The 112071-nt window shown below is 58.5% G+C and carries 102 protein-coding genes and 5 pseudogenes (2 of these 107 cut by a window edge); 47 read left to right on the top strand and 60 right to left on the bottom strand.

The genetic code is table 11. The features are described from left to right. Window positions 1–1618: the 3' portion of a DUF5666 domain-containing protein gene (locus AC1RDQ_RS21790; protein WP_492588091.1), read on the top strand. It extends 20 nt beyond the left edge of the window; 1618 of the gene's 1638 nt are visible here — the last part of the coding sequence; its start codon lies off the left edge, out of view; the stop codon is at window positions 1616–1618. A 102-nt stretch (window positions 1619–1720) separates the two neighbouring features. After that, a complete protein-coding gene (locus tag AC1RDQ_RS21795; protein ID WP_492588092.1) occupies window positions 1721–2470 on the top strand; it encodes a hypothetical protein in 750 nt (249 codons plus the stop codon). 92 nt (window positions 2471–2562) lie between these two features. Here AC1RDQ_RS21795 and AC1RDQ_RS21800 read toward each other — a convergent pair whose 3' ends face one another. From AC1RDQ_RS21800 to AC1RDQ_RS21810, 3 genes are all read right to left on the bottom strand, one after another. Further along, window positions 2563–3366, bottom strand: coding sequence for a 2OG-Fe(II) oxygenase (locus tag AC1RDQ_RS21800; RefSeq protein ID WP_057715371.1), 804 nt, complete (start codon window positions 3364–3366; stop codon window positions 2563–2565). Between the two features lie 83 nt (window positions 3367–3449). Further along, window positions 3450–4259 carry a glycosyltransferase gene (locus AC1RDQ_RS21805; protein WP_218498387.1) on the bottom strand — a complete coding sequence of 270 codons (810 nt, stop codon included), beginning with the start codon at window positions 4257–4259 and terminating at the stop codon, window positions 3450–3452. A gap of 332 nt (window positions 4260–4591) precedes the next feature. Beyond that, window positions 4592–5077 (bottom strand): adenosine-specific kinase, encoded by a 486-nt coding sequence (locus tag AC1RDQ_RS21810; protein ID WP_057715369.1) that lies wholly within the window; start codon window positions 5075–5077, stop codon window positions 4592–4594. Window positions 5078–5437: 360 nt separating this feature from the next. Between AC1RDQ_RS21810 and AC1RDQ_RS21815 the strand changes: the two genes are divergently transcribed. Then, complete coding sequence (locus AC1RDQ_RS21815; protein ID WP_492588166.1) at window positions 5438–6457, top strand: hypothetical protein; 1020 nt, start codon at window positions 5438–5440, stop codon at window positions 6455–6457. A 297-nt stretch (window positions 6458–6754) separates the two neighbouring features. Here the strand turns inward: AC1RDQ_RS21815 and AC1RDQ_RS21820 are convergent, their stop codons facing one another. From AC1RDQ_RS21820 to AC1RDQ_RS21870, 11 genes are all read right to left on the bottom strand, one after another. Beyond that, entirely contained in the window at window positions 6755–7105 is a 351-nt protein-coding gene (locus AC1RDQ_RS21820; RefSeq protein WP_090454838.1) for a copper-binding protein, read from the bottom strand. Further along, window positions 7102–10260: an efflux RND transporter permease subunit gene (locus tag AC1RDQ_RS21825; protein WP_492588093.1), complete on the bottom strand. Its 3159-nt coding sequence runs from the start codon at window positions 10258–10260 to the stop codon at window positions 7102–7104. The genes AC1RDQ_RS21820 and AC1RDQ_RS21825 overlap by 4 nt, the downstream gene beginning before the upstream one ends. Further along, complete coding sequence (locus AC1RDQ_RS21830; RefSeq protein WP_492588094.1) at window positions 10257–11741, bottom strand: efflux RND transporter periplasmic adaptor subunit; 1485 nt, start codon at window positions 11739–11741, stop codon at window positions 10257–10259. The genes AC1RDQ_RS21825 and AC1RDQ_RS21830 overlap by 4 nt, the downstream gene beginning before the upstream one ends. Next, entirely contained in the window at window positions 11738–12994 is a 1257-nt protein-coding gene (locus AC1RDQ_RS21835; protein ID WP_492588095.1) for a TolC family protein, read from the bottom strand. Before AC1RDQ_RS21835 ends, AC1RDQ_RS21830 begins: the two co-directional genes overlap by 4 nt. Window positions 12995–13094: 100 nt before the next feature. Further along, a complete protein-coding gene (locus tag AC1RDQ_RS21840) occupies window positions 13095–13436 on the bottom strand; it encodes a hypothetical protein (RefSeq protein WP_057715362.1) in 342 nt (113 codons plus the stop codon). A gap of 92 nt (window positions 13437–13528) precedes the next feature. Then, complete coding sequence (locus tag AC1RDQ_RS21845) at window positions 13529–14437, bottom strand: MurR/RpiR family transcriptional regulator (RefSeq protein WP_492588096.1); 909 nt, start codon at window positions 14435–14437, stop codon at window positions 13529–13531. A 127-nt stretch (window positions 14438–14564) separates the two neighbouring features. Continuing rightward, window positions 14565–15329, bottom strand: coding sequence for an ABC transporter ATP-binding protein (locus AC1RDQ_RS21850; RefSeq protein WP_057715360.1), 765 nt, complete (start codon window positions 15327–15329; stop codon window positions 14565–14567). Window positions 15330–15347: 18 nt separating this feature from the next. Then, entirely contained in the window at window positions 15348–16460 is a 1113-nt protein-coding gene (locus AC1RDQ_RS21855) for a succinylglutamate desuccinylase/aspartoacylase family protein (protein WP_492588097.1), read from the bottom strand. Window positions 16461–16469: 9 nt separating this feature from the next. After that, window positions 16470–17168 carry an ABC transporter permease gene (locus AC1RDQ_RS21860; RefSeq protein ID WP_057715358.1) on the bottom strand — a complete coding sequence of 233 codons (699 nt, stop codon included), beginning with the start codon at window positions 17166–17168 and terminating at the stop codon, window positions 16470–16472. A 12-nt stretch (window positions 17169–17180) separates the two neighbouring features. Continuing rightward, window positions 17181–17870 (bottom strand): ABC transporter permease, encoded by a 690-nt coding sequence (locus AC1RDQ_RS21865; RefSeq protein WP_057715357.1) that lies wholly within the window; start codon window positions 17868–17870, stop codon window positions 17181–17183. Between the two features lie 90 nt (window positions 17871–17960). Further along, complete coding sequence (locus AC1RDQ_RS21870; RefSeq protein ID WP_090454844.1) at window positions 17961–18737, bottom strand: ABC transporter substrate-binding protein; 777 nt, start codon at window positions 18735–18737, stop codon at window positions 17961–17963. Between the two features lie 440 nt (window positions 18738–19177). Here AC1RDQ_RS21870 and AC1RDQ_RS21875 point away from each other — a divergent pair, with 440 nt between their 5' ends. Beyond that, a complete protein-coding gene (locus tag AC1RDQ_RS21875) occupies window positions 19178–19948 on the top strand; it encodes a hypothetical protein (RefSeq protein ID WP_492588098.1) in 771 nt (256 codons plus the stop codon). Window positions 19949–20098: 150 nt separating this feature from the next. Here the strand turns inward: AC1RDQ_RS21875 and arsH are convergent, their stop codons facing one another. The 4 genes from arsH to AC1RDQ_RS21895 are packed head-to-tail and all read right to left on the bottom strand — an operon-like array spanning window position 20099 to window position 22959. Then, window positions 20099–20794 (bottom strand): arsenical resistance protein ArsH, encoded by a 696-nt coding sequence (gene arsH, locus AC1RDQ_RS21880; protein ID WP_489340404.1) that lies wholly within the window; start codon window positions 20792–20794, stop codon window positions 20099–20101. A gap of 11 nt (window positions 20795–20805) precedes the next feature. Continuing rightward, complete coding sequence (locus tag AC1RDQ_RS21885; RefSeq protein WP_090454846.1) at window positions 20806–21276, bottom strand: arsenate reductase ArsC; 471 nt, start codon at window positions 21274–21276, stop codon at window positions 20806–20808. A 28-nt stretch (window positions 21277–21304) separates the two neighbouring features. Beyond that, window positions 21305–22588, bottom strand: coding sequence for an arsenic transporter (locus AC1RDQ_RS21890; RefSeq protein ID WP_090454847.1), 1284 nt, complete (start codon window positions 22586–22588; stop codon window positions 21305–21307). 23 nt (window positions 22589–22611) lie between these two features. Then, window positions 22612–22959 carry a metalloregulator ArsR/SmtB family transcription factor gene (locus AC1RDQ_RS21895; protein ID WP_090454848.1) on the bottom strand — a complete coding sequence of 116 codons (348 nt, stop codon included), beginning with the start codon at window positions 22957–22959 and terminating at the stop codon, window positions 22612–22614. A gap of 158 nt (window positions 22960–23117) precedes the next feature. On the opposite strand from AC1RDQ_RS21895, the gene AC1RDQ_RS21900 reads away from it, so the two are divergent. Then, a complete protein-coding gene (locus AC1RDQ_RS21900; RefSeq protein WP_090454849.1) occupies window positions 23118–23621 on the top strand; it encodes a GNAT family N-acetyltransferase in 504 nt (167 codons plus the stop codon). A 42-nt stretch (window positions 23622–23663) separates the two neighbouring features. Here AC1RDQ_RS21900 and AC1RDQ_RS21905 read toward each other — a convergent pair whose 3' ends face one another. From AC1RDQ_RS21905 to AC1RDQ_RS21935, 7 genes are all read right to left on the bottom strand, one after another. After that, window positions 23664–24497, bottom strand: coding sequence for a DUF2950 domain-containing protein (locus AC1RDQ_RS21905; protein ID WP_057715348.1), 834 nt, complete (start codon window positions 24495–24497; stop codon window positions 23664–23666). Window positions 24498–24577: 80 nt separating this feature from the next. Beyond that, window positions 24578–26146: a DUF3300 domain-containing protein gene (locus AC1RDQ_RS21910; protein WP_492588099.1), complete on the bottom strand. Its 1569-nt coding sequence runs from the start codon at window positions 26144–26146 to the stop codon at window positions 24578–24580. Window positions 26147–26311: 165 nt separating this feature from the next. Further along, entirely contained in the window at window positions 26312–27589 is a 1278-nt protein-coding gene (locus AC1RDQ_RS21915; protein WP_492588100.1) for a tyrosine/phenylalanine carboxypeptidase domain-containing protein, read from the bottom strand. Window positions 27590–27676: 87 nt separating this feature from the next. Then, window positions 27677–29803: a TonB-dependent receptor family protein gene (locus tag AC1RDQ_RS21920; RefSeq protein WP_492588101.1), complete on the bottom strand. Its 2127-nt coding sequence runs from the start codon at window positions 29801–29803 to the stop codon at window positions 27677–27679. 106 nt (window positions 29804–29909) lie between these two features. Beyond that, a complete protein-coding gene (locus tag AC1RDQ_RS21925) occupies window positions 29910–30650 on the bottom strand; it encodes a Mut7-C RNAse domain-containing protein (protein WP_057715344.1) in 741 nt (246 codons plus the stop codon). 56 nt (window positions 30651–30706) lie between these two features. Next, the gene (locus AC1RDQ_RS21930) at window positions 30707–31840 is read right to left on the bottom strand and encodes an ATP-binding response regulator (protein WP_090454854.1); all 1134 of its coding nucleotides are present in this window, start codon (window positions 31838–31840) and stop codon (window positions 30707–30709) included. A 117-nt stretch (window positions 31841–31957) separates the two neighbouring features. After that, a complete protein-coding gene (locus AC1RDQ_RS21935; protein ID WP_492588102.1) occupies window positions 31958–36784 on the bottom strand; it encodes a HAMP domain-containing protein in 4827 nt (1608 codons plus the stop codon). Window positions 36785–37103: 319 nt separating this feature from the next. Between AC1RDQ_RS21935 and AC1RDQ_RS21940 the strand changes: the two genes are divergently transcribed. After that, entirely contained in the window at window positions 37104–37745 is a 642-nt protein-coding gene (locus tag AC1RDQ_RS21940) for a response regulator (protein ID WP_057715341.1), read from the top strand. A 319-nt stretch (window positions 37746–38064) separates the two neighbouring features. Continuing rightward, complete coding sequence (locus AC1RDQ_RS21945; protein WP_150813722.1) at window positions 38065–38364, top strand: hypothetical protein; 300 nt, start codon at window positions 38065–38067, stop codon at window positions 38362–38364. A gap of 152 nt (window positions 38365–38516) precedes the next feature. Here AC1RDQ_RS21945 and AC1RDQ_RS21950 read toward each other — a convergent pair whose 3' ends face one another. Next, window positions 38517–39170 carry a hypothetical protein gene (locus AC1RDQ_RS21950; protein ID WP_492588103.1) on the bottom strand — a complete coding sequence of 218 codons (654 nt, stop codon included), beginning with the start codon at window positions 39168–39170 and terminating at the stop codon, window positions 38517–38519. A gap of 276 nt (window positions 39171–39446) precedes the next feature. Beyond that, window positions 39447–39725: a DUF2790 domain-containing protein gene (locus AC1RDQ_RS21955; RefSeq protein ID WP_057715339.1), complete on the bottom strand. Its 279-nt coding sequence runs from the start codon at window positions 39723–39725 to the stop codon at window positions 39447–39449. A 491-nt stretch (window positions 39726–40216) separates the two neighbouring features. Between AC1RDQ_RS21955 and AC1RDQ_RS21960 the strand changes: the two genes are divergently transcribed. Both AC1RDQ_RS21960 and AC1RDQ_RS21965 read left to right on the top strand, forming a co-directional pair. Further along, a complete protein-coding gene (locus tag AC1RDQ_RS21960; protein ID WP_492588104.1) occupies window positions 40217–41191 on the top strand; it encodes a quinone oxidoreductase family protein in 975 nt (324 codons plus the stop codon). Then, a complete protein-coding gene (locus tag AC1RDQ_RS21965; protein WP_090454858.1) occupies window positions 41188–42114 on the top strand; it encodes a LysR family transcriptional regulator in 927 nt (308 codons plus the stop codon). Before AC1RDQ_RS21960 ends, AC1RDQ_RS21965 begins: the two co-directional genes overlap by 4 nt. Window positions 42115–43055: 941 nt before the next feature. Here AC1RDQ_RS21965 and AC1RDQ_RS21970 read toward each other — a convergent pair. Further along, a complete protein-coding gene (locus AC1RDQ_RS21970; RefSeq protein ID WP_057716632.1) occupies window positions 43056–43394 on the bottom strand; it encodes a hypothetical protein in 339 nt (112 codons plus the stop codon). Between the two features lie 314 nt (window positions 43395–43708). Here AC1RDQ_RS21970 and AC1RDQ_RS21975 point away from each other — a divergent pair, with 314 nt between their 5' ends. The 5 genes from AC1RDQ_RS21975 to AC1RDQ_RS21995 are packed head-to-tail and all read left to right on the top strand — an operon-like array spanning window position 43709 to window position 48743. Beyond that, window positions 43709–45181: a cytochrome c oxidase subunit II gene (locus AC1RDQ_RS21975; RefSeq protein ID WP_057715336.1), complete on the top strand. Its 1473-nt coding sequence runs from the start codon at window positions 43709–43711 to the stop codon at window positions 45179–45181. A gap of 49 nt (window positions 45182–45230) precedes the next feature. Next, window positions 45231–47003, top strand: coding sequence for a cytochrome c oxidase subunit I (gene ctaD / locus AC1RDQ_RS21980; RefSeq protein WP_492588162.1), 1773 nt, complete (start codon window positions 45231–45233; stop codon window positions 47001–47003). Next, window positions 47000–47692, top strand: a complete 693-nt coding sequence (locus tag AC1RDQ_RS21985) for a cytochrome c oxidase subunit 3 (protein WP_223503598.1) — start codon at window positions 47000–47002, stop codon at window positions 47690–47692. The genes ctaD and AC1RDQ_RS21985 overlap by 4 nt, the downstream gene beginning before the upstream one ends. Window positions 47693–47698: 6 nt before the next feature. After that, window positions 47699–48412 carry a heme-copper oxidase subunit III family protein gene (locus AC1RDQ_RS21990; RefSeq protein ID WP_218498406.1) on the top strand — a complete coding sequence of 238 codons (714 nt, stop codon included), beginning with the start codon at window positions 47699–47701 and terminating at the stop codon, window positions 48410–48412. A gap of 13 nt (window positions 48413–48425) precedes the next feature. Next, window positions 48426–48743 (top strand): cytochrome C oxidase subunit IV family protein, encoded by a 318-nt coding sequence (locus tag AC1RDQ_RS21995; RefSeq protein WP_057715332.1) that lies wholly within the window; start codon window positions 48426–48428, stop codon window positions 48741–48743. A gap of 36 nt (window positions 48744–48779) precedes the next feature. On the opposite strand, the gene AC1RDQ_RS22000 is transcribed toward AC1RDQ_RS21995, so the two are convergent. Both AC1RDQ_RS22000 and AC1RDQ_RS22005 read right to left on the bottom strand, forming a co-directional pair. Next, a complete protein-coding gene (locus AC1RDQ_RS22000) occupies window positions 48780–49340 on the bottom strand; it encodes a hypothetical protein (protein WP_057715331.1) in 561 nt (186 codons plus the stop codon). A gap of 130 nt (window positions 49341–49470) precedes the next feature. Next, on the bottom strand, window positions 49471–49764 hold the full coding sequence (locus AC1RDQ_RS22005) for a hypothetical protein (protein ID WP_057715330.1): 294 nt from the start codon (window positions 49762–49764) through the stop codon (window positions 49471–49473). A gap of 291 nt (window positions 49765–50055) precedes the next feature. On the opposite strand from AC1RDQ_RS22005, the gene AC1RDQ_RS22010 reads away from it, so the two are divergent. Continuing rightward, entirely contained in the window at window positions 50056–51024 is a 969-nt protein-coding gene (locus tag AC1RDQ_RS22010) for a LysR family transcriptional regulator (protein ID WP_492588105.1), read from the top strand. A gap of 20 nt (window positions 51025–51044) precedes the next feature. Here the strand turns inward: AC1RDQ_RS22010 and AC1RDQ_RS22015 are convergent, their stop codons facing one another. Then, entirely contained in the window at window positions 51045–51506 is a 462-nt protein-coding gene (locus AC1RDQ_RS22015) for a RidA family protein (RefSeq protein WP_057715328.1), read from the bottom strand. A 259-nt stretch (window positions 51507–51765) separates the two neighbouring features. Here AC1RDQ_RS22015 and AC1RDQ_RS22020 point away from each other — a divergent pair, with 259 nt between their 5' ends. The 5 genes and pseudogenes from AC1RDQ_RS22020 (at window position 51766) to AC1RDQ_RS22040 (ending at window position 55506) form a co-directional block, all read left to right on the top strand. After that, window positions 51766–52452 (top strand): hydrolase, encoded by a 687-nt coding sequence (locus AC1RDQ_RS22020; protein WP_008020170.1) that lies wholly within the window; start codon window positions 51766–51768, stop codon window positions 52450–52452. Between the two features lie 164 nt (window positions 52453–52616). After that, complete coding sequence (locus AC1RDQ_RS22025; protein ID WP_492588106.1) at window positions 52617–53018, top strand: helix-turn-helix domain-containing protein; 402 nt, start codon at window positions 52617–52619, stop codon at window positions 53016–53018. Between the two features lie 205 nt (window positions 53019–53223). Continuing rightward, window positions 53224–53643 (top strand): organic hydroperoxide resistance protein, encoded by a 420-nt coding sequence (locus AC1RDQ_RS22030; protein WP_057715327.1) that lies wholly within the window; start codon window positions 53224–53226, stop codon window positions 53641–53643. A gap of 32 nt (window positions 53644–53675) precedes the next feature. Continuing rightward, window positions 53676–54689 carry an alpha/beta hydrolase gene (locus AC1RDQ_RS22035; protein ID WP_340315743.1) on the top strand — a complete coding sequence of 338 codons (1014 nt, stop codon included), beginning with the start codon at window positions 53676–53678 and terminating at the stop codon, window positions 54687–54689. Window positions 54690–54885: 196 nt separating this feature from the next. Next, a pseudogene (locus AC1RDQ_RS22040) lies at window positions 54886–55506 on the top strand (tyrosine-type recombinase/integrase). Window positions 55507–55590: 84 nt separating this feature from the next. Here the strand turns inward: AC1RDQ_RS22040 and AC1RDQ_RS22045 are convergent. Next, window positions 55591–55908: a winged helix-turn-helix transcriptional regulator gene (locus AC1RDQ_RS22045; protein ID WP_057715325.1), complete on the bottom strand. Its 318-nt coding sequence runs from the start codon at window positions 55906–55908 to the stop codon at window positions 55591–55593. 73 nt (window positions 55909–55981) lie between these two features. Here AC1RDQ_RS22045 and AC1RDQ_RS22050 point away from each other — a divergent pair, with 73 nt between their 5' ends. Further along, entirely contained in the window at window positions 55982–56551 is a 570-nt protein-coding gene (locus AC1RDQ_RS22050; RefSeq protein ID WP_492588107.1) for a carboxymuconolactone decarboxylase family protein, read from the top strand. On the opposite strand, the gene AC1RDQ_RS22055 is transcribed toward AC1RDQ_RS22050, so the two are convergent. After that, window positions 56514–56741 carry a hypothetical protein gene (locus AC1RDQ_RS22055; RefSeq protein WP_492588108.1) on the bottom strand — a complete coding sequence of 76 codons (228 nt, stop codon included), beginning with the start codon at window positions 56739–56741 and terminating at the stop codon, window positions 56514–56516. The genes AC1RDQ_RS22050 and AC1RDQ_RS22055 overlap by 38 nt on opposite strands. Before the next feature lie 415 nt (window positions 56742–57156). Between AC1RDQ_RS22055 and AC1RDQ_RS22060 the strand changes: the two genes are divergently transcribed. Beyond that, window positions 57157–57726, top strand: coding sequence for a lipid-binding SYLF domain-containing protein (locus tag AC1RDQ_RS22060; RefSeq protein ID WP_057715323.1), 570 nt, complete (start codon window positions 57157–57159; stop codon window positions 57724–57726). A 181-nt stretch (window positions 57727–57907) separates the two neighbouring features. On the opposite strand, the gene AC1RDQ_RS22065 is transcribed toward AC1RDQ_RS22060, so the two are convergent. The 4 genes from AC1RDQ_RS22065 to AC1RDQ_RS22080 all read right to left on the bottom strand — a co-directional run bounded on the left by AC1RDQ_RS22065 (window position 57908) and on the right by AC1RDQ_RS22080 (window position 60804). Continuing rightward, the gene (locus AC1RDQ_RS22065) at window positions 57908–58825 is read right to left on the bottom strand and encodes a bifunctional helix-turn-helix transcriptional regulator/GNAT family N-acetyltransferase (protein WP_057715322.1); all 918 of its coding nucleotides are present in this window, start codon (window positions 58823–58825) and stop codon (window positions 57908–57910) included. Window positions 58826–59004: 179 nt separating this feature from the next. Then, on the bottom strand, window positions 59005–59430 hold the full coding sequence (locus tag AC1RDQ_RS22070) for a GNAT family N-acetyltransferase (protein ID WP_057715321.1): 426 nt from the start codon (window positions 59428–59430) through the stop codon (window positions 59005–59007). A gap of 78 nt (window positions 59431–59508) precedes the next feature. Then, window positions 59509–59835, bottom strand: a complete 327-nt coding sequence (locus tag AC1RDQ_RS22075; protein WP_090454865.1) for an isochorismate lyase — start codon at window positions 59833–59835, stop codon at window positions 59509–59511. Between the two features lie 216 nt (window positions 59836–60051). Beyond that, entirely contained in the window at window positions 60052–60804 is a 753-nt protein-coding gene (locus tag AC1RDQ_RS22080; protein WP_492588109.1) for a TetR/AcrR family transcriptional regulator, read from the bottom strand. Window positions 60805–60834: 30 nt separating this feature from the next. Between AC1RDQ_RS22080 and AC1RDQ_RS22085 the strand changes: the two genes are divergently transcribed. After that, on the top strand, window positions 60835–62574 hold the full coding sequence (locus AC1RDQ_RS22085) for an FAD-binding protein (protein WP_492588110.1): 1740 nt from the start codon (window positions 60835–60837) through the stop codon (window positions 62572–62574). After that, window positions 62571–63590, top strand: coding sequence for a zinc-dependent alcohol dehydrogenase (locus AC1RDQ_RS22090; protein WP_057715317.1), 1020 nt, complete (start codon window positions 62571–62573; stop codon window positions 63588–63590). The genes AC1RDQ_RS22085 and AC1RDQ_RS22090 overlap by 4 nt, the downstream gene beginning before the upstream one ends. Window positions 63591–63627: 37 nt before the next feature. On the opposite strand, the gene AC1RDQ_RS22095 is transcribed toward AC1RDQ_RS22090, so the two are convergent. Beyond that, window positions 63628–64434, bottom strand: coding sequence for an SDR family oxidoreductase (locus tag AC1RDQ_RS22095; RefSeq protein WP_492588112.1), 807 nt, complete (start codon window positions 64432–64434; stop codon window positions 63628–63630). 8 nt (window positions 64435–64442) lie between these two features. Continuing rightward, window positions 64443–64970, bottom strand: coding sequence for a VOC family protein (locus tag AC1RDQ_RS22100; protein ID WP_492588113.1), 528 nt, complete (start codon window positions 64968–64970; stop codon window positions 64443–64445). A gap of 758 nt (window positions 64971–65728) precedes the next feature. Between AC1RDQ_RS22100 and AC1RDQ_RS22105 the strand changes: the two genes are divergently transcribed. The 4 genes and pseudogenes from AC1RDQ_RS22105 to AC1RDQ_RS22120 all read left to right on the top strand — a co-directional run bounded on the left by AC1RDQ_RS22105 (window position 65729) and on the right by AC1RDQ_RS22120 (window position 68975). Further along, window positions 65729–66034 (top strand): SDR family NAD(P)-dependent oxidoreductase, encoded by a 306-nt coding sequence (locus AC1RDQ_RS22105; RefSeq protein WP_492588114.1) that lies wholly within the window; start codon window positions 65729–65731, stop codon window positions 66032–66034. A gap of 26 nt (window positions 66035–66060) precedes the next feature. Next, window positions 66061–66543, top strand: a pseudogene (locus tag AC1RDQ_RS22110) (HvfX family Cu-binding RiPP maturation protein); the annotation flags it as partial. Window positions 66544–66798: 255 nt separating this feature from the next. Continuing rightward, the gene (locus AC1RDQ_RS22115) at window positions 66799–67245 is read left to right on the top strand and encodes an HvfA family oxazolone/thioamide-modified RiPP metallophore (RefSeq protein ID WP_057715312.1); all 447 of its coding nucleotides are present in this window, start codon (window positions 66799–66801) and stop codon (window positions 67243–67245) included. A gap of 281 nt (window positions 67246–67526) precedes the next feature. Next, window positions 67527–68975 carry an amidase family protein gene (locus AC1RDQ_RS22120; protein WP_492588116.1) on the top strand — a complete coding sequence of 483 codons (1449 nt, stop codon included), beginning with the start codon at window positions 67527–67529 and terminating at the stop codon, window positions 68973–68975. A 117-nt stretch (window positions 68976–69092) separates the two neighbouring features. Here AC1RDQ_RS22120 and AC1RDQ_RS22125 read toward each other — a convergent pair whose 3' ends face one another. The 3 genes and pseudogenes from AC1RDQ_RS22125 to AC1RDQ_RS22135 all read right to left on the bottom strand — a co-directional run. Beyond that, on the bottom strand, window positions 69093–70034 hold the full coding sequence (locus AC1RDQ_RS22125; protein ID WP_057715310.1) for a GlxA family transcriptional regulator: 942 nt from the start codon (window positions 70032–70034) through the stop codon (window positions 69093–69095). A 227-nt stretch (window positions 70035–70261) separates the two neighbouring features. Continuing rightward, a pseudogene (locus AC1RDQ_RS22130) lies at window positions 70262–70393 on the bottom strand (IS30 family transposase); the annotation flags it as partial. 322 nt (window positions 70394–70715) lie between these two features. Further along, window positions 70716–71552: pseudogene (locus AC1RDQ_RS22135) on the bottom strand (patatin-like phospholipase family protein); the annotation flags it as partial. Between the two features lie 366 nt (window positions 71553–71918). On the opposite strand from AC1RDQ_RS22135, the gene AC1RDQ_RS22140 reads away from it, so the two are divergent. The 3 genes from AC1RDQ_RS22140 (at window position 71919) to dsdC (ending at window position 75785) form a co-directional block, all read left to right on the top strand. Next, window positions 71919–73259 (top strand): GntT/GntP/DsdX family permease, encoded by a 1341-nt coding sequence (locus tag AC1RDQ_RS22140; protein ID WP_057715308.1) that lies wholly within the window; start codon window positions 71919–71921, stop codon window positions 73257–73259. A 43-nt stretch (window positions 73260–73302) separates the two neighbouring features. After that, complete coding sequence (gene dsdA / locus AC1RDQ_RS22145) at window positions 73303–74655, top strand: D-serine ammonia-lyase (protein WP_492588117.1); 1353 nt, start codon at window positions 73303–73305, stop codon at window positions 74653–74655. Between the two features lie 161 nt (window positions 74656–74816). Continuing rightward, complete coding sequence (dsdC, locus tag AC1RDQ_RS22150; protein ID WP_057716629.1) at window positions 74817–75785, top strand: DNA-binding transcriptional regulator DsdC; 969 nt, start codon at window positions 74817–74819, stop codon at window positions 75783–75785. Window positions 75786–75793: 8 nt separating this feature from the next. Here dsdC and AC1RDQ_RS22155 read toward each other — a convergent pair whose 3' ends face one another. Beyond that, the gene (locus AC1RDQ_RS22155) at window positions 75794–76411 is read right to left on the bottom strand and encodes a LysE family translocator (RefSeq protein WP_057716628.1); all 618 of its coding nucleotides are present in this window, start codon (window positions 76409–76411) and stop codon (window positions 75794–75796) included. A gap of 184 nt (window positions 76412–76595) precedes the next feature. Between AC1RDQ_RS22155 and AC1RDQ_RS22160 the strand changes: the two genes are divergently transcribed. After that, complete coding sequence (locus tag AC1RDQ_RS22160; RefSeq protein WP_057715306.1) at window positions 76596–77048, top strand: Lrp/AsnC family transcriptional regulator; 453 nt, start codon at window positions 76596–76598, stop codon at window positions 77046–77048. 173 nt (window positions 77049–77221) lie between these two features. Here the strand turns inward: AC1RDQ_RS22160 and AC1RDQ_RS22165 are convergent, their stop codons facing one another. Continuing rightward, the gene (locus tag AC1RDQ_RS22165) at window positions 77222–77677 is read right to left on the bottom strand and encodes a VOC family protein (RefSeq protein ID WP_057715305.1); all 456 of its coding nucleotides are present in this window, start codon (window positions 77675–77677) and stop codon (window positions 77222–77224) included. A 186-nt stretch (window positions 77678–77863) separates the two neighbouring features. On the opposite strand from AC1RDQ_RS22165, the gene arsN2 reads away from it, so the two are divergent. The 3 genes from arsN2 (at window position 77864) to AC1RDQ_RS22180 (ending at window position 79585) form a co-directional block, all read left to right on the top strand. Continuing rightward, entirely contained in the window at window positions 77864–78313 is a 450-nt protein-coding gene (arsN2, locus tag AC1RDQ_RS22170) for an arsenic resistance N-acetyltransferase ArsN2 (RefSeq protein WP_079246766.1), read from the top strand. A 150-nt stretch (window positions 78314–78463) separates the two neighbouring features. Continuing rightward, the gene (locus tag AC1RDQ_RS22175; protein WP_057715304.1) at window positions 78464–79237 is read left to right on the top strand and encodes a ParA family protein; all 774 of its coding nucleotides are present in this window, start codon (window positions 78464–78466) and stop codon (window positions 79235–79237) included. A gap of 132 nt (window positions 79238–79369) precedes the next feature. Beyond that, on the top strand, window positions 79370–79585 hold the full coding sequence (locus AC1RDQ_RS22180; protein WP_057715303.1) for a hypothetical protein: 216 nt from the start codon (window positions 79370–79372) through the stop codon (window positions 79583–79585). 201 nt (window positions 79586–79786) lie between these two features. Here AC1RDQ_RS22180 and puuE read toward each other — a convergent pair whose 3' ends face one another. The 9 genes and pseudogenes from puuE to AC1RDQ_RS22225 all read right to left on the bottom strand — a co-directional run bounded on the left by puuE (window position 79787) and on the right by AC1RDQ_RS22225 (window position 91131). Beyond that, window positions 79787–80680 (bottom strand): allantoinase PuuE, encoded by an 894-nt coding sequence (puuE, locus tag AC1RDQ_RS22185; protein WP_057715302.1) that lies wholly within the window; start codon window positions 80678–80680, stop codon window positions 79787–79789. Continuing rightward, complete coding sequence (locus AC1RDQ_RS22190; protein ID WP_057715301.1) at window positions 80680–81552, bottom strand: GNAT family N-acetyltransferase; 873 nt, start codon at window positions 81550–81552, stop codon at window positions 80680–80682. The genes puuE and AC1RDQ_RS22190 overlap by 1 nt, the downstream gene beginning before the upstream one ends. A gap of 126 nt (window positions 81553–81678) precedes the next feature. Further along, window positions 81679–81915 (bottom strand): annotated as a pseudogene (locus tag AC1RDQ_RS22195) (transposase); the annotation flags it as partial. Window positions 81916–81989: 74 nt separating this feature from the next. Further along, entirely contained in the window at window positions 81990–82607 is a 618-nt protein-coding gene (locus tag AC1RDQ_RS22200; RefSeq protein WP_407516003.1) for a LysE family translocator, read from the bottom strand. Window positions 82608–82919: 312 nt separating this feature from the next. Continuing rightward, complete coding sequence (locus AC1RDQ_RS22205) at window positions 82920–85286, bottom strand: efflux RND transporter permease subunit (protein WP_492588119.1); 2367 nt, start codon at window positions 85284–85286, stop codon at window positions 82920–82922. Further along, on the bottom strand, window positions 85283–86386 hold the full coding sequence (locus AC1RDQ_RS22210) for a YCF48-related protein (RefSeq protein ID WP_492588120.1): 1104 nt from the start codon (window positions 86384–86386) through the stop codon (window positions 85283–85285). The genes AC1RDQ_RS22205 and AC1RDQ_RS22210 overlap by 4 nt, the downstream gene beginning before the upstream one ends. A gap of 61 nt (window positions 86387–86447) precedes the next feature. Continuing rightward, entirely contained in the window at window positions 86448–87797 is a 1350-nt protein-coding gene (locus AC1RDQ_RS22215) for a DUF1329 domain-containing protein (protein ID WP_407516000.1), read from the bottom strand. A gap of 14 nt (window positions 87798–87811) precedes the next feature. Next, window positions 87812–89674: a DUF1302 domain-containing protein gene (locus tag AC1RDQ_RS22220; RefSeq protein WP_492588121.1), complete on the bottom strand. Its 1863-nt coding sequence runs from the start codon at window positions 89672–89674 to the stop codon at window positions 87812–87814. Window positions 89675–89799: 125 nt separating this feature from the next. Next, entirely contained in the window at window positions 89800–91131 is a 1332-nt protein-coding gene (locus tag AC1RDQ_RS22225) for a serine hydrolase domain-containing protein (RefSeq protein WP_492588122.1), read from the bottom strand. A gap of 150 nt (window positions 91132–91281) precedes the next feature. Between AC1RDQ_RS22225 and AC1RDQ_RS22230 the strand changes: the two genes are divergently transcribed. The 4 genes from AC1RDQ_RS22230 to AC1RDQ_RS22245 all read left to right on the top strand — a co-directional run bounded on the left by AC1RDQ_RS22230 (window position 91282) and on the right by AC1RDQ_RS22245 (window position 96401). After that, the gene (locus AC1RDQ_RS22230) at window positions 91282–92193 is read left to right on the top strand and encodes a LysR family transcriptional regulator (RefSeq protein ID WP_407515997.1); all 912 of its coding nucleotides are present in this window, start codon (window positions 91282–91284) and stop codon (window positions 92191–92193) included. A 109-nt stretch (window positions 92194–92302) separates the two neighbouring features. Then, window positions 92303–93850, top strand: coding sequence for an AMP-binding protein (locus tag AC1RDQ_RS22235; RefSeq protein WP_407515996.1), 1548 nt, complete (start codon window positions 92303–92305; stop codon window positions 93848–93850). A gap of 21 nt (window positions 93851–93871) precedes the next feature. Further along, window positions 93872–95035 carry an acyl-CoA dehydrogenase family protein gene (locus AC1RDQ_RS22240; protein WP_407515995.1) on the top strand — a complete coding sequence of 388 codons (1164 nt, stop codon included), beginning with the start codon at window positions 93872–93874 and terminating at the stop codon, window positions 95033–95035. 67 nt (window positions 95036–95102) lie between these two features. Further along, window positions 95103–96401 (top strand): MFS transporter, encoded by a 1299-nt coding sequence (locus tag AC1RDQ_RS22245; RefSeq protein ID WP_492588123.1) that lies wholly within the window; start codon window positions 95103–95105, stop codon window positions 96399–96401. Window positions 96402–96407: 6 nt separating this feature from the next. On the opposite strand, the gene AC1RDQ_RS22250 is transcribed toward AC1RDQ_RS22245, so the two are convergent. After that, window positions 96408–97349, bottom strand: a complete 942-nt coding sequence (locus AC1RDQ_RS22250) for a LysR family transcriptional regulator (protein ID WP_492588124.1) — start codon at window positions 97347–97349, stop codon at window positions 96408–96410. Between the two features lie 179 nt (window positions 97350–97528). Between AC1RDQ_RS22250 and AC1RDQ_RS22255 the strand changes: the two genes are divergently transcribed. Genes AC1RDQ_RS22255 through AC1RDQ_RS22265 form a run of 3 tightly spaced genes read left to right on the top strand, consistent with a single transcriptional unit; the run spans window position 97529 to window position 99363 of the window. Then, window positions 97529–97909: a YidH family protein gene (locus tag AC1RDQ_RS22255; RefSeq protein ID WP_407515992.1), complete on the top strand. Its 381-nt coding sequence runs from the start codon at window positions 97529–97531 to the stop codon at window positions 97907–97909. Then, window positions 97906–98217, top strand: a complete 312-nt coding sequence (locus AC1RDQ_RS22260) for a DUF202 domain-containing protein (RefSeq protein ID WP_407515990.1) — start codon at window positions 97906–97908, stop codon at window positions 98215–98217. Before AC1RDQ_RS22255 ends, AC1RDQ_RS22260 begins: the two co-directional genes overlap by 4 nt. A gap of 21 nt (window positions 98218–98238) precedes the next feature. Next, window positions 98239–99363, top strand: a complete 1125-nt coding sequence (locus tag AC1RDQ_RS22265) for a CaiB/BaiF CoA transferase family protein (protein ID WP_407515989.1) — start codon at window positions 98239–98241, stop codon at window positions 99361–99363. Window positions 99364–99689: 326 nt separating this feature from the next. Here the strand turns inward: AC1RDQ_RS22265 and AC1RDQ_RS22270 are convergent, their stop codons facing one another. Beyond that, window positions 99690–101030 (bottom strand): tetratricopeptide repeat protein, encoded by a 1341-nt coding sequence (locus AC1RDQ_RS22270; RefSeq protein WP_492588125.1) that lies wholly within the window; start codon window positions 101028–101030, stop codon window positions 99690–99692. 308 nt (window positions 101031–101338) lie between these two features. On the opposite strand from AC1RDQ_RS22270, the gene AC1RDQ_RS22275 reads away from it, so the two are divergent. After that, window positions 101339–103201, top strand: a complete 1863-nt coding sequence (locus AC1RDQ_RS22275; RefSeq protein ID WP_492588126.1) for an ABC transporter ATP-binding protein — start codon at window positions 101339–101341, stop codon at window positions 103199–103201. 119 nt (window positions 103202–103320) lie between these two features. Here AC1RDQ_RS22275 and AC1RDQ_RS22280 read toward each other — a convergent pair whose 3' ends face one another. The 4 genes from AC1RDQ_RS22280 to AC1RDQ_RS22295 all read right to left on the bottom strand — a co-directional run bounded on the left by AC1RDQ_RS22280 (window position 103321) and on the right by AC1RDQ_RS22295 (window position 107455). After that, a complete protein-coding gene (locus AC1RDQ_RS22280) occupies window positions 103321–103752 on the bottom strand; it encodes a bleomycin resistance protein (protein WP_492588127.1) in 432 nt (143 codons plus the stop codon). Between the two features lie 160 nt (window positions 103753–103912). Next, window positions 103913–105265 (bottom strand): SLC13 family permease, encoded by a 1353-nt coding sequence (locus tag AC1RDQ_RS22285; RefSeq protein WP_492588128.1) that lies wholly within the window; start codon window positions 105263–105265, stop codon window positions 103913–103915. Between the two features lie 169 nt (window positions 105266–105434). After that, the gene (gene scpB, locus AC1RDQ_RS22290; protein WP_492588130.1) at window positions 105435–106229 is read right to left on the bottom strand and encodes a methylmalonyl-CoA decarboxylase; all 795 of its coding nucleotides are present in this window, start codon (window positions 106227–106229) and stop codon (window positions 105435–105437) included. Further along, window positions 106226–107455 carry a CaiB/BaiF CoA transferase family protein gene (locus tag AC1RDQ_RS22295; RefSeq protein WP_492588131.1) on the bottom strand — a complete coding sequence of 410 codons (1230 nt, stop codon included), beginning with the start codon at window positions 107453–107455 and terminating at the stop codon, window positions 106226–106228. Before AC1RDQ_RS22295 ends, scpB begins: the two co-directional genes overlap by 4 nt. Window positions 107456–107635: 180 nt before the next feature. Here AC1RDQ_RS22295 and AC1RDQ_RS22300 point away from each other — a divergent pair, with 180 nt between their 5' ends. Then, on the top strand, window positions 107636–108580 hold the full coding sequence (locus AC1RDQ_RS22300) for a LysR substrate-binding domain-containing protein (RefSeq protein ID WP_057715295.1): 945 nt from the start codon (window positions 107636–107638) through the stop codon (window positions 108578–108580). Between the two features lie 827 nt (window positions 108581–109407). Then, window positions 109408–109629 carry a hypothetical protein gene (locus AC1RDQ_RS22305; RefSeq protein ID WP_492588132.1) on the top strand — a complete coding sequence of 74 codons (222 nt, stop codon included), beginning with the start codon at window positions 109408–109410 and terminating at the stop codon, window positions 109627–109629. A gap of 220 nt (window positions 109630–109849) precedes the next feature. Here AC1RDQ_RS22305 and AC1RDQ_RS22310 read toward each other — a convergent pair whose 3' ends face one another. Beyond that, the gene (locus AC1RDQ_RS22310) at window positions 109850–110761 is read right to left on the bottom strand and encodes a LysR family transcriptional regulator (RefSeq protein WP_057715293.1); all 912 of its coding nucleotides are present in this window, start codon (window positions 110759–110761) and stop codon (window positions 109850–109852) included. A gap of 109 nt (window positions 110762–110870) precedes the next feature. On the opposite strand from AC1RDQ_RS22310, the gene AC1RDQ_RS22315 reads away from it, so the two are divergent. Both AC1RDQ_RS22315 and AC1RDQ_RS22320 read left to right on the top strand, forming a co-directional pair. Next, the gene (locus tag AC1RDQ_RS22315) at window positions 110871–111710 is read left to right on the top strand and encodes a HalD/BesD family halogenase (RefSeq protein ID WP_492588133.1); all 840 of its coding nucleotides are present in this window, start codon (window positions 110871–110873) and stop codon (window positions 111708–111710) included. A gap of 154 nt (window positions 111711–111864) precedes the next feature. Continuing rightward, window positions 111865–112071: the 5' end (the start) of an ABC transporter substrate-binding protein gene (locus tag AC1RDQ_RS22320; RefSeq protein WP_090454905.1), read on the top strand. 762 nt of this gene lie beyond the right edge of the window; the window shows 207 of its 969 coding nt (coding positions 1–207); it begins with the start codon at window positions 111865–111867; the stop codon falls past the right edge of the window.

The following is a 112071-nucleotide window of genomic DNA, read 5'->3' on the forward strand; positions in this document are numbered from 1 at the left end:
GATTCGTGCAGTCGCCCTCGTTCTGGGCCTCGGGCTTGCAAGTGTGTTGCAAGCCGCCCCAGCCTGTGTCAGCCAGAATGATGCGGGCACCAGCGAAGTGCCGGTCATCGAGGCACCTGGTGGCACCGGCGGCACGGGCGCAGCACCTGGCGGCATGGGCGGTACCGGCATCGACACCGACAACGGCGGGATTGGTGGTACCGGCGCACCACTGAAAAAGAGCCCTGGCGGCATTGGCGGCACCGGTGCCGTTGCAGGCGGAGTGGGTGGCACGGGCATCAGCAACGATAACGGAGGAATCGGTGGCACCGGCATTGTCGGCACCATCACCGGGTTCGCCTCGATCTGCGTCAATGGTGTGGAAGTGCACTTCAACAAAAACGTTCCTGTCAGCGAGAACGGCATCGCCAGCTCCAGTGCCCGCCTGGCGGTAGGCCAAGTGGTTGCCGTGGAGGCGTTCAACTCCCGGCGCGGTCTGGAGGCCGGGCGCATTTCTATCCTGCACGCCTACGAAGGCCCTTTGACAGCCCTGCCGCGCGACTCCATGCCGATGCGCGTCATGGGGCAACCGGTACGCCTGGCCAACGGTGCCCAGGTCGCTGCCGGCCTGCGTCCGGGGGATCCCGTGCGGGTCAGCGGGCTGCGCGATGCTCGTGGCGAAGTGGTGGCCAGCCGCATCGACCGGGCGCCCGGCCTCAAGGAGGCCAGTGCCATCGGCCCGGTGGATCGCAGTGGCTATCTCCAGGGGCTCAAGCTCAGCAATCACCCAGGCCCGGCGCAGGAAATGCTGGTGCGCGGCCATTGGTCCGGCCGCGAGCTGGACGTGAACCAAAGCCGCCCCGATCCGAGCCTGCCTTTCATTGGCCGGGCACACAATGCGGTGATCGAGGGCCTGGTACAGATCCGGCAGGACCGCCATTTGGTGGTGGGCGGCATTAATGTGACGCTGGCGCACGACACCGTGTTTGTCGGTGTGCAGGCTTCGGAGCTGGCGCTGGATCGACGGGTGCGGATCAACGGCGTGTTCACCGGCGCGCGGGAGGTGCAGGCAACGCGTATTGAATTGCCCCGCGATCGCTCCGATTCGCCAGCGAGCAACCGGCACGGACGACACGGCGCCAGCGAGCAAGACACCGACGACTCAAGTGGCTCGGGCAACTCGATCGACTCAAGCGGCTCCGACAACTCCGGCAACTCTGACAGCTCGGGGAGTTCAGGGAGCTCGGGCGGTGACAGGAGCGGCCGCTCCGAGAGCGAAGGCCGCGTTGTCGACGATACTCGCCACGGGGGGAGTGACAGCCATGGCGGTGGCGACAAGATTGAACGCGTGGACATGGACATGGACGTGGACGTGGACGTGGACAAGTCCGGCAAGTCAGAGCGAGTCGAGAGGGTCGAGCAATCCGGCAAAATCGAGAAAGTGGAGAGGGTAGAGAAGGTAGAGAAGGTAGAGAAGGTAGAGAAGGTGGAGAAAGTCGAACGTCCGGAGAAAGTCGAGAAAGTTGATCGGCCAGAAAAGGTTGAGAAGATAGACAAAGTTGATCGGCCAGAAAAAGTTGAGAAGGTCGAAAAAGTCGAGCCGGTTGAAAAAGTCGATCGCTCTGGCAAGTCGGGTTAAGCAGTGCAGTCATGATGCACTTTCGTCATAAGTAACTAGGCTGGGTAAGTCACGCAACAAAACATGCGTGTGAACTTCGATGACGTCAGACACGAGGTGAACATGGATCCCAAGAGCATCCTGCTCGTCGGTTGGCTTGCCAGCCTGGCCTTGCCGACCTTGGCCGATACCTTTACGACCTCGATCGGAACCGACTACTCACGAGGCGACTATGGCACCGGTACGACTTCCGAAACATGGTACGTCCCGCTGGTGGGCAGATATGAAACCGGCCCCATGACCTACAAGCTCACCGTGCCCTGGCTACGCATCACCAATCCTTCGGTCGGCCCTGACGGCGAGCCGCTGCCCGGCGGCTGCGGCAAGGTGGAAAGCGGTCTGGGCGACACCGTTGCCGGTGCTGACTATGCCGTGCTGGACGGCAGCGTTGGCGGGCTGTTCGTGGACCTGATCGGCAAGGTCAAGTTGCCCACCGCCGACGAAGACGAGTGCCTGGGCACCGGCAAAACCGACTATTCCGGCCAGGTCGATGTTGCCAAAGCCTTCGGTCCTGTGACCGGGTTTGCGACCCTGGGCTGGAAAAAGTTCGGCGACCCGTCGGGCTCCGACTTCGACAACCCGATATTCGCCGGCCTGGGCTTTGCCATGCCCGTGTTCGTGCGTACCACGGCGGGCGTGTCCTACGACTGGCGGCAGAAGGTCGTTTCCACGGGTGACGAAATCAAGGAACTGACGCTCTTCCTCACGCACAAGCTCAATCAGGAATGGAAGTTTCAGTTGTATGCCGTCAAGGGTTTTTCCGACGCCAGCCCGGACGGCGAGGCCGGGCTGTTGCTCAGCCACGCTTTCTGATTCCTGGCCATTGCCTGTCAGGTAACTTCCAGCATTGATGCGTTTCACCGCCTCGACTCAGGTCCTTGCCTCACTCCCGGGCGTTTTGCAGTTCAGTTTTTCTTCTTGATCAGTTTATTGATGTAGTACTTCAGGCTCAAACGATCCTTGGGCCTTGGTTTGTAGTGGGTTTTGTTTCTTTGTGCCGGATCGATCGCCATGGTTCCCGCGGTGTAGTAATAAAGCGCAATAGACCTGCGGGTGATGTGTTCCGGAGTCGTTAAAGGCTCCGGGTGCCCATGATTGCTGTCCTTGTCTGTGTTGAAAATGACACAGCGATTGTAAATGGGCAGGACTTTTTTAAGGCAGGTCTTCATGCCGACATCCCAAAGTTCCAGGTTGCCGCCGTATTCCTCTTGCCAGTCTTCATTCAGATAAATGATGATGTTCAGTCTGCGTTCAACATTAAGTTTTTTGTTGAGCCGGAAGTCCGAGTGCACCCCCAGGAAACCACCGCTTTTCGTTTCGTGCAGGCCGCCACCGGTAAAGTAGGGGTCGGGTATCAAGCCTTCGATGCCTGTGAGCTTTTCAAGAAACTGCAACATGGGGGCCGAGTTAAAGGCGTTGAAAACAGTCTTCAAATAGGGGTCGCATTCATTGGGACTGATTTGACGTTTCCGTTGACCTTTATAGCCGCGCTCGTAGAGCATTTCGTTGTTGGTTGGCTCGACCGGGAAATGCGAGCAGATGCTCGCAATCAGGTCTTCGTGCAAGAAGTTGTCGATGACTATGTGCGGAAATGGCGTAGCCTGAACATAGCTATCGGTCAATGAGGCACCAAAGGCGCTGGCGGCATTCTGGTCGAAATCAAGCTCCGGGGACAGGGTGATAGGTAGTGCCTGAGTGATGGGTGCCATTACCGCTCCAATGACCTGATATAAAAACCTGTGGGTGACTTCATGCAGCGTTGAATGCACTGCTCGTTGCGTCTATTCGCAACTCAATTTGTTCTGTCGTCCTTGTTCAGACGCTTAAGGATGTTGTTGTACATTTTGGTTCGTCTATGATTTTTAGCATAGCCGCCAACCGCTGCAACAGTGCCGGACTGAATGTGATCCAGATAGCTGAAAATTTTACGCGGTGATAGCATTTCAACGGCATAACCCAGTTCGGTCATGCGGTCCTGAAGCGTATAGCCTGGCACGCGATCATCCATCGAAAAGTGCATGTTGTGCTGTTTTACAAGTTTGCAGTTCCACAATGTGCAGAAACTTTTCAAGTAGACTTCTTTGTACGGCTTTGGTTCTCTGGAGCGCAATCCCATGGAGATTTTCAGGCGTCTGAAGTGATGCTTGAATAGTCGTGAGCTATAGCGCCAGACAGTTCTGGCGGTGCCGCGGTTAATTTGCTCGACACAACCGACGGCCACGACTTTTGGGTTTTTCAAGCATTTATTCAGCATCATCGGAAAAACATTCTTGTCGAAAACAAATGTATCGGTGTGCATCAGGAATAAATAATCGGTGTCAATACGCTCGAGAACCAGGTCAAGTGCCTTGCCATGGGCAATATGGCCTGCTTCTGGTTCAGAAACAGAGCGTTCAATCAAATTGATCCAGTCAAGCGTTCGTAAGTACTCAGTGCTCTCATCGGCGGAATAGTTGTCAACCACCCATACCGGGACGCTGTTGCTGCCAAAATGCTGGTGTAATAAGTCCAGGCATATCTTGGTGATTTCAGGTGTTTTGTAATTTACTATAACTACGCTGAAGGTTTTGGAGTTTTCAGTCAGTAAGTCAGGGTTGTTCATCGTTCAGGTGCTCAATGTTATTCTATTTAATTGTATGAATTAATTTGTATACAATTTTTTCTTGTTCGCCGCGCAAAAACTTGCATGGCCATAGAGCACAATTTGTTAAGTCGCTTTGTCATGCATAATAACCACGGGCTGCTCAGACCCGATGGAGAGCGGTAGAAGCGGACTTCATCGTATAAGGATCTGCTCTGCAGGTAAACATTTTGACTTGATTCGTTACATCAGGAGGCTGGCCGGGCCAGCATCCCGGGACGGTGTGAACTGCTCTTGCGCAAGGCATTCAGGTAATTTGTAACGTCATGTGGTGCGCCAGCACGTTCTGCAATTCACTGCTTGTAGCCAATCTGCCGCAACAGGTTCTTGCGCCAAAGGATGTCTTCATCGCCTTCGATGTCATTGGCACAAAAGCCATCCACTACGCCAAGGATCGCTCGCCCTTGCTGCGTCTCAGCGAGAATCACTTCGGTTGGATTGGCTGTTGCACAAAAAATACGGCATACCTCTGGAACCATTTTGATGGTGTTCAACACGTTCAGCGGATAGAAACCGTCGCCCAGGAAAATGATGAAGCTATGGCCGGCGGCGATGGCTTTCGCATTTTTCTGTGCAAGTTCAATCATTGAGCTATCGGTGCCAGACCATCTCACCAGGCATTGACCAGAGGCTTCACAAAAGGCCACGCCAAACTGGATACCTGGCACGGTATTGACCAGCGCTTCGTGGATGTCCTCGACGGACTTGATGAAGTGCGTCTGGCCCAGAATGAAGTTCGTCGCATCCGGCTTTTCGATTTTCAACGTGATGAGTTGCATCTCAAACGCCTCCTTTCACGATGTTGCCAGGAGAGCCTGGCCACAAACCAAAGCATAGCTACTCATTGGTTATTGCTGCGTCCTCTGTCTGTTTTTGGCCAATTGCTCAACGCGTGCCTTGGACCTGATATGTGGTCGTTGACACTTGGGCTGAGGGTACTAATCTAAGATGTGTGGGAATATTTCCCACGCATAGATACCAGCTGGCTTTGAGGGACCGTACGGATACCGCAGTGGCTCGCTATTGCTGCAGATTGATGGCCGTGCCGGTTGGCGGGCCGCTCCAATGGGCGGCCGGGAACTCACTGGACATTGCGTTCGATACGGAGGTGAAAACGCAACTCCAATCGGAGGTGCATCATGCTGCTCAAGAAATGTTTGTTGGCTCTGGCAATAGGCGGGGTACTGTCGGCATCGACTGTCCTGGTGCCCGATTACATCAGTAGTTTCTCCAGCGTGTATGCCAAAGATGGCGGCAGCGGCGGTGGTGGTAGCGGCGGAGGCGGTGGCGGTCACGGCGGTGGCGGCGGTTCCGGAGGCGGTGGTCACGGTGGTGGCGGTGGCTCCGGAGGCGGCGGTCACGGTGGTGGCGGTGGCTCTGGAGGCGGCGGTCACGGTGGTGACGGCGGCGGTGGCGGAGGCGGCCATGGTGGCGGCAGCGGCAGCGGCGGTGGCTCCGGCAGTGGAGGCTCCGGAGGCGGTGGTCACGGTGGTGACGGCGGTGGCGGTCATGGAGGAGAGGGTGGCGGTCATGGTGGTGACGGCCACGACGGTGACGGTCGTGGAGGCCCGGGACGCGGCGACGCTGACCATGGTGGTATAGCCGGGAACAAAGGCCCGGGCAATGCGCGTGACAACGACAACGCCAAAGACAATGATAACGATGCCGCAGATGCTGCCAGGGACGCGGCCAGGGCTGATGCCAATGCAGCCCGGGACGCTGCTCGGGCTGATGCAGATGCAGCCCGGGATGCGGCAAAAGCGACTGCGGACGCCGCCCGTGACGCCGCCAGAGCTGAGGCGGATGCAGCCCGGGATGCCGCAAGAGCTGCTGGCTTATCGCGCGCAGAAGCGGATGCAGCCAGAGACGCTGCCCGGGCCGCTGCGGATGCAGCCAGGGACGCTGCCAAGGCCGAGGCAGATGCAGCCAGAGATGCTGCTCGGGCTACTGCGGATGCCGCCAGGGACGCAGCCAAAGCCGAGGCGAACGCAGCCAGAGAGGCTGCCAAAGCTGAGGCGAGGGATGTAGCGGACGCCCCGGATGCACCGGATGCGCCGGATGCTCCAGACGCACCGGATGCACTGGATGCACCGGATGCTCCAGACGCACCAGATGCACCGGACGCGCCGGATTTCGACACGGCTGAGGTGCGGAACTAGGCCTGCATGTTCGGCATTGAACACTGCAGGCATCCCGTAGATTACGTCCCGGGAGTTTGAAGGACGTATCGGCAATGAGTCGCAAGTCCTGAAGAATCTCGGGGCTTGCGACTTTTTTTCGAAATCTGTTGCAGGTCCGAAACACTGACGAGGATGACGCAAGAGGAGACGGAACTGGGCGGGTAAGCAATTGCCAGCCGTTCAAAATCCCCCGAACCCTCCGTTTTTCCTGAACCAGCCGATTTAACGGGTTAGTCCGGCACGACAATATGTGCCGGACACTTCCACCACCGGAATTTACTTGTTAATCGACACGATCGAGGCGCTGTTACCCTCTAGCCGGAAGGAAAACGATACCCGGTCTCCAGGCGCCAACCCTGACAACTGATCTTGCGTCACGGAAAACGCCATCGTCATCGGTGGCCATTGCAGGGCGGGAACGGCGCCGTGGGAGATGGTCACCGTATGCTTCGCAGTATCGATAGCCTTGATCGTGCCTTCGGCATTGGATACCGGAGCCTGTTTTGTTTCCTGCTTCATCGGCATGCCTTCCATGCCGTCCATTTTCATGCCCGGCATGTCCTGCGCGTGGGCAGAAAGTGAAAGCGCGAATAGGGTGCTTGCGACTGCGGTCAGGGTGAGTTTCATATGACTTTACCTTGAGGTGTGGTAGGTACAGGCAGGAGGTGCCGGCGGCGCATCAATCGATAGGCTGCCGGAATGACAAACAGGGACAGCAAGGGGGCCGTGACCATGCCGCCGACCATGGGCGCGGCGATACGGCTCATCACCTCACTACCGGTTCCGCTGCCCAACAGAATGGGCAGCAGACCGGCAATGATGACGGCAACGGTCATGGCCTTGGGTCGAACGCGCTGCACAGCGCCTTCACGAATCGCCGCCACCAGCCCGCGTTCAGTGCTGTCACCGAGGTCTTCTCGTTCGGCCCAGGCGTTTTTCAGGTAGAGCAACATAATCACGCCGAACTCGGCAGAAACGCCGGCCAAGGCGATGAAGCCGACCCCCGTGGCGACCGACAGGTTGAAGCCCAACAGATAGAGAAACCATGCCCCCCCAGTCAGTGCGAATGGCAGAGTGGCCATGATCAGCAGGGCCTCATCGAATCGGGCAAAAGTCAGGTAGAGCAACACGAAGATGATCAGCAGCGTGGCAGGCACCACCAGTTTGAGTCGTGCGTTGGCCCTTTCGAGAAACTCGAACTGTCCCGAGTAACTGAGGCTCATGCCTGGCTGCAACCTGACCTGTTCATTGACGACCCGACGAAGATCGGCAATCACCGAGGCAATATCCCTGCCTCGAACATCGATGTACACCCAGCCTGAAGGCCGTGCGTTCTCGCTCTTGAGCATCGGTGGGCCGTCACTGACCTTGACCTTCGCCACTGTGCCAAGGGTGATCTGACTACCCAGCGGGGTGTAGATCGGCAGTCGTTCCAGGGCGCCGAGCGAGTCGCGCCACTCCCGTGGGTAACGTACGTTGATCGGGAAACGTGCCAGACCTTCAATGGTCTCCCCGACATTTTCACCACCGATGGCACCGGCCACGATGGACTGCACATCGGCGATGTTCAGCCCGTAACGAGCAGCAGCCTTGCGGTCGATATCCACATCGATGTAGCGGCCACCGGTCAGCCGCTCGGCCAGGGCCGAACTGACACCGGGCACGTCCTTGGCCACTCGCTCGACCGTCTGGGTGACCGCATCGATTTCCGCCAGATTGGAGCCGGAAACCTTCACACCGATCGGGCTCTTTATACCCGTCGCCAGCATGTCGATACGGTTACGAATCGGCGGTATCCAGATGTTGGTCAAACCGGGAACGCGCACCACGCGATCCAGTTCCTCCACCAGTTTTTCCTGAGTCATGCCTGCACGCCATTGCTCATGTGGTTTGAACTGGATGGTGGTTTCGAACATTTCCAGCGGTGCCGGGTCGGTAGCGGTTTCGGCACGACCGGCTTTACCGAAGACGTGTTCGACCTCTGGTACGGTCTTGATCAACCGGTCGGTCTGTTGCAGCAGTTGCGCCGCTTTCTGCGCCGACAATCCCGGCAGGGCAGAAGGCATATAGAGCAGGTCGCCCTCGTCCAGCGGGGGGAGAAACTCGCCACCCAGGCGAGACATTGGCCATAGCGCACTGACAAAAACCAACAGCGCGACCAGTAGCGTGATCTTTGGGCGGCGCAAGACCGCGTCCAGGGCCGGCTGATAGATTCGAATCAACCACCGGTTCAACGGATTCTGTTGTTCACTGGGAATTCGCCCCCGAATCCAGTAGCCCATCAGCACCGGCACCAGGGTCACTGACAATCCCGCCGCTGCGGCCATGGCATAGGTCTTGGTGAAAGCCAAAGGGCCGAACAGCCGTCCTTCCTGAGCTTGCAGCGTGAACACCGGAATGAACGACAGGGTGATGATCAGCAGACAGAAGAAAAGCGCCGGGCCTACCTCCACCGCTGCTTCGGTCATTACATGCCAATGACGCTCGCCCTTCAATTCCTCCCCTGGATTGGCTACGTGCCAGGCCTCAATCTTTTTGTGGGCGTTCTCGATCATCACCACGGCGGCATCGACCATGGCGCCGATGGCGATGGCAATCCCGCCCAAGGACATGATGTTGGCGTTGATGCCTTGGTAGCGCATGACGACGAAGGCAGCAAGCACCCCCACCGGCAGCGAAATGATCGCCACCAGCGATGAGCGCAAGTGCCAGAGAAAGATCCCGCAGACCAACGCGACGACGATGAACTCTTCGATCAGTTTGTGGCTGAGGTTTTCCACCGCGCGGTCGATCAGCTTGCTGCGGTCGTAGGTGGTGACGATTTCCACCCCGGCCGGCAGACTGCTTTTCAGTTCGTCGAGTTTGGTCTTGACCGCTGCAATGGTCTGGCGAGCGTTCTTGCCGCTGCGCAAAATCACCACGCCGCCGACGGTCTCGCCTTCGCCGTCGAGTTCGGTGATGCCACGGCGCATTTCCGGTCCCAATTGGATCGTGGCAACATCGCCAAGGGTCACCGGAACACCGCCCGAACCCAGCTTGAGCGGGATTGCCCGAAAGTCATTGAGCGTTTTCAAGTAGCCGGACGCGCGCACAATGAACTCGGTCTCTGCCATCTCCAGCACCGCGCCACCGGTTTCCTGATTGGCCTTGCCGATAGCGTCGGTCACCTCAGCCTGAGTGATGCCGAAGCTGGCCAGTTTCAGCGGGTCCAGCTGCACCTGGTACTGTTTGACCATGCCACCCACCGTGGCCACTTCCGCCACGTTGGGCAGGGTCTTGAGTTCGAACTTGAGAAACCAGTCCTGAAGCGCGCGCAGTTGCGTCAGGTCGTGTCCACCACTGCGATCCACCAGTGCGTACTGGTAGATCCAGCCCACTCCCGTCGCATCCGGCCCCAACGCCGGCTTGGCGCTGGCCGGCAACCGGCTTTGTACCTGGCTCAGGTACTCCAACACCCTCGAGCGAGCCCAGTACAAGTCCGTACCGTCTTCGAACAGCACGTAAACGAAGCTGTCGCCGAAGAAGGAGTAACCACGCACGGTTCTGGCGCCCGGTACCGAGAGCATGGTAGTGGCCAACGGATAGGTCACCTGATTCTCGACAATCTGCGGCGCTTGTCCTGCATAAGGGGTGCGGATGATCACCTGCACATCCGAGAGATCTGGCAGTGCATCAATGGGTGTGCTCTGCACCGTCCAGATACCCCAAGCCGTGACGAACAACGTCGCCAGTAGTACCAGGAACCGGTTGGCCACTGACCAACGAATGAGGGCAGCGATCATGGCTGGCTCCCCGATTTGGCCAGGCGCTCGACACGCAAGCCATCGTCGGTCTGGCTCACCGCGACCCGAACCTTGTCACCCGCCTTGAGGCCCTGCATCAGTGCCGGGCTGGCGAGCGGGAAAGTCATCGTCATGCCAGGCATGCCCAGCGTCTTGAAAGGACCGTGGGCGAGCGTAACTTCTTTGTCGTTGATCTCAACGATCTGCCCATCCGCCTCATGCAAACTGGCGGCTGTTCCACTGGCGGGTGACTCTTGCTCCGAGGTAGCAACAATGCCCTTGAGACTGGCCTCGGAATCGAGGAGGAACTGGCCAGACGTAACCACCTTCCAGCCTTCTTCCAGACCTTTCAAAATCTCCGTCTTGCCATCGCTTTCCTGCCCGGGTTGCACCTCCACCGGGCGGTAGCGGCCGGCGTCTTCGGCGAGCATTACCAGGGCGCGTCGGCCAGTGCGGATAACCGCCTCACTAGGCACCCACAACACACTGTGTCCGGTCGAGTGGTTGAGGCGGACCTGCGCTGTCAAACCTGGTCTCAGGCGTCCGTCGGGATTGGGTAACTCGACACGTACGCGAAGGGTGCGGCTGTCCGGATTGGTCTCGGGCAAAATCGCGCTGACCTTGCCATTGAACATTGTCCCCGGGAAGGCGGGCAGTCGCGCTTCGACAGCCTGCCCCACGGTGATGGCTCCGGCATCCGATTCCGGAACGGCCACAGCGAGCCAGACACGGCTCAAGCCATTGACGCGTGCCAGAGTCTCGCCAGCCGCGACGGTCATACCCGCACGTACGTTCAACTCTTGCAGCACGCCGCTGATGGGGCTGGTGATCGTCAGGTTCGGCTGGACTTTGCCACTGCGCTCTACCTGGGTGATCAGCGCCGCCGGCATCCCTGTGAGCCGCAGTCGCTGGCGGGCCGCAGCCAACAGGTCGGCATCAGCGTTGCGCTTGAGGGCAAGGAACTCTGTCTGGGCGGCCGCCCACTCCGGCACCAGGATATCCGCCAGTGCCGCATTGGCTTTGAGCAGGTCGCCTGGAGCATGGGCATAGACTCGCTCCACGAAGCCGGCTGTACGTGCCTGTATCACCGCCACATCACGTTCGTTGAATGCCAGGACACCTGTCACATCGAGGCTGGAGTCAAAGACTCCACGGGTGACGGTCGCAAAACGCAGACCAAGATTCTGGGTCAGACCCGGATCGATGCTCACGGTCGCACGATCCTCGTCACCGCTGGCGTACCGGGGAACCAGTTGCATGTCCATGAAGGGGGACTTGCCCGGTTTATCGAACTTTTGCTGCGGGTACATGGGGTCGTACCAATACAGAGCCTTGCGTTCGTCCGGCGAATTGAGTTTCTGCTCCCGGGCGGTAACAGGTACCGCGCTCATGCGCGGGTGAGCGAACCAGTAGCCACCGGCAACACCCAATGCCAGCGAGATGCCAACCAGCAATGCTCCGTTCCATTTTTCAAGGATCATTGGCCGGACTCCCCATAAGCAAAATACAGACGCGCACTGGTCAGCGCTCGCTGCTCCTCCACGTCGATCTGTTTGAGTCGGGCTTCGATGAGTTCGCGTCGGGCGGCGACAACGGCGTTTAAATCGCCTGTGCCGGCACGGTAGCTGGCCATGCTGAGTTCGACCTTTTCCCTGGCCAGCGGCAGCAGGCTTTCCTGGTTGCGGGTTACCGCACGATTGAGGCGCTCATAGTCAGCCAGTTCGTTTTCCAGTTGCTGAGTGTGCTCCCGTGACAGGTCTTCGCGCTCAGCTTCAAGCTGGCTGAGTTCAGCCTGTTTGGCTGCGATTTTGGGGTTTTGCCGGGAGTCAGGAAACAGTGGCAAGTCCCAGGACAATTGCACACTGACCATGTCACCGAACTGGCGATCGCGATGTTGATAGTCGAGCTCCCAACTCCAGTCTGACTTTTTCTCCGACTCGGCTTCACGAACCTTCGCTTGCGCTTCGCGGGTCATCGGCGCAAACGCTGCCAACTCGGGGTGGTGTTGCAGTTTATGGGCGTAGCTCGAGGAATCGACAGGCCACTGCGGCAAGCTGCCCACAGGCTTGTCGTTGGCGGCGGAGCCAATCCAGCGTTTGAGGGCCGATCGGGCCTGCGCTCTCTGGAGCACCAGATCGTCCTGCTGCTCCGCCAGTCGAGCCGCTTCTTGCCTGGGCGTCACCGCATCGGCGGGTTGAGCGCGACCACCGGCAATCCGGGCCCGGACGGTATCGGTCAGCAGGCGGTTTTCTTTGTAGAGGTCCTGGAACAGCGCATCTTTGCGCTCGACTGAGTAGCTGTTGATCCAGGCCACTGCCGTGGACTGGCGTACGTTCAGTCGTGCAACCCGACGCTCGGCGGCAGCGCGATCAACGGCGGCGTTGGCGACCTCGATGCGAGCTTTGCGTTTGTCACCGTTGGGCATCTCTTGCCTGACCCCGACCATTTGCATGGTCATGAAGTCGTCGTTGATGCTCCAGCGATCCGGGCCGCCGATGGGGTAGTTCTGCACACCTGCCAGCAACTTGGGGTCAGGTAATTCACCCGCTGGAATAGCCGCACTGCTGGCAGCCTGAATCTTTGCATCTTGTGCAGCCAGCGACGGCGCATTGTTTTCAGCCAGGCGCAGCGCTTCATCGAGGGTCAGCGTGGCAGCGAAGCTCGGCAATGCCAGTACGCTTGCCGCCAGACCGGCCACGAGGGACCAGCCTGTGCAATAGCACTTGGAGTTCATGTTTACGATTCCTGTGATCATCCACTGCACGCGTCAAAAAGACATGCGCACAGCCAGTCCATCCCGCTAATACGGAATGAGGCTCAATGTTGGGCAGGAATCAAACGCGAGGCGGTCGCCATACCCCGGACGGGGTTTGTACGGGCATGGAATCACTGAAGAAGGAAACCACTACGGGGCTGAACACGGTTACAGGAGGCTTGAGGATCGAGACTTGCAGCATACCGCCTGTCTTGCATTCCTGGCCCGGCTTGCAGGGCTTGCCATGCTCTGTCGGGCTTTTCATGTCGTTGCAGCAGTCCATTCCCATGTCATCCATCATCGCCATGCCCATCGTCTTCATCGGGCACGGTTCTGTGGGCGCCTGGACACCCGCCATCCCGCTGAGGGGAAGCACCAGGCTAATCACGAAAATGAGGCAAAACCGCAGGTAGCGTTTCATGGGCTGGAGTGTAGAGGCTGAAATGGACTCTTTCAATTGGATGAATGTTCTCACAGCCTGCCGGCAAGAAGCGGGCGCTGGATTTCCATCGCTCACTTTTTCGCTGGTTTACCGCTGGCAGGGATGTGCAGGTACGACATCACGCTTTCAGTCAGTTCGGTTGCCAGTTTGACCGCTTCTTTATTGCGTGCCATCACGCCGGCGACCAAGCCTTCGATCAAGGCCAGTACGGCGATGTTGGAACTGGTCAGCACCGGGTGATCGCAAGGCGCAAACAGCGTGTGCTCGGCAATGCCGGTGAGCGGCGAGGCGGGTGAGTCGGTAATTGCCAGCACTGATGCGCCACGTTCATTGGCGAAGCGTGCCAGTTGCAGGGTGTCGAGGGAGTAGCGTGGCAGGGAGATCGCCAGCAGCACGTCCTGGTCGGTGATGGCGGCCAGACGGTAAGCGGCGTTTTCGTTACCGCCCTCCATGCTGATGGCAGTGGCGTCCGCACAAAAGGGCATCAGGGTCGAGGCGGCGAGACCGGCGAAGTAGACACTGTTGCCAAAGCCCAGAATGTAGATTTTGCGCGCTTTGGTCAGGCGAGTGACGAAGGCTTCAAAGGTGTCGGCGTGGTTGTTGCTCGCCGCGGTGGCCAGGTTGCTGCTGGCGCTCTGGAGTTGCTCATGCAGACCAAACGCGCCGCCCGGGCGATGGGCAAGTTCGTTGCGCAGTTTGTCGACCGGCGACACCATCTGCTGCAACGTTGTGACCAGTTCGGCCTTCATGCCGCTGTAGCCACCGAGATTCAGCGCTTTGGCCAGACGGTTGACGGCGGCGGGTGAGGTCAATGTTTCGTGAGCCATCTCCTCGATCGTCAGCGTCGCGGCTTTGAGCGGGTGACGCAGGATAAAGTCCGCGACCTTGCGCAATGACGGCGGCAGTTCGGAAACGATTTCCGTCAGTTTGCGCATGACCGGCGCGGCATAGACTGTGGTGTCTTTCGATGGGGTGGGCATATCCGGCTCAACATTTCCTGAAGGTGAGAGAAGGGCTGTGCCTGATGCCCTGACAAGGTTGGCTGGAGTGTATCCGAAGCCAACCTTGTCAGGGCAGCGCCGAGCAGTCGATGGCTAGGCGGCGGTCTTACTTCAAGCTCCCGGCCAGAAACTGCCGGAGGCGTTCGGACTGCGGGTTGACCAGCACTTCGCGCGGGTCGCCGCGCTCTTCGACAACGCCCTTGTGCAGGAACACCAGTTGGTTCGAAACCTCGCGGGCAAAGCCCATTTCGTGAGTCACCACCACCATGGTGCGGCCTTCCTGCGCCAGATCCTGCATGACTTTAAGCACTTCGCCGACCAGTTCGGGGTCGAGCGCCGAAGTCGGCTCATCAAACAGCATCACTTGCGGTTCCATCGCCAGTGCGCGGGCAATGGCCACGCGCTGCTGCTCGCCACCGGACATATGCGCCGGCCAGGCGTTCATGCGGTGCGCCACACCGACTTTGTTCAGGTAGTGCTCGGCCTTTTCCCGTGCCTCTTTCTTGCCCAGGCCCAGCACATGCACCGGGGCTTCCATGACGTTTTCCAGAGCGCTCATGTGTGACCAGAGGTTGAAGTGTTGAAATACCATCGATAGCTGCGAACGCATGCGTTGCAACTGCCTGGGTTCGGCCGCCTTCAGCCCGCCAAGCTTGTTGGCCACCAGCTTGAGCGGTTCGCCATTGAGCACGATATTGCCCGCATTGGGTTGCTCCAACAGGTTGATGCAGCGCAGGAACGTACTTTTGCCAGAGCCGCTGGAGCCGATGATGCTGATCACGTCACCGGCCTGTGCTTGCAGGGACACGCCGTTGAGCACCTGGTGCGCGCCGTAACTTTTATGCAGGTCCTGAACTTCAAGTTTGTACATGGTTTGAACTCTCTGGAATCAGTCGCTGAGCAAGCGACCCTGGCGAATGGGGGTAGAACCGGCAACTTTGGCCAGCCACAATCCAGGCTGGGCAAAGCGCAACCGTTCGCGGGCATAGAGAATGCCGTCGGTGCTGGCGCTCACCACGCTATGGCGGTCGGTCAGCGGGTCGATGACCTCGAACAGCGGATCGCCGACCTTGACCTGCGCGCCCAGCGGTTGCAGAAAACTCACCACACCGGGATGGGGCGCACAGGCGTACTGCGCACCGGCGAATGGCACGGCCTGGCAATGGCTCGGCGGTGCCGCTGGCCAGTCACCGCTGATCAGGCCTTGTTCGGCGAGATACCCGAGAATGGCTTGTGCACTGTCGACGCATTGCTCGCGTTCGGTGTCTGCCATGCCACGCAATTCAATGGTGGTGGCCACGCACGCCAGGGGAATGTTGGCTTGGGGAAACAGCTCGGCCAGGCGTAGCCATGCAATGGCGCAGGCTTCGTCGAAGGCGCTGCCGCCCGCATCCTCGGCCAATAACGTGACCCCGGCACCGAGGCGAGCGGCCAATGACTGCAGGCGTGGCCAGTTTTGCGGCATCGCATACAACAACATGATCGATTCGAAATCGCAGTGCAGGTCCAGCACCACATCGGCGTCGCAGGCATGCTGCAGCAACAGGCGGCGCAGGCCGTCGAGTTCCGAGGTCGGTGCCGGCATGGCGGTGAGGGCATCGCCCATGGCGCGGCGTATGAGTGCGATGTTGGCGTCGGCATCGCTTCCCAATCGGCCCTCCAGCAGTGGTGCAACGGCATCGACCAACTCCGGGAAGTCGCGATTGAAGTTCTTGCCGCTGGAGAACTCGAAGCGCCCCTGATGGGTGGCCTGGAACATCTGGGCGATACCGATCGGATTGGCCATTGGCACCAACTCGATCACCCCGGTCAGGCGGCCTTGTGTTTCCAGTTCCAGAAGACGGCGCTTGAGCTCGACGGCGACGCGCATCCCTGGCAATTCGTCGGCATGCAATGACGCCTGGATGTACGCTTTGCGTGCTCCACTGCCAAAACGAAACAGTGACAGTGTTCGTTCGGTGCCCGAGGCACTCCACGGCAACAGGTATTGAATGTGCTCCATAGCAGCTCCTTAGTGCTTGCGCGGTGCCAGATACGCCAGCCAATGGCGCTCGGCCAGCTTGAACAGGCGCACCAGAATGAAGGTCAGGGCGAGGTAGAAGAGGCCGGCGGTGATAAACGCCTCGAACGGCAGATAGAACCGTGAGCTGACAGTACGCGCGGCCCCGGTGATGTCGACGAGGGTGACGATGGAGGCCAGGCTGGTGGTTTGCAGCATCATCAGCACCTCGTTGCTGTACTGCGGCAATGCCCGGCGCAAGGCCGACGGCATGAGAATGCGGCGATACAGGGTCAGGCGTGACATACCCATGGCCCTGGCGGCTTCGATCTCGCCATGGGGGGTGGATTTCAAACTGCCGGCCAGCAGCTCTGCGCTATAGGCACTGGTGTTGATCGCGAAGGCCAGGCAGGCGCAAAAGGTGGCGCTGGAGAGGTAAGGCCAGAGCGCGCTTTGGCGCACTGCTTCGAACTGCGCCAGGCCGTAATAGATCAGGAACAATTGCACCAGCATCGGCGTGCCGCGAATCACGTAGGTATAGAGCCAGGCCGGGAAGTTGATCAGCGGTGATCGCGACACCCGCATCAACGCCAGTGGAATCGCCAATACCAGACCCAGGGCCAGGGAAATAAGCAGGACTTTGAGGGTCAACAAGGCGCCATTGAAGTACAGCGGCAGGTTTTCCCAAATCAGGTTGTAGTCGAGAATCATGGGCCGCTCCCCTCACAATTCGGCGGCTTTGATGCCGACCGAGTAGTGTTTTTCCAGATAGCGCAGCACCAGCAATGACAGGCTGGTGAGCATCAGATACAGCGCCGCCACCGCGAGGAAAAACGTGAATGGCTCGTGTGTGGCATCCGCTGCGTTCTTGGCTTTGAACATCATGTCCTGCAAGCCGATCACCGAAATCAGCGCGGTGGATTTGGTCAGTACCAGCCAATTGTTGGTGAACCCGGGAATGGCGAAACGAATCATCTGCGGTACCAGAATTCGCCAGAACACCTGCGCACCGCCCATGCCATAGGCCACGCCGGCCTCGGCCTGACCTTTGGGGATTGCCATGAAGGCGCCGCGAAAGGTTTCCGAGAGGTAGGCGCCAAAAATGAAGCCCATGGTGCAGACGCCGGCGATAAAGGGGTTGATGTCGATATAGCGGGTGTAACCGAGTGCCAGGGCAATGCGGTTCACCAGATCCTGGCCGCCGTAGAAGATCAGCAGGATCAGCACCAGGTCTGGAATGCCGCGAATCAGGGTGGTGTAACTTTCCCCGAGCAGGGCCAGCCATTTGAGCGGTGACAGGCGAAAGGCCGCGCCGACCAGGCCCAGGGCAATCGCCAGGGACATGGATGTCAGGGCCAGGTTTATGGTCAGCCAGGCGCCATCGAGAATGCTCGATCCGTAGCCGTGAAGCATGATGAAGTTCCTCAAGCGAGCGCCGCGAGGCGCGCAAGACAAGCCCGAATCGGCGCCTGCAATAGGCCGGCACCGGGGCAGGGGTAAGGCTTACTCGCCGTAGATATCGAACGCGAAGTACCTGGCCATCACTTGCTGGTACTTGCCATTGGCGCGAATGGCGTCGATCGCGGCACTCAGGCGCGCAACGTTGGCACTGTCGCCTTTGCGCACGGCGATCCCGGCGCCACGGCCAAAATACTTCGGGTCGTTGATGTCGGGCCCTGTGAGGGTGAAGCCCTGGCCAGCCGGTGTTTTGATGAAGCTCTCATCGGTGTTGACGATGTCGGCGAGGGTGGCGTCCAGACGACCCGAGGCGAGATCGAGAAAGGCTTCATTTTGTGAGGAGTAGCGCACCACGACGACGCCGGCTTTTTCCAGTTGCTCGGTGGCAAAACGATCGTAAGTCGAGGAGCGTTGCACGCCGACTTTCTTGCCCTTGAGGTCCACCAAAGGATCATTGATCACGTTGCCGGCCTTCATCGCGAACTTGCCCGGTGTGTGGTAGTACTTTTTGCTGAAGTCCACGGACTTCATTCGGTCTTCGGTGATTGACATCGACGACAGCACGGCATCGATCTTGCGCACTTTGAGCGACGGGATCATGCCGTCGAACTCCTGAATGACCCACTCGCACTTGACCTTCATTTCTTCGCACAAGGCGTTGCCGATGTCGTAATCGAACCCGCTGACGTTGCCCTCCGGTGTCTTGAAGGAGAAGGGTGGGTAGGCGGCTTCGATACCGATACGCAGGCTGTCTTCGTCGGCATGTGCCAGGAAGCTGAAAGCGCATAGCGCCAGAGCACCTAGAAGTTCTGTCTTGTTCATATTGTTGACTCCTTGGAAGGCATTTGGGGGAAACGGGTGCCCGCCATCCAGGTTGGCGTGGTGGATCAGTCCTGTGATCGGCGAGCCTATAAATGACACAATAAAATTCTATATGCAAATAAACTGAAAATAAACATATCAGTTTTGATCGCGACGATGCTCCATTGGGCCCGGTAGACGTTTTTGCTCAACCCATGGGTAAGCCCTGATGCTCATTTTTTGAACTCGGGCTGAAAGCACTTATCCAAAAAATATGGGAATGTTTCCCACGCAACGATGCCAACTGGCTTTCAGGGATCGTGCGGATACCGCAGTAGCTCGTTCATGCTGCAGATTGATGGCCGTGCCGGTTGGCCGGCTGCTCCAACGGGCGGCCGGGAACTCACTGGACATTGCGTTCGATACGGAGATGGGTACGCAACTCCATGCGGAGGTGCATCATGCTGCTCAAGAAATGTTTATTGGCTCTGGCAATCGGCGGAGTCCTGTCGGCTTCGACTGTCCTGGTGCCCGATTACATCGGTAGTTTCTCCAGCGCGTATGCCAAGGATGGCGGCAGCGGTGGAGGCGGTGGAGGCGGTGGAGGTCACGGCGGTGGCGGTGGCGGTGGCTCTGGTGGCTCCGGCGGTCACGGTGCCGGCGGCCACGGAGGAGAGGGTGGCGATCATGGTGCTGCAGGCCATGACGGTGACGGTCATGGAGGTCCGGGGCGCGGCGATGCTGACCATGGTGGTGTAGCCGGGAACAAAGGCCCGGGCAATGCCCATGACAACGATGCCGCCGATGCAGCCAGGGACGCTGCCAGAGCTGATGCCAATGCAGCCCGGGACACCGCCAGAGCGACTGCGGATACCGCCCGTGATGCGGCAAAAGCCACTGCCGATGCCGCACGGGATGCCGCCAGGGCTGAAGCAGATGCCGCCCGGGATGCCGCAAGAGCGGCTGGCGTACCGCGCGCAGAAGCGGATGCAGCCAGGGACGCTGCCCGGGCCACTGCAGATGCAGCGAGGGACGCCGCCAAGGCTGAAGCAGATGCCGCCAGGGATGCTGCCCGGGCTACCGCGGATGCAGCCAGGGACGCCGCCAAAGCCGAGGCGAACGCAGCCAGAGAAGCTGCCAAAGTTGAGGCGAAAGACGCCCGAGAGGATGTGGCGGACGCCCCGGATGCCCCGGACGAACCGGATTTCGACGCGGTTGAGGTAGAGAACTAGACCTGCACGTTCGGCAATGAACACGGCAGGCATACCGTAGAAAACGTCCCGGGAGCTTGAGGGACATATCGGCAAAGAGTCGCAAGCCCCGAAGCATCGTGGGGTTTGCGACTTGTTTCGGCTATCGAGCCAAGGCGAACATTTCTACAGTCAGATCGACCGCTGATTCACGCGCTGACTCAGTTCCTGCGCGGACTCTTTGCGTTCCGAGTAGCGGTCAACCAGATCGGGGCGATCCCGTAGCAGCAGGGTAAATTTCACCAGTTCCTCCATGACGTCCACCACCCTGTCGTACAACGACGAGGGTTTCATGCGATTGGTGTCGTCAAACTCCAGAAAAGCCTTTGGCACGGAGGATTGATTGGGGATGGTGAACATGCGCATCCAGCGCCCCAGCACACGAAGCTGATTCACCACATTGAAGGACTGGGAGCCGCCGCAGACTTGCATGACCGCGAGGGTTTTCCCTTGGGTTGGGCGAACCGCCCCCAACGCCAACGGCACCCAGTCGATTTGCGCCTTGAACACCGCAGACATGGAGCCGTGGCGCTCTGGCGAGCACCAGACCTGTCCTTCGGACCATTGCATCAGTTCGAGCAGCTCCTGGACTTTCGGGTGATCGGAGGGCGCGTCGTCCGGTAGCGGCAGGCCTGATGGGTTGAAGATCCGTGTCTCGGCACCGAAGTGTTCGAGCAACCGGGCTGCTTCCTCGACCAGCAGGCGACTGAACGACCGCGCACGAGTCGAACCGTATAGCAACAGGATACGCGGTTTGTGCTGGTCGTCGCGTCCACTGGCGATGGGCTGGGTCAGTGATGTGTCGAGATTGGGCAGGGGATGGGTCATGGGGGCTCCGGTCATAGCGTGCCGATGCGGTCGAGTTCCCGCTTCAGCGCATCGCGGTCGAGTTGTGCAAAAGGCAGGTCGAGGAATGCCCGGCAGCGCGTTTCGATGCGCGCCAGGGTCGAGTGGAACGCCGCCGATACCGTCGCGTCATCTCCCTTTATGTCCGATGGGTCTTCCAGGCCCCAATGAGCTTTCAACGCCGGCCCGAAGTACACGGGGCACGCCTCACCAGCGGCCTTGTCGCAGACCGTGATGACGATGTCCGGCGGGTTGGCTTCGAAAGCCTCATTGCCTTTGCTGCTCAAGCCGTCGATGGCGATGCCGGCTTCTTGCAACGTGCTCAGGCTGCGGGGCAGCACCTGTCCCTTGGGGAAGCTGCCGGCACTGATCGCCTCGAAACCTTGCGGGGCGAGATGGTTGAACATGGCTTCGGACAGGATGCTGCGACAGCTATTGGCGGTACACATAAACAGAACGCGCATGGTGATTCCTCTTTGCAGTCGCACAGGGCTAAACGCTCAGGCGCAGGGCCAGGGCAGACAAGGTGATGAACAGAATCGGCAGCGTCAGGACCACGCCGACCTTGAAGTAGTAACCCCAGGTAATGCGGATGCCCTTGCGCTCCAGCACATGCAGCCAGAGCAAGGTGGCAAGACTGCCGATGGGGGTGATTTTGGGACCGAGGTCAGAACCGATGACATTGGCGTAGATCATGGCTTCACGCACCACACCGGTGGCGTCACTGGCCTGAATCGACAGGGCACCCACCAGCACCGTGGGCATGTTGTTCATGGCCGATGACAGCAACGCCGTGAGCAGGCCGGTGCCCAGCGCGGCGCCCCAGATGCCGAATTCGGCCATGTGGTTCAGCGCCATGGTCATGTAGGTGGTCAGTCCGGCGTTTTTCAGCCCGTACACCACCAGGTACATGCCCAGCGAAAAGATCACGACCTGCCAGGGCGCCTCGCGCAGCACCCGTCGCGTTGAAATCACATGCCCACGTGCAGCCACGGCGAACAGCATCGCGGCACAGAACGCTGCAATGGCACTGATGGGAATGCCCAAGGGTTCCAGTGCAAACAGCCCGATCAGCAACAGGGCCAGGACAATCCAGCCGACGCGGAAGGTCAGGGGATCACGCACGGCGCGTCGTGGGTCCATCACGTCATCGAGAGAGTAGTGCCTGGGGATGTCACGCCGGAAAAACCAGTACAGCACCACGAGCGTGGTCGCCACGGCAACGAAATTGACCGGCACCATGATGGCGGCGTACTCGCTGAAGCCCAGGTCGAAGTAGTCGGCCGAAACGATGTTGACGAGGTTGGACACCACCAGGGGCAGGCTCGCCGTGTCGGCAATGAAACCGGCTGCCATGACGAACGCCAGGGTAGACGCTGGCGAAAAACGCAGTGCGAGCAGTATTGAAACAACGATGGGGGTCAGGATCAGGGCTGCACCGTCGTTGGCAAACAGCGCGGATACGCCGGCCCCCAGCAGAATCGTGAAGACGAACAGGCGCCGCCCGTCACCCTTGGCCCAGCGCGCCACATGCAATGCCGCCCACTGGAAAAACCCGGCCTCATCGAGCAGCAGACTGATGATGATGAGCGAGATGAAGGTCGCGGTGGCGTTCCAGACAATGGCCCACACCAGTGGAATATCGTCCAGCGTCACGACGCCTGCCAGCAGGGCCAGGATGGCTCCCAGGGAGGCGCTCCAACCGACGCCCAGGCCCTTGGGTTGCCAGATGACCAACACCATGGTGAACAGGAAAATGATAAACGCAGTAAACATGCGGAGTCTCGATGAATGAAGGGTCAGCAGCAGGCGGAAGTGTTGAGCGGACGGTCGCCCATCGCGGCAAGGCGAGTGCTGTCGTCCGCAAGCCAGTCGGCGTTTGCCAGCAAGGTTGTCTCGAGAACGTCGCGAACCCACGCGGGCAGATCGGGATTGAGCCGGTAATACACCCACTGCCCCTGGCGACGGTCGAGAAGCAGGCCACAGCCGCGAAGCTGGGCAAGGTGGCGGGAAATTTTGGGCTGACTGTCGTCCAGGGCGCAGACCAGCTCACACACGCATAACTCGCCTTCACGAGTAATGAGCAAAGTGGCCCGGGCGCGGGTTTCGTCGGACAGACATTTGAATACGGCGGCAGGATTGAGCATTGGCGTGGCTCGATACATATGGTTATTCGAATATACGATTTTCCATATGTGTTGTGCAAGCCGCTCGGGCTCGCGAAGGGAAGGCTCGGCCCGACCAGGTTGTTCAGGTATGAGATAGACTCGAGCCCATTCGGCACAAGGCACAGGAGAGGCGGTGAATGGAATCATTTAGCGTACGCGAGCTGAAAATGACTGATGCTCAAGCGTTGCTGGCTTTCGAAATCCAGAACCGTGAATGGTTCGAATCCCATATCGATGCGCGCGCCCCTGCTTTTTACTCGTTGCAGGGTGTCGCCGATCATATCGAAAGCTATTTGTCCGATTTCGCCATCGGCGCCTGGCACCCCTTTGTCATCGAGGATTCCAGTCAGAGAATCGTCGGTCGAGCCAATCTGAAAAGCATCGACTTATCGACGGGTTCTGCCGAAGTCGGCTATCGGATCGATCAACGCGTGTGCGGGCAGGGGCTGGCAACACGGGCGCTGAGGCACCTGATCCAGGAGGCCCGGATACGCTGGGGACTTGCGCAACTGGTTGCGTATGCCTTCAGGGAGAACGCCGGCTCCAGAAAGGTCCTGGATCGGTGCGGATTCAAACTTGAGCAACCCTCCTGCAACGACAACACGGGGGGCGAAGATCGATTCGTCCTGTCGATCAGATAACTGCGTTCAACCATTCTGAAGGCTTGTAGCAGGTCATGCCTGCTACTCCTGATCTTCGGGCACCTCTTTCCAGCTGTCATCCGGATCAAAACGTTTCATCGCCAGCGCCAGTTTTTCACCTTCGGGCCCCAGGTCTTTTTCGAATACCTGTCCTTCATGACTGATCATGAAACTCATCACGCCGGTGTCGTTGTATTTTGCCGGCCAGGCGATCAGCGCAAAGCCGCGGCTCATCTTGTCACCGATGAGGTAGCTGTAGGCGCCACCCGGTGCCGAAGGACCCTGGCCATGAAGGATGCGGAAGCGATAGCCATGCCACTCTTCGTCGGCTATGGCTTTGCCGAACGAAGGCCCCAGCGGGCTGATCTGGCCGCTGTCGTCTTCGTCCCAATAGAGTCCATCGTGCATGCCGGGGGTGCTGAAGATTTTCTGCGCATACTCGAGTGCGCCATCATCGTCCCGATCCACTGACGCATAGTCCATCTGGGCGTCGTGATAGGCCAGCACCGATTGCACCGCGGCAAGTTCATTGCGGCCGATTTGACGTGCACGGATCTCTGCACTGCCGGCCTTCATGTCGAAGCGCCAACCGTTCTCGTTCTTTGTAAGGGGGATAGGCAGTGTCCAGTTCTCACTGCCGACCGCCAGGACAGCCTTGCGGTCACTGGTGTTTTCAAAGTGGTGTTGCTCGCGGTACTGCTGCAAGAACGCATCCACATCTTTGCGCTGCACGCCTTCGCGGGGGATGTAATTGTGCCAGTCATTGCCCAGCAGTTCGGTCAGGCGTGCCTGGTCGGCGTGTTCCGTGCCCAGTGCTTCGACAAAGGCTTCCGCGGCCTTTTCCGGGGTTGGAAAGGCCTGCTGTGCCGTCGCCATGCACGACCACAACAAGCCGGTGGCTATAACCAGGACATGAGGGAGCAAGCCCGTGAGTCCCTTCAATCGAGGATGGTTGTTCAACGACGGCCCCCCCTTTGACGCGATGGTGGATTGGACGGCCGGCTGACCTGGTGGCCGGCTGATCGCGAAGCACTGGGGCGTTGGGCGGAAACCTGGCTGGCCCGGCCACGATTGGCCTGGACGTTGGCCTGGGACGGTGAGCGTGCGCCGGCGAACGCATTGTTGCGGGCACTGCCGGCACTGGCGGCAGGCCGTTTACTCGTCGCTTGCCGCGTCTGCGCGGAGCCTTCTCTGCGCTGATTCAACTGGGCGCTCTGGTTCCTGGGTTGCTGGGTCTCTCTCCTGGGTTGCTGGTTCTCTCTCCTGGGCTGCTGATTCTCCCGGGTGTTCCTGGCCGTGCCCTGGCTTCTGTCCGCCGCCTTCGGTCTGTCTGCACCGGCCTGTAACCGGTCGCCGCCCGAGGCCCCGGACTGGAGTTTGCGTGTTTGATCACGGGCTTCGCGGTTGCTGGTGGCAGGTCGTTCGATACCGTGCCTGTCCATTGAGGTGCGGGCATTTTCACGGGCCTGGGCGCGTTGGGCATTGTCCCCGCGATAGGCTTCACGCTGGTTGGCACCGTTGAGTTGGCGGCCGTACTGTGCGCGGCTTGCGTTGTCTCGATAGGGCACGCCATTACGGTGCACCGGGTTGTGTTGCCATTTGTTGTTGGTGATCCGGTTGTTGGCATTGATGTTGTTGTAGCGATTGACGTCGATGTCGATGTCGTTATTGCCCCAGTCACATTCACCCCACAACGATCCAATGATCGCCACACCGGCACCAAACGCGAGTCCGGCCATCAGGGCCTGACCAGGGTAATAGGCCGGTGGCGGTGGATAGTACGCGGGCGGCGACGCCGGGTAGGGCCAGGTGCCGTAGGTGGTGGTCGGGTTATAGGTGGGGACGTACACCACCTGCGGATCGGCAGGCTGAATGATGATGGTGGAGTTGCTGGCGGGGGCCGATTCAGGGGCTGGAGCCGGTGCCGCAGTCGTGGTCGCCGGTGCCGGTGCCGCGACATTCTGGATTGTCACGTTCTGATATTGGTTGCTCTGCAGATTGCCGGCTGCCTGTGCCTGGCGCCGCAAGCGTTGCGCGCTTTCCATGACATCGTCGGGCTGCGCCAGGAAGGCATCACCCAGGCGCTGGACCCAGACGGGATCCTGTCCGAGCAATGCCAGCACCTGCGGGAAGGCGACCAGTGCCTGCACGCTTGGATCCCATGGCTGGTTCGCCACCTGTTTGACCGCATCGTCACCCTTGGCGTCCGGGTGCGCTTTGGACCAGTTGACCGCCTCGCCGACTTCCCCGGGGTAGGTGGTGGCCATCAGCACCTGAGCAAACAGTGGGTCCGGGTAAAGCGCAATGGGCGCCAGCATCTGATCCAGTTGTTCCTGGGTGAATACCGGATCCTTGGCCGCCGGGGCGACGGGTGCTGCATTGGCTGTGCTTGCCGGTGCGGGTGCTGCGGCGGGTGCCGGAACCGGGGCAGGTGCTGCAGCGATCCCCTCCGTACCCAGTGCCAGGCAGGACGATCCGCTCAAGAACAGTACGGCCGACAACGCGTAAAGTAATGGATTGTGCATTGCACCCCCCATGGGGTCAGGCAGGCTTGAAATGAGTGGATCAATCCCTGGCAGGTGAAGCCGACTTTGCAAGCCACAGAGCCTGACCTCGACACCGCTTCCTAATGGTAGCAGTTGATTTTAAAAAGCCAGGTTGACTTTCAAACGGTGTGATCCTGTTCCTGGTCAATGTGCACTGGCATCGCTTTCGTGTTCTTCGGCGAATGCCATGAACACATCCAGGTCCAGCACCTCCAGCTTGATCTGGGCGATGAACGCCGAGAAGGCCAGGTTGGCGGCCAGCAGGCGCAGGTCGCTGGCCCAGGCCGGAAGATAGACCGGCCCCTTGAGCCAGCCAGACTCGAACAGGGGCGCCAGGCGCATGGTGTCAGCCAGGCTGAGGCGCCCTGCAAACAGATGCCCGACCAGTTCCGGCCGGTTATCGCGGATAGCAATGCGCAGCAGGGTGTGGACGCCGAGCAACCCGGTCAGGTAGGCGGCGTCCTTGGTGAACGCCGAACCGCCCCGCAGGTCGGCGCCGCGGAACACCCGTTGGGTTGAGCGGAAGGATTCCTCTTCTGTCTGTCCGGCCGCCAGAAAACCTTCGAACACCTGGATGAAATCCGCACCCTCCAGTGCCTGCTGGACGGCGAGCACGCGCAAGGCCAGGCGCCGCAGGCGGTTGATGTCCATGCTGCCGGTGAACAGTTCGGCCAGGGTGGCAATGCCTTCCTGGGTCTGGGTGGTGCGGGGCGCCCCCAGGCCCAGGCTGGTGAGGTTGGGCTGGCGCGCGCCGTTCTGTGCCGTGGCGACATGCACGAACGCCTCGTGTTGCAACAGCTGATGCTTGTCCAGTTCCGAGAACAGCGCGCTGGCCCGCAGGCGAATGCGGCTCGATCCGGCGATGGCCTTGGCGGCCAGGTTCGGATCGAGCACGACCGTGATTTGTCCGACGCCGAAGAATCGGTCCAGTTCCGGTTGAATCCAGGCGGCGAACGCCTTGGCCGGGATCTCGGCCGGGCAGGGTGGAATCCGCGCACTGCCCAGCAGGGCGTCGGTGGTCTTGAGGAAGAACCGGGCCGCGTCAAGCATGCTCAGTTGCAGGCGTGTGTAATAGAAATCCGGGCGCCGGTACAGCGCGGATGAATACTGCGTAAAGGCGGGAGTACCAATGGCCCCCAGCATGTGTCCGGCCGTGGCATAGCTACGGGCGGTCATGGCCAGGTAATTGCCGGCCGGATGCCCCACATCGCAACGGCTGATAAAGGTTTCCAGGGTCGCGATGTCGGCGCTGTGGTCGCGGGGTTGCAACTGGACCTTGGGTAACTCGGCCCGCCCGCCGCGCCATTTCGTCAGGAAGTCTTCCTCGACGCCGTCCGGCCAGGACAGGGCATCCAGCACGCGGATCTTGCGGGTCAGGCCGGGCAGGGCGGCATCGAGTTCGGACAGGGCGGCGGCGCTCATGGATAGCTCCTTGAGGGACGAAGTGACGTTACAAAAGCTTAGTCGTCGCGCGCGGTTGTGTGCGTTTACGAAGTGAGGTAAACGGCCTCAGAGCAGGCTCCACGACACCCCGATGTACATTGCCATGCCCTCGCCGGGGGTGGATCGTGCCGCGTCCAGCCCTTTGTCGTCGTAGCCCGGCGTGACCGTGGCGGCATAGTGCTTGTCGGTCAGGTTGCGCAGGTCCAGCCAGGTCTGCCAGTCGCCCTTGGGCGCGTTGTAGCCCAAGGTCGCGCCGAATATGGCATAGGGATCGGCGTAGTAGCTGTTGGCGTAATCGACGGCCACCTTCGACACCCATTGCGTGTTGACCGCGGCGAAGAAGCCTTGTGGCCAGTCGTAGCGCAGTTCGCCCTGGTAATAGTGCATCGGCAGACCCGGCAGGCGGTTGTCGCCGAAGCGCTCATCGTCGCGGTAGTGGAAGTCACTGAAGGTATAGCTCTGGCGCAGGCTCAATTGGCCGCCATCGTCCGGCGACCAGAGGGGGGTCAGCAGGCTGGCTTCCACGCCCTGGTGCACGGTCGGGCTGGCGTTGAGCTCGTAGGGCGTGGTGGCGTTGGCGTCCGGCAGCACCGAAAGCAATTCGTGGCGCACCTGGGCGTAGTACCAGGCCAGGCTCCACTGCCCCAGCGTGCTGTCGCCACGGCCGCCGATTTCCAGGGTGGTGGCGGTCTGGTTTTGCAGCGTGACCGGTTCGCGCTGGGCGCCCGTGGCGACGCCACTGCCGGCGGGGAATCGGATGTTCGAGCTATAGATCAGCGACCACGGGTGTGGTGCCTCGACCGAGCGGCTGAGATTGCCGAACAGTTGCAGGTCCGGTGTCAGTTGGTAACGCAGGCCCACGCGCGGGGCGTAGTCCCAGTCGTGCAGGCTGGTCTTGCCACCTTCCTGCGGGTAGGTGACAGCGCTTTCACGGCGGGTGTAGATCGCGGCGAGGCCGGTGGTCAGCCACAGGTCGTCGGCGATCTGCAGGTCATTGCCGACATGCAGGACCGTGTCCGAGCCCTGGTAGGTGAAGTTGCGAATCAGCGTGCCCGGTGCGTAACCGGCGGTGTTGCCGGTGGGGATGCGCACGAACTCGCTGGCACCGGCGTTGGGCAGGTGTTTGGTCACTCGCAGGCCCAGGGTACTTTGGCTTTCCAGCCCCCAGAGCGTGTCGCGACGCTTGTAGTCGAACGTGCCGCTGACATCCGTGTACGCCACCTTCAGGCGGTTGGGGCCCTCGCTCAGGTCCATGGGATAGTCGTGGTAGACAAGGCCGGTCTGGATGCTCGAATCGTCATCGATGTACCAGGTGGTCTTGTTGCCGATAAAGGTGCTGCCCGGCTCGTCGCGGCGGTCGTCCCGCGCCACGTAGGCCGGGTTGGCCGCCCGTGGGTTGTGCTCGATGGAGTGTTTGGTCACCCGTCCCGCGAGATCGTTGTCGGTCTGGCGGTGGCGCAGGTAGAAGCGTGTTTCCAGGTTGGGGTTGAAGCGATAGCCGAAGTTGGCGATGACACCCTGGCTCTCGCTGGCCGTGTGGTCCTGGTAGCCGTCGGCGTTGGCGTCGGTCATGGCCACGTAGTAATCGAAGGCGCCGAGCACCTGTCCGGAGCTGACTTGGCGCTGCTGATAGCCGTGACTGCCCGTTGCGTAGCGTACCTGCAACTTCGGCGCGTTGTAGCCGGTATGGCTGACGTAATCGATGGCCCCGCCAAGAGCCAGGGCGCCCCGGTCGAATCCGTTGGCGCCGCGCAGCACTTGCACATGGTCGAGCCACAGCGGTTCCAGCAATTCATAGGGCGTGCCGCCGGGGCCGGTCAGCGGCAGACCGTCGAGCATGGTGTACAGCCCGGAGGCGTGGGCGCCCGGTGCACGGTTGATCCCCGATCCGCGGATCGAAATCTTCACCCCTTCGTTGCCCGCCGACTGGACATAGATCCCCGGCTGGTAAGCCAGCACATCCTGATTGCTGGCCACGCGGCCCTGCAACGGACGGCGCATGTCGACCACGTTGGTGCCGCCGGGCACCTGGGCCAGCCGGGCCCTGGCGTCCTCGATCCCCTGGTCTTCGTCGCTCTGGTCCTCAGCGCCAATCAGCACTTGTCCCAGCTCCAGGCCCTGAGCCTCGGTCATGGCCGGATAAACAAGGGCCAGGCCCAGCAGCGCAGCGGGCAAGGAATGAGGCGAGGGCATTGGGAAAACTCCAGACGTACGGGAACGGGCAATGAACAGTGCGACGCAAGAAGGAACGAAGGGAGCACATGGCAATTTTGTTATTTTGCCCGCCAAGGACTGGCGGCTATCGATTCAGCAGCGGTGCCAGCAATGCGCACATACCGCGCCAGTGCGAACCTTCCCAGTAAACCCGTTGGCAGGCGTCGCAGCGCAGGAAGTGCGAATAGAGGACGCCAATGCGTGGCGGCACCTGCGTCCGGGCCAGTTCCAGGCTGATCTCGTGCAGCGGCAGGTTGCAATGCAGGCACAGGCTGAATGGCCGCGCACTACGCGCCAGGTCGAGGCGCTCGTACAATTCGCGCAGCTGCAGCGACGGTTTCAGGGCATGCACATAACAGCCGTGGCTGATGATTCGCCGCTTGAGCAGTTCTCGGTCGCGGGTCAGCACGATGCGTCCTTGCTGCGCAGCGATCTCGGCGATCTCGCTATCCTCGAAGCCATTGTCGTAGAGGGTGTCGAAGCCGCTCATGCGCAGCAGGCTGGCCAGCCCGCCAAGGTGCGCATCCGCGACGAAACGCAGCACCCGTAAAGGTTGCGCACGAACCTTGAGCAGCGGGCTGATGTCCAGCGCTTCGAACTTGGGATACACCGCCAGCCGGTCATTGTCGAGGATCACCCGCTCCAGGCCCACCGACTCACCGTTGAGCAGCACCAGTTCGACCTCGGTGTGCGGTATCCCGAGCGCCTCGATCATGTGCTTGACCGTCGCCCCTTGCGCGCACTCACAGGTGAAGGGTTGCCGCCGCCGTTCGGCCGGCAGGAAATCGTTGAGCTCCTCGTAGAAGCGGAAAGTTGCACTGGTCATGTTGAACAGTATGGCAGGGCTGCAGTGTGGTTGTTCTGGTGTTGATGCCAGCCGGGTCAGTCGAGGGGCAGCGATATCGTTAATCTCGTTCCTTTGTCCGGTGCGCTGTCGATCGTGAACTCCCCGCCCAGCATGCTGATGCGTTCCTTCATCCCCACCAACCCGAACGAGTTCAGTTTTTTGCGATCCGTCATGCCTACGCCGTTGTCTTTGATCTGCAGGTAAAGCCGGCGACCCTCCCTGGAGAGTTCGATATGCACCTGTGTCGCTTGCGCGTGCCGGGCAATGTTCGACAGCGATTCCTGCACGATGCGGAACAGAGTGGTGGCGGATTTTTCATTCAGATCGCAACGGAAGTTTTCATCTTTCGCCGACATCGTGCAATCGATCGCGCTGCGCTGACGGAACTCTTCAAGTTGCCACTCGATCGCTGCCTGCAATCCCAGATCGAGTACGGGTGGCCGAAGATCATTGATGATACTGCGGACACTGCGGATGGCTGTATCGAGGTGATTCAGGGCATCGCTGGCCTTTTCGTTGAGCTTGGGGTGCATGGTACTGGTGCGCGTCTGCAACATGGAGACATCGATTCGCAACGCCAGCAGACTCTGCCCCAGCTCGTCATGGATGTCCCGTGCGATCCGCTTTCGCTCTTCTTCCTTGATGTGCTCCTGATAGGAGGCCAGTTCACGCAGCTGCAGCTTCGATTGCAGCAATTCTTCGGCCTGCATTGTCAGTTTGCGCTGCAAGTAGAACAGGTCGACAAACACCTGGATCTTGGCGCGAAGAACCTCGGCCACAATCGGCGAGAAGATGTAATCGACTGCGCCGGCCGTATAACCGCGGAAACGCTCGGAATCGGTGTCGGCCTCCGCCGTGACGAAGATAATGGGCGTGTGGGCCGACTTCGGGCGGCCGTGAATGAGTGCAGCGGTTTCAAAACCGTCCATCACTGGCATTTTCACGTCGAGCAGAATGACGGCGAAGTCGCGCTGCAATAGCAGGCGCAGCGCCTCGCGTCCGGAAGTCGCCGTGGCAATATCGAGGCCCATGTCGGCAATCACCGCAGCGAGCGCCGTGAGCTTGGCGGGATTGTCATCCACCAGCAACACGGATGCTGGCACGCCATCAGGCGGCAGCGGGTGCCGCACCTGGGTTCTCTCATTGAATACCGGGGGTTCCTGCTGCATATTTATGCCACTTCGGTTTGCGCTAGCGCCTCTTGCCGTTACGGCAACACCGGTAAAGTCGAGCCGGCCTTGCGCACTTTGCCACCTTTGCTGTCGCGCAATGAGCGCGGCACAGAATCATCGATAGAGCCATTTGCGCATCAGTGACAGTAGCTGGTCGGTATCCACCGGCTTGCTGACATAGTCCGAGGCGCCTGCCTCGATGCACTTTTCACGGTCACCCATCATCGCCTTGGCCGTCAGCGCAATCATGGGCAGGGCTTCAAATCTTTTGAATGTACGGATCTGGCGCATGGTTTCAAAGCCATCCATCTCGGGCATCATGATGTCCATCAGCACGATGTCGGTATCGGGCTGCTGCTGCAGCAGTTCTATGGCGGTCCGGCCGTTTTCGGCTGTGGCCACCAGCATTTTGTTGCTCTCAAGCACGCTGGTCAGGGCAAAAATATTGCGCACGTCATCGTCGACCACCAGGGCCTTTTTACCCTCGAGACTGTCCGAACCCTCATAGAGTTTTTCCAGCATTCTGCGCTGGGTCTGCGACAGCCTGGCGACGACACGGTGTAGAAACAGAGCGGTTTCGTCGAGTATGCGCTCGGGGGACTGAACGGCCTTGATGACGCTCTTGCCGAGCAGTGTCCTGAAACGCTCGTGTTCCGGTTTGGTCAGCGTCTCTGCACCATAGACGACGATCGGCAATTCACGCATGGCGTGGTCTTCCTGCAACGCCTCGAGAAACCTGATGCCGGATGCGTCGGGCAGTTTGAGATTGATTGCCATGCAGTCATAGCGTTTCTTTGCCAGTTTCTTCATGGCTTCAGCGCCGCTGTCGGTCGCTGTGATCTTCACGTCGGTGTTACCGAGCAGATCGAGGATGCGGGCGCGGTTCCCTTCGTCGCCGTCGATGAGCAGCAGGTCCCGGGTCTTGCGCCGAGCGAATGCCACGATGGCGGCCAGCGCATTTTGAATCTCGTCGGCTGTGACCGGCTTGAGCAGATAGTCGAAAGCGCCATAGCGCAGCCCGCGGGTGTGGTCGTCAGCGATCGAGATGATCTGGACCGGGATGTGACGCGTGGCGAAATTGCGCTTCAACTGCTCGAGCAGCGACCAGCCATCGATGTCCGTCAGGCCCGGGTCCAGCGTGATCGCGGCGGGTTTGAAGCGCTCGACAAGCTCCAGTGCATCCGCGCCACGGGTCGTGACGATAGCCCTGAACCCCTTCTGGTGCGCGGCCTCGAGCAGAATGCTGGCGAATCGGGCGTCGCCCTCGAGCATCAGCAGCACTTGATCCCCGGGTTGGACAGACTCGCGGTCGTCCAGTACCTGTGCGGTCGGGTTTGACATGAGGTCGCGCTTGACCTGGCCAGGTACTGCCTCTGTCGCTGATTCGTCTAGCGTCTGACCCTGGGCATCCTGTGTACGCAAGGGCACGTACAGCGCGAAAGTACTGCCCTTGCCGATCTCACCGGGGATCAGTCGCAGCTCACCGCCCAGCCGGTGTGCGAGCTCGCGGCTGATCGACAGGCCGAGGCCGGTGCCGCCGTATTTTCGTGAGGTTCCGGTATCGCCCTGCTGGAACGCTTCGAAGATCAGCTTCTGCTTGCCGGCAGAGACGCCAATGCCGGTGTCGGTGACCACGAAGGCGACCACCGCATCGGCACGATTCAATTCGCTGTTATCCACGCTCCACCCGGACACAGCGGGCGCAATGCTGATCTTGACGCTGCCTTGCTCAGTGAACTTGAAGGCGTTGGACAGCAGGTTCTTGACCACCTGCAGCAGGCGCTTTTCGTCGGTCCGGATGACGGGGGGCAGGGTAGTCGCCAGTTCAATCGTGAAGGAGAGGCCCCGGCTTTCGGCGACCGGCCGGAAGGTGCGTTCGATCTGGTCGTGCAGATCGGCGAACAGCGCTTCATTCAGATCCAGTGTGACCGTACCCGACTCGATCTTGGACAGATAGAGAATCTCGTCGATCAGCTCCAGCAGATCCTTGCCCGCGCTACGGATGGTCTTGGCATATTCGACCTGCCTGGGAGTGAGATTGTGTTCCGCGTTGTCGCTGAGCTGGCGGGCCAGGATCAGCAAGCTGTTCAATGGCGTTCTGAGCTCATGGGACATACTGGAGAGGAATTCGGACTTGTACTTCGAGGTCAGCGTCAGTTGCTCCGCCTTCTCCTCCAGCGATAGCTTGGTGATTTCGACTTCGCGGTTCTTGCGCTCGACTTCGGCTTTCTGTTCCGCCAGCAGTCCAGCCTTGTCCCCCAGTTCCTCGTTGGTCTGTCTCAATTCTTCTTGTTGCTTTTGCAGCTCCTGCGCCAGCGATTGCGACTGCTTGAGCAGTTCTTCGGTACGCATATTGGCTTCGATCGTGTTGAGCACGATACCAATCGATTCAGCAAGCTGATCAAGGAAGGTTTGATGAATGATGCTGTAGCGCGTGAACGAAGCCATTTCGACGACGGCCTTGACCTTGTTCTCGAACAGGATCGGCAACACGATGATGTTCAGCGGGGCGGCGGCACCCAGTCCGGATGAAATCGCGACGTAATCTGCGGGTACATCGGTCAGCAGGATGCGCCGCTTCTCATAAGCGCATTGCCCGACCAGGCCCTCGCCGAGCCGCCACTCATCGTTCACATTGATGTTTCCCTTGTACGCATAAGCGGACAGTAGCTTGAGTTTCGCAGGATCGGGCGGGCTCTCGTTCATCATGTAGAACACACCGTGCTGGGCGTTGATCAGCGGAGCCAGTTCAGACAGCACCATCTTTGAGACTGCCGCCAGATCGCGCTGGCCCTGCAGCAGACGGTTGAATTTCGCCAGATTGCTCTTGAGCCAATCCTGCTCCGCGTTTTGCCGCGTGGTTTCCCGCAGGTTGCGGATCATCTCGTTGACGTTGTCCTTCAGCTCCGCCACTTCACCCTTTGCTTCCACCTCCACGTAACGCGTCAGATCGCCCTTGGTCACGGCAGTCGCCACATCGGCGATTGCGCGCACCTGATTGGTCAGGTTGGCCGCCAGACCGTTCACGTTGTCGGTCAGGTCGCGCCAGGTGCCGGCAGCACCCGGCACGTTGGCTTGGCCCCCCAGCTTGCCCTCGACGCCCACTTCACGCGCCACCGAGGTCACCTGATCGGAGAACAGCGCCAGCGTATCGGTCATACCGTTGATGGTGTCGGCCAGTTCGGCGATCTCACCCTTGGCTTCCAGTGTCAGTTTCTTCTTCATGTCGCCGTTGGCTACAGCGGTCACCACTTTCGCGATGCCTCGCACCTGGCTGGTCAGGTTGGCGGCCATGAAGTTCACGTTTTCGGTCAAATCCCTCCAGGTGCCGGACACGCCTTGCACCTGTGCCTGTCCCCCGAGCTTTCCTTCGGTGCCGACTTCGCGCGCCACCCGCGTCACTTCGGCGGCAAAGCTATTGAGCTGGTCCACCATTGTGTTGATGGTGTTCTTCAGCTCCATGATTTCGCCCTTGGCTTCCACGGTAATCTTGCGCCCCAGGTCGCCTTTGGCCACCGCCGTCGTCACGTCGGCGATGTTGCGCACCTGATTGGTCAGGTTGGCCGCCATACTGTTGACCGAGTCGGTCAAATCTTTCCAGGTTCCACCGACGCCTGTCACCTTGGCCTGGCCACCGAGCTTGCCGTCGGTCCCCACTTCGCGAGCCATGCGCGTCACTTCGTCGGCAAAGGTCGAGAGCTGGTCCACCATCGTGTTGATGGTTTCCTTGAGTTGGAGAATTTCTCCTTTCGCTTCGGCTGTGATCTTGCGTGACAGGTCGCCGTTGGCCACCGCCGTCGTCACGTCGGCAATGTTGCGCACCTGGGTGGTCAGGTTGGCCGCCATGCCGTTGACCGAATTGGTCAAGTCCTTCCAGGTACCGGACACGCCGGTCACTTCGGCCTGTCCGCCCAGTTTGCCTTCGGTACCGACTTCCAGTGCGACGCGTGTCACCTCCGCGGCGAAGCTGGAGAGCTGGTCGACCATCGTGTTGATGGTGTTTTTCAGTTCGAGAATCTCGCCCTTGGCTTCAACCGTAATTTTCTTGCCGAGGTCGCCGCGCGCCACCGCCGTCGTCACCTGTGCGAGGTTGCGCACCTGGGTGGTCAGGTTGGCCGCCATGCCGTTGACCGATTCGGTCAGGTCGCGCCAGGTGCCTGATACGTCGCGCACTTCCGCCTGACCGCCCAACTTGCCTTCGGTACCGACTTCCAGCGCCACGCGGGTCACCTCCGCAGCGAAACTCGAGAGCTGGCCGACCATCGTATTGATGGTGTTCTTCAGCTCGAGAATCTCACCCTTGGCTTCGACGGTAATCGTCTTGCCCAGATCGCCTTTGGCCACCGCAGTCGTCACGTAAGCGATGTTGCGCATCTGGGTGGTCAGATTGGCGGCCATGTCGTTGACGGAGTCGGTCAGGTCTTTCCAGGTGCCGGACACCCCTTTGACATTGGCCTGCCCACCGAGAATCCCTTCAGTGCCGACTTCGCGCGCCACGCGGGTCACCTCGGAAGCGAAGGAGCCCAGTCGCGTCACCATGGTGTTCACGATCTCGGCGGATTTGAGGAACTGACCCCGCAGTCTCAGGCCGTTGAGTACCGGCGGTACCTGCTGGTTCAAATTACCCTCGGCAACCGAACCGACAACGCGAATGATCTCGTTCATCGGGCTGATGAGGTCGCTGGTGAGCGCATTGCTCGAGTTGACGATCTTTTGCCATGAGCCTTTCATCATCGGCAATTCGATACGCTCATCGACCTTGCCCTGCTTGCCGATCAGACGCGCCACGCGTTCGAATTCGGTGGTGGTGTCGGCTGCCATGTCGATGATCTCGTTGAGCGTGTCGGCGATCTTGCCCGGCATGCCGGTCCAGTCTTGCGGCATACGCGTAGTGAAGTCACCTTTGCGCAACGACTTCAGCGCTGCCAGCAACGTCTTCATGTCGAAAACTTCGATCGGTGTCGTCACTGTGGCGATGCCTCTGTCCAGTCAAAATAGATGCCACGGGCAAGGCATTACCCATGGGCGTGCAGACAATCCTAAGAGCTTAGGCGCCGCTAACGCCTGAGGCAAAAGTGCAAGTGTGCTCTGTGCCTGCTAACGTCAAACTCTGCAGTAGATTCCATGGCTTGCTGGCCACTGGCCGCAGGGCTGGTGTGGGAATGCATGAGCGCACGCCACTGTGTCGGCGGGTTCAACATCATCCGTACGTCGAGACACGATACGGCCGGGGCCTTGCGGGTGCGAATGGAAAATACAGATGATTGACCACAAAATCAGAGTCTTGCTGGTGGATGATCACAGCATCGTGCGTAGCGGCGTGCGACGCATGCTGGAGACTGCCGGCGAGATCGACGTAACGGGTGAAGCCGAGACGGCACAAGACGCAATGCTCCTGGTCCGGGAGCAGGATTTCGACGTGGCGCTGGTGGATATTCAGCTTCCCGACAAGACCGGCCTCCAACTCCTCAAACTCATGCGTGCGCACAAGCCCAAGCTCGCCGTTCTGATGCTGAGCATGCATTCGGTCGAGGCCTATGCATTACGCGCAATCAAGCTCGGTGCTGCGGGCTACCTCACCAAAGATATTTCCGCAGCCACCCTGGTTACGGCAGTTCGCAAGGTGGCCTCAGGTGGCAAGCACGTCAGTCCTGAGCTGGCGGAAAAACTGGTCAACGCTATCGGCAAAGGCGACGCGGCGCCCCACGAAGCGCTATCCGACCGGGAGCTTGAAGTACTCAAGCTCCTCGCTGCAGGCGAGAGAATTGTCCGCATCGCTCAGATATTGCACTTGAGCCCGAGTACCGTCACGACGTACCGGGCACGCATCCTGGAAAAAACAGGGATGGACAGCAACGCGAAACTGGCCCGCTATGCACTCGAAAACGGCCTGTTGACTTAGATCGCCCTGCCATCCGACGCAACCGCGCACCAGACTGTTTGTAGTGGAATCACTACAAGCTCTTGGTCGATAGCTCTACAAAGAAGTCCTGCTAACGTCGATAGCGCGAGCCGTTCCAATCAAGCATATTTACCTCTCGGCAAATTTTCGTCCGCTCAATGGAGTTGTCTTCGTCAAAGTCTTGTACCGCCATGGCCTTCAGGATATGCATGAGAGCAAGTTTCACGAGTCAGAAAAGACTCCGGAATTGATACTCGCAAGTTGAGCGCGGAGTGCACGCTGCATTCATGTTGAATCAATGTTCAAACTGGAGGGCATCATGATGATAGGTTATTGGTTATGCGCATTGCTGTGGGGAGTGGTGCTGCTGGAGGAGATCCAACTCATACCCCGACAGGAATGGAAAGACGAGGGTCTGAAAAAGGTTCTGTTGCTGCGCCGGACTAGAAACCGGACAGGCTACTTTATTGCGTTGATCGCGGGCGCCATGTGTCTTTATAGCGAAATCCTGGTGGCGCCGGTCGATCAGAGTGTTTTCAATCCGGAGCTGATACTTGCCCTATGTGGTGTTCTTTGGGGTGCATATCTGTCCGTAGTCTGCATGAAGGGGAAGCGATAGATACCTGCCTCCATGACTACTGCGGGTAATTGAGATTTCACTATCGTCGCCCGGCGGGGAGACTTTGCCGGTCAGGCGCTCAACTCAAATTTTGCGAACGGCTAACAACGGATTTTATTGGCTAAAGCTGAACTTCCTTGTTCAACCTGACTTCACCATCCAGCCAGGGCGGCGTTTCCCAGGGGCCTGGTGTCTTGCTCCAAACGCGCTTCGGTGTCTCTGTCTTTTGCCCAGGCGGTGAGCAGTACCATCGCCCCGAAACCACCGATGATGAGTACCGGATAGGCTGCCAGCAACTCCACCAGCGAGTACTTCCAGGCCAGCGGACGACCAATACCCAGCATGGCGGCATAGAACCATGACACGCCAGAGAGGGCGCCGGAAAACAGCGCCAGCATGCGCAGGCTGAAGGAGAGCTTGAGTAACGAACCGGCTTTTTTCAGTGCCGGCAATACCGCGCTATGCAACAGGATGCCGTTAAAGGTCAACAGCACTACTATGCCGATTTTGGCTTGCAGTTTTGGATTGAGGAAATATTCCATCCCCTTGCCGGCATAATCGATCCCGACAATACCAATGCCCGTAACCCAGAGCGCTACAAGTGCAAGCACTACGGTTTTCTGAAGGCTTTCCATGTGCGCGTCATCGTGGTGGCCTGACGCATCTCCCTTCAGGAGTTGCTTGACCATTGCAATGTCACTGGTCAAGACCAGCCCGATTGCCACACAGCAGGCGATAAGATGAAAATATACAACGCCCAAACGCACATATTCCACGGTGGACGAAGAAAACATACTAAGTTCCATGGTGACCTCTTGGCTTCAATAGTGAATCAACTTGGCTCTCGGCACGGCTTGATTGGGATTTACCGTTGCTGACTGCCATTTAGATCCAGCAATTGTTATCAGTTAATCTTGCGACATTACGCCAGCAAGATAATAGTGAGTTTCTCGAATGAACTTTTAGTCATTCGATCATGTCCATTTTCAGGTAACCAAAAACCTCAATCGCACTGAGTGCATGGGAGGTTTAACTTCCGCTTCTGGGGGGCGGTGAGGCCCGGAACCCGATCGACGAGCGAATCAGGCAATGCTGGTAGGGTCGGCGGGGCTTCCACCCCATTCGAGGAAACGGATCTTGTGAACCTCGCCCTCGCTGTCTTCGTAGACCAGGGTCACCGGTACCACGCCGGTCTTGTCGGATGTATCAGTGCGCTGCAGTACCCGTTTCACATCGATGTCCATCCCGTAGTGGTATTCGACGGCTGAAACATGCGCGCCGGGTTCTTGCAGGCTGCTCTGGTCAAAGACACTGGGTGCGAGACTGGAAATCACGGCACTGACAATCGTGGCCATGCTCATAAGGCTGTACCTCCACTGAAGTTCGCTTGACAAGGACTTAATGTGACACGTGGTGAAAGTGAAGTTCACTTGACCGCGACGAACGCGCCTGCCTGAAAAGCCTGTAGTGGCTGCAAACTCCCGGCAATTCCCCACGCTTGACGCCTCTCGACCGTTCGTCCTTTAACCCCCGTATTTGCTGGAAAAAGTCCGTTTTTCAAGGAGGTCATGACATGTCATGACCGATTGTCACGCGTCGGGTATTGGCCGATTTCTGCCTGTCACCGAGGGCTATATCCGACCCATGGAGGACTCTCGGAGGCAATCTTTGGCATCTCCAAAATCACAATGAAACCAACATGCTCCACGTAGTAAAGCGTGCTATCCGTGATTATATTGCTGCAACAGGTGCATTAATGTCCTGCAATCAACCCGTCTTGTTCATCAGTAGGTCAGTTATCACACTGAGGTCACTCATTTGATAACGGCTTCTGACTGAAGGAGAGATGACCATGGTATCTGCGATCCGGTTTAACCAATTCGGCAACCCTGAAGTACTGAACCTGGAGACACTGAGCGAACAAGCGCCCGGCCAGGGTGAGGTATGGCTTGAGCAAGAGGCTGTAGGTGTCAACTTTCTCGACGTGACCCAACGAAAAGGGGCGGTGCCGATTGCTTTGCCATCTGGAATTGGGCTGGAAGGCGCGGGGCGTGTCGCCGCTGTGGGTGTGGGTGTCAGCAACGTGCGAGCAGGGGATCGCGTCGCCTATGCCACCGGCCCCTTGGGTTCCTATGCTTCGGCCCGGCTTTATCCGGCAGAGCGGCTGGTCAGAATTCCGGATTCGCTGTCATTTGACGATGCAGCAGCCGTCATGTTCAAGGGCATCACTGCGCAGTACCTGTTGAAAGCCACCTATCCTGTGGAGCCCGGTACAACCATTCTCCTCTACGGTGTGGCCGGAGGGCTGGGGGAAATCATGGTGCCGTGGGCCAGACACTTGGGTGCCATCGTGATCGGTGTGGTTTCAAAGCAGGCCAGTGTCGAGAAAGCTCTGGCGTCGGGATGCGATGAAGTCCTGGTGTTCGATGCAGACAGCCTGGCTTCCCGGGTCGCTCGTATCACCAAGGGTAAAATGGTCGACGTCGTCTATGACCCGATTGGGCGTGTTTCTTTCCAGGCATCCCTGGATAGCTTGCGACCACGAGGCCTGATGGTATCGTTCGGAGCCTCATCAGGTGCGCCGTCAGCCGTGGAACTGTCGACACTCAATACCAAAGGCTCGCTGTTCCTGACACGTCCTTCGTTGGCAGCCCATACGGCGAGTGTCTCTGAGTACCAGGAACGAGCGCAGGATGTGTTGGCCGCCATAGGTGCAGGTATTATCAAACCTTCGGTCCGGGCAAGTTACTCTCTGGCGGACGCAGCATTGGCGCATGCGGACCTGGAGTCGGGGCGTTCATCGGGGGCGATCATTCTAAAACCATGAATCTTGATGTTCTGAACAATCAGCACAGCGACGAAATCGCTGCGTTTCTGGCCGTGGCCTCGCAAGGCTCGTTTGTCGGGGCAGGCCGGCTATTGCAGCGACACCCAACCGTCGTTTCGAAACGACTCGCCGCAATGGAAAAGCGCCTTGGCGTTCGGCTTGTGGAGCGCTCCACCCGCCAGGTTCGAATTACTGAAACAGGTGCCAGGCTGGAGCAACGGCTTCGCTCAGCCATCGAATTGATGAATGAAGCGCAGCAGCAAGCGTCCGAGGGCGCCAGCGAAATCCGCGGTACTTTGCGCCTTGCATTGCCGGCAGCCATGGGCAGACGTTGGCTTGGCCCGATGCTGCCGGAGTTTCTCAAGGCTCATCCGCATGTCTCGATCATCGCTGACTATAGCGAGCGTCTGGTCGACATCATCGATGAAGGTTTTGACGCGGCGATCCGAATCGGAGAGTTGGACGACAGCCGGCTGATAGCCAAAAAACTGAGTGACCATCGCCGGATACTGTGTGCCTCGCCTGCTTACATCACAAAGCACGGCATGCCCGAAACGCCACAGGACCTGATCAGGCACAATTGCCTTCGCTTCAGTGGCCTTGCGTCTTTTCCTCAGTGGAGACTCCATCGCGGCAATGAACTGCAGACGGTTTCTCCCAAAGGAAACCTGACGGCCAATGACAGCGAATCATTACTTGCGGCGGCCTGCGCCGATGCGGGAATACTGGGGGCAGGTGACTGGTTGATGAGTCGTGATATTGCTGCCGGGGGACTGTTGCAGGTCCTTCCTGACTGGCAATTGGATACCGCCGGTGGGGTCTACCTGGTCAGGCCATCAGCCAAGTTTCCGGGTGCCGTGGTCGTCGCGTTCAAACAATGGATCGAGTCAAAGTTTACCCCCGCGCCCCCATGGACCATCTGACCGGCTGACCTTCGATTCCCCTGACCGACACATGGCTGCCGGTCATGTGTGTTCATAAAATCAGCATTGCATCAGAGCCAATACAGGATAGTAACGGACCACAACCAGCCGATGCAGAGGGTGATGGCAAGGTAGATCGCCACAATCATCAGAGGCTGATTCCACATGACACACCTCCCATAACCGCTTTCTTTACATGGGTGCCTGGTAAAACGGGCGCTCGTCGCATGAGCAATAACTCGTCAGAACACTCCAAGGGTCAATTCCATCGCCAGTACAGCGGACAACGCCAGCGTCATCACCAACGCGATAAACATCAGGCCCAACTCGGCCAGCTGCTTATAAAGGGCCATCGGCCGTTTCGTGATTCGAGCAATTGATCTATCAGTGGAAGCCATCACTCATCCTCACTTTTGCGTGGAACACGCACCACAGGCTTGACTTGGGCAGTAAGGCGATGGAACCGCATGGTGTCGCGCGTTTCATTTCCTACCCCTCGCGTCATGCCGAATCCGGCGAGCCCCGCCGTCTCCATGATGTCCGGGACGACAGCTGTTGCGGGTACCAGGGGTGGTGCAACTAATGAGCCATTTCAATAGGGCGAAGAAAAAACTCAAATTAATTAACAAGCTGTTTGCGAGGGGTTTCAAGCGAGAGAAAGGGGGGAGGGGGGAATATTCCTCAAAGTTGGTGGTAAACGCCTGGTTGGGTGGGTGTAGTACCCCATTTTTGGAGAGAGTAGCGGCCCTGTTTCACCGATTGTTTTTGGTAGGGGCTACTTGTCCCTGAGGCGAGGTGGATTTAACGGGGCGGAAGGGCCGCTTCTAACTGTGGTTTCAACCGGTCGAAGCAACACACTGAATTCTGTTTAATAGACGAGTGAGTTTTCGGCACCGCACATTACCCGAGGAGAAACATCGATGCCGAGAATCACGTAACCGCTACTCAAGCAGCTGATCTATCAACACCGCATTGGTGTAGATCAAACTGCCGTCACTCGCCCGGTGTCCAACCAGATGGAACTGTCCGCGTTCGTGGTGCAAATAGACACGCATCTGACAGTCGGACAAGGGGGCGTATCCCTCGGGCATGATCAGATCCATCGAGTCCATATCGACATCGACCATGGCTTCCGGCTCGTGGGTCTTCTGCAAGTGCTCTTCGGCCTGCTCCAGACGGAGGTGCAGAGGGCCGTCGACGTAGAAATGAACTTCCCCCATCGGGGTGGACTTTTGGGCGCCGCTGGTTTTGCACCAACCTTCGATCGTCAGGGCACTCATGACGAAACCTCCCATGTGGATTGCTGGAATCTGTAGCTATCGTTCCTGCTCGATGCCATCACTTATGTTGGATGACTGCACAAGGGCAGGGTTCGATTTTTGGCGCCGCTTCTGGTCGACCCTGCTGTCCGTCATCAGAAATTCAGTATAGCCGGTCGCCGGGCCTCGCTTGCCAACCTCACGTACAACCCGATGGGCTCTATACTTCTTACTGACTTTGCCGCCCCGATGGGTGGTATTTGTCTGCCCTGCTTGGACGTCAGTGGCGATGCTTTTGCATAACCAATGAACAACAGGAATAGGATGAAGAGGAAATGGCAATAGCAATTGTCCTGATACTAATCGTTATTGCATCAGTGCTATTCCACATACTGGCGCCTTGGCACGCGACACCGGCAGCTTCCAACTGGGGTTCCATAGACACCACCCTGTTCATCACCCTGATCATTAGCGGAATATTTTTCATTGCCATCACGGTATTCATGGCTGTAGCGGTGATGCGGTATCGTCACAAGGAGGGCGCCAGGGCGGCCTACCAGCCAGAAAATAAAAAGCTGGAACTGTGGTTAATTATCATTACGTCGGTAGGTATTGCCGGGATGCTGGCGCCAGGCCTTGTTGTCTACAACGACTTCATCCGGGTACCGAAAGAGGCTTACGAACTTGAAGTGGTCGCCCAACAGTGGCAGTGGGCCTTTCGTTTTCCCGGCCAGGACGCAAAGCTGGGCAAATCGGATATCAGGTTTATTGATGCCGCCAATCCCTTCGGCCTTGATCCCAAGGATCCTGCAGGGCAAGACGATGTGCTTGTAATGAATAATGAAGTTCGCCTTCCGCTCGACCGGCCGGTGAAAGTCTTGTTGCGCGCTAAAGATGTCCTGCACGATTTCTATGTACCGCAAATTCGCAGCAAGATGGATATGGTGCCAGGAATGGTGTCGTACTTTTGGTTTACGCCAACTAAAACCGGAAAATACGAAGTCCTTTGCGCTGAGTTTTGTGGTGTAGGTCATTACAACATGCGCGGCCATATGATCGTGGAAGAGCAGGGCGTCTTCGATCAATGGCTCAACGGCCAGCCGACTTTTGCGCAGACATTGACGACAACTGCCAAACCCGGTCGCGACAGCGTGCTGGAAAAAGGCCGCCAGTTGGTCGAACAGCTCGGCTGCAAGGCCTGCCATAGCCAGGATGGCAGTGCCAGTCTCGGCCCGGGATGGAAAGGGCTGTACGGCCGCACTGAACAGTTTGCCGATGGCACCAGTGCGGTGGTCGACGAGGCCTACCTGAAAGAGTCGATTCTCGATCCGAAGGCCCGGCTGGTACAGGGCTACCCGCCGGTGATGGTGGCCTATACTCTCAAAGACGATGAAATGGGCGCTGTCATCGCCCTGATCAAATCACTGGGCGCAGCGGGGCAAGACGATGAACCTTCGACCGGCGAAGCGTCGAGCCCGGGTGAAGACCTGGTGGCGCAGGGGCAGCGATTGGCCGGGTCGCTCGGCTGTCTGGCCTGCCACAGTGTCGATGGCAACAAGGGCGTCGGCCCCAGCTGGCAGGGCCTGTATGGCAAGACGCAAACCCTTGCCGACGATACGAGCGTAAAGGTCGACGAGGGCTATATCAAAGAATCGGTTCTGCATCCCAATGCCAAAATCGTCAAGGGCTATGCAGCCGTCATGCCGGCCCTGGCTCCGAGTGACGAGGAGCTCAATGCACTGATCGCTTTTATCAAATCCAAAGCGAATGCTGACGCTGATGCGAGCAAGGCGGAGCCAGGGAAGTAGCCGTAAAACAGCCAGGAATGCACTGAAACTTCGGCAGGAGGATGACGTGATGGCCTATGCGGAGCAAGCCGAGACAGAAGCACTGCACGAGCCCAAGAGTTTCCTGACCAGATATATCTGGAGTCAGGACCACAAGGTCATAGCCATTCAATATTCCTTGACGGCCATCTTCGTGGGTCTTATCGCTCTGGTGTTGTCCAGCTTGATGCGCATGCAGATAGGTTTCCCCGGCAGTTTGGCGTTCATGGACGCCAGTACTTACTATCAGGCGATGACCATGCACGGCATGATCATGGTCATTTACTTGCTCACAGCCTTGTTTCTGGGTGGTTTCGGCAACTATCTGATCCCGCTGATGGTGGGCGCCCGCGACATGGTCTTCCCCTATGTCAACATGCTCAGCTACTGGTTCTACCTGGTGGCGGTACTGGTGTTGCTCAGCAGTTTTTTTGTCCCTGGCGGCCCCACAGGTTCGGGCTGGACGCTCTATCCGCCACAGTCCATTACCCAGGGGACACCGGGGGTCGAGTGGGGCATTGTCCTGATGCTCGTCTCACTGGCGATTTTTATCGTCGCCGCCACCATGGGCGGGTTGAACTACGTCACCACGGTGTTGCAGGCGCGCACGCACGGCATGACCTTGTTTCGCATGCCGCTCTCGGTATGGGGCATCTTCATGGCCTCGATCATGGCCTTGCTGGCCTTCCCGGCGTTGTTCGTCAGTGCGGTCATGATGCTGTTCGACAAGCTGTTGGGCACCAGCTTCTTCATGCCGGCGATGATCTCGCTGGGGCAGCAGCTCGATCACCAGGGTGGCAGCCCGATATTGTTCCAGCACCTGTTCTGGTTCTTCGGCCACCCGGAGGTCTACATCGTCGCTCTCCCTGCGTTTGGTCTGGTCTCCGACTTGATCAGTACCCATGCGCGTAAAAATATCTTCGGCTACCGAATGATGGTGTGGGCCATTATTGCGATTGGCGTACTCAGTTTTGTGGTCTGGGCGCACCACATGTATGTCAGCGGAATGAACCCGTACTTTGGCTTTTTCTTCGCAGTCACCACCTTGATCATCGCGGTGCCGACGGCGCTGAAAGTCTATAACTGGGTACTGACCCTGTGGCGCGGCGACATCCACCTGACTGTGCCGATGCTGTTTGCCCTAGCCTTTATCGTCACCTTCCTGGTCGGCGGTCTGACCGGGTTGTTTCTCGGCAATGTGATCGTGGACATCCCGCTCTCGGACACCTATTTCGTCGTGGCCCATTTTCATATGGTCATGGGGGTAGCCCCGGTACTGGTGGTGTTCGGCGGCATTTATCACTGGTACCCGAAAGTCACCGGGCGCCTGTTGAACGACACCCTGGGCAAGTTGCATTTCTGGATAACCTTTCTGGGCACCTACGCCATTTTCTTCCCCATGCACTACTTGGGTTTCCAGGGCATGCCACGTCGTTACTACGCCTATGAAAACTACGCGTTCATCCCGCAGTCCGCGCAAGACTTGAATGCCTTCATTACGGTGATCGCATTGACTGTCGGCGTTTCCCAGTTGCTGTTCCTGTTCAACCTGGCCTGGAGTGCATTCAAGGGCAAGCCCGCAGGCAGTAATCCCTGGGGGGCGGCCAGCCTGGAATGGCAAACGCCGGACACCCCGCCGAAACACGGTAACTGGGGAGAGAAGTTGCCGGTCGTGCATCGCTGGGCCTATGACTACAGTGTGCCGGGGATAGAGCAGGATTTCGTGCCGCAAACGGTCTCCGCTGAGGAGCTGGAGCAGATGCGGCAACTCAGTGCCGGAACCAAGGCGGACATCAAGACATGAACAGGCTGCTATTGAGAAACGCCGACGGCGCTGATCCCGGCGGTAGCTGGAGTCGCGACCCTGAGGGTATTCCGGCCGCCGAGGATGCCGATAGAAGGCAAACCGCAAGGGTAGGCCTGCGCTTGTTTCTGGTGGTGGTGAGTTCGTTATTCTTCCTCTTCCTGATCGCCTTTATTGCCCGTTCTCAAATGGCCGACTGGCTACCCCTGACAGAGCCTTTGGCGCCGTTAGGCAATCTCCGGCCGCTCTGGCTGAATTCGGCTTTTCTGGTATTGAGTTGCATCGCACTGCAATGGTCGCGTATGGCCGCCCGAAAGGCTCGGCTGGGCGCAACGGTCATTGGTTTTGCATTGGGGGGTGTGTTTGCCATTGCCTTTCTGGCGGGGCAACTCTGGGTCTGGCAGCAGTTTGTCGCCTGGGGCTACTTTGTCGCCAGCAATCCGGCCAACAGTTTCTTCTACCTGTTGACCGGCCTGCATGGGCTCCACCTGCTGGGCGGGCTGATCGCCTGGTGCTGGATCGTCGCCAGATTTCTGCGTCATGTGCCACTGGCGCAACTTGGCGCCAGCGTAGAGCTCTGTGCCATCTATTGGCATTACTTGCTGGGCCTTTGGTTCGTGCTATTCGCGCTGCTGGCCAGCACGCCGCAAACCTATGAAGCCATCGCCAGATTCTGCGGCCTGAGGTGAACAGTCATGGCATTGCACCCACAAGCCCAAGTCGAATCCAGTTCATCCAATCCACCAGGTTCGCCGCCTGCACCGGGATGGCAGGGCATCGCCAGCGATTGGTCCTCGGATAAAGAGGCCTTCAAGCAGGTGCCCTGGGGCAAGGCGATGATGTGGATATTCCTGCTCAGCGACACGTTTATATTCACCTGTTTTCTGACCGGATACATGTCGGTACGCATGACCATCACCAGCGCCTGGCCGAACCCCAGTGAAGTATTCGCATTGACGATCGGCGGCAAGGAAATCCCGCTTATTCTGATCGCCATCATGACCTTTGTGCTGATCAGTAGCAGCGGCACCATGGCCATGGCCGTCAATTTCGCCTATCGCCGTAATCGCGCGAAAACCGCGACCCTGATGCTGGCGACCGCTGCCTTGGGTGTGACTTTCGTCGGCATGCAGGCATTTGAATGGAGCAAGCTCATCGCAGAAGGGGTGCGTCCCTGGGGGAACCCCATGGGAGCGGCGCAATTTGGCGCCAGTTTTTTCATGATTACCGGTTTTCACGGACTGCATGTATCAATCGGCGCCCTCTACCTCAGCATTGTGGCGCTGAAGGTATGGCGCGGAGATTATGAGCGCTCCGGCAACTATCAGAACGTCGAGATAGCCGGGCTTTACTGGCACTTCGTGGATTTGGTGTGGGTATTTATTTTTGCATTCTTCTATTTATGGTAGAGGAGCACGGGTGATGGCACATGCTCAGGGTCAGCAACATCCAATCAGTTTGTACCTTAAAATCTGGGGGCTGTTATTCGTCCTCAGCACGCTGTCGTACCTTGTCGACTATTTCCACTTCCATGGCTACCTTCGGTGGTCCCTGATCATCACTTTCATGTTGTTGAAGGCAGGTTTGATTGTCTCCATCTTCATGCATATGGCATGGGAGCGCCTGGCATTGGTCTACGCCATACTGGTGCCACCGTTGTGTTTACTGGTGCTTATCGGGCTGATGGCCTCCGAGGCAGACTATATTTTCCTCAGCAGGGGCATTTTCTTTGGCCAGTAGGCTAGCAGCTTTCGGATGGCCTTGAGTCCCCAGGCGCTAACCCGATATCACTCGCTTGAACTGATGCCATTTGTGCTGCCAGGCCACTGTCCAGTGGGGGGCTGCCGTTCCTGTGCCGGCGATCTTCAGTTTCGGATGCTGTTTGATGACCTGGTCCAGTACCGATTCCTGATTCGGTTCAACATCCACGAAGAAGATATGTTTGCCTTCTTTTACTGCCTGTTTGAAATTGCGGAAGTGAGTGTTCGGCACCTGGAACCCAAAAAAACCGCCTTCCCAGATGCAGAAGCCCAATACAACAATGGCAAGGAAGATAAAGGGCATCCAGCCTGCGGCGGATTCGGTCCAGCCCATCCAATAGGCGCCACCCAGGACCAACGCTGCGAGTGGCACGCCGATCACCGCACCAATCTCACCAGAGTGAACAGCATCCTGTTCCATCAGCGAGCTGATCTCGTGGAGGTGATGTTCTTCTACATCAGCAACTTTTTCACTGAGCACATGAATCTGTTCGGAATTGATGCCGCTGGCTTCCAATTCATATTCAACGTTTTCAAGATCGTTGAGATTGTCACTGATGTAATAGTGTCGGTTCATGCCACACCTCCCATCTCGGGTTTGCTGCAGACCTCCTCTGTCCGGCAGCACTTGGCAGCTGTACTGTGGGGAACGTTGCACGCCCGGTGCAATCTGAAAAAAGTATAGCACTCACCATTCTGCGGACCGGTCACTGGCTGATCTGCACAATGACCGGACCTTCCGTCACGATCGGCGGGTTCGCGCGGATATTCGATGCATTTTTCTGAATCCAGTCACGCGCGACTTTCAGGCTCGCATCGCTGCCGGCCTTGTCCGTGCAAACAGTCACCGCTGTACCACCATCACCCGTATTCAACAGTGTGTAGCTGACGAGGCCAGGCACTGTCCGCAGGGTCGCTTCGACGTCGGCATTGCGCTCTTCCAACAACTCGAAAAGCTGCTTTGCTCCAGTACCCAGGTAGGTTCTTATAACCGCATACATAGTCGTCTCCCTTGGGAGTGTCGCCTTGATGCCAATCCAGATCCGTTGATGGCCGCCATTACTCAAGGCTTCAGTTCGCCCTGATTTATTAAGCTTAGCCAAACGCCGGTGACAATCGTAATGCAACGACCACCGGCCATTTTTGGCCGATAACTGCCTGTCGTGAGGGGCTGAAACCGACCCATTGCAGCCAGTCGGCATAACAGTTTTCAACCAATCGCCGGAACAATGTGGCTGCTTCACCCAACCCCTTCTCGTATCATCAGCGCCTTTGCATCTGGAACGAACTGTGTGAAATCGCCAACTGGAAAAGCCCCGGCTGCCCCTGATGGGACGAAGTGGGACGTAGGCGAGGCTGTCAATCAGCTCTCGTGGGACGACTTGCGCATCATCAAGACGCTCAGTGATTGCGGCAATCGTTCGGCTACGGCCAAGAAGCTTGGCATCAATGTATCCACCGTTTCGCGCCGAGTTGCTCAAGTTGAGCGAACGCTCGGCATCGCGCTGTTCGATCACCGCAAATCAGGGTATCTGCTCACCGCCGAGGGTGCTGAATTGCGAGCACTCGCCGAGCGAGTGGAGCTGGATATCGTCAGCGTCACGCGGCGTGTTTCACGTTCAGGCCAAGGCCCCCTCGGGAAACTTCGAATTACCACCAGCGACTCGCTGCTGCTGTACTTCTTCACCCCCATCATCGCGGACTTCAAGGCCCTGAACGAGGGGATCTCCATCGAGGTGCTGGTGGGCAATGAAACCCTTAGCCTCGCCCGGGATGAATCGGATATCGCGATTCGAGCGACGAGAAAACCTGCAGAAAGCCTGGTGGGCCGTAAACTGGCGAACATTGCCTGGGCACCTTACTGCTGCGCCAAGCAGATGACTGCCTTGCCCCTTTTCGAAGAGGGCCAGGCATGGGTGTCATACTCCGCAGCGCTCTGCGGTTTGAAGGCGACAAGCTATGTCGAAAGCAGAGTCGCTGCTGAGCGCATAGCGTACCGCACCGATTCTGTTGCAGCAGCAAGCGCTGCAATCGCGGCGGGTCTGGGATTTGGATTCCTTCCCTGCATGTTGGGCGACATAACCCCAGGGTTGGTACGCGCCGGCCCGGTGGTGCCAGAGCTTCAGGATGAGTTGTGGCTGCTGACTCACCAGGACATTCGAAAATCGTGGCGAGTCAAAGCATTCATGACCTTCTGCGCCGCTGCCGTGGCCAGTCAAAAGCCCTTGGTCGAGGGGCAATTGATACTCCCGGTCACCTAGATCGAAACCGGGAGTGCAGCTCAGATGTCTCGGGCGCCAATCACGGCCTTGCACACGATCTCAATCAGCTGCGGACGCTGGGCAAGTCTCGACACCCCAATGATATTGCTCGCGCACTGAGGCCGCTCAGTGCCATAGGCCGCCTTGCGCACTTTGCCGACCACCGCGAACGCAGCGTCCATGTCCAGCACATAAAGCGTTTCCTCGACAACATCTTGCATAGTTGCGCCATACAAGGTGAGCAGCTTCGAAATGTTGTCGTAAGAGACCCGCATCTGCTCTCCCATCGAAGAGAAATCACTGGGCTTACCATCGGCGTTCAGCGGCGCCGGGGCTACCAGATTACCTGCCTCATCATGGTTGAATTGACCTGATACGTAGATCTCGTTTCCTACCCGCCGTGCCTGCGGATAGCCATACGCCTCCTCCCAGGAAACGCCCCAGTAGGCGGTCTGCTTGTTGAACGGTTGTGAAGCTGCCATTGCATTCTCCTGCACATGAGGGACCGGAATGATCCGAATGGGTGGGCGAATGCTAGCAGCGCGATCGCGTATTTTATGGCTTATAAATGAGCCGACAGGAGCGCAAAAATGCGCCACCGACAGGCGCCTTGTTTCGTTATCTTTTGCTCGTCCTCAAGCAATGACGCTGAGGAGTGCACTCGTGGCTACGGTAATGCCTGCAAGGTGCGGGACCCGAGACTTGTGCGATTGAACATCATCGAGCTGAAAGGAAACAAAAATGAGCAATCCTAAAACTGAAGTCCTGACTCCGCTTAATAGCCAACTGATCTTCATCGATCAGCAGCCACAGATGGCCTTCGGCGTTCAGAGCATTGACCGGCAAACGCTGAAAAACAATACCGTTGCCTTGGCCAAGGCAGCGAAGATTTTTAATGTCCCCACTACCTTCACCACGGTTGAGACAGAAAGCTTCTCAGGTCACACCTACCCCGAGCTACTCGCTGTGTTCCCGGACGCCCCGCTGCTGGAGCGCACCTCCATGAATTCCTGGGATGATCAGAAGGTACGCGACGCACTCAAGAGAAATGGTCGCAACAAGATCATCGTCTCCGGCTTGTGGACCGAGGTATGCAATGCCACCTTCGCCCTGTCGGCAATGAACGATGCCGGCTATGAAATCTATATGGTTGCAGATGCCTCCGGCGGCACCACCAAAGAAGCCCACGATTACGCCATGCAGCGCATGATCCAGGCCGGCGTGGTACCGGTGACCTGGCAGCAGGTGCTGCTGGAATGGCAACGGGACTGGAAGAACCGCGACACCTACGACGCCGTAATGGAACTGGTAAAGGAACATTCTGGTGCATATGGCATGGGCGTCGACTACGCCTACACCATGGTGCACAAGGCGCCTGAGCGCGTTCAGCATGGCCCCACCCTGGCGCCTGTCGCTGCATCTGTCTGAGCCATCGCCAGCCCCTGCCCTGGGGGCTGTTCACAGACTTGCGAAGGGTGCGCAGTCGACTGAACCGAGTCAACGAGCCTGGCCTGGCCCCCCTGGGGATTTCCAGTGCCCAGCGCTGTTCGAGTCAGGCGCTCGCATCCTGTTACCTGGATTAACGGATGTGTATGAACAAGGACAAATCTACCGTGCTGGCGACTCGCACACTGGCTTCGACAGGGCAGCTCAAATCCTGGCAGATAAGAACTGCCAAACAACTGATGCTGGACAGGCTGGATACCGGCATTTCAGTGACTGAACTAGCCGAAGCTTGCGCATTGTCGCGCAGTCACTTCTCACGCAGGTTCAAGGAAAGCACCCGGATGTCCCCGCAGCGATGGCTGCGTGAACAGCGGGTCATGAAGAGCAGAGAGTTATTGAAGGCTTCCACGATGTTGCTCACAGAGATCGCGCAGGAATGCGGCTTCAGCGATCAATCTCACTTCTGCCGTACATTCGTGAAGGCTGAAGGCATGACACCGAAGGCTTGGCAGCAACAAGCAATCTGCCCGATTCCGGTCGTTGCTTGAGACGGTAAGGCATCATCAACGCGCGGGCGAGCCCAAGCGGACTGAGGTGTAACCCCCTTGAAAATCAATTTGTTACAGCTATCGACGATTTTTTATAAATCTTGCGCGCTAAATTATTGAGCGGCAACTTATTGCGCATTGTTATAACGCAAACATTTAAATCGCTAACAGAATCCCTCGAAGACATTCAAAAGTGAGGAAAGCCATGAAAGTTCTCTACACCGCAGTCGCAACCGCAACCGGCGGTCGTGATGGCCGAGCCATCTCCAGCGACAAGAACCTCGACGTGAAACTGGCCACTCCGAAGGAATTGGGCGGTGCCGGTGGTGATGCCACCAACCCTGAGCAACTGTTCGCCGCTGGTTACTCGGCCTGCTTCATCGGTGCACTGAAGTTCGTCGCCAGCCAGAGCAAACGCAGCATTCCAGCCGACGCCTCGATCACTGCGCGGGTCGGCATTGGCCAGATCCCAGGCGGCTTTGGCCTGGATATCGACCTGAACATCAACCTGCCAGGCCTGGAGCACGCCGATGCACAAGCGTTGGTGGAGGCGGCCCACCAAGTGTGCCCGTACTCCAACGCAACCCGTGGCAACGTCGATGTCCGTCTGCACGTCACCGTCTAACTTCCCGCCTCACGAGAAACAGGAGATATGAAATGAACGTTTTGACCAAAACACTCGTCGGCTCGCTCCTTGCCTTGTCGATCGGTAACGCATTCGCTGACTCTGGCGTCGAACACAACACCCAGGCATTCCTCGATGCATTGAACTCAGGCAGTGGTAAACCCATCGAGCAGCTTTCGCCGAAGGACGCCCGTGCGGTACTGACCGGCGCTCAGGCCGGGGTAAAACTGACACTGCCCAAGGCGGATGTCAGCGAGAAGACCATCACCGTCGACGGCCAGGACATCAGCTTGACCATCGTGCGTCCGGCGGGTGTGAAGGGGACCTTGCCTGTGTTCATGTACTTCCACGGCGGTGGCTGGGTGCTCGGCGACTTCCCGACCCATGAGCGCCTGGTGCGCGATCTGGTCGTCGGGTCCGGGGCGGCGGCGGTGTTCGTCAATTACACCCCGTCCCCTGAAGCGCACTACCCGACGGCGATCAACCAGGCCTACGGGGCAACCAAATGGGTGGCCGAGCACGGCAAGGAAATCAATGTCGACGGTAAGCGCCTGGCGGTAGCGGGCAACAGCGTCGGCGGCAACATGGCAGCCGTGGTCAGCCTGATGGCCAAGGATAAAGGTACCCCGGCCATTAAGTACCAGGTGCTGCTGTGGCCAGTGACCGACGCCAACTTCGAGACAGCGTCGTACAACCAGTACGCCGAGGGGCACTTCCTCACCAAGAACATGATGAAGTGGTTCTGGGACAACTACACCACCGACCCCAAGCAACGTGCCGAGATCTACGCCTCGCCGCTGCGCGCTACCACTGAGCAGTTGAAAGGCCTGCCGCCAGCGCTGGTCCAGACCGCGAGTGCCGATGTGCTGCGTGACGAAGGGGAAGCCTACGCTCGCAAACTGGACCAAGCCGGCGTGCCGGTCACTGCGGTGCGCTACAACGGCATGATCCATGACTACGGCTTGCTGAACGTGGTCAGCCAGGTTCCGGCGGTACGCTCTGCAATGCTGCAGGCTTCCGAAGAGCTGAAAGTTCATTTGAAGTGACCCCCACTCAAGACCGGAGATGTATGCCATGAACTGGTAATCACCGCCGGAAACGAAAAGCCCGCTAAACAGCGGGCTTTTTCGTTTCCGGTGTAGCGTTAGCAGCCCTCCGCCAAGGGCACCTATGGGTAGGATAGCGACCACCAGCCATTGTGACTGACCCACCCTTGTCCTCCCTCAACCTGGAGGACGAGGCATGAACACTATTGCTAGATACAGCCATCAGCCTTGGAACAAGGGAAAGCTTGTCGGGCAGAAAGCCCCGCTTCGAGTCAGAGATATCTGGGCCATCCGGGTCAGACTTCAGCTTGCTGAGAAGACGCGTGATTTGGCGCTCTTCAACTTGGCCATCGATAGCAAGCTGCGTGCCTGTGACTTAACCAAGTTGCGAGTCCGAGACATCGCCCATGGGGAGCATGTGTCGTCATGAGCCATCGTGATGCAGCAGAAAACTCAGCACCCAGTGCAATTTGAAATCACTGAGCAAACCCGAACGGTTCTGGAGGCTTGGATGCATCGGGCCCATCTCCGCAGTGAGGACTTCTTGTTCCTGAGCCGCTTGCACGCCTCAGACCATCTTTCCACCAGGCAATACGCTCGAATAGTCAAAGCGTGGGTGACAGCCATTGGTCTTGATCCAACCATGTACGGTACCCACACGCTACGGAGAACCAAGGCATCGTTAATCTATCGCAGGACGAAGAACCTGAGAGCTGTCCAACTCCTGCTTGGTCATACGAAGCTTGAAAGCACTGTCAGATACCTGGGAATCGAGGTCGATGATGCCCTGGAAATGGCAGAACAAACGGAGGTCTGATCATCCATAGTGACGGTCGATGCTAGACCGTCGCTATCCGACCCAAAGGGGACATTTCGCCGAGAATCAAACGCTATTTTTACTCTACGAATTGGCCCATTTATTGGCGAACCTGTAGAGAGGTAAGAACGAGTCCGATAGCTCCTTACCCAGTGGTGTTAGTCCATAACCGCCATCGTTTGACTCGATGAAGCCCGCCTCTCGGAGCTCATTGACTCTGCTTTGCAAAACGGTGGGCGAGATATCGCCACACGCGCTTCTCAATGCACGGGAACTCAGTGAACCGTGCTGAAGCTCCCAGATAATCCGCAAGGCCCATTTTTGTCCGAGCACATCCAGGAGCGCCATGATCGGACGACGCCCGTCTAGCATTCGTGAATCCAAGTTTTGCTCATCACTCATAATTATGGCCCTTGTGTGCTACTTATTGTGTAGCGAATACTAGTGCTACATATTTGATAGCGGAGGGTACACCGTGGCTCGAATTCAAGCACTCAGCAAACCCTACACAGAAGAACTCCAGGCAACGTTCGACAAAATAATGGGGGAGGGTGTCCCACCACTGTTGTTGTTCACGACCATCGCCAGCAGCGAGAGGGCGTGGCGCAAGTTCAGGGGCGGTTCATTGCTGGATGGAAACCTGCTGACGCTTCGTCAACGGGAACTGATCATCAACAGGGTCTGCGCGCGTACTGGATGCGAATATGAGTGGGGTGTGCACGTTATGGCTTTCGCTGAGAGCGCCGGACTGACCAGAGACGATATCGGCCACACGCTGGACCATCCACTCCGGGCGGAATACTGGAAGGAAGAAGAAGCGGTGCTGCTGGCTACGATCGATGCCCTGCACGATCGCGCTACATTGACCGAAGTGGAATTTCAGGCCGCCCGAAAGTACCTCGATGACAATCAGATTCTTGAAGTGCTCATGCTGGCGGGCTTCTATCGAACGGTATCGTATATTGCCAATAGTCTGGCTCTTCCGCTTGAGCCAAACGCGGCGAGGTTCAGCGAGTTTCGTCATGAAACCGCGCAATCATCTTAGGCTCACTGTCCGCTTCTGGCTGTGGATTCAACCGGTCGATCGCCTCCAAGGCGCCGCGTACGTTGTCGGCGACCTCAGCTGACCCACGCTGCTCAACCCAGTTGAATAGTTCCAGGATGGCGGCTTCGAGGGCGAGTTGGTTTTCGTTGATTTTGAGAAGCAGGGAGGGGAGCAGGTCAAAATTAGGCATCGCGGATCCTCGGTTATGAGGTGAGCGTAGCACCAGGCAGAAAAAGCAAAGCCCCGAAGGTTCGCGGCTCCGGGGCTTCTATTTTCGCCCCCATCCCTTAATGTTTGGCGAACGTGGCGCGAAGATTACCAGTGATGTACTAGCGCATCACTACTGCGATAGGTGGATTGTGTTCCGTTGGCACGACGCCGGAGAGAGGGTGGAAGCTGTCTAAAACCACTGCGATCTATTTTGGTTTTGCTGGGCCGATCCGAAGCGTTCATCGCATCGTATTTGACCAAACGCTTAGCAGGGCTAAAGTCCAGTTGTTTGTGAGCACGACGCAATAAAGGTCGGACCTGTTAGACGTTAACCAGCAACGGCTGTCGTCACGCAGGTTCATCAGTGGCGGGGGGGTAGAAAAAGAGTATTCCTCATGATCAAACACCTTCAAATAATGGCATTGGTTTCTATCTTCGCGATCGTTGCGGGGTGCCAAACGGATCAATCGACTTCCGCCTCTGGTGCGAAGGCTGCGAACGCTCAGATGGATCAGGAGGCAAAAGCGGCGTTAAAGAGTTTATATATCAGTACGCCGGAAGCGCGTGTCTTAGCGCAGAAAGCCAAGGGTATCCTCGTTTTCCCGGATGTGCTGAAAGCGGGTCTCATCGTCGGTGCACAGCATGGCGAAGGCGAATTGATTGAGAACGGCAAAGTCACGGGATACTACTCGACCACTGCAGCCTCATACGGTCTTCAGGCGGGCGCGCAGAAGTTTGGTTACGTGATGTTCTTCATGACCTATTCAGCGATGAACGATCTGAAAAATGTTAATGGCTTTGAGGTCGGCGTGGGCCCAAGCATTGTGGTCGTAGATTCAGGCATGGCTAAGTCGCTGACTACTTCAACGGCTCAGTCTGATGTTTATGCGTTCATCTTTGATCAAAAGGGCTTAATGGCCGGGCTGGGACTGCAGGGTTCAAAAATTACTAAGCTCGATCGTTGAACCCGTCGGTCGGTCGCTTCAGCTGGAGGCTCGAGCGACAGCTAGCGAGCCTCCTCGTTGCCATCAGGAATGCGGAGTTGGTCAAACCACAGCCAACGAAAAATTACAGGTAGAAAGAGGTGTGGTTTCGACCCATTGCGGACGGTGGGCAACACCAACACTTTCAGTGTCGTCAACGCCACTACAAGTCCCGAGCCCAGGTCTGGCTGACGAGGTCTTTTCCGAAGCTGTGTACCTGTTCTTCTTCGACCAGTTGAAAACCTGCTTTCTGGTATAGCTTTCGGGCATCGGAAAGCACGCTGGTTGTCCAGAGGATCATGCTCTTGTAGCCCACATGGCGTGCAAATCGGAGACTCTCTTCCAGCAACCGATTGCCGATTCCCATGCCTCTGGCACTCGCATCCACATACAGCATCCGTAGCTTGGCGGTCGTCTCATCATGTCTGACGACAAAGACCGAACCGATGACCATGCCATCTTTTTCCGCGATCCAGCACCGTTCGCAAGACTGATCGAACTCACGAAGGTATTTGGCGACGATTTCCGCCACCAGCGCTTCGAACTCCGTATTCCAACCGTATTCGCGGGCATAGAGTTGAGCTTGCTGCTGAACGACAATGCCCATGTCACCCGCTCGTGGATCGCGCAGAAGGTAGGAGGGATCCCTGTCGCCCAATTGCGTCTGTATCCGTCTCATGGCTTGGATCAATTGCTCTTGCTGTGGCTCAGGCAAGCCTTGCAGCATCACCACGACTTCTTCACGAGCGGCTTGCTCCAGCGAGGCCAGCACGGTACGACCTGGATCGGTGAGCTGGATTTGAGATGCTCGGGCATCGGTTGCCGAGCGAGTCCTGCTGATCAATCCTTTTTTCTCGAATCCGCCGATGACGCGGCTGAGGTAGCCAGCATCTAGGCCGAGCATATGGCAGAGGTCTGAACTCTTCAGGCCAGCACTGGCGCCCAATTCATAAAGGATGCGTGCCTCGGTCAAGGAAAACTCGGCTTGCAGCAGGTGCTCTTGCAGGGCGCCGATCTGCCGGGTGTAGAAACGGTTAAAGCGGCGGACTGTGTCAGCGCGCTCCATGATGGTTGCGGTCATGAAAACCCCATATAGTTGCTTCAGGCAATTATATTATTGACTTAGGCAACCATGTCAATCCTGCGATGGTCAGGTGCAACGGCAGTTTACGGTTAAGACGTATTGGGTCTGACCGTCTGCTTCTGGCCGATTGCTGCCTGCTACAAGGCGCAGCTATCGGCCCAAGATCCAAAACGCGATCAGCACAACGACTTCTGGTAATAGAACCGGGTATGCCCCGGTGGATAATCTGCCAGGCGTCCGAATTCGGAGTAACCAAGTTTTCGATAAAACCCGGGTGCCTGAAAGCTGAAAGTCTCCAGCCAGATACCAATACAGTGCTTTTTCTGCGCGACTTCTTCAGCCATGCGCATTAGCCGTTCTCCGATACCCTGGCCACGCATCGACTCGGGAACGCTGACAAGATCGATGAGCAGCCATCGATAAGAGACCTTGCCGTACAGTCCGCCAATGACTTCGTTACTGTCAGGGTCCCGTAGCAACAGAGCAAATGTTTCATGTGCGTCGTCTCCACCGTTGACCTGGTTATGGGCCAGCAACGGGGTCAAAATTCCCAGCCGCTCTGCTTCAGTAGCATTTTCAGAAAGTTGGATTTCTACAGACATGGTGCTCTCCCTGAGCGGTGAGTAACTGGGTCAACAAGGTATCCCATTCCTGTCACCCCATGGCGGACAGTCCGGACACTAGAGTCCGGTGTTGGATTGATGAGCCGCCCAATGTTTCATCTCTTCTGCAATGAAGTGGTTCACCAGGTCACTGTACATCCTCTCGATTGCATCCGGGCTCAGGCCCTCAGCCTCGGCCCACTCGCGTCTTGTCGCCAACATGGCCTTGAATCGCTCCGGAGCACGCACCGAAGTCACTGAGGTCTTGTACTTCGAGGCAGCCAGTACGTAGTGAAAACGCTTGCCCAACAGTTTGATAACAACCTGATCAAGGGCATCGATTTCACGTCGAATATCCTCCATTCCTGCACACTCTTCGGGCTGCAACTGATTGATGACGTCCATGTAGGTGACTCCGTTTGCTGAAAAATCGTGGGCCTTCGCAAGAAGTATCGGCGTTGGCTAAGGCGGATCGGCGAACTCTTTAGACTGCGTTAATCGATAGGGCGGTGGGCGAGGGTGACTGTGTTTGAGTGACCGCTGATAGTTGCCTGTCACGAATTTTTTCATCGAGACAATCAGGACTCGCTGAATTTTCGGCCAGAAAACCGGATTAATCTCTTACTCAAGAGTCCTGCAAACAAGTGTCGGCTGAAGCATTGCCAGTTGCTCACGAATTGCATGTTCATCGGCAGGAACAAGACAGTACGCGAGCCCGATTCGACTGATCAGCGCGATGATGTTCTCAAGCGACGCGACAGACCTGTTGTGGCGTTCGACATAACGACGATAGGGCTCTTCCAGCAAATCACGCCACATCGGTGCGATGTTTTCGAGGATGTAGGTGAACACCTCCAGGGTTGAGTTCTTCGTCAGATAGCTATGGTGGAAGCCGCCGTTATGACGATCCAGGTAGCGTACGGAGAAACACACGCACTCTGTGAGATAAGCCTCGAAGTCATCTTCGAACTCATTCAGGGAGCGTTGCATTTCCTCAAAAAAGGCAGCGTTCTCTGCACTGACGACAGCCTGAATCAGCTCCTTCTTGGAACCAAAATACCGGTACAGGGTGCGTCGCGAGATGTTGGCACCGCGGGCCACGTCATCGATCGAGAAACCTTCGGCGCCCTCGGCAATCATCGCATCGAGGGCGGCACGCAGGATCAGCGACCGGCCATCACTGGCGTTTTCCATCCTGCTGGCATCACCCCAGCGTAATTGTCGACTCATTTGCACCTTCACACGCTCGGGGGGGGCGGGGCGGGCATTCGTGCCCGGCCCTTGGGAAAAGCAATTGAGCCCGATTTTCACATGGCATGGCACAAAAAGCCATTTCGTGCCAATCTCTGGCACAGATAATAAAAAGTGTGACATAGAGTCGGCCATTTAACAGGAGGCATAGCCATGACCAGAAGTCAGCAGGACTCGAACCGGGACGACGAGTTTGATGTGGTGATTGTCGGTTCGGGCGCCGGCGCCTTGACTGCAGCACTGCGAGCGCACGACAACGGCTTGTCGGTACTCGCGATTGAAAAGAGCGATGTCTATGGCGGTACCACGGCGGTATCCGGGGGAGGGATCTGGATTCCGTGTAACGACCAGATTGCCGCACTGGGGGGCAGCGATTCATACGACGAAGCGATCAGCTATCTGCGCGAGGTGGTTGGCGAAGATTTTGATCAGCAGCGCATCGACGCCTATCTCGACAATGGTCCGAAAATGGTTGAGTACCTGGCACGTCAGGCGCGCACGAATTTTCGCGCGGTGCCGCGCTACCCCGACTACTACCCGGACCGCAAAGGTGGCAAGCCCGGCTACCGCACCATGGAGCCGGCCCCGTTCGACGGGGCGCGCCTGGGTGAACACTTCGAGCTGTTGCGGGCGGCTTCGCCGGCGACCCTGATTGGCGGACGTATCGCCATGACCCAGGTCGAGGCCCACACCATCCTTGCCAAGGAGCGCGGCTGGTTGCTGCTGACCGCAGGGCTGGCGCTGCGCTACCTGAGTGATTTTCGCTGGCGTCGCCGCAGCCGGCGAGATCGCCGCCTGACCCTAGGTAACGCCTTGGTAGCGAGCCTGCGCGCAGCCTTGGCCGAGCGAGGCATTCCCTTGTGGTTGCAAACCTCCATGCAGTCATTGCAACTGGATGAAGGCCGGGTAGTCGGCATCGAAGTGCTGCGCGAGGGGCGCACTCAACGCCTGCGGGCGCGGCACGGCGTGGTGCTTGCCTGCGGCGGTTTCGAGTCGAACCAGGCGATGCGCGAACTGTATCTGCCCCGGCCCACACAGGCCCAATGGACGGCGGCGCCGCCGATCAACCATGGCGACGGCATTCGCGCCGGGCTGGAGGCCGGCGGTGCGGTGGCGCTGATGGAACACACCTGGGGCGCTCCGACAGTGAAGGTGCCTGGGGAGTCGAGCCAGCGCGCCCTGTTCGTTGAGCGTGCGGCGCCCCGTTGCGTGATGGTCAATCGACTGGGCCAGCGCTTCGTCAATGAAGCCGCGCCCTACACGGACATCATCTATGCAATGTATGCCGACCATCAACGCACCCAGGCCAATGCACCGGCCTGGCTGATCTTCGATGCCGAGTACCGCAAGCGCTATCCCTGCGGTGTGTTGCTGCCGGGCAGTGTGCAGCCGGACAGCAAGATCCCCGCCGGCTGGCTCGACAACGTGATCTACCGCGCCGAAACACCGGTCGAGCTGGCAACCAAGATCGGCGTCGACGTCGCCGGGCTCGAAGCCACCCTCGAGCAGATGAACCAATACGCCGCCGCTGGCGTTGATCCGCAGTTCGGCAAGGGTGGCAACCTGTTCGACCGCTACTACGGTGACACCACCTGCAAACCCAACCCCTGCCTTGGCCCGATCGATCGCGCGCCGTTCTATGCCTTGCGCATCGATCCGGGCGAGCTGGGTACCAAAGGCGGACTGCGCACCGACGCCTGCGCGCGTGTGCTGCGCCCGGACGGCTCGGCCATTGCCGGCTGCTATGCGGTGGGCAACACCTCGGCTGCGCTGATGGGCAAGACCTATCCCGGCCCCGGTTCGACCATTGGCCCGGCGATGACCTTCGCCTTCATCGCCGCCGATCACATCGCCGCCGAATCGGCGTCAGCCACCAACAGGACTCAACAATGAACCATGTGATGAAACAGGTACGACTCCACGGCCCTCGAGACCTGCGGGTGGACGAAGTCCCTTTACCATCCCCGGGTGAGACAGATGTGCTGGTCGAAGTCGCCGCGTGCGGTGTTTGCGGGAGTGACCTGGGCTTCTATGAGAGCGGGGGCATTCGCCGCGATGGGGCACCGATGCCATTGGGGCATGAGTTCTCCGGGGTCATCCGCGAGGTGGGCACGGCGGTCGTCCACTACCGGCCCGGCATGCGGGTCGTGGTCAATCCCATGGCCAACGGCGCGATGATCGGCGTGGGCAGCGATGAGGGGGCGCTGGCGAACCTGGTCCGGGTGCGCAACGTAAACAGTGGCCCGATTCTGCATCAACTGCCCGCGAACCTTCCCCTGGAGGTGGCCGCCCTCGTCGAACCGCTGGCGGTGGCCTTGCACGCGGTCAATCGCTCACGGGTGACGGCCGGTGAGTCCGTGCTGGTCCTTGGCGCCGGGGCCATTGGCCTGGGAATCGTCGCGTGCCTGAAGGCCCGGGGCATCAGCCAGATCGCTGTGGCTGACCTGTCTGCCGGGCGCCTGGAGATTGCTGCCGGGCTGGGGGCGAACCTGACGCTCGATCCGACACGAGACGACCTGTGGAGCGAACTCGCACGGGCCCATGGCAGCGTGCCGACTTTCCTGGGGACGCAAGCGCCCGCGACCCAGGTGATCTTCGAGTGTTCAGGGGTGAGTGGCGTGCTGCACGAGGCCATCGCCAGGGCCCGGGATGCCGCCCGCATCACCGTGGCAAGTGTCTACAAGCAACCGCAGGCTTTTGACTTCTCGATCCTGCAGGTCAAGGAACTCGAACTGATCGGCACCCTGTGTTATCCGACGGAGTTCGCGCAGGCACTGGAACTGCTGGCATCCGGCGCATTCGATCCGGAGTCCATGATCAGCCACCGTTTCTCGCTCGATGACGTCGCGCAGGCTTATAAAACGGCGGCTGACCCACAGCGGTCGGCCAAAGTCATCATCAAGCCCTGAACCGTCGCACGGCCGGCAATGCCGGCCGTGCTGTTTATCAGAGGTGCCGGGCCGGGCCTGCGGGTGCAGTGGCCGCCGCATAGATCTCGGAAATAGAGGGATTGCGTCGAAGCGTCTGTCCGCCGCTGACATGAATGACCTGACCGGTCACGAAGCTGGACTCGTTGCTGGCCAGCCAGAGTGCCGCATCGGCCACGTCGGCGGTAACACCACTGCGCCCGAGGGGGATTTCGCGGTGATAGAGGGCAGCGATAGACGGGCTCAGCAGCCCGCCCCCTGACATCGGCGCATCGGCAACACCACCGGGGGCAATGGAGTTGGCCCGGATCCCGTGCTGACCGAATTCGTGAGCGATGCAACGGATGACGTGGTCGATGCCGGCCTTGGTGCCCATGTACGCGGCGTGGTTGTCGAACATGATGCTGGCTGTGACCGACGAGATCTGGATGATTGATCCCCCCGTCGGCATATGACGCAGCAGCGCCTGAAAGTACTGGAACGGGCCGGTGAATTGCACCGCGTTCATTTTCTCCAGGTCTTCGCGGCTGTGTTCCAGGAACGGCTTCAAGAGCCCCCAGCCCGTGGCATTGACGCCGATGTCCAGGCCGTTCAGGCACTGCTTGCTCTGCGCCACCAGATCGTCGACCTCGGCCTGCGAGGTGATATCGCACGCCAGCCAAGGCACCCCAAGTGACTGTGCAACCGCCGCCACTGCATCAGCGCGGCGCCCTGAAACCAGCACGCGCGCCCCTTGTTCGACATAACGTCGAGCCACGGCTTCGCCGACGTTGCCAGGTGCCACACCCAGCACCAATGCCGCTTTACCTTCAAGTCGTTTCGACATGCTGCCCCTCACGCCCCCACATCGATAATGTGCACCACATCCGAGCCATCCCAGTGCCTGGAGGCCGCAATCCCCTGCTGGATCAACTCGCGCATCCCAACCCCATGGATGATTTCGTAAAGCACTCCAGGCTCCGAATGGTTTTCCAGATAGGCCACGCGGGTCGTCGGGTTGCTGGCTTCAAAAACCATCTGCAAACCGGTCGCGGTCAATCGCGCCAGCGTCTGGTCGAAATCATCGACGACCCAGGCGACATGGTGCATCCCCCGGATTGGCTGACCTTCAGCATCGCGATAGGGCGACTTCGCATCGTTGGTCACCTGGATCAGCTCGATCTGGATATCCCCTTGATACGCAAGCCCGACATCGATCGTGACAGTGACCGGCTCACCTCGATACTTGCCTTGGAGGCTGACGTTGCGAAAGAGCGTCCAGGGCCCGACACCGAGATGCTGTCGCCAGCGTTCCATGCTTTGTTCCAGGCTCTCGACCAGATAACCGATCTGACTGATCGGACCAAGCAATGCACTGCTCATGACGCCTCCTTGGGAGTGATGTCATTGGGAAAAGGCTACTGACGAAGGTTCAGCCCGGGGTTGGGCTCTGTGACGCCAGTGGTGGTTATGGCACAAAAATAAGATTATGCGCCAAGCATAATGGCACAAAATAGCTTATGTGTGTCACGCCGACCGAGGGAGTAGGGTGAGCCTTTCGCCGACGTCTCGCTGGAGGACGGAATGATTTGCCATGCAAGCAACAGCCCTGCACGTGTGCGCGAATGAGTTGGCTATGTTGTTCGCGGGGAACCGAAATCGAGATTGCACTCTTGATTTGGCGTAGGCCCCGGCACTGGACAGACATTCGAGACGAGCTTGATAGACGGCGCTCGGAGAAAAAGGCTTGAGCCATAACTCGTGTAGCAGAAGTGCGCTTCAGCCAATAGCTGCCGGTGAGAGCCGGCAGAAACCGGTCAGATCAGTCAGGCCGCTTGCTGTTCGACAATTTTTTTGTCCGTAGAAACAAGCTACTTCTAATCCAGCAACTCATCTCGAATGAGGTTGAACAGGGGCAGTAGCTGTTCACCGCACCGAATCACCCAGCGCGCCAGCGTCTGGCGCGGGATAGCTCAGCTTGCGGGTGCGAGCTTCATTCCGAGCCCGAACGGGCAGACTCAAAGACGTGAGCTTCGCTAACGTGACGGCGCAAAAGGAGGTATCTGCGTCATTTAGGTCACAAGCCTGTTGGCGTAGATTTGTTCCTGAACCCGGTACCCCGCCGGTTAAAGGAAACTGCCATGAACACCCGCATCCACCAAGGTACTGCGCTGGCAACTGGCGCATCTTCTGGTATTGGCGCTGTTTACGCTGACCGGCTTCCCCGTGCTGGCTACGATCTGATCCTGGTTGCGCACCGCGTCGAAAAGCTTCGCGAACTGGTGCGGGCGATTACCACGTGCACTAGCCGCTCAGTTGAGACTATCGCAGCTGATCTCACTGGCGCTGACGATCTGGCCCGTGTTGAGCGCGTACTTCAAACCGATTCCTGCATCACCGTGCTCGTCAACAATGTGGGTATCGGCGCGACCGGCCCTTCGAAATAGGGCACACGTTGCCCGAGGAAAACCAGATGTCGAACCGAAACCAACAAGTCGAGCAGTCGCTGACATCCCGTATAGATGTTGTCGGGCTTTGGTTGGCGCCCTTTGGGCTCCGCATTTTGCTCGCATGGGAATTCTTCGAATCCGGACTTGAGAAGCTGCAAGGGGCGAACTGGTTCGCCGACCTTGGCGACAAGTTCCCGATGCCCTTCTCTTTGCTGAGCTCGAGTACGAATTGGACCATGGCAACCTGGTTCGAACTGGTCGGCAGCTTCGCTTTGCTGCTCGGCTTGGGCACCCGTTTTGTCGCATTGTCACTGTGGGTGCTGACAATAGTGGCCACCTACACCATTCACTGGCCGTCAGATTGGTCGAGCTTGAGCGAGCTGTGGCAAGGCTACGCAATCAGCAACGATGGCTACGGCAACTACAAGCTGCCGTTGATCTACCTGGTGATGCTTTTGCCTCTCATCCTCAACGGATCCGGTCGACTAAGCCTCGATCATCTCATCGAAGTCCTCCGAGACTCAGCAAGTAAGAGCTCTGCTGGTCCGAGCGTTTGGGGGCTTGTGCTCCTGACGTTGGGGGTGACGGTTTCGCTATTGTTGCCGTGGGTGGGAGGAACGTTGGCGGGCATCGCAGCGATCCTGCTGGTTTTTTCCCGCAGACCTGGCTCCGTTCACATGCCGCTTTCCAAATCTTGACTTGCTACTGCATTTCGCAGTGCTACCCAGCGGCTTCGCCGCACCCCACCTGGAGAAAATGTAATGTCTGATAAAACCATCCGTAACAAGAGTATTGGTCTGATGAGTGTCGCGCTGGCCGGGATCGTTCTGAGTGGATCGGCTTTTGCCGTACAACAATTGCCGCAAGGCTACATGCTTGCCGCGTCGCACACCGGAGCTGAAGGGAAGTGTGGTGAAGGTAAGTGCGGTGGCACGGAGACCAAGACACAGGCAAAGACCACCGAAGGGAAGTGCGGTGAGGGCCAGTGCGGTGATGCGATCTTCAACGCGATCGATACTGATGATGATGCGCGAATCTCGCGCGCCGAGTTCCTCGTGGTTGAGCCGAAGGGGCAAGCCGTATTCGCGAAGAAGGACACCAACACAGACGGCTACATTGATGAAATGGAGTCGTACCTGAGCGTCAAGGCGGCCTATAACGAGAACGGCAAGGAACTGCCCAATGGTCTGTTCTCTACCAAGGAGTGAACCATTCACTTCATCGTCATGCGCCTCCGCTTTACGCGGGGGCGTTTTTTTTATGTGTACAGCCGTGCCTGCATTTAATTCAGCCGCCGCAAGTTTCTGCCGACGATGTTGACCTTATCTCAACGCGATGTGGATCTTCGTTAGGTCGCTCTGATCCATTGGCGGACGGGCAATGTCCCTAAACGAGGTATATTCGACATTTCGGACTTTGCGCGGTGTGGGTAGATTCAAGTCATGACGGGAGCATCCCTCGTCTCAACCCAACCTACCGTGAGGTTTATATGCTTAAGGGCGATGACACTGGAATATCACCTGACAGGTTCAGCGAACTTGGTGTTGCTGCTGCGGCTGCCGCCATACGTAGAGGCGAAATTTCGTCAGAATCCTATACTGCGGCGCTACTTCGGCGAGCTCACACTTTCTCTGACCTGGGCGCCTTTATCACGATCGACGAAGCCGCAGTACTTGCCGCGGCGAGAGCCTGTGATACCGCTCGCGCTACTGGTTCTACCGCCCCGTTGTTGGGCGTTCCGGTTGCGGTCAAGGACAGTTATCTAACGCAAGGTTTACGGACAACACTCGGCATCCGCAGTTTGGAGAACTTTGTGCCAGCTCGAGATGCAGAGGTCGTTAGAGCGATCAAGGATGCCGGGGGCATAGTGTTCGGCAAGAACAATCTTGTGGAAATGTCATATGGTTTGACCGGACATAACAGCCACTTCGGCCAGGCGAAAAATCCGCACAATCCTGAACACGTGACCGGAGGCTCTTCGAGTGGCGCGGGAGCATCGGTAGGCGCTCAGATCGTGCCCGCGGCTCTCGGCGGTGACACCGTGGGTTCTATCCGCGTGCCAGCGTCGTTCTGTGGTGTAGTGGGGTTCAAGCCCAGCCCGGGGCGGTGGTCTGGTGATGGGATTGCTCCCATCTCCCATACGCTCGATACAGCGGGTGTATTCGCGCGCACCGTCGAGGATTGCGCACTGATCGACCAGGTCGTCACGAAGACCACATCTACCGTTCATGGTGACTGGACGGGTCTTAGAGGAATCCGGCTAGCCTATGCTCCTCGGCAACATCTTGAGCGTATCAATCATGAAGTTGAGGAGCACTTCAAAGAGACGATTCGTCGGCTGTGTGACGCTGGTGCGGAAGTTGTCGAAGTAGACCTTGGTGAAGATTTTTTCGCCATGACCGAAAGGTCGACGTGGAGTATTTTCTTCCATGAGACGATGGAGTCGGTCGCAGGCTTCCTTCGCAAGAATCGGATACCGAGCTCATTTGAAGATATTTACAATGAATTGAAGCCTGGCTTGAAAGATGCTTGGGGCCATCTTGTATTGCCGAGTGGCGCTGGATTCATTTCCCATGAGACATATCAAACCGCGCTTGATCATGATCGTCCGGAAATCCAGCGCCGATTTAACATGGCATTTTCCAGCAGTGGGGCTCAGGCGCTCATCATGCCAACTACACCCTGTCCTGCACCAACGATTGAGCAACAGACGAAGTTCACCATCGCAGGGCAGGAGGTCGACGACCTGGCTCTCGCGAGGCATACCGTCGCTGGGAGCATCGCAGGGTTGCCGGGCATTAGCATTCCGATGGGAATGTCCAGCAACGGACTTCCTATCGGTCTGGAAATAGACGGCAAGAATGGTGACGACCGAAAGCTCCTTGAACTTGCTCGTCGCGTGGAGGCGGCAGTAGGAGCGGTAGCGCGCTCCGTCTGAACGATAGGGCATGTATCAATTGTGTAACCGTGGTTAACGGAGATACGTCTAGTCATGGCCCGGACTTAACTGGTCCGGGTCGCAAAATTTAATTCAATCCCATAGTGATCAGCATTCCTAAACTTCCGCCAATCGCGCATTGCGTCGCAGAACCTGCGGGGGCTGCCCGAATGCACGCAAGAATGCTCGGCGCATTCGCTCTGTATCGATAAAACCGGTTTCGGAGGCGACTTCGTCTATTGAATGACGGCTTTGCTCTACCATTACCCTCGCTGCCTCTAAACGAAGGTGTTGGACTGCTTTGGCGGGCGATTGTCCGGTTTCGGCTCGAAACGCTCGACTGAACTGCCTTGGGCTCAGATGGGCTGCCATTGCCAGTTCTTCTACTGTAAGTGGGGCGCGCAGGTTCTGGCGGGCGTGTGCCAATGCACGTTGGATGCGATCGGACTTGGCGTCTAACTCCAACAGCGCCGAGTGCTGAGACTGTCCGCCGGCACGTCGATGATAGACGACCAAGTCTTGGGCAACCCTACGGGACAGTTCCGGGCCAAAATCCTTCTCGATCATGCCAAGCGCCAAGTCTATGCTGGCGCTCATCCCGGCGGAGGTCCAGATAGGTCCGTCGATGATGAAAATTCGATCGTCCTCTACATGTGCTTTCGGAAACTGTTTCTGAAGATCGCGCGCATGAAACCAGTGCGTGGTGACTCGTCGACCATCGAGCAATCCTGCTTCACCAAGTATAAAGGCCCCCGTGCAGACCGATGCAGTGCGCCGTGTGGACTCGGATGCCTTACGCAGTTGCGTTATCAAGTCAGACGGAGAGGGTGCCGGATGCATCGAGCCAGTGACGATCAGCGTATCAACCTTGCTGCTCGACAGCGGACTCGTTTCAACAGGGGCACCAAACGAGTTGGGAACAGCGCCACCGCTCTCCGAGAGGAGTCGGATGCCATACAACGGCTCATTCGCCGTGCCGTTAGCGAGTTCGAACGCGGAAACTGCTGCCAATCCCATGATTTGGAAGCCGTGCGGCAAAACAAAGCCAATCGTGATCATAGGACAAACCTCTGTGGCCTGACATGAGCTATACGAGTATTTCAAGCCATGGTCAATCACCTTGCATCCCACTCGGCCCCTGAGAAAATGCCGGTCGACTCCCTTGTTATTCAAAGGTCACGAAGGCGGGCTGTAATGTGAAGGTCGGGGTCTATAAGGAATAGATCGGCGGTAGGGGCATTCGCGCTGCCAGGTGGAGTTTTGGTTTCTGGCCATTGGCAGTGGATTCAACCGGTCGACGCAACAGATTGGCTCAATCGTTCAGCGGGTGTTTCGTAGTTCAGAGTTTTCCGAGGGCGGTGATTTATGCCACGGATAGCCCTTCGCGCCGAGTTGAAAGGCGTAATCGAATAAACGCTTCATGTACTCGCCATCGAATTTCTGATTGCGCGGAAAGTAAAAGTCGGAGCCAATGTACGCAAGATTGAAATCCGCTCCATCCTGCTGCGCCATACGGTAAATTCGCTCCAGGTCGCTGATCCCCTGAGTTTGAATCAATGCACTGATGGCTCGACCGCCGATGCTCAATGTACGGCGTTTCGTCCCGGACCACTGCGGCTCCAGTGTCCCGTTACGAATGACATAGAAATGCCGTTCGAGTCGCAAAGGTGCTCCGGTGGCTCTGTTCAGCGCCATCTTTGTGCCAGGTGGGTAAAGGAACACCTGAGTGATTACCCCACCGTCCACGTGCATTTCCTGAAACTGTTTGCCGTCAACGTCTACATCGATCATGACGGGTGAGACGGCGCCGGGAATACTCATCGACGCGATCATGATGTTGCGGAAGAGGTCGAGCGCTCCCGGTGCTTCGCTTGCGGCGATAGTGCCCATGTTCCAAGTGACTGGCCGCCCTGAGTCAAGGTCGGTTGTGCCGATCAGCAGGATTCGCCCTTTGGCGTATTCCGATGCAATCGCCGCAAGAATTTCCGCGGTGATGTACTTTGTGATGAGCCGCGACAGTGGCTTGCTGTCCGCTATACCGTCGCTGGCAAGACGGGTCAGCACGTTTCGCGAATGAAAAACGTCTTTTGGACCGATGGCGTTGGCGATATACCGAATGACTTCGTCGTACTCGGATCCCAGGTAAGCGAACGGGGCGACCAGGGCGCCCGCGCTAATGCCCGTGACGACCTTGAACATGGGGCGAGTCCCATGCGTGGTCCACCCCGTAATGAGTCCTGCTGCGAATGTGCCTGCGTCACCGCCTCCCGAAACTGCCAGCATATTTGCCAGCGGCAGGATGTTGTTCGGTTTCCCTGCCTTGGCGAGAGCCTCGCTCTCGCGTTTGTTGCCCTCAGTTGCATCCTGAATGAACAGAGTCAGGTCGTGGTCCAACCAATAGCGAGCATTGGGAATGCCAGGGATGACCGCTTTTTCCGTTAACGTTTGCGGCACAGCATCACGGCGCGGCAAGCCCCCTTGCAGGAACATGTTGAGAGTCGAGGCGCCTGGTCTGAGCGCGAATGGTTTCAAAACGCCTCCTCCGGCCCCTGCAGTCGACAGCAAGCGCGCGCTCATCGTACTCGAGAAAGTCCTTACCCATGGTGCCCGAGATGTCTACACGCCAGCCGACTGCGACACATCATTCGAACGCCAGACAGCTCATTTTGCGCTCCTTGACATGATAAAAAAACTCATTGGCCGCGCGCTCAGGTTCATTTGGCCTGCGAGGCTTGCTTCCAGGCATTGATAGCCTCCAGTCCCTTGTAGATATGGCTCGAACTTTCATCACTGCACGCCATGCACTCACCATAGATGACCTCATGTCATCCATCCCTTGAAAATCCATCCTTTGTCAGGTCCCTGTGTTGCGCTCTCTAATGCCGAAAAGCTGAGTGACCAAGATCACTTGTTTCAACAATAAAAGCTCTTTCAGGAGATTGTATGCACAGTGGTCCCACTCTATTGGTGGTGTTGTTTTCCGCCATCATTCTGATCGTTTTTCTAATCGTCAAAGTGCGTGTCCACGCATTCCTGGCCTTGACCGCTGCGAGCTTTGTGGTGGGCATCGGTTCCGGCATGCCACTGGCGCAAATGGCCTCTTCCTATGAAAAAGGTGTCGGTGGAACACTCGGATTCCTGGCAACGATCATTGGCCTTGGCGGCATACTCGGCAAGATGCTGGAAGAATCCGGTGGCGCGGAGCGCATTGCCCAGACGCTATTGAGCACCCTGGGTAAAGAGCGTGCCTCATGGGCCATGATGCTAGTAGGGTTTATCGCGGGCATCCCGGTGTTCTTCGAGGTTGGATTCGTTCTGCTGATTCCCCTGATCTATGTGGTCGCCAAAGAGACCCGGATCAACCTTCTATACTTGGGCGTGCCCTTGGCCGTGTCGCTGATGGCGGTTCATTGCATGTTGCCCCCGCACCCTGCCGCGATGGCCATCACCGGGCTGCTGGGCGCCGATGTCGGCAAGGTCATTGTGTATGGCCTCATTATCGCGCTGCCTACCGCCATCATTGCCGGGCCGCTGTGGATCAAGCTGGTCTGCAAGAGTGAAGCGCCCGACACTCAAGAAGCTTTTCTGGACGAACATTGCGTTGACAGCGCGACCCGGGACTTGCCAGGCCTTGGCTTGACACTGCTGACCATCCTGCTGCCACTGCTGCTGATGGTCGGCAAAAGTTTTGCGGCCGGACTGCCCCATGACTCCGGGCTCTTCAGCATCGTTTCGTTCCTGGGGACGCCGCTGATAGCACTGTCCATTGCTGTGGTGTTCGCTTACTGGGCGCTGGGTTTGCGCCGCGGCTTATCAATGCCTGACTTGCTCGCGCACACTCAGAAGAGCTTTCCTCCGCTGGCCAGCATTCTGCTGATCATCGGTGCCGGTGGGGCATTCAACGGCATCCTGGTCGACAGCGGCGTGGGTAACGCGCTGTCCGGCTCGTTGACGCAATTGAACATGAATCCCATCGTCCTGGCGTGGTTGGTGGCAGGGCTGATGCACTTCGCCGTCGGTTCAGCGACGGTGGCAATGATCAGTGCCGCCGGCATGGTGATGCCGATGCTGAGCGCTCATCCCACCGTGAGTAAGGAAATTATCTGCATTGCCATCGGTGCCGGCGCCATTGGCTGGACCCATGTGACGGACTCGGCCTTCTGGGTGGTCAAGGAGTACCTAGGAGTCTCGCTCGCCGAAGCGTTGAAGAAATTCACCTCGGCCACCGTACTGGCTTCATTGATCGCGCTGGGCCTGACCCTGCTGCTGTCGCAATTCGTTTGATTCAACCCGTATTTTCCGCCTGATTGTTTAAAGGGACCACGCCATGATTTTGGGCAAGACACTTGAAAGCTGGTATGCCAGTTATCCTTTGATTCGCGATCTGGTCGCGCTGCAAGAAACCACTTGGTTCAACCCTGCCGTGGCCCCGGTCGCGGAATCGATTGGCGATGTGGGGTTGACGGCCGCAGACGTCGCCGATGCCAGCGCGCGACTGACGCGTTTTGCTTCTTACCTGCGGCGCGCGTTTCCGGAGACGGAGTGCAGTGGCGGCATTATCGAATCGGACATTCTGCCCGTACCACACCTGCAGCAATTGCTCGGCGAGCGCTACGGTCACGCGTTGCAAGGGGCGCTGTGGCTCAAGCGGGACAGCCATCTGCCGATTTCGGGCTCCATCAAGGCGCGCGGTGGTATCTATGAAGTGCTCAAGCATGCCGAAGACCTGGCGTTGGCCGCGAATCTGCTGACGCTTGATGACGACTACGCGGTGCTGGACAGCGATAAGGCGCGTGCCTTTTTCGGCCAATACAAAATAGCCGTTGGCTCGACCGGCAACCTTGGCATGTCCATCGGCATCATGGGGGCGGCATTGGGTTTCCAGGTGACCGTGCATATGTCGGCGGATGCGCGGCAATGGAAGAAAGACAAGTTACGTTCACACGGCGTTACCGTTATTGAGTACTCCTCCGATTACAGCGTGGCCGTCTCGCAAGGCCGTCAACAAGCGGAGTCAGATCCAGCCTGCCATTTTGTGGACGATGAAAACTCGGTCAACCTGTTCCTGGGCTACTCGGTGGCTGCCGAGCGCCTGAAAAAGCAATTGGCAGCGGCTGACATCACCGTGGATGCGCAACATCCATTGTTTGTTTATCTGCCCTGTGGGGTGGGTGGCGCGCCTGGCGGCGTGGCCTTCGGCCTGAAGCTAGCCTTTGGCGACGCTGTCCATTGCATCTTCGCCGAGCCCACACACTCACCATGCATGATGCTGGGCGTCTATACCGGCCTGCACGACGAAGTGAGCGTGCAAGACTTCGGCATCGACAACGTGACGGCTGCGGACGGCCTGGCCGTCGGACGCGCTTCAGGTTTTGTCGGCAAGGCCATGCAGCGCTTGCTTGATGGTTTCTACACGGTCAGCGACGAGGAAATGTACAGTTTGCTGGCACTGATGGAGCGCAGCGAAGGTGTGCGCCTCGAGCCATCCGCGCTCGCCGGCGTGCCCGGCATTGCCAGAGTCCAGGCCGACCAGCAGGGCTACCTGGCTCGCGCGCGCCTGGACCGTCAGGCCATGGTGCAAGCCACCCATCTGGTTTGGGCAACGGGCGGCAATATGGTGCCTTGCGACGAGATGGAAGCTTATCTGGCCAAGGGCCGTGAATTGCTCGCCAAAGGTTAATCTGGTCTGAATGGACCCGAATTGCCTGGACTCGACAGAGTTCTCGCTGATTTAAGCCTGAACCGAATGTGGCAAGATCAACGTCTTGCCACATCCGTTACGTTTGCCCGCTGGAAATGCGTACAACGCAAGGCGGCTTTTGGGTTTGAGGGAAAACTGTCGTGCTCAACCTTCCTCCACGTATCAGCTCCAGGCTCAACAGCAGCCAGTTCGCGAACCTTCACACCTTTTTGGTTGCCGCTCGTCATCTGAGCTTCGCCCGTGCGGCAGAGGAGCTGTGTTTGACCGCAAGCGCCGTGAGCCACCGTATAAGTCGTCTGGAAACCGCCTTATCCATGAAGCTGTTCCAGCGCCTGACCCGGCAGGTCAGCCTGACCGACGAAGGCGAGCGTATCTTCGAAATACTCCAGAATGCGATGGGAGAATTGTCCGAGGCACTCGAGCAATCGACACAGGCGGAAATTGCCGGCTCGATCGCGCTCTATGTCAGGCCTTCCATTGCCCAATGCTGGCTGGTTCCCAGGCTGGCGGATTTTATCGAGCGATATCCCTTGGTGTCATTGGACCTGCGGGTAGGCAATGACAATGTCGACTTTCGAACCCGTAAAATCGACTTGGCCCTGTACTACGCCAATGGCGAGTTTCCCGGGTTGACGAGCCATCGGTTGATGCGCGAGCGGCTGGCCCCGGTGTGTAGTCCCGAGTATGCGCGACGCCATCGCCTGGAGGAGAACCCGGACAACTTAAGGAACTGCACAATCTTGCATGACTCCCTGGCGTGGGATCATGCGGCCTATGATGCCGAGTGGACGCTTTGGGCAGAGCAACACAACATGCTCGCGGCACTTCCCAAACGTAGCTTGACCTTCGATCGCTCTGATTTATGTGTGACCGCAGCCATGAACCACGCCGGCATTGCGATTGGCCGTCAGCAGCTTGTGCAGAAGCGGGTTGATCGCGGCGAGCTCGTCCTGCCGGTCGCTGAATTCAGCCGCTCAGGCCACTACGATTACTATCTGGTTCACCCGTCGCTCGGCACTATCCCTAAGCGATTGCTGGTTTTCATGAACTGGCTACGAGAATGCGCACATCAATCATCACCTCTGGATGAGAACGATGACCTGTCCTGATGAGGCAATCAAGCTGGCATCTGTTCGGTAAACAGCGTCACGGCGATGATGATCATGGTCGCTCCGGAGAAACGACTGACCCACTGAGCAGCGGCTGGGCGTGCCTTTAGAACAACCTGTGAGCCAAAACCGACCAGGAGATAAATAACGCCACAACTGACGGTGTGGACAAGCCCGAGTGCAATCATCTGCGTCGGTACAGGCCAGGGGGCAGTGGCATCGGCAAACTGGGGCAAGAGCGCCAGGAACAGCAGGAACACTTTCGGATTCAAGCCGCTGACGCAAAGCCCCTTGAGCGCCCAGCGCAACCATGAGCCTGACGCCTGAACTTCATCGGTGTGGGGTGTGGAGGGACGGGTGAGCATGTTGATGCCCAACCAAAGCAGGTAACCCGCCCCGGCCACCGTCAGCACTGACATGACCCCAGGATGGTTGGCGACCAGGGTGCCGACACCAGCGGCTACCACCAATGTGGCAATCAGGTGGCCGGACAGCAGTCCACCCACAGCCGGTATGACGACGCGATGCTTCAGGCCAGCGGATATCGCGTAGGCCCAATCCGCTCCGGGCGTAACGACGAACAGAAACGACACCGCCCAGAAGGCAACAAAGACACTGAAGGTCATGGCGTCACCCACGCCCGTTCATCAATCATCGCGTTATTCATCATCCCGCCTCTCATAGGCCGCCCCTCTTGTTTCCTGAAGAGGAGTACGGCTGTTAATGGATGGGGGAAGATTAATGAAATGTTGTTAGAATTAACTTTCAAATGTGGTCGTATTTTCGTCACAGTGAGGGAGATTATTCTACGTGGACAGAACTGACCGGAAGATTCTTGCCGAGCTGCAAAAGGATGGCCGTCTTTCGGTCACTGAACTTGCCGAACGCGTCGGCTTGAGCCTTTCACCCTGTCATCGGCGAGTGCGGGCACTGGAGGACTCCGGTGTATTGCTGGGCTACCGTGCGCAGCTTGATCCCGGTGCACTGGGCCTGAATTTTTCCGCAATGGTATTTGCCACGCTCCGCGAGGGTGACCGGCAAGCCGTCGAGGCGTTCGAGGCGGCGCTCATTGAATTACCTCAGGTGGTCGATGCCCAACGGTTGTTTGGGGAGCCGGACTACCTGCTGCACGTCATTGCCCAAGACTTGCCCGCCTTTCAAAGGCTTTACGATGAGAGCCTCTCGACATTGCCTAATGTGCAACGGCTCACCTCGACCCTGGTCATGAAGCGGGTCATTCAAGACAGACCGCTACCTTTGTGATCGGCGCGGCACATCTTCTGTTTATTTCAGGATTTTGTGGGGGGGAGGCTGCTTCTGACCGGTTCTGTTGAAAAAGTGGTTCCCCTGTCTGTCAGTACAGGTGTTTCTCGGGCATGCGAAAAATGGGTATGACCGTTGAATCCACAGCAAGCAGACGCTTATCGCCGCATCACTCAGGCAAATGCAGCTTCTACAAATGCCTCTAGCGCCTTGTCTTCCAGGATTTCGATAGAGAAGTGCCCGAAGCGCTTGGGCAACCAGATAATGCGTGTCCCGGACGGGGATTGCAGGTTCGCGCGGGCCAATGGCTTTCCGTTTTCGTCTTCTGGCTGAACACCGGCGACCATCAGTTCGTCATAGGCCTTCTCGATGTCCGGCGTCGAATAGCAGTGGCGATAAATCATCCCTTCACCCGAGGAGTCCAATAGCTCCCTCAGGTTACCGGCCAACGGCTGTACTAACATGAAACGCTCTTGACCGATCAGCGCAATCGCGTAGCGCACGTGCAGACCACCTCGCTCCCAGACGAGCGTTTTGGAGATCCTGGCGTTCAGTATCTGTACGTAATAAGCACAGGCTTCGTCGAGATTCTTGACCAATACATCGATGTGACTGAACTTCAGTTCCATTGCATGCCTCCTGCCGACCCTGCGTCCTATTGACCATTGATGAGAAATGGGTACCGATCTTGAGAGTGCTCAATCACAGACCGAGGTCAGCATGCCATTAACCGCTCTCTTGCGTTGCAGTGATCTTGTCGACACCGGTAATTACTACCGTGAAACTCAGTGAGTCAGCAGCAAGGGTGGGTGACAATGCAGGCAAGAAAAGTAGGGCCGAGTGATCTGGGTCATCTGTGTAAGTCATTAAGCCAGGCAGGGCTGCCCTTCAGTGATGTCAGTGAACCAGATCGACAGTTTTACCGGTTCGAAGTGGATGGGGAGTGGGTGGCTTATGGAGGGCTCGAAGGTGCGGGTTCCGATCTGTTGCTTCGCTCAATAGTCGTTTGTGAGGCGCATCGTGGAGAGGGGCTGGGTAAAGCGGTGTTGTCTGAACTGGAACGCTATGCGGTCTCTCAAGGCGCAGTCCGATTGCACCTGTTGACTCAAGGCGCTGCTGGTTTTTTCTCTGCCAATGGATACGAACTGCTTGGCAGGGACGAGGCGCCTGCGGCTATCACCCAGACAGTTCAATTCAAGCATTTGTGCCCTGCATCGGCGAACTATCTGCGCAAGTTGCTTAACGGTCCTCCTTGTACTGATTAGTCATTGATGTGCATCAGCACTCCGAGTGATTGAAGCTGGCCTGATGGACGGGCTGTCGTAAAACTGTAATGTTGCGGTCATAGAATTGAAATGACTACTTAGATTTTCCTTCAGTTGGCCTTAGGCCACTTTCATGGATGAACAAGCCCGATGCGTCGTGTCGTATTCAATCAGAAAGGTGGTGTTGGAAAATCCAGCATTGCCTGCAATCTTGCCGCTGTAAGTGCTGCCGAAGGTTACCGAACGCTGCTGGTTGACCTCGATCCCCAGGCAAACTCGACTCACTACCTCACGGGACTACTCAACGAGCGCATTCCCGCAGGCATAGCCGATTTCTTCAAACAGACACTGTCCAGCGGCTTCGAAGGCAGAAGGAATCGAGTGGCCATAACCGAGACCCTTTACGACAACCTTCACCTGGTGGCTGCCAGCCCTGAACTCTCAGACATTCAGGCAAAACTTGAGAGCAAGTTCAAGATCAACAAGCTACGCAAGTTATTGGTTGAGCTGTCCGGGGATTATGAACGCATCTATATCGACACACCTGCGTCGCTGAATTTCTACACATTCAGTGCACTGGTGGCTGCCGATCGAATACTGATTCCGTTCGATTGCGACAGCTTTTCTCGTCAGGCGCTGTATCGCGTTCTTGCGCAGGTAGAAGATCTACGTAGTGATCACAACGAATCACTGGAAGTGGAAGGGGTGGTGGTCAACCAGTTCACCGAGCGCACTGGCATGCACCAAAGTCTCATTGATGAGCTGTTGGCAGAAGGTTTACCTCTGCTACCGGTTTACCTGAGCAGCTCCGTCAAGATGCGTGAATCTCACGAAGTTTCAGTCCCTCTCGTCCATTTGGCTCCTCGCCACAGGCTTTCGCTGGAGTTTGTTGGCTTGCTGGATGCCCTGGAGCGGGCCGCTTAGCTTCATCACTGATGGATTCGGCTAGCGTCGACTCAGCCGGAGTCGGTGATTCAGAACCCGTTCGTGCAGCTGAAACACTGGCGAAACATTCCAGCCTTATGATTCGCGTCACTGAAACCTGGGGGGTTGGAGATGAATCGGCCATCAAGAAGCATGCGCAAACTGCTCGACTCCGTCGCAACCAATAATGAGGTAGCGGCGCTTGATGTGATGCGCGCAGCAGAACAGCTCCAGGACGAGGTGCTTCGTCAGCGGTTGCTCAACATGATTCACCAGCTCAACCGCGATGCCAATGACTTGCGGATGGCGCGCGACGATATCCAGGGCGGCACCATAAAGCTTGCATGACCAGTCATCTCTTCTGGGTTCAGCCGGTGGATCCCGCCACCACCGCAGCGAAGTTGTTCATTGTGGATTAGCGGATTGAGGTGTTGAACCGCATAGCGCGCCCACCCGATTTGTTTGTAGCCAGCACGGTCGCGTACTGGGGTTCGAAATATATTGCCACTTCATTGAGCGTGGCTCAGGCCGTCCCGAGTTACTTATCACTCAGGCGGGGAATTGGGCAATCCAGTGCCTGGCAATCTCTTCGCGCCTACAGATCCACACTGCGTCGTGGCCTTGCACGTAATCCAGAAAACGCGCCAGCGCCATCGCACGACCAGGATGGCCACTGATCCGTCCATGCAGGCCGACGCTCATCATCTTCGGGTGGTGCGCGCCCTCCTGCCACAGCAGGTCGAAAGCATCCTTGAGCAGTCGGAAGAAGTCTTCACCGCAGGCGAAACCATTCGCCAGCAGATAGCGGGCGTCGTTGTTGACCAGCGTGTAAGGGATCACCAGGTGGGCGGGCGAGCCCGGGAGCCAATAGGGCAGGTCATCGTTGTAAGCGTCCGAGCTATAGAGAAACCCACCTTCCTCACGCAACAGGCGGCGGGTGTTCTGGCTGACCCTTCCTGTGTACCAACCTGTGGGGCGTTTACCGCAGATCTGCTCGATCACGTCGAGGGTGAGGCGGATATGGCGCCGCTCCTGGTCTTCAGGCATGTCGCGATAGTCCAGCCAACGGTAGCCATGCCCGGCAATCTCATGTCCGGCAGCGCAGAGCGCATGGCCAATCGCCGGGGTGAGTTCCAGTGCTCGGCCGACGGCGAAAGCGGTCAGCGGCAGGCCTCGGGCGCTGAACAGCTCCAGAATGCGCCACACGCCTGCGCGCGATCCGTATTCGTACATGCCCTCTACGCTCAAGTCCGGTTCCCCCACACGCGGCGGACGGCCCGGTAGCTCGTGAAGCCAGGCCTCCGACTGTGCATCGCCATTGAGGATGCATGACTCCGCGCCCTCTTCGATGTTGAGTACGAACTGGACCGCGACGCGCGCCTCACCGGGCCAGCGCGGGTGGGGTGGGCAGCCGCCATAACCGATGAGGTCGCGAGCGGACATCAGCCCAGCTCGAAAGTCGTGACGCCGAACACACGTTCGTGCGCGATCGCCGGAGGAGGGCCGAGGTACATGCGTGCGCAGCCGAAAACTTCGATCATGCCCTGTTGGTGCACGAGCGCCATCGCGGCGGGGTTGTTCTGCGGGGCATCGAGAAACAGCGGGCCACCCTGCGCAAATTCCGCCAGGCGCGCGTAGAGGGCATTGGCTGCCAGGGCGTCATCGGCGAACAAGGGGCCGATCTTGCAGCCTTCCCGGCAGCGCCTGATTACGCCATAGCCGCTTAGCCTGCCCTCGCGCCGGCAACCCACGGCGAGTGCATCGGCTTGGGCTATCCATCCGCTCAGGAAGGTTGCGCGCGCGGCGGGGAAGCAGGTGCGGTCGTAATCGACAATCTGATCGAGCGGGAAAGTGGCCAGCGGGACGATATCCTGGCCGTCTACTTGCGAGGTCGCCGGGCGTTCGGTGATCTCGGCACGAAAACGCATGTTGCGATGGGAGAAGACGAAACCGCCCTTGGCGTAGTAGTCCTGCATCGCGAAGACGCCGTCCATGCCGATGCTCGCGCCTGGGCGCAGGCGGGCGAGGAGTCGCTCGCGGCGTGCGTGCCAGAGGGTATTGCCCAGACCTTGACCGCGATATTCAGGCCGGACGATGAAAAAGCCCATGAAACCGAATTCGCCATCGTAGGAGGTGATGGCACCGCCGCCGATCAATTCGCCGCCCCGGGACGCCGCGATGAAAGCGGCAGGGTCCGTCGCCCAGAACAGCTCGGCATCGTGGAGACCGGGATTCCAACCCTCACGGGCAGCCCAATCGACGAGCTCGTCCAGCTCGGGACGGGTCATGTTGCGTATGACCAGCTGATTCGACACCGCGAAGTTCTCCTCAGTCGCTAATCGAGCGTGTGGTCCATCCCCACTCTGAACCCTTTCGGTATAGCTTCAACCCGAGTTTTGATCCAGTTCGTCACGTCATCTGCAGAATATGTTCGGTCCCATTGAATTGTCCTGGTTGAGATAGCCGTAGATATAGATCTTCAGCAGGATCGCAGGGTGGTAAGCAGGACGGCCTGTGTCAGCGGGAATAGCGCCGTCAAAACCCAATGAGACCAAGTTGGGTTCGTCGACGAAAACGTCGACTACACGCACTGGTTTGGTGTCGTTGACGTAATCGTCGAGGCTCTCGGGAAGCAAGGTGCGTTGACTCCGGCGTTCACCTTGAATAAAGCGCTTCAGGGGCGATCCTTGCGATGAAAACCTCAGAAATCATAGCAAGGGTTTTCGGGCTGGATAGATACTCAATCGTGGACTTATTGAACCAACTGCCGGATCCCTAGAGACAAAATCAAACCACCGCATAATCGATCAATAGCTTTTTTCCTCCTTCGATACGCTGAAGCGATCTCAGGTTGCGACAGAGCGATTGCGACCACTCCATACCAAGTCATCGAAACCACCACTACGACTGCCAGCATCGACAAAAACGTGCTTGGTGAAACGTGGGTGGGGGCTGCCGCTGAGAAAATAGCGGCATAGAAGGCCATGGATTTAGGGTTGCCAATGTTCGTAATGACCCCTTGAATGAATGACTGCCGAAAGTTTCCGACGACAGCATTATTACAGGGGGCAAGCGCGCTCTTCCCGGCCTTGAGCAGCAGTCGGAATCCAAACCACATCAGATAGGCTGCCCCCAGAACTTTTACGATCAGCGCCGCCCAAGGGAACGCAGCAAATACAACGCCGATACCTGCGATTGCACAGGTGGCCCAGAATAAGTTGACCAATACGATGCCTGCTACCAAGGCCAAAGCTTCTGACCGCGTAGCAGCTACCGCTTTGTGGACTACTGCAACGAAATTTGGCCCTGGAATAACGACACCGGCCAGGTAAACCAAAAAGACTGTCAAAACGGCGGGGCCATCGATCATGTGCATTCCTTTGCGAGTGTTGTGGCCGGGGAGGTCATCATTCGGTTCAAGACCGCCCGCGGCTTCAACGTACAACGAAATAAAAATTCGATACAGGGCTTTTGAGCGTAGTTGTGTTTTTACACACTCTGGGCCGAAAGCGCTCCTTGGATGAACGTCCGGTCTTGGCCGTTTTCTGCCTGTTGAGTAGGATAGCTATCGACTCAGAGCGTAATCAGTCACGGACCTCTGCTTTTTGAGGCCAGCGTCACCAACGCACTTTGAAAGACTGGCTCGAAAAGCCCAGAGCCGTCAGTACATGACTGCCTTCTCTTACTTGGTGCGGAGTGACGATTGCCTCACCTCCAACAAAGAAACAAGCGCCGGCATCAGCACCAATGCCCCCACCATGTTCCAGACAAACAGCAGCACCAGTAGCAACCCCATATCCGCCTGAAATTTCAACGATGAGAACGCCCAGGTACTTACTCCCAGGGCCAGGGTGATACCGGTGAAGGCAACCGACGTTCCCGTGGTTTTGAGCGTTTCGAAATAAGCCTGGCGCAAGTCCATCCCTTGCCGCAGGAAGTGCTCCAGGCGGCTATACAGGTAGATGCCGTAGTCGACGCCAATGCCCACGCCCAGGGCGATCACCGGCAGGGTGGCGATCTTCACTCCCAGTCCCATCTTTGCCATGACCGCCTCACATAGCACGGTCGACAGATACAGGGGTGCCATCAGGGCGAAGGTGACCTTCAGCGATTTGAACTCCCACAACACCACCAGCGAGATGATCACGAACACCAGCATTAGCATCAATTTTTCTGAGTGCTTGATGACGCTGTTGGTGGCCGCTTCGATGCCGGCATTACCGGCTGCCTGAAGCACTTCGAACTGGCCGTCGGCGTAGTCTTGTCTGAATTTTTCAACGACATCGCTGACCCGGCTCAGGGTCTGGGCCTTGTGGTCACGCAGGTAGAGGCTGATGGGCACCAGGCTGCAGTCGCTGTCGACTTGTTCGGTGGGCACGCCTGAGCGGGCGTTGTTCATCACATACGGGTCGCGAGACAGTTCGGCCCATTTCGGGTTGCCTTCGTTACGGGCGACGATGTTGAAACGCATGGTGTCGTACAGCGATTGCACCGACTCCACACCTTCGACCTCACGAAGCCGATGCTCGAACTGGTTGGCAAGGTCGGCGGCGGCAAAACGTGAACATTGTTCGGCCGCAGTCTTGAACATCACCACATAGACGTCGGTGCTGGTGGTGTAGTGGTCGAGCAGGTAGGCGTTGTCCTGGTTGTAGCGGGCTTCGGGACGAAACTCCGGGGCACCGCCATCGAGGTCACCGATTTTCAGGTCCTGGCGCGCCTGGTAACCGATGGCCAACAGCACCAGGCACACCAGCACCAGTGGCACGGCCTGGCGCGGTTCGACCACCGCGGCAAGGCGCCGGAACACCGGCCAGGAGGCCTTGGCCCGGGCATGCTGGCGGGCCGTGGCACGAGGGCTGACGCCGACATGGGACATCAACACCGGCAGCAGGAACATCTTGGTGAAGATGGCGACGAACACGCCGATGCTGGCGGTGATCGCCAGCTGCTTGATCACGCCGATATCGATCACCATCAGGGTGATGAAACCCACGGCGTCGGCCAGCAGCGCCGTGGTGCCGGGGATGAACAGGGCACGGAAGGTGCGCCGGGAGGCTTCTATCGGCCCGTGGCCCTGGGCTGTTTCACTGACCATCAGGTTGATGTTCTGCACCGCATGGCTGATGCCGATGGCGAAAATCAGGAAGGGTACCAGGATCGAGTAGGGGTCCAGGCCGTAGCCCAGCAGGCTGAGGATACCCAACTGGCACACCACGGTCAGCAGGCAGGTGAAGACGGTGACCGCGGTGCTGCGCCAGCAGCGACAATAGGCATAGAGCAGGGTGCTGATCAGCACCACGGTGATGACGAAGAACAAAGCAATGTTCGCCGCTGCCGCCAGCAAATCGCCAATGATCTGCGCAAAGCCAATCACCCGAATGGTCACGCCCTGGGTCGAGAAACGTTCGCGAACCTGCTGGTCCAGGGCCTGGCTGAAGGCGCCATAGTCCAGGGCTTGGCCGGTTTGTGGATCATTATCCAGTAGCGGTACGCGAATGATGGTGGAGCGCAAGTCGTTAGCCACCAGGTTGCCGAGCATGTTGGCGCGCAGAATGTTCTGCCGCACCTGGGCGAGGGCGTCAGGGCTGCCATCGTAGCCGTCGGGGATCACCCGGCCACTGCGCACACCTTCGGTGGTAACCTCGGACCACACGGCGTTGGGCGTCCACAACGACTTGAGTTTGCCGCGGTCAACCCCGGGAATGTAGAAGACCCTGTCGGTGACTTCGCGCAGGGTTTCCAGGAACGCCGGGGTGAGGATTTCGCCCTCGGGGTTCTCAACGATGATGCGCAGCACATTGCTTTGCGGGCGCAGTACTTCTTCAAAACGCAGGTAGTTCTGGATGTATGGGTGGTGGGTGGGAATCATCCGAGTGAAGCTGGCGTCCGCCTTGAGCGACAGGGCCTGGTAGCCCAACAGCAGCGAGACCAGCAGGAACAGCGCCAGCACGACCACACGATTGTGGAACAGGACCCGCTCCAGTGTGGACATCAAGCGCGATTCAGGGGTGTTCATTTTCAAAGGTTGTTTGGCAGGGGCGTTCATTGCAGGTACTCCTGGATCTCTTCTCGCCCAAGCAGGCGCAGGCCGCGGTTGCCGACCAGTGCCAGGGCGCCGTCAGGTAACGCCGCCGCGCCCAGCCATACGGCCTTGTTGCGGGGTTGCAGAATGCGGAAGTGCTGCAGGTCCTTACTGTGCAGCAGGCCCGCCTGGCCGGTGAGCAATACGCTGTTGTCGGCCAGTTGCTCGGCGCCATACAGGCTGGTGGCGCTCGGCAGCGTAGCGGCCTGCCAGTGCTGTCCGTCGTCCTGGCTGCTGAACAGCGCGCCACCGAAACCCATGGCCAGGACTTGGCCGTCGCGTAATTGAGTCAGTTTGTACAGCGAAGCTGGGGTCAGCACTTGCGCCGGTTGCCAGTGGCCAGCGGACTGGCGATACAGCCGTCCGCCCTCGCCAGCGATCAGCAGGTCGCCGTTGGCCAGGCCCAGCACAGAGTTCAGGTGCAGGCGGTCGGGGTTGTCGAGGCTGGCGACAATAGTCCAGGTGTTGCCACCATCGGTGGTATGCAACACGGCCCCATAGGCACCGACTACCCAGCCTTCGCGGGCGTTGCGAAACCACACATCCAGCAAGGGGCGAGCGGGCCCGGCTTCGGCGCCGGCGCTGATGTCATCGAGGGCGAAGCGGGCACTCTCCAGTGCCTGCTCGTCGACCGTGGGTGCTGCTTGCAAACGTTCGACTTCGCTTTGTGCCCATTCGAGCATCAGTGCATTGATGGTTCTGCCGTCCAGTTGCGGGGTCCAGGAAGCGCCGGCATCGTCGCTGTGCAGCACCACACCGTCATGACCCACTGCCCAACCCTGGCGATCATCGACAAAGTGCACGGCAGTCAGCAGCAGATCGACGGGAACCTTGGCCTGTTCGACGCGGCCATCGGCCTTGCGCGACAGGATGTGACCATCGGCCCCGACCATGACCAACTGATCGCCTACCCGCTGCACATCGATAAGCGGCGCGTACTGCGCCTTGGCAGTCAATCGTGAGGGGCGTTCGAGCCGGTCGGCCAGTGGCGAAGCCACGGTTGTCGTCGACAGCAGCGCGGCACTGAGAACAAGCGCACAACAAGCAAAGGTAGGTGTATTCATCGCAGATCTCAAAAACGGCGTGGGATGGTCACAAGACCACCCCGAAAGCTCGGTGGCGGGTTCAGCGACCCGAGCGGCGCAAGGCTGAAGGGCTGAAGTCGGTCAGCTTGGCGGTGAGGCCGAAGGTGGCACCGCGCTCTTCGTTTTCCAGCCCGTAGACCACATATCTGCGGGCCTGCAGGTCGTAGATGACTTCGCTGATATGGATTGCCGAAAGCACGTCGTAGCGTTGCAGGCTGTGCGCTTCCTGAACCCGCCACAGTTCGCCACGACCGTCATAGAGGTCAGCCGCGAGGATGCTCCAGCTGTCCTCGTCGACGTAGAACACCCGTTTGGCGTAGATGTGCCGCTCGCTTGGCTTCAAGGTCGCTTCGACGACCCAGACGCGGTGCATCTCGTAGCGCAGCAAATCCTGGTTGAGATGGTTGGCCTGGATGATGTCCTTGTACTTGAGGCTGCGGTTGGCCAGCTTGTAAGTGTTGTAGGGCACGAGCATCTCTTTCTTGCCCACCAGCTTCCAGTCGTACTTGTCTGTCGCGCCGTTGTACATGTCGATGGTGTCGTAGGTGCGCAGGCCGTCCGAGGTGCCCAGCGGCGAGTCATAGGCCGCTTCCGGCGCGCGCAGCACTCGACGTTGCCCTGGGTTGTAAGTCCAGGCCAGGCGCGCTTCGCGGGTCTGGTCGATAGGTTCGTGGATCAGGGTCTGACCACCGGCCACGCTTTCCGGCGAAGTCACCTTGCCCAGGTAGTAGTAGAGCCGGTTGGGCTCCGGATTGCCCATGGCCGAGGCCATGATGGCTTTGACTTCGCGACGGATCGGGGTGAAGTTGCCGTTGCTTTGCACCACCATTTCGGTGGGGAAGTACTGGTAGCCGCCAGTGCGAAAGCGTACGAAATGATTGAACAGCACTTCCACGCCCGTCTTGGGCACGGGGAAGGGCACGCTGCTTTTTTCATAACCGGACAGGCCGTTGCTGTCAGCGGCGAGACTGACTTCGACCGCTTCCTTGCGGATCTGCGCATACTCGCTCTGCGGCAGCGCCGCGGTGCGGTGGCTTGGGTACACCGTCATCGAAAAGTCCGGGTACTTCGCCAGCATGGCCTGGTAGCCATGACTGAGGTGCGCCGCATACTGTTTGAAGTTGCCGGCATTGACGGTGTACAGGGCTTTCTCACCGGCAAACGGGTCGACATAACCCTGGCCGGTGTTGGAGCCGGCCGGGGCCTGGGTCAGGCCACCGGTCCAGGCCGGAATGCTGCCGTCAGCGTTGCCGGCTTTCTCGGCACCGGTGGGGGTCAGGTCCTGGCCCAGGCGGGCGACCTCGGCGTTGTCCAGTTTGGCCAGGGCGTTAGCGCTGATAAGGGCCAGGAGGCTGCCCAAGGCGGCAGCGCGAAGCAGAGTGGTGTTCATGGTAGACCTCATGTTCAGAAACCCATGCGCAGGCTGAGGGAGACAAAATCCTTGTCGGTGGCGGCGAAGGGGGTATTGCCGCTGCCGGACCAGGAAAGTTCTGCAGAGTATTTCTGCAGGTAATCGAATTTGGTGCCGACCGAGCCCACCAGGCGGTCTTCGGAGAACACGCCGTCGTACGACCAGCCCTTGATGTCCTGGCCGAAGGCGACAAAGGGTGAGACGTTTATCCCGGCCAGCAGCCCTGGATAATTCAGTTGTCCGCGCAGGCGATAACCCCAGGAAAACTTGCTGGTGTAGCCATCGCTGGAGCAGCCGAGTTTGCGGAATCTGGCTTCGCTCCCCAGTGCACAACCTCTGGCGTTGCCACTGGCCAGGTCCGAGCCAAAAGTGTCGGCCCTGGCGTAACGGCGCTCGTCAAGGCCGGGCAGGTCGTGCATGTACTTCATGCCCACTTCGCCGCTCACATTGAGGCTGTCGGCACCCAGCACCTGGGGGATGGATTTGATCGCGCCCAGCGACAATTGCGAGATCTTGCGCCGGTCGTAACCGTTGTAGGCCGAGCCCGGGGTGGCATTGATCGCATCCTGGCCGAGGGTGATGTTCTGGCCGATCAACTGGCCGAGCTGAGTGGGGTTGCCGGCGAAGGCCGGAATCAAATCACCGGTGGCCAGTTGCACGGGCTGATTGGGGCGCAAGCTGTACTCGCCGAATACCGAAGTGCCCCACAGGTTAGTGGAGAAGCTCAGGCCGTAGATGCGGATGTCTTCAGGAAAGTCGGCGAAGTAGCGGCCATTGGTAGCTTGTTGTCCGGGCAACCAGCCGGCCCCGCGGCCCGGACGCAGGTCGGTGATAATGCTGGAGTAGGGCGTGCGCGAATGTATGTTCATGGCGTAGGCACCGAACTCGGTGTCGATGCTGTCGGCAAAGTAGCGCAGGGCCAGGCCGAACTGGCCGGCGTCGGACGGCTCGTTGTCGTCGGCACGCTGGATGATCAGGTCATTGGCGAAACTGGCGGGGTCGTTGGCACCCCCCTTTGGCACTCCAAAGCAGCCCTGGGGAATGAAGTCGTTGGTCGAGAAATAGGTTCCGCAACCTTCCAGCACGGTGCGGCGCCATTGCAATTGGTAGAAGGCTTCCAGGTTGAGGTTGTCAGTCAGGCCCAGGTTGCCGTAAAGCATTGGTACCGGCAGCAGGCCTTCCTTGACCTGGGAACCCGGGCGACGCAGGGCGGCGACGTCGATGGGGTTGATGGCGTTGATGCCGTTCTGGAAGTACAAGCCTTCGCCCCAGTTGATCACCTGGTTGCCCACTCGTGCGTTGAGCGGATGATCGGCAATGGTGAAGTCACCGAACACGTAGGCGTCGAGCAGGGCCAGCCCCTGGAACTGGGCCAGTTCATCGAAGTGGCTGTCATCCAGTTTGCTGTTGGCCTTGTAGCCGTTGGACGAATGCCCAAAGTCCACTTCGCGGTTGCTCAAGGTGTAGTCGTACCAGGCCTTGCCGCGAATGAAGGCGCCGTAGTTGCGCCAGTTCAGCTCCATCTCGCCAAGCAGGGTGACGGGCGAAGACACCAGATTGCGCTTGCGAAAGTTCAAGCGCCCGTCATCGCCGGTGCGGCCACCGCTGGCGTTGAATTCGCCGGGCTTGCCGTAGCCAATGACATTGGCGTTGCCCTGGAAAATGTTGTCGGCACTGGGTTTTTCTGCGCTCCACACGCCGCCGATATTCAGGCTGCCGTTGTAGCGACCACTGACTTCGCCCCAGTTGAACTCGCCGGCGTTGGCAGGGCTGCACAGGGCATAGGCAAGGGGCGTCAACAGCAAGGTGGCCAAGGGACGCGGGGATGTTTTGTGGCGGGCTCGTTGGGAGCTCATGGTGGCTGCCTCTTGATTATTGTTATAGGAACACCGGGCAGCACACGGCCCAGCATCGGCCGTGTGCTGTTGAATCGTCAGGGGTATGGGCGAGCGGCCTGAAAGGGCGGCCGCGAAATGCTGCGCTACATCACAGCGGGGAGCAGGGCGCTGACCATGCTGTTGAACGCGGCGCTGGTGTCAGCCGCCTTGCGCGTGCTCACTGGCGCCGCGTCGGCACTGGTGGCCCGTGGAGCCATGTCGGGCGCCGAGGACATTTTGACGATCACCAACTCGCGCTTGGGGTTGATGTAGATGCGCTGGCCAAAACGCCCGGCGGCTTCGATCGAGCCGTCGCCATCGTTCTTCTGGTACCAGTAATCGCGGTAGGCGTAACCGGTGCGGTCCTTGGCCTTGGGACTCTGGGCAATCAGGTTCTGGTTGTCGTTGGGGCGCAGGGCCAGTCGCACCGCCTGGGCGAAGGCCGAGGTATCAGCGGGGCTGGTCCAGGCCAGGCGAATGGCTTCGGCAAAGCGCGCGGCATCGCGCAGGGTGCTGCTCATGCCGCCGCTGGCCATTTCCGTGCCCAAGGCATCGATCTGGCTGTAGGCGTCATCCTCGGCGAATTGCGACCAGATCCGCTCCGACACCAGCGCCGACCAGCTCTTGCCCGTGACCCGGCGCATGGCCCAGGCCACGGCTTCCGGCGAGCCGTTCTGGTAATACCAGATGGGGGTGGCGCTGGCTTGCGCGGGCAGGGTCGCGGCCTGCAGGAAGCTGTAGATATTGTCGGGCATGTCCGGCTGGCGCGGCACGATGCCGGCGGCGGCGAACAGGCCGATGTCCGGTGGGACTTTGGCGGGATAGACCGCCTCTACCTGCATGTCCAGGTTCTGCTGCAGGGTCGCTTCACCGAACGGCGTGCCGGCCAGCTCCGGCACGTAGCTGGACAACTTTGCGTCCGGCGCCAACTTGCCTTCGGCGATCAGGCTGGCGGCGAGCAGGCCGGTCACCGACTTGGTCATCGAGGCCCAGATATGCGGTTGCTCGGGGCTGAACGAATCGAGGTAGCGCTCGTACACCGGCTTGCCGCGGTGCAAGACAATAAAGCCGTCGGTGTAAGTTTCCTGCAAGTACTCAGGCAGCGATAACGTTTGCTCGCCTACGGCGAATTTCAGCTGATCGAGTTCGACTGGCGTGCCCGTTCCCAAGTTCAGGGGGCTGGATGCACGGCGAATGCCGGTGGTGGGGGTCATTGCCCGGGCATTGCGCAAGGCCCAGCGCAGGTTGGGCAGTTCGAAGGCATTTTGTTTGGTAACGCGCTTGTCCATCGCTGGCGGAAAGCCCTGCATCACGCCCAGGCGGACCGGGTCGCTGGTCTCGGCGGCGGCCAGGCTCTGGGCACTGACAAGGGCCAGCAGCAACGCAGGCAGCAGGCGTTTGCAGGTGGGTGAAACTTCAGGGGTCGTGAAACTCATTCTTGTTATCTCCTGGCGGTACAGCTTGAGGGGAGCGCCGATCCCTACATCGCAGCTCAATGGCGAGCCGACATTGAACTCAGTCTGAGAGCGCGATATACCTGTGCGCAATGCATCAACAGCTATAGATCCATAGCCAAGAGGAATGTCATGGACGTGCGTGACCTGGAATACATCATCGCGGTCCAGCAGTACGGGACGGTGGGTAAGGCAGCGGAACAGTTGGGTATCACTCAGCCTTCGCTGACCAAGGCGGTGCGGCGTGTCGAGACGCAGTTGGGGGTCATGTTGTTCGAACGCACCTCCACCGGCATGCGCCTGACCCAGGCCGGCGAATTGTTTCTGGCCCGGGCCAAACGCTTGAGCCGCGACTTCGACGACGCCTTGGCCGAAATGCGTAGCATCCGCAGCGGCGAGCAGGGTGGGGTACGCCTCGGTTATTCGCCGTCGTTGCCCGACGCCCTGGTGGTTGCCAGTTGCCGACGGCTGTTGCGCGAACGCCCGGCGGCGCGCTTGCGCATGCGTCGGCGCTTGGCCAGTGAACTGCTGGAGCTTTTGCGCAACGGCGAGATCGACGTGGCGGTGATGCCGATCTCGGCCGCCACCGAGGGCTTCGACACTCAGGTGCTGTATGAGGATTGCCTGGCCGTGGTGGCCGATGCCCAGCACCCGCTGGTGGCCAGGAAGCGCGTGCAGCTCAGTGACCTGCACGATCAGCAGTGGCTGTTGCCCGAGGGCCACATCAGCATCCGCCAGGCTCTGGACAACGCCTTTATCAAGCAAGGCCTGGCGCCACCGACCTTACGCATCGAAGCCGATTTCAGCAGCGAAGCCCTGTTCGAACTGATCGTCGGCACCCCAACCCTGACCCTCTCGCGCTGTGGACGGATGACCCAGGCTGCCGGCCTTGCCCCGTTGAATCTGGACCTGGGTGGCCTCGACCTGCGCCGGCGCATCGGCCTGATCACCCGACCGGGCGGTTACCTGTCGCCGGTGAGCAAGCGGCTGGTCGAACTGTTCCAGGACGAGGCCTGCGAGCGCAACATCCAGGAGTGGTTGTAGGCCCGAGCCATCCCATTTTGTTATGGGGGACCGCTCAAGAGTTGTATTGGCGGGCTTTTTTTCTCCACTTGTAAGATCGGCCACCCCGTTCTACTTCGGAGAATAAAAAGTGAATCTTGGAAAGATAGTCAGCCGAAGTGCGCGGTACTGGCCGCACAACGAGGCGGTCGTCGACAGCCGCCAGCGCCTGACCTACGCGCAACTTGAAGCGCGCAGCAATCGCCTGGCCTCCGGCCTGTTGAAGCTTGGCCTGGAGCCGGGCGCCCATGTGGCAATCCTGGCGATGAACCGCGTCGAACTGGTCGAGGCAGAGGTGGCCTTCTACAAGGCCGCCATGGTCAAGGTGCCGATCAACGCACGTTTGTCGCCCGAAGAAATCGTGCGCGTGCTCAACGATTCGCGCAGCGTCGCGGTGATTACCGGCAGTGCAGCAGCGAAAGCTTTGGCCGCCAGTCGCGAGGCGCTGCCACACCTGAAATGGATCATCGTGCTGGCCGATGAGGGCGGTGATATCCCTTATCGCGAAGTGCTAGACATGGGCGATGAGCAAGCACTGAACAGCGATCCCGCCGATGAGCAACTGGCGGTTCTGCACTACACCTCGGGCAGCTCCGGCGTACTGAAGGCGGCGATGCTGACCTTCGGCAATCGTAAAGCGCTGGTGCGCAAAAGCCTGGCCAGTCCCGTGCGCGGTGCAGGCCCCGACGACGTCATGGCCCATGTCGGGCCGATCACCCATGCCAGCGGGATGCAGATCATGCCGCTTTTGGCGGTGGGCGCCTGCAACCTGTTGATCGAGCGCTATGACGATGAGCTGCTGTTGCGCACCATCGAGCAGGAGCGGGTCACGCGCCTGTTTCTGGTACCGGCGATGGTCAATCGCCTGGTCAATGTCGAAGGCGTCGAACGTTTCGACCTGAGCAGCCTGCGCCTTGTCATGTATGGCGCCGCGCCGATGGCACCCGCATTGGTGGAGCGCGCGATCCAGGTGTTCGGACCGATCCTCGCCCAAGGCTACGGCGCCGGCGAGACCTGTTCGCTGGTGACCGTGCTGACCGAGCAGGATCACCTGGTCAAGGACGGCGATACTCGCCTGCTGTCGTCGTGTGGACGCTGCTATTTCGAGACCGACCTGCGGGTGGTCAACGAGCAGTTCGAAGACATCCAGCCCGGTGAAATTGGCGAGATCGTGGTCAAGGGCGACGACATCATGCAGGGTTACTGGCAGGCGCCGGAGCTCACCGCCGAAGTCATGAAGGACGGTTACTACCTCACCGGCGACCTGGCCACGGTCGATGAACTGGGCTACGTGTTCATCGTCGACCGCAAGAAGGAAATGATCATTTCCGGCGGCTTCAACATCTACCCCACCGAAGTCGAACAGGTGCTCTACCGCCTGCCCGAAGTGTTCGAGGCTGTCGTGGTGGGCGTGCCGGACGAGCAGTGGGGCGAGGCGGTAAAAGCGGTGGTGGTGCTCAAGCCGGGCGCGACCCTCACTGAGGTGCAAGTCATCGACTATTGCGCCCAGCACCTGGCCGGCTTCAAGAAGCCGCGCAGCGTCGACTTCACCGATGAACTGCCAAAGAACCCCAACGGTAAAATCGTGCGCCGGGTGGTTCGCGATGGTTACTGGAAAAACACTCAGCGCAAGATCTGACGCCGCAGGAGCAGTACCGAAATGATCGAACCAAGCGAAAAAGCCCAACGTATCATCAGCGACATGCAAGCCTTCATCCGAGATGAAATCATCCCGCTGGAGAAGAAAGAAAATCTGCAATGGGGCGAAGCGCATCCGCGGGCGATTCTTGCCGATGTCTGGAAACGTTCCTGCGAACTGGGCTTCTACAACGTCATGTTGCCGGAAAACCTCGGCGGGGCCGGCCTGAGTGTGGTTGACCTGTGCGCCGTCAAGGAGGCGGCAATTCTGACCGGCTCGATGCTCGCGCCTCATGTGCTGGGCGAACTGAGCGGCCCGCCACGGGTTGGCCATCTGTTCAAGGTGGCCAGCGAGGTGCAGGTCGAGAAGTTTTTGCAGCCGGTGTGCAGGGCCGAGAAGGCCGTGTGTTTTGCCCTGACCGAAGCCGAGGCAGGCTCCGATGCCAGCGCGATCAAGACCAGCGCCCGGCTTGACGGCGATCACTACGTCCTCAATGGCGCCAAGCGCTACATCTCTGGGGCACCCTATGCCGACTTCGCGGTGTTGCTGGCAGTGACCGGACCGGGGCAGGGGGCGGCGGGTATCTCGGCGTTCTTCGTCGACCTCAAGGGGCCGGGTGTGCAAGTCGACGCTGACTACCAGGTGATGTCCGGCGGCGGCAGCCACGGCAATATCGAGCTGAAGGACGTGCGGGTGCCCGTGGAAAACCGCATCGGTGACGAAGGCGCGGGCTTCAAGTTGGCCATGGGGCGCATCACCCTCAACCGCCTGCTGCACTGCCCGACCATGCTCGGCATGGCTGGCCTGGCCTTGAACCTGTCGATCGACTATGCCCGCACCCGCACCCAGTTCGGCAAGCCGATCGCCATGTTCCAGGCGGTCAACCACATGATCGCCGACATGGCCACCGAGCTGCTGGCAGCGCGCAGCATGATGTACGCCACGGCGGCGCTAAACGATGCCGGCGGCGACATTCGCACCCAGGCACCGATGTGCAAGCTGTATGCCTCGGAGGCGGCGTTCCGGATTGTCGACCGTGCCGTGCAGGTACACGGTGGCGCCGGTCTGATTCGCGGTAATCCGGTGGAGTGGATGTTCCGCGCCACCCGCATGATGCGTATCCTCACCGGCACCAGTGAGATTCAGCGCAACACCATTGCCAAGGGCATCCTCATGCCGAGCTGAGCCCATCAACCTGCGCCCGCCTATATGGCGGGCGACTTCTATCTATAACAACAATCAGAGGTATCCCATGCTCGGCATCGAATCCAGCTACCGTCCGAAAGCCGCCTGGACCATTGCGGCGCTGTTGGCGGTGATGATGCTGGTGAACTTCCTCGACAAGGTGGTCATCGGCCTGGTCGCCGTGCCAATGATGGCTGAACTGCAGTTGAGTCCGGCAGAATTCGGCCTGATCGGTGGCGCCCTGCACTGGCTGTTCTCCCTCTCGGCAGTGCTCGGCGGCTTTCTCGCCAACCGCAAACCTACCCGCACCCTGTTGCTCGGCATGGGCCTGTTCTGGGCGCTGGTGCAACTGCCGATGCTGTTTGCCACTTCGCTGTGGACCATCGTCGCCTGTCGGGTGCTGCTTGGTATCGGCGAAGGCCCGGCCTCGCCGGTGGCCACCCACGCCTTGTACAAATGGTTCCCCGACAACAAGCGCAGCCTGCCTGTGGCCCTGCTGCATTCGGGCAGCGCCCTGGGCTTGCTGGTAGCCGGCCTGCTCATCCCGTGGATGAGCATGCATTACGGCTGGCGCAGCAACTTCGCCGTGTTGGCGGTCATCGGTCTGGTCTGGTGCGTGGCCTGGTATCGCCTGGGCAAGGAAGGGCAGCTGGACGACATCGCCACTCGCACCGAAACCACGGTGGTACAGACGCGCATCCCTTACCGGCGACTGTTGAGTGACCCGACTGTGATCGGCAACTACGTCGGTCACTTTGCCGCTAATTGGTCGCTGGCGCTGACCCTGACCTGGGTCCCGGCCTATCTGGAGAAAGGTCTGGGCATGGCTTCATTGAGCGCCGGGCGGATGTTCGTGGTGTTCGTGCTGGTGACCACGCCGCTGAGCCTGATCATGGCCTGGTGGTCGCAGCGTCTGTTGCGACGTGGTTTGCCGTCACGGGTGGCTCGGGGCGTGTTCGTCTCCGTGTGCCTGATCCTCAGCGGCATCCTCGCTGCCTCATTGATGCTGCCGGGGCTGTCGGTCGCCGAGCGCATGGCCTGCCTGACCTTCAGCGGTGGCCTGGCGCTGGTGATGTATTCGATTGGCCCGGCGATGCTGGCCGAAGTAGTGCCCAGCGGCCAACGCGGCAGCATGCTCGCCATCGGCAACGCCTGTGGTTCATTGGCGGGGCTGGCGGCGCCGGTGGTCACCGGTTTTCTGGTGCACAATGCCCAAGGCATCAACGGTGACGGGTATGCCCACGGCTTCATGGTCTGTGGCGCGATCCTGATCAGCGCCGGCCTGATCGGTCTGCTGACCATGAACCCGCAGCGTTCGCGCAACCAGCTCAAGTTGCCGGTGCCCGTCATCGTCTTGCGCGGCTGAACGCACTCAAACGTCCTGCTGTTCGCGCTGACGTTCGATCAACTCACCTTTCCAGCGTCCTGACTGCACCACTTCGATCAGCAGGGCGCGCACCAGGTCGCGCATGCACGAGGCGGCAAAGGTCAGGGGCTTGTGGGTCGAGTAGGCGATGGACAAGGTGCGTCGCACGCTCGGCTCGACAATCCGTCGGGCCACCTGTTGCGGGTTCTCTTCCACCGCGGGCCAGTTGCCGATGGTCGCTGCCAGGTTACTGCGCACCAGGCTGCTGACGCCCTGAGCGGTCTGTTGCTCGTATTTCACCTTGAGCTCCAACCCGGCTTCGATAGCCGCCTGTTCCACTCGCCGGCGCAGGTGTGAGCTGGCCCGTGGCGCCATAACCAAGGGACCGCGAATCGCCTGGACCAGGGTGATGCTGTCGTCGGCGCAGGCCGGTGCCTGCAGGCTCAACCAGTACAACTCTTCGGTAAAGATCGGCTCGGCGTGCACATGCTCGAGCTCTTCGGCATTGGGCACCACGCCGAAGTCGACCTGGCCCATCTCGATGGCTTCACCACCTTCCAGGCTCAGGCCGTCGCGCACGGTCAGCTCGATGCCGGGAAACTTTTCGCTCGCGCGGGTGATGATCAGCGGCAGCAGCAATGCCGAGGCGGTGACCGGTATGGCGATGGCCACCCGGCCCTTGGGGTTGCCCTTGGTGGACTCCAGCTCATCCTTGACCGTGTCGATAGTCTGCACCACCGAGCGGGCAATCTCGTACAGGCGTCGACCGGCGTCGGTGAGGTTGACGCCATCGTGCACGCGTTCGAGCAACTGCATCTCCAGCTCACTTTCGAGCAAGTTGATCTGCCGGCTCAGCGCCGGTTGCGCAATGTACGCCCGGCGCGCCGCCGAGGAGAAACTCCCGGCCTCGGCAATCGCAATCAGATAACGCAGTTGTTTGAGTGTCATCGGGGTTCCGCGGCCATGCCGGCGCGTTATGGGTTGTATTGAAAGACGATATTGGTCTGGCACCCAGCGCCTCACTAGGATGGCGCCATTGCTTTTATATGACCTGTTTATCGGCCTGGTTGCAACGCTAGCGTGTTGAATTTCAATGCCTTGCAGCCGGGCACTGTGGAGTGCGTTGCATGAAGCCGACCGCGTCTTCGTCTGCCCTGAACCGTTTGCTGTTAGGCCAAGGGCAGGAGCCCGACCCACGTTTTACCCTGGCCAATGAACGTACCTTTCTGGCCTGGATTCGCACGGCGCTGGCACTGCTGGCCAGTGGTATTGCCGTTGAAGCGTTCACCCCGGGACTGTTCAGCCCGGATGCGAAGCGTGCGCTGGTGGTTGGTCTGCTGAGCCTGAGCCTGATCGTCAGCCTCAGCGCGTTCTGTCGCTGGTTGAGTGTCGAGCGCGCGTTGCGCCGGCAAGCCGCGCTGCCGGCCTCCCTGCTGACGCCGCTGCTGTCACTGGGTTGCGCCGTTATCGTGGCCGGCGTGATGGCGGCGTTCTGGGGGCAGGGATGAGCGATGCCGGGCTGCAGCCGGAACGTACCACCCTGGCCTGGCGGCGCACGCAGATTCTACTGGTGCTGGTGGCCTGCCTGGCCTTGCGTTGCCTGCATCATCATCCCTTGTTGATGACGGGCGCTGCCATCCTGGCAGCGCTGCTGGCACTGGCGATCCTGTTCGAGCAGCGTCGTTGCTACCAACGTGCATGCCTGGGTATCGACGGGCAGGGCACGACCTGTAACCCGCTGCCGTTATTGATTCTCACCCTGTGCTCGGCGCTATTGGCGGCGCTGAGCCTTCTTGCGGTCCTGGCGCGAGCCTGACTTTTCAAAAGGAGCAGCAACATGAAGCCGGACTGGTCCTGCCTCAAAGATGTGAAGATCATCGATGTCAGTCAACTGCTACCCGGGCCCCACGCCACCTCGCTGCTGTTGCAGCTGGGCGCGGATGTCATCAAGGTTGAACAACCCGTCACCGGCGACAGCTCGCGGTTACTCGGCAACGGTGTGTTCGCCCAGTTCAACCGCGGCAAACGCTCCATCGCACTGAACCTCAAGGACCCGACCGACAAAGCGGCCTTCCTTGAACTGGTGCGCCATTGCGATGCCGTGGTCGAAGGCTTTCGGCCCGGTGTCATGCAGCGTCTGGGGCTGGGTTATGAAGACCTGGCGAAGGTCAATCCGGCCATCGTCCTGTGCTCGATTTCCGGCTTCGGCCAGACCGGCCCCTATGCCGCCCATGCCGGCCACGACCTCAACTATCTAGCCATGGCGGGCTACTGGTCGATTCCGGTGCAGGTCGAAGACAAGGTCGCCCGGCCCAAGTTGCGGCTGTCCGACTATGCCGCCTCGGCCTACGCCGCGTTGTCGCTGTCCGTGGCAATCATGAGCGCCCGCCAGCAGGGCGTCGGCCAGCACCTGGACGTGTCGGTGCACGACGCCATCCTGTCCTGGACTGCCCACATGGCCTGGCTGGCCCGCGGCTTCGAAGACAACCCGGTGGCCTCACCGACAGTGCTGCCCGAGAACGATATTTTCCAGACCCGCGATGGTCGTTATCTGGCAATGGGTATTCTCGAGAACAAGTTCTGGGTGATGCTGGGCCAAGTGCTCGGCGATGATTTTCCGCAGCTCAGGGAAGAACGATTCGCTCATCGGATGAGCCGTTTTGGCCGCAAGCAGGAGGTGAATGCCATGCTCAAGGAGGTATTCCTCAGTCGCACCCTGCAGCAGTGGACCGAAACTTTTTCCGGGTATGACTTGCCATTTTCGCCGCTGCTCAACGCCAGCGAATTGTTCGATGATCCGCATGTGCAGGCGCGAGGTACGGTGCGTAAATTGCCTGCGGAGAGGTCTATCAGCGTCGGATTTCCGGTGAAATTCTCCCGTGGATTACCGGACAGTGATGTGAGTGTTCCGGCGTTGGGTGAGTTTGACATTGAGGCGTTCAAGGCCAGAAATCGGACTTGATACTTGGGCTTCACCATCCGTATATAGCCATTCCAGGTTACGATCTGTCAGCGTTCGCTTCTGGCCGTTTTCTGCCCATCGCGAGAGGCAGAAAACGACCCATTGCGGTCATCAGTAAGCGTCGTCCTGTAGTAGACCGCTTCCCGAGATTGCCCACATACTCGCCCACGCTGCGGGGCACTGGGGTCGGCTGCACAATACCTGCTGCGAACCGTCACCATGCTTTAGCAGCACGGAATTCATGATCCCAATATGTGGCGCCTCCAATCCCTCGTCGCAAACGAGATCGAACGCGCCTTCGTAGTGCGCGGTTGATTGACTTCCTGCTATCCCGCATGCAGCGACTGCAATTGACCAGCGCGCATTTTCCAGGCACGGTTGATCGGACTCTCAGGCTTTAATGCAAGGCGCTCGGCAACCAGTGCCTCGGCAAGTGCGCGGTTGCCAAGGCGAATAGCTGCTTCGGTCAGTGTCCATGAGAAGACATCACGCTGCGCGTGACTACCGCCGAAGCGGTTAGCTTTGGCGCGTAGTGGCATCAACGACTCCATAGCTTGGGCGTAATCCCCACGACCAAACGCCACCAACCCTTCGCACGCGGGCACACCAATCTCTCTACTCATCATGGCGTTGGTACCACTGCCAGCAGCGGACCGCTTCAGGGCATCCAACTGCTGAGCTTGTGCACGACTGTTTCCAGAACCCACGAATGACATCATCGCGTTCACGTCGTTAAAGGCGTAGAAGCCGTCTTCACAACGGGACTCCCATTTTTTGGCCAGTCCTTTCCATCGATCTCCAACGTCATGACCGAGCAGGGAGAGTCTCCAGAGCAGCGCTGATCCATCAAGTAGCTCAAGAGCTTGACCAAATCCACCCGCTGAAATGTCCTCATCAAAGAGACGAAGCGCGCCAGCCACGTCATTAGCCTCAAGGAGGAATAGCGCTTTGTGCCACCACAAATGGAAGGCAAACATGCTATTGGGAGCCCAAGCATTGGCGCTGGATGAAAGGTACTTAGCCCCCTCTTCGCTACGGCCCTGCATTTCCATGACATGAGTGACGGCATGCACTGCCCAACCATCCTGCGGGTTCAAGGCAACAGCCTCGCGCCCCTGTTCTTCGGCCTGCCGGTAATCCCCTGCCTCTTCCAGGCCAAAGGCATACATCCCTTTCACAAAGCCAAAGCCAGGAACCTCGTTATCCCAGCGCGACATCACACGAGCCACGCGATCACGTAGCATGTGCGAGTAACCTAGATAGAAGTCGCCCAAATGGGCGTATTGCAGTGCCAGCAGATCGCGGGGGTGCTCGATCGAAACACGCCCCCAGATTTCGATTGCCCGCTCCCAGTCGCCGTCGAACCAAGCGCGTACTGCATGGATATGCTGCCGCTCACGATCATTCGCTTTCGGTGCCAACCGCTCTGCCGCGTCCAAGCTCTTGAACAGCTCTGAGTCAAACGCTTTGTCGGTCGCAGTCGCAATCGCGCCAGCACGAAAGGCGTAGGCCAGCGCAAAATCCGGGTGCTCCGCGATAATTTTGTCAGCCGCAGCCAGAGGATCGGCCTGGTAGGCATGCAGCAAGTCGCAAGCTCTATCCAGAGCATCGATTGCCTCCTGCGAGCGATAGGAAACAGGATTGCCACGCTTGTCGCGTTTGCTCATGGTTTCCTCCTGACCACGCCCTAAGGGCATACATGATCGAAATGTGAAGATCGCTCTCGATTGTCCCCCCGAGTTTGGCTCAGAGACACTTTTCCGACGAAACGTGAATGGCTGCTTCTGGCCAGTTCCCTTCGATACCGGCCGATTTATCCCTGCCGACCGGGTCTCTGGCAACGTTTGATAGCCCGCACCCGGCAACCCAATCCTGGGAGCGACCTGCCAACAGCGCCACATCTCAACTTCGCAAAACCCTCAAAGCAACCGTTCAATGGCAGAATCCCCTCAACTTGATCGTTTTGGAGAACACCATGCTTCGTGCGTTTGAACGAAGGCTCGACCCCTTTCCTCCTGACGAGGTACCACCGCCACCCGATGGCCTGGCTCGCTTTCTGTGGGCCTGTACGCGGGGCGCCCGCGGTTACATCCTTGCACTTGCGCTACTAAGTGCCGGTGTGTCGATTTACGAAGCCTGGCTGTTTTCCTTCCTCGGGCAGGTCGTGGACCTGCTCTCGACCTGGCAGGCAGGCGGTGAAGCGGCTGCGCAGGAAAGTCGCGTGTTGTGGGGCATGGGCATCGTAATGGTGACCAGTGTCGGGCTGGTGGCATTGCGCACCATGGTGCAGCACCAGATATTGGCGATTAACTTGCCGTTGCGGCTGCGCTGGGACTTCCATCGTCTGATGCTGCGACAAAGCCTTTCGTTTTTTTCCGATGAGTTTTCCGGTCGAGTCACCACCAAGGTGATGCAGACTGCGCTAGCGGTGCGCGACGTGCTATTCACCCTTATCGAGATCGTGCCCGGGATCGGGGTGTATTTCATTGCGATCATCGCACTGGCCGGTGGCTTCGCTTTGAAACTGATGCTGCCTTTCGTTGCCTGGGTCGTGTTGTTCGGCCTGGCCATGCTGTACTTCGTGCCCCGTCTGGGGAAAGTCGGGCAGGAACAGGCTAATGCGCGGTCGATGATGACCGGGCGTATCTCGGACGCCTACACGAACATCACTACGGTGAAGCTGTTCTCCCACTCCAATCGTGAAGCGCACTTCGCGCGCGCAGCGATGGAGGATTTCAAGCACACCGGCTTTCGCCAGATGCGCCTGGTAAGCCAGTTCGAAATCGTCAACCAGGCATTGGTGGTGGCGTTGATCATGGCAGCAGGTGGTTATGCCCTGTGGCTATGGCACCAGGGTGAGGTCGGCGCAGGTGCCGTGGCGGCAATCATCGCCATGGCGTTGCGTATCAATGGCATGTCGAACTGGATCATGTGGCAAATGACCTCGCTGTTCGAGAGCATCGGCACCGTGCAGGATGGCATGGCGACGCTGACCCAGGGCACCAAGGTGCAGGACGCTCCGGGTGCCGGCGTGCTCGTGACCTCCGGCGGCGCGGTAACCTTCGATAAGGTGAGCTTCAATTACAATGGCGAACGCCAGGTGCTCGATGGTCTGAGCCTGAGCATCCGCCCGGGCGAAAAAATCGGCTTGGTTGGCCGCTCTGGCGCCGGCAAATCCACGCTTATCAACTTGCTGCTGCGTTTCTATGACGTCGACAGCGGGGAGATTCGCATCGACGGCCAAAACATCGCACAAGTGACGCAAGACAGCCTGCGCGGCTGCATCGGTATGGTCACGCAGGATACCTCCCTGCTGCACCGTTCCATTCGCGACAACATCGCCTACGGCCGTCCCGATGCGACCGATGCGCAAATCCGCAGCGCCGCGGCCAATGCCCAGGCCGATGAATTCATAAGTCAATTGAGCGACCGGCAAGGCCATACCGGCTACGACACCCTTGTGGGGGAGCGCGGCATCAAGCTGTCGGGCGGCCAGCGCCAACGCGTCGCGATTGCCCGGGTGATGCTCAAGAACGCCCCGATCCTGCTTCTTGACGAGGCCACCAGCGCGCTGGACTCGGAAGTCGAAGTGGCCATTCAGGAAAGCCTCGATGAAATGATGCAGGGCAAGACGGTGATCGCCATCGCCCATCGGCTGTCCACGATTGCAGCCATGGATCGGCTCATCGTCATGGATGACGGACGCATCATCGAACAGGGCACCCACACCGAATTGCTCGGGAAGAATGGCGTCTATGCGCGGCTTTGGCAGCATCAAAGCGGCGGGTTCCTGGGGGAGGATAAAGGCGTGGTAGAAGAGGCTATGGATCAGGCGTGAGTGTGAAGGGTAGGCAGCAGGGGGAGGGGCGCCGACTGGCCGATAGCTGCCTGACGCGATGGGCAGCTACCGACCGGTTGAATCCACAACCCAAAGCTGACGGTCGGCTTGGCTCAGATTCAGATTGAGCAAGCCGGTCTCTCACCCAACCGCTCTACCAACCTTACGAGATAACCGTCGGGATCCTGGACGATGAATTCGCGCTGGCCTACTTCTACATTGTCCGCCCGATACCAGGTGTCTTTGCATTCTCGATAGAGAGGGAATCCAACCTGATCAAGTTTTTGGATGATGGGTGCGACAGCCTCAACATCAATCTGTAGATTGATGCCTCTTCCAAACGGCTCAGTCAACGGCGCAGTCAGCCATTGACCCGCGTCCGAATCAACCTGTTCAAGCATTACTTGAGCACCATTCAAATCAAGGTATGCAAATCCATCTTCCGGGCGTTGATAAGCTACTTTGAACTCCAGGCAAGAAACCCAAAAAGCCAGGCTGCTATCCAGGTTGCTCACCATTAACTCCGGAACCAGTTTGTTACGTTCGAACATGAGATGACTTCCATTTCAAAAGGCTCATTTTTGCGGGCGGGCAGGTTCTGCACTTATGGCTTCGATTCTTCCCTTCCGAAAATCGTGCAGGAATTTACCCCTTGTGGCAGGTGACGGAAAAATTGAGTCCATCAGGTTGATCAGGGCCTGACCCGAAGGCTCAGAGCACCCCGGGCACCACCAGGGTCAACCAGGCAACACAGGGTCCCACCAGGGCAACCACCGCGCTATAGATCAGCAGACTGCGCAACACTTTTTCTCGCTCCAGCGGGGGGGTATTGGCAACCACCAGCGCACCATTGGTGGAGAACGGGCTGGTGTCGACGATGGTGGTGGAAATGGCGATAGCCGCGACCACGCCGACCGCACTGATGTGGCCCTGGCTCAAGAATGGCACGGCCAGGGGAATGATCACCCCTAGCAACGCCGTGGACGAAGCGAAGGACGAGATAATTGCGGCAGTGAAGCACAGCAGCAAAGCGACGAGCAGCGGTTCACCCAAGCCGGAGATGCCATGGGCGACATAGTCGATGGTACCGATGCTCTGCATCACTCCGATGTAAGTGATGATCCCGGTGATCAGCAGAACAGTCGACCAACTGACCTTGTCAATGGCCGCCTTCTGCGCCTTGGGCGCGAACATGGCCAGGACTACCGCGACCGTCATGGCCACCAACCCGATATTGAACTTGAACACTAATGCCGAGATCGCCAGGGCCAACAGCCCGACCAGCGTCGACAGCTTGGCCCCGTCCAGGCCGCTGAGGGTATGTAGCGGCGCACCGGCACCCGTCAGGTCAGTACGATGATAAGCAGGGGACGCCGGCGTACCACCGTGGCCAAGAATGGCCAGCGATGCACCGGCAGCATGCAATTCGGGACCGGACGGGACCACCACCAATGACAGGCGAGCGCTACGTAAACCACCGAAGACTACGAATACCACCATGGCAATCCCCAGGTTGAACAGCAGGCTGGCGATGAACAGAGTGAACGGTGCATAAGGCAGCCCGGAGGACGCAACGATCTGATTGGTTATGCCACCGAAAATACTCACAGGGGAAAAACTGCCGCCTTGAGCGCCGTGAATCACCATCAGTCCCATGAGCACGGGGTTGATGCGGTACTGCACGGCGAAGTTGAGAGCAATAGGCGCGAGGATGGCTGCCACCGCAGGGCTGAGCGCACCGAAACCGGTGAGCAGCGCCGCCACCACGAACATCACCCAGGGTATCCAGGCGACATGGCCACGCACCATCAACACTGCCCGTTCGATCAGCCAGTCGATGGTGCCGTTGTTCTGGGCGATGCCGAATAAATAGGTGACACCGACCAAAGTCAGGAACAGGTCACTGGGAAAGCCGGCGAAGATGGTCGCCGGTGTCATGTCCATTATCACCGAACCGACGATAAAGACCGCCGCGAACGCCAGCGCGCCCATATTGATGGGCAACACGCTGGCGATGCCGAAAATGACCACTAGCACTAAAATCGACAGAATTTCATTATTCATTTCAATCTGACTCCCCGCATTCGGACGGTCCCGCAGGTACCGTCCTTGTTGTTATTGTCTCGGGATGTTTAGCAATCGACTCGCGTCGGGCCGAGCGTGACGAAACGAGGAAGCGTGGCTTGCCTGCGAAGTCGATCGTACAAACACAGAAGCTTTCAACGATGTCGTGCTAATTGCCATTAAATGCTGCTGGCCGGCGCTCGGCAAAGGCTGCCAGTCCTTCGCCAAAGTCAGCGCTTTCGCAGGCTTGTCGGCGCAGTTCGGCAATCTGCTCCATCGCCTGCACCGGAATCGGTTGCAAGTCTTCGAGGATACGCAGCTGTTCCTTGACCGCCGCAACGGCTAGCGGCGCTTTGCAGGCGATGCCGTGTGCCAGTTCCAGCGCGGTCGCTTCCAGCACATCAGTGTCGACCAGTCGGTTGACCAGACCAAACCGTTCCGCCCGCACCGCATCGAGCTTTTGTGCAGTGAAAAACATTTCCTTCAACACATGAATCGGCAAATTGTTGAAGAAGCGCAGCAATCCACTGGTGGTGTAGGGCAATCCAATGTTCACCGGAGTCATGGCAAAGCTTGCGCTGCGGTCCGCGACGACCATGTCGCAGCTCATTACCAGATCCACCGCGCCGCCCCACACCGAGCCGGACACCAGGGCAACCACCACGCCGGGATAGGCGCGGATGCGGCGCAATACCTGTTCGAGCGGTTTGCCATAGGCAATCGGGTCGCGGTCGTGTTGCAGTTCGCGGATATCGTGGCCGGCACTCCACACGGATTGGCCGACTTCGCAGCCGAGGATCACCACCGGGATGCGTTGTGACGCCAGTGCGATGAGACTTTCGTTGAGCGCCGTCAGCAGTTGCGCGCTGAGCGCATTACGGTGTGTGGGGTTGCTGAAGACCAGCCGCGCGATGCGTTCATCGACCCGGTTGACGGTCACTGTTGTGGAAGAGGCTGAATTCATTGTGCGGCTCCTGTCGATTGCGCGCCGGTCATGTCATCGGCGTTCTGGAACACTATTTTAGCGGCGAGCAGTGCGTTGATTGATGCAGCGTCGAAACCGGCTTCGCGCAATACTTCGACGGTGTGTTCGCCAAGCAGCGGCGGTGGGCGGCTGACAACGCTGTCATTGGCGCAGAACACCGGGGTCACTACCTGACGCAGTGCACCAAGGGTCGGGTGCGTGAGTGTCTCGGTCAGTTGGCTGTGCAGCACCTGCGGGTCGTCGAAGACCTCATCGAGTGTGTTGATCGGGCCGGCGGGTAATCCTGCGTCGACGAACAGCGAGGTCCACTCGCGTTTGCTGCGGGTTTTCAAACGACTTTCCAGAATCTCTCTCAATTCGTCACGACGTTCGACCCTCGCTTCATTGGTGGCGAAGCGCGAATCATCCGGCAGCTCGGGCAAATCGAGCAGTATGCACAAACGCCCCCACATGGCCGAGGTGATCGGCGCCAGATTGAGCGGGCCATCCTTTGTCTGGAACACGCCGTAAGGTGCAATCACCGAATGGGCGTTACCGGTGCGGCGCGGCACATCCCCCAGGCTGAGGTAGCGTTGGCCGTGCACACTCAGCAACCCGACCAGACTGGCCAGCAGCGACGTGCTGACATGTTGGCCACGCCCGGTGCGCTCGCGCTCGAGCAGCGCGGCCAGCACCGCTGTCACCAGCCACATGCCCGAAGTCAAATCGCCGATGGCGGTGCCGGTGCGTGTCGGGTCGCCATCGACGAAACCGGTCAGGCTCATCAGCCCCGAGTAGCCTTGGGCGATCTGGTCGAAGCCGGGCCAACTGCTCATCGGCCCGTCGGCGCCAAAGGCGTTAATGCTACCCAATACCAGTCGCGGATTGCGGGCGCTGAGCACCTCATAACCGAGGCCCATGCTTTCCAGCGTGCCAGGTTTGAAGTTCTCGATGACGACGTCGGCGTCATCGATCAACTGCTGGATAGTGGTCAACCCTTCGGGGGTGCGCAAGTCAATGCACATGCCGCGCTTGTTGCGGTTACACGATAAGTAGTAGGTGCTCACGCCACGGTCGAAGGGGCCCCAGGTGCGGCTCATATCACCAGTCGGGCCGGGCTCGATCTTGATCACATCGGCACCGAGGTCTGCCAGCACCATGGTGCAGAACGGTCCGGACAGTGCGCGACTCAGGTCGACGATTTTCACGCCTTGCATAGCTTGCATAGGGTTCTCCATTGAAGGGTTGAATACCGGCCATTGCACTAAAGCCTTTGAAGCGCCATTCGCCTGTGACGACCGTTAGCACTTCGTGTTGTGAGACGAGTCTAGGCGCCGTATCTCATAACCTTCAAATATGATATTTCTCTACAGTCATCGGAAAATCATATGGCTTGGGAGGTACACATGGACCTGCGCCAGTTGCGGTATTTCATCAAGGTGGTCGAGTGCGGGAACATCACCCGCGCCAGTGAAACGCTGCATATCGCGCAGCCAGCCATCAGCCAGCAGATGCGCAACCTGGAACAGGACATGGGCATGCAACTGCTCGAGCGCAGCGTGCATGGCGTTGTTCCCACGGCGGCTGGGCAAACGCTTTATCGGCATGCCATCGAACTGCTGCGCCAGGCCGACGGCACCCACGAACTGCTGCGCCAGGACGCCGAATTCCCGCAAGGCAAAGTCTCGGTCGGCATGCCGTCGAGTACGGCGCGCATGCTGGCAATTCCGCTCGCACGCACGATTCGCAGCCGTTATCCGGGTATCAAGTTGGAATTGATTGATTCTCCGAGCGCCGAACTCGGACGTCTGATCACGGTAGGGCGAGTGGCACTGGCGGTGAATGTCGATGTGGTCGAAACCCGGGGCATGGCTTTCCGGCGGCTGTTAACCGAAACGCTGTACTTGGTGGCGTGGCCGGAATTTTCATTATCGGATGAACCGGTGTCGATTGAGGCATTGGCGAAGATGCCGCTGGTGCTGCCCTGTGCTCCGAACACTATTCGCAGTCGGGTCGAATTTGCACTGCAGGAGGCCGGCCTGAAATGCGAGGTTGAATTCGAAGCCAATTCCACCGACCTGTTGTTCTCAGCCGTCAAGGCGCAGCTCGGTGTCACGATCCTGCCGTGGGCCGCGGCCCATGTTGAGCTTGTGCAACACAGGCTCAAACTGGCCAGGATCGATCATCGACTGTTCAAGCGGGATCTTTCGCTGTGCTGGCATGACACGGTTGTAGAGAGCAATGCCGTGCAGAAGGTCAAGTCGACCATTTTCGAGCTGTTCGAGGCGTTCGAGCGGCAGCCGGGGTGGGCAGATGAACCTGTCAAAGGAAGGAACCTCCAAGATTACTGACAGGCTATATTGGGTCGGAAGTAGTCGTTCGTGAGCGGCTGCTTTTTGCCGATTGCTGCCTGCCACGCAGGGCAGCAAATGACCATAGCGGACATGCAGAACGGCCATTACGGTGTCGGCAATCCTAGTCGATGTGCTTCTTCGCTCACATTCATCCTTACGCCCTCCTGAAGGGGCCTCAAAATTCTATTAGCGCCTGGCTAGGAAAAACTCGAAGCCCAGGTTCAGGCAAAAGCTCAAGGTGCGGGTAAACCGGAATTTGAATGTCGGATTCTCTGAACGTTTCGCTCAGGACGGTGTAGTGGGCAAGCTCAGCGTCTTTGCTTCGAGCATTTACCCACCTGTCGCATCTTTTGCCACCTCGTCACTCAGAGAAGTTTGCACAGGAGCAAATTGAGCTTCGTTGTTGTCGATTGAACAGCGGGCAAGGTTTAGTGATAACAAAAGCACACCTTCGCCGCGCAATTTCATTCATGTTGAGAGGTGAAAATCATGAACAGCATCATCTACATTGTCGGATTAGTAGTGGTGGTCGCGGTCGTCCTGTCGTTCCTGGGATTTGCATAACTTGTGCGTTAATCCCTCAACGTTATGTCCATTTTTTTGTCGTGGACGTTCACCTCATTATGCTTTGCGTTGATGAATGGGCGTCCCGTCTTAGGTCCCATTTGCGCAACCGAAAGACCTGGCTATGGCACGCCGGTCTGTATGTTGTTCGTGGGTGTCATCATCAATCCTTCTGACTGGGAAATGCCACACGTCGTCCTTGGTGAACATTCCGCTGCTCGCATGGCTCTATCGCAACAAGGGCTTTGGGAGTCGTAATCATGTACGAAGACCGAAAAGCGCAAGCGCTTGAGACATGGCAATCAATGCTGGTTATGCCCGAAATTCGAGCGACTGCTCAAGAGCAATACGAAGAATTACTTCGGCTTGCCGAGGACTATTCAATCAAAGGTTTCATCAATCGTGACGAGCGAAAGGGCTTGGTTATGGAGGCCACGAAGCGATATGCCCATTCGGTGGAAGATGTCCATAAAGGAGCATGAAGGCTAAAAATTTTCGCCTCGTCGTAATAGCTTCTGGTCGAGCACGCCCGGTTCTCAATCGTCAACTTTTGGCCAATTGATGCCTATCACGAGGGGCAGAGTACACCCCAAGCCGCCAAGCGATTAGCAGCCGATCATGAAGGGCTGCTTCTGGCCGATTTCTGCCTGTCACGAGGGGCAGCCATCGACCAAAAAACCATTTTTACGCATCAACCAGCGATTAGCTGCGTTCAGGTTTTCCTGCGTTTTTTATCCAGGTATCAAGCTCCGTAACCATTTTACTGACCTCGCTATCTTCCCGTTCCGAGGGGCGAACGATTGCGTTCCAGGCGATATCCAGGCCGTCATTCAGGGCCGCCCACGCAAGCTCCCCACGCTCCAGGCTGGGGGTTACCAAATCCCGTTGCAATATGCTGATTCCGTATCCTGAGCGGACCAGTTCAACGATGGCTTCGATCAACTCCACCGTGATCATGCGGCGCGGCAAGATGCTGGCGGGGGCGAAGAAACGGTCATACTCCCAGCCACTGGCGCGATCGGTCGAATACGTCACCAGGTTGTAAGTCTTGAAGTCTTCCGCATAGATATTTTTCCTTCCCGCAAGGGGGTGATCGGTTGCCATGATTGCAATCAAATCGTCCCGAAAAAGTGGCAACTTCGCGACACCGCTAGGCACCATGCCGTCATCGATAATGGACACATCCAGTCTGCCTTGCATCAGGCTCGCGTAAACGTCGTTACGGGGCACGGTCACCAGTGTGATTTCGATGTCCGGCCGAAGACTTGAGTAGTGCTTGATGAATTTTGGAATCCAGCGAAATGGGCCGTAGGAGGTGACACCCATACGGACAAACGCTGTGACGCCACCAGCCATGGACCGGGCCTCGGACTCAGCCTCATTGAGTATGGCGATGATGTCTTTGGCGGCCCGTTCCAGGCGCACGCCGGCAGGGCTGAGTCTGAGCTTTCCTCCTGATCTTTCCGTCAGGCTCACGCCTAGCCGCCGCTCCGCTTCGCGTATGCGGTGACTGACGGCTGAAGGTGTCAGCCATAAACGTTCGGCCACCGCGGTGATCGAATCGACTTCCGACAAGGTTTGCAACATCACCAAGTGATCCAGCGTCAGTCTCATGGGTATACGACCTGAAAATAATTCACAAAATTGCGTAAAATTATGAGCGTGACTTGTTTTTGGTGCCGATGCAATCTGAATCCAGCAGAGCCAACGGAGACCAACAACAATGACTACCCTGCCTTTCACACCTGCGCTAACCCTGGGCGATCTCGTCGATCTCGAGCGTTACCCAATCACCGATCGCACCAGCCCCGCTTATCTCGCACTGGTCACTCACAGTCAGTCGTTGCTGGCACAAGAGGGCGTTGCGATCTTTCCGGGTTTTGTTCGCAATCCATCGGTTGTCGCGATGGCGCAGCAGACACTTGCACTGCACTCGCGCATGTTTCATTTTCGGGAAAGCCACACGGTTTATTTCAAACCTCAGGACGAAAGCGTTGATCCGGAACACCCGCTACGACGCTTGATGAACACGGCAAAAGACACTGTTGCCTATGCCGATATTCCTGCCGACCATTTGATCCGGCAGATCTATGGATCGGACGAAGTCCTTGCTTTCATCAAAGATGTTTTGGCTCTGGACACGCTCTATCGTCATGCCGATCCATTAGCCGCCCTTAACTTGCAGGGCTTCACGGCAGGGCAGGAGTTGGGGTGGCACTTTGATCGTTCCGACTTCAGCGTCACGCTGTCCCTTCAGGCTGCAAGCGCCGGTGGGGATTTCGAGTATGTGCGGATGCTGCGCAATGAAAGAGACGATTGCTATGACGCGGTCAGGCAATTCCTCGATGACTCGCAAACACAGCAGGTAGAGGTTCTCCCTCAAGTGCCCGGCACCCTGACATTGTTCCGCGGCCGCTATTCATTGCACCGGGTCACGCCGGTGGAAGGGGACAGGCTGAGGCTCAACGCGGTGTTTGCGTACGTGGACCAGCCCGATGTCGAGTTCAGTGCCTATGCGCGCCAGTTGTTCTACGGGCGTACTTCTGTTGATCCATTAGCTTGAGCTTCGCCAATAACAATAAATGCAATTGATTCACGCCTTTGTTTCACGTGTTTGCGCACGCACTTGTCCATGCTAAATCTGATGGACTCGTTTGCTCCTGTGTCGCACACAACAGTTCGCTGCCCCCAATAATAATGATTCGGAGCGTCTGATCATGAAAAACAGGAAGAGTTTGTTGGCCTCTTTGCTCACCCTTGGCTTGCTTGTCGGTAGTGCTTCAAGCCAGGCCTCAGGGTGGTGTGAATCGGGCAAGTCGGTGAAATTTGCCGGGTTGAACTGGGAGAGCGGGATGCTCCTCACCGACATCATGATGATCGTGCTCAAGGATGGTTATGGCTGTACAACGGATCAGTTGGTGGGT

Source organism: Pseudomonas sp. GW823-FHT02E01 (assembly GCF_058797535.1).

What these genes read in the sequence shown, in the direction of transcription:
- AC1RDQ_RS21795 (WP_492588092.1), top strand. Translation starts at nt 1,721, where the DNA reads ATGGATCCCAAGAGCATCCTGCTCGTCGGTTGGCTTGCCAGCCTGGCC.
- AC1RDQ_RS21800 (WP_057715371.1), bottom strand. Translation starts at nt 3,366, where the DNA reads ATGGCACCCATCACTCAGGCACTACCTATCACCCTGTCCCCGGAGCTT.
- AC1RDQ_RS21805 (WP_218498387.1), bottom strand. Translation starts at nt 4,259, where the DNA reads ATGAACAACCCTGACTTACTGACTGAAAACTCCAAAACCTTCAGCGTA.
- AC1RDQ_RS21810 (WP_057715369.1), bottom strand. Translation starts at nt 5,077, where the DNA reads ATGCAACTCATCACGTTGAAAATCGAAAAGCCGGATGCGACGAACTTC.
- AC1RDQ_RS21815 (WP_492588166.1), top strand. Translation starts at nt 5,438, where the DNA reads ATGCTGCTCAAGAAATGTTTGTTGGCTCTGGCAATAGGCGGGGTACTG.
- AC1RDQ_RS21820 (WP_090454838.1), bottom strand. Translation starts at nt 7,105, where the DNA reads ATGAAACTCACCCTGACCGCAGTCGCAAGCACCCTATTCGCGCTTTCA.
- AC1RDQ_RS21825 (WP_492588093.1), bottom strand. Translation starts at nt 10,260, where the DNA reads ATGATCGCTGCCCTCATTCGTTGGTCAGTGGCCAACCGGTTCCTGGTA.
- AC1RDQ_RS21830 (WP_492588094.1), bottom strand. Translation starts at nt 11,741, where the DNA reads ATGATCCTTGAAAAATGGAACGGAGCATTGCTGGTTGGCATCTCGCTG.
- AC1RDQ_RS21835 (WP_492588095.1), bottom strand. Translation starts at nt 12,994, where the DNA reads ATGAACTCCAAGTGCTATTGCACAGGCTGGTCCCTCGTGGCCGGTCTG.
- AC1RDQ_RS21840 (WP_057715362.1), bottom strand. Translation starts at nt 13,436, where the DNA reads ATGAAACGCTACCTGCGGTTTTGCCTCATTTTCGTGATTAGCCTGGTG.
- AC1RDQ_RS21845 (WP_492588096.1), bottom strand. Translation starts at nt 14,437, where the DNA reads ATGCCCACCCCATCGAAAGACACCACAGTCTATGCCGCGCCGGTCATG.
- AC1RDQ_RS21850 (WP_057715360.1), bottom strand. Translation starts at nt 15,329, where the DNA reads ATGTACAAACTTGAAGTTCAGGACCTGCATAAAAGTTACGGCGCGCAC.
- AC1RDQ_RS21855 (WP_492588097.1), bottom strand. Translation starts at nt 16,460, where the DNA reads ATGGAGCACATTCAATACCTGTTGCCGTGGAGTGCCTCGGGCACCGAA.
- AC1RDQ_RS21860 (WP_057715358.1), bottom strand. Translation starts at nt 17,168, where the DNA reads ATGATTCTCGACTACAACCTGATTTGGGAAAACCTGCCGCTGTACTTC.
- AC1RDQ_RS21865 (WP_057715357.1), bottom strand. Translation starts at nt 17,870, where the DNA reads ATGCTTCACGGCTACGGATCGAGCATTCTCGATGGCGCCTGGCTGACC.
- AC1RDQ_RS21870 (WP_090454844.1), bottom strand. Translation starts at nt 18,737, where the DNA reads ATGAACAAGACAGAACTTCTAGGTGCTCTGGCGCTATGCGCTTTCAGC.
- AC1RDQ_RS21875 (WP_492588098.1), top strand. Translation starts at nt 19,178, where the DNA reads ATGCTGCTCAAGAAATGTTTATTGGCTCTGGCAATCGGCGGAGTCCTG.
- arsH (WP_489340404.1), bottom strand. Translation starts at nt 20,794, where the DNA reads ATGACCCATCCCCTGCCCAATCTCGACACATCACTGACCCAGCCCATC.
- AC1RDQ_RS21885 (WP_090454846.1), bottom strand. Translation starts at nt 21,276, where the DNA reads ATGCGCGTTCTGTTTATGTGTACCGCCAATAGCTGTCGCAGCATCCTG.
- AC1RDQ_RS21890 (WP_090454847.1), bottom strand. Translation starts at nt 22,588, where the DNA reads ATGTTTACTGCGTTTATCATTTTCCTGTTCACCATGGTGTTGGTCATC.
- AC1RDQ_RS21895 (WP_090454848.1), bottom strand. Translation starts at nt 22,959, where the DNA reads ATGCTCAATCCTGCCGCCGTATTCAAATGTCTGTCCGACGAAACCCGC.
- AC1RDQ_RS21900 (WP_090454849.1), top strand. Translation starts at nt 23,118, where the DNA reads ATGGAATCATTTAGCGTACGCGAGCTGAAAATGACTGATGCTCAAGCG.
- AC1RDQ_RS21905 (WP_057715348.1), bottom strand. Translation starts at nt 24,497, where the DNA reads ATGGCGACGGCACAGCAGGCCTTTCCAACCCCGGAAAAGGCCGCGGAA.
- AC1RDQ_RS21910 (WP_492588099.1), bottom strand. Translation starts at nt 26,146, where the DNA reads ATGCACAATCCATTACTTTACGCGTTGTCGGCCGTACTGTTCTTGAGC.
- AC1RDQ_RS21915 (WP_492588100.1), bottom strand. Translation starts at nt 27,589, where the DNA reads ATGAGCGCCGCCGCCCTGTCCGAACTCGATGCCGCCCTGCCCGGCCTG.
- AC1RDQ_RS21920 (WP_492588101.1), bottom strand. Translation starts at nt 29,803, where the DNA reads ATGCCCTCGCCTCATTCCTTGCCCGCTGCGCTGCTGGGCCTGGCCCTT.
- AC1RDQ_RS21925 (WP_057715344.1), bottom strand. Translation starts at nt 30,650, where the DNA reads ATGACCAGTGCAACTTTCCGCTTCTACGAGGAGCTCAACGATTTCCTG.
- AC1RDQ_RS21930 (WP_090454854.1), bottom strand. Translation starts at nt 31,840, where the DNA reads ATGCAGCAGGAACCCCCGGTATTCAATGAGAGAACCCAGGTGCGGCAC.
- AC1RDQ_RS21935 (WP_492588102.1), bottom strand. Translation starts at nt 36,784, where the DNA reads ATGAAGACGTTGCTGGCAGCGCTGAAGTCGTTGCGCAAAGGTGACTTC.
- AC1RDQ_RS21940 (WP_057715341.1), top strand. Translation starts at nt 37,104, where the DNA reads ATGATTGACCACAAAATCAGAGTCTTGCTGGTGGATGATCACAGCATC.
- AC1RDQ_RS21945 (WP_150813722.1), top strand. Translation starts at nt 38,065, where the DNA reads ATGATGATAGGTTATTGGTTATGCGCATTGCTGTGGGGAGTGGTGCTG.
- AC1RDQ_RS21950 (WP_492588103.1), bottom strand. Translation starts at nt 39,170, where the DNA reads ATGGAACTTAGTATGTTTTCTTCGTCCACCGTGGAATATGTGCGTTTG.
- AC1RDQ_RS21955 (WP_057715339.1), bottom strand. Translation starts at nt 39,725, where the DNA reads ATGAGCATGGCCACGATTGTCAGTGCCGTGATTTCCAGTCTCGCACCC.
- AC1RDQ_RS21960 (WP_492588104.1), top strand. Translation starts at nt 40,217, where the DNA reads ATGGTATCTGCGATCCGGTTTAACCAATTCGGCAACCCTGAAGTACTG.
- AC1RDQ_RS21965 (WP_090454858.1), top strand. Translation starts at nt 41,188, where the DNA reads ATGAATCTTGATGTTCTGAACAATCAGCACAGCGACGAAATCGCTGCG.
- AC1RDQ_RS21970 (WP_057716632.1), bottom strand. Translation starts at nt 43,394, where the DNA reads ATGAGTGCCCTGACGATCGAAGGTTGGTGCAAAACCAGCGGCGCCCAA.
- AC1RDQ_RS21975 (WP_057715336.1), top strand. Translation starts at nt 43,709, where the DNA reads ATGGCAATAGCAATTGTCCTGATACTAATCGTTATTGCATCAGTGCTA.
- ctaD (WP_492588162.1), top strand. Translation starts at nt 45,231, where the DNA reads ATGGCCTATGCGGAGCAAGCCGAGACAGAAGCACTGCACGAGCCCAAG.
- AC1RDQ_RS21985 (WP_223503598.1), top strand. Translation starts at nt 47,000, where the DNA reads ATGAACAGGCTGCTATTGAGAAACGCCGACGGCGCTGATCCCGGCGGT.
- AC1RDQ_RS21990 (WP_218498406.1), top strand. Translation starts at nt 47,699, where the DNA reads ATGGCATTGCACCCACAAGCCCAAGTCGAATCCAGTTCATCCAATCCA.
- AC1RDQ_RS21995 (WP_057715332.1), top strand. Translation starts at nt 48,426, where the DNA reads ATGGCACATGCTCAGGGTCAGCAACATCCAATCAGTTTGTACCTTAAA.
- AC1RDQ_RS22000 (WP_057715331.1), bottom strand. Translation starts at nt 49,340, where the DNA reads ATGAACCGACACTATTACATCAGTGACAATCTCAACGATCTTGAAAAC.
- AC1RDQ_RS22005 (WP_057715330.1), bottom strand. Translation starts at nt 49,764, where the DNA reads ATGTATGCGGTTATAAGAACCTACCTGGGTACTGGAGCAAAGCAGCTT.
- AC1RDQ_RS22015 (WP_057715328.1), bottom strand. Translation starts at nt 51,506, where the DNA reads ATGGCAGCTTCACAACCGTTCAACAAGCAGACCGCCTACTGGGGCGTT.
- AC1RDQ_RS22020 (WP_008020170.1), top strand. Translation starts at nt 51,766, where the DNA reads ATGAGCAATCCTAAAACTGAAGTCCTGACTCCGCTTAATAGCCAACTG.
- AC1RDQ_RS22025 (WP_492588106.1), top strand. Translation starts at nt 52,617, where the DNA reads ATGAACAAGGACAAATCTACCGTGCTGGCGACTCGCACACTGGCTTCG.
- AC1RDQ_RS22030 (WP_057715327.1), top strand. Translation starts at nt 53,224, where the DNA reads ATGAAAGTTCTCTACACCGCAGTCGCAACCGCAACCGGCGGTCGTGAT.
- AC1RDQ_RS22035 (WP_340315743.1), top strand. Translation starts at nt 53,676, where the DNA reads ATGAACGTTTTGACCAAAACACTCGTCGGCTCGCTCCTTGCCTTGTCG.
- AC1RDQ_RS22045 (WP_057715325.1), bottom strand. Translation starts at nt 55,908, where the DNA reads ATGAGTGATGAGCAAAACTTGGATTCACGAATGCTAGACGGGCGTCGT.
- AC1RDQ_RS22055 (WP_492588108.1), bottom strand. Translation starts at nt 56,741, where the DNA reads ATGCCTAATTTTGACCTGCTCCCCTCCCTGCTTCTCAAAATCAACGAA.
- AC1RDQ_RS22060 (WP_057715323.1), top strand. Translation starts at nt 57,157, where the DNA reads ATGATCAAACACCTTCAAATAATGGCATTGGTTTCTATCTTCGCGATC.
- AC1RDQ_RS22065 (WP_057715322.1), bottom strand. Translation starts at nt 58,825, where the DNA reads ATGACCGCAACCATCATGGAGCGCGCTGACACAGTCCGCCGCTTTAAC.
- AC1RDQ_RS22070 (WP_057715321.1), bottom strand. Translation starts at nt 59,430, where the DNA reads ATGTCTGTAGAAATCCAACTTTCTGAAAATGCTACTGAAGCAGAGCGG.
- AC1RDQ_RS22075 (WP_090454865.1), bottom strand. Translation starts at nt 59,835, where the DNA reads ATGGACGTCATCAATCAGTTGCAGCCCGAAGAGTGTGCAGGAATGGAG.
- AC1RDQ_RS22080 (WP_492588109.1), bottom strand. Translation starts at nt 60,804, where the DNA reads ATGTCACACTTTTTATTATCTGTGCCAGAGATTGGCACGAAATGGCTT.
- AC1RDQ_RS22085 (WP_492588110.1), top strand. Translation starts at nt 60,835, where the DNA reads ATGACCAGAAGTCAGCAGGACTCGAACCGGGACGACGAGTTTGATGTG.
- AC1RDQ_RS22090 (WP_057715317.1), top strand. Translation starts at nt 62,571, where the DNA reads ATGAACCATGTGATGAAACAGGTACGACTCCACGGCCCTCGAGACCTG.
- AC1RDQ_RS22095 (WP_492588112.1), bottom strand. Translation starts at nt 64,434, where the DNA reads ATGTCGAAACGACTTGAAGGTAAAGCGGCATTGGTGCTGGGTGTGGCA.
- AC1RDQ_RS22100 (WP_492588113.1), bottom strand. Translation starts at nt 64,970, where the DNA reads ATGAGCAGTGCATTGCTTGGTCCGATCAGTCAGATCGGTTATCTGGTC.
- AC1RDQ_RS22105 (WP_492588114.1), top strand. Translation starts at nt 65,729, where the DNA reads ATGAACACCCGCATCCACCAAGGTACTGCGCTGGCAACTGGCGCATCT.
- AC1RDQ_RS22115 (WP_057715312.1), top strand. Translation starts at nt 66,799, where the DNA reads ATGTCTGATAAAACCATCCGTAACAAGAGTATTGGTCTGATGAGTGTC.
- AC1RDQ_RS22120 (WP_492588116.1), top strand. Translation starts at nt 67,527, where the DNA reads ATGCTTAAGGGCGATGACACTGGAATATCACCTGACAGGTTCAGCGAA.
- AC1RDQ_RS22125 (WP_057715310.1), bottom strand. Translation starts at nt 70,034, where the DNA reads ATGATCACGATTGGCTTTGTTTTGCCGCACGGCTTCCAAATCATGGGA.
- AC1RDQ_RS22140 (WP_057715308.1), top strand. Translation starts at nt 71,919, where the DNA reads ATGCACAGTGGTCCCACTCTATTGGTGGTGTTGTTTTCCGCCATCATT.
- dsdA (WP_492588117.1), top strand. Translation starts at nt 73,303, where the DNA reads ATGATTTTGGGCAAGACACTTGAAAGCTGGTATGCCAGTTATCCTTTG.
- AC1RDQ_RS22155 (WP_057716628.1), bottom strand. Translation starts at nt 76,411, where the DNA reads ATGACCTTCAGTGTCTTTGTTGCCTTCTGGGCGGTGTCGTTTCTGTTC.
- AC1RDQ_RS22165 (WP_057715305.1), bottom strand. Translation starts at nt 77,677, where the DNA reads ATGGAACTGAAGTTCAGTCACATCGATGTATTGGTCAAGAATCTCGAC.
- arsN2 (WP_079246766.1), top strand. Translation starts at nt 77,864, where the DNA reads ATGCAGGCAAGAAAAGTAGGGCCGAGTGATCTGGGTCATCTGTGTAAG.
- AC1RDQ_RS22175 (WP_057715304.1), top strand. Translation starts at nt 78,464, where the DNA reads ATGCGTCGTGTCGTATTCAATCAGAAAGGTGGTGTTGGAAAATCCAGC.
- AC1RDQ_RS22180 (WP_057715303.1), top strand. Translation starts at nt 79,370, where the DNA reads ATGAATCGGCCATCAAGAAGCATGCGCAAACTGCTCGACTCCGTCGCA.
- puuE (WP_057715302.1), bottom strand. Translation starts at nt 80,680, where the DNA reads ATGTCCGCTCGCGACCTCATCGGTTATGGCGGCTGCCCACCCCACCCG.
- AC1RDQ_RS22200 (WP_407516003.1), bottom strand. Translation starts at nt 82,607, where the DNA reads ATGATCGATGGCCCCGCCGTTTTGACAGTCTTTTTGGTTTACCTGGCC.
- AC1RDQ_RS22205 (WP_492588119.1), bottom strand. Translation starts at nt 85,286, where the DNA reads ATGAACGCCCCTGCCAAACAACCTTTGAAAATGAACACCCCTGAATCG.
- AC1RDQ_RS22210 (WP_492588120.1), bottom strand. Translation starts at nt 86,386, where the DNA reads ATGAATACACCTACCTTTGCTTGTTGTGCGCTTGTTCTCAGTGCCGCG.
- AC1RDQ_RS22215 (WP_407516000.1), bottom strand. Translation starts at nt 87,797, where the DNA reads ATGAACACCACTCTGCTTCGCGCTGCCGCCTTGGGCAGCCTCCTGGCC.
- AC1RDQ_RS22220 (WP_492588121.1), bottom strand. Translation starts at nt 89,674, where the DNA reads ATGAGCTCCCAACGAGCCCGCCACAAAACATCCCCGCGTCCCTTGGCC.
- AC1RDQ_RS22225 (WP_492588122.1), bottom strand. Translation starts at nt 91,131, where the DNA reads ATGAGTTTCACGACCCCTGAAGTTTCACCCACCTGCAAACGCCTGCTG.
- AC1RDQ_RS22230 (WP_407515997.1), top strand. Translation starts at nt 91,282, where the DNA reads ATGGACGTGCGTGACCTGGAATACATCATCGCGGTCCAGCAGTACGGG.
- AC1RDQ_RS22240 (WP_407515995.1), top strand. Translation starts at nt 93,872, where the DNA reads ATGATCGAACCAAGCGAAAAAGCCCAACGTATCATCAGCGACATGCAA.
- AC1RDQ_RS22245 (WP_492588123.1), top strand. Translation starts at nt 95,103, where the DNA reads ATGCTCGGCATCGAATCCAGCTACCGTCCGAAAGCCGCCTGGACCATT.
- AC1RDQ_RS22250 (WP_492588124.1), bottom strand. Translation starts at nt 97,349, where the DNA reads ATGACACTCAAACAACTGCGTTATCTGATTGCGATTGCCGAGGCCGGG.
- AC1RDQ_RS22255 (WP_407515992.1), top strand. Translation starts at nt 97,529, where the DNA reads ATGAAGCCGACCGCGTCTTCGTCTGCCCTGAACCGTTTGCTGTTAGGC.
- AC1RDQ_RS22260 (WP_407515990.1), top strand. Translation starts at nt 97,906, where the DNA reads ATGAGCGATGCCGGGCTGCAGCCGGAACGTACCACCCTGGCCTGGCGG.
- AC1RDQ_RS22265 (WP_407515989.1), top strand. Translation starts at nt 98,239, where the DNA reads ATGAAGCCGGACTGGTCCTGCCTCAAAGATGTGAAGATCATCGATGTC.
- AC1RDQ_RS22270 (WP_492588125.1), bottom strand. Translation starts at nt 101,030, where the DNA reads ATGAGCAAACGCGACAAGCGTGGCAATCCTGTTTCCTATCGCTCGCAG.
- AC1RDQ_RS22275 (WP_492588126.1), top strand. Translation starts at nt 101,339, where the DNA reads ATGCTTCGTGCGTTTGAACGAAGGCTCGACCCCTTTCCTCCTGACGAG.
- AC1RDQ_RS22280 (WP_492588127.1), bottom strand. Translation starts at nt 103,752, where the DNA reads ATGTTCGAACGTAACAAACTGGTTCCGGAGTTAATGGTGAGCAACCTG.
- AC1RDQ_RS22285 (WP_492588128.1), bottom strand. Translation starts at nt 105,265, where the DNA reads ATGAATAATGAAATTCTGTCGATTTTAGTGCTAGTGGTCATTTTCGGC.
- scpB (WP_492588130.1), bottom strand. Translation starts at nt 106,229, where the DNA reads ATGAATTCAGCCTCTTCCACAACAGTGACCGTCAACCGGGTCGATGAA.
- AC1RDQ_RS22295 (WP_492588131.1), bottom strand. Translation starts at nt 107,455, where the DNA reads ATGCAAGCTATGCAAGGCGTGAAAATCGTCGACCTGAGTCGCGCACTG.
- AC1RDQ_RS22300 (WP_057715295.1), top strand. Translation starts at nt 107,636, where the DNA reads ATGGACCTGCGCCAGTTGCGGTATTTCATCAAGGTGGTCGAGTGCGGG.
- AC1RDQ_RS22305 (WP_492588132.1), top strand. Translation starts at nt 109,408, where the DNA reads ATGTACGAAGACCGAAAAGCGCAAGCGCTTGAGACATGGCAATCAATG.
- AC1RDQ_RS22310 (WP_057715293.1), bottom strand. Translation starts at nt 110,761, where the DNA reads ATGAGACTGACGCTGGATCACTTGGTGATGTTGCAAACCTTGTCGGAA.
- AC1RDQ_RS22315 (WP_492588133.1), top strand. Translation starts at nt 110,871, where the DNA reads ATGACTACCCTGCCTTTCACACCTGCGCTAACCCTGGGCGATCTCGTC.